The sequence below is a fragment of the Sphingomicrobium lutaoense genome (genome assembly GCF_014195685.1).
GTDB classification, from domain to species: domain Bacteria; phylum Pseudomonadota; class Alphaproteobacteria; order Sphingomonadales; family Sphingomonadaceae; genus Sphingomicrobium; species Sphingomicrobium lutaoense.
Genome location: NZ_JACICF010000001.1, coordinates 88436 through 201399, shown reverse-complemented (window position 1 = coordinate 201399; position 112964 = coordinate 88436). Strand labels below are relative to the sequence as shown.

Annotated in this window: 111 protein-coding genes and 2 tRNA genes (2 of these 113 running past the window's edge); 63 read left to right on the top strand and 50 right to left on the bottom strand. The window is 63.7% G+C overall.

Translation table 11 applies throughout. The annotated features are described in order from the left end of the window. The 4 genes from FHS50_RS00975 to FHS50_RS00960 all read left to right on the top strand — a co-directional run. A protein-coding gene (locus FHS50_RS00975; RefSeq protein WP_183932487.1) for an amidohydrolase family protein crosses the window boundary here: on the top strand, positions 1-3096 show its 3' portion. It extends 192 nt beyond the left edge of the window; only the last 3096 of its 3288 coding nucleotides appear in the window; its start codon lies off the left edge, out of view; the stop codon is at positions 3094-3096. Positions 3097-3220: 124 nt separating this feature from the next. Further along, complete coding sequence (locus FHS50_RS00970; protein WP_183932486.1) at positions 3221-4480, top strand: 3-methyl-2-oxobutanoate dehydrogenase (2-methylpropanoyl-transferring) subunit alpha; 1260 nt, start codon at positions 3221-3223, stop codon at positions 4478-4480. Between the two features lie 8 nt (positions 4481-4488). Beyond that, a complete protein-coding gene (locus FHS50_RS00965) occupies positions 4489-5493 on the top strand; it encodes an alpha-ketoacid dehydrogenase subunit beta (RefSeq protein WP_183933832.1) in 1005 nt (334 codons plus the stop codon). After that, positions 5493-6779 (top strand): dihydrolipoamide acetyltransferase family protein, encoded by a 1287-nt coding sequence (locus FHS50_RS00960; RefSeq protein ID WP_183932485.1) that lies wholly within the window; start codon positions 5493-5495, stop codon positions 6777-6779. Before FHS50_RS00965 ends, FHS50_RS00960 begins: the two co-directional genes overlap by 1 nt. A gap of 83 nt (positions 6780-6862) precedes the next feature. Here FHS50_RS00960 and FHS50_RS00955 read toward each other — a convergent pair whose 3' ends face one another. After that, the gene (locus FHS50_RS00955) at positions 6863-7390 is read right to left on the bottom strand and encodes an FMN-dependent NADH-azoreductase (RefSeq protein ID WP_183932484.1); all 528 of its coding nucleotides are present in this window, start codon (positions 7388-7390) and stop codon (positions 6863-6865) included. Between the two features lie 92 nt (positions 7391-7482). Here FHS50_RS00955 and FHS50_RS00950 point away from each other — a divergent pair, with 92 nt between their 5' ends. The 7 genes from FHS50_RS00950 to FHS50_RS00920 all read left to right on the top strand — a co-directional run bounded on the left by FHS50_RS00950 (position 7483) and on the right by FHS50_RS00920 (position 14981). Beyond that, positions 7483-7869 (top strand): winged helix-turn-helix transcriptional regulator, encoded by a 387-nt coding sequence (locus tag FHS50_RS00950; RefSeq protein WP_183932483.1) that lies wholly within the window; start codon positions 7483-7485, stop codon positions 7867-7869. A 58-nt stretch (positions 7870-7927) separates the two neighbouring features. Further along, positions 7928-10243 (top strand): transketolase, encoded by a 2316-nt coding sequence (locus FHS50_RS00945; protein ID WP_183932482.1) that lies wholly within the window; start codon positions 7928-7930, stop codon positions 10241-10243. Between the two features lie 36 nt (positions 10244-10279). Beyond that, positions 10280-10543, top strand: coding sequence for a hypothetical protein (locus FHS50_RS00940; protein WP_183932481.1), 264 nt, complete (start codon positions 10280-10282; stop codon positions 10541-10543). 17 nt (positions 10544-10560) lie between these two features. Further along, positions 10561-11013, top strand: a complete 453-nt coding sequence (locus FHS50_RS00935; protein ID WP_183932480.1) for a MaoC family dehydratase — start codon at positions 10561-10563, stop codon at positions 11011-11013. Then, entirely contained in the window at positions 11010-11852 is an 843-nt protein-coding gene (locus tag FHS50_RS00930; protein WP_183932479.1) for an HpcH/HpaI aldolase/citrate lyase family protein, read from the top strand. The genes FHS50_RS00935 and FHS50_RS00930 overlap by 4 nt, the downstream gene beginning before the upstream one ends. Positions 11853-11880: 28 nt before the next feature. After that, positions 11881-13323, top strand: a complete 1443-nt coding sequence (locus FHS50_RS00925; RefSeq protein ID WP_183932478.1) for a DASS family sodium-coupled anion symporter — start codon at positions 11881-11883, stop codon at positions 13321-13323. A 62-nt stretch (positions 13324-13385) separates the two neighbouring features. Then, complete coding sequence (locus tag FHS50_RS00920; RefSeq protein WP_183932477.1) at positions 13386-14981, top strand: MFS transporter; 1596 nt, start codon at positions 13386-13388, stop codon at positions 14979-14981. Between the two features lie 11 nt (positions 14982-14992). Here the strand turns inward: FHS50_RS00920 and FHS50_RS00915 are convergent, their stop codons facing one another. The 12 genes from FHS50_RS00915 to FHS50_RS00860 form a co-directional block, all read right to left on the bottom strand. Beyond that, positions 14993-16363, bottom strand: a complete 1371-nt coding sequence (locus tag FHS50_RS00915; RefSeq protein ID WP_183932476.1) for an alpha-amylase family glycosyl hydrolase — start codon at positions 16361-16363, stop codon at positions 14993-14995. Between the two features lies 1 nt (position 16364). Further along, complete coding sequence (gene eda / locus FHS50_RS00910) at positions 16365-16979, bottom strand: bifunctional 4-hydroxy-2-oxoglutarate aldolase/2-dehydro-3-deoxy-phosphogluconate aldolase (RefSeq protein ID WP_183932475.1); 615 nt, start codon at positions 16977-16979, stop codon at positions 16365-16367. Then, positions 16976-17941 carry a glucokinase gene (glk, locus tag FHS50_RS00905; RefSeq protein WP_183932474.1) on the bottom strand — a complete coding sequence of 322 codons (966 nt, stop codon included), beginning with the start codon at positions 17939-17941 and terminating at the stop codon, positions 16976-16978. The genes eda and glk overlap by 4 nt, the downstream gene beginning before the upstream one ends. Continuing rightward, positions 17938-19752 carry a phosphogluconate dehydratase gene (gene edd / locus FHS50_RS00900; protein ID WP_183932473.1) on the bottom strand — a complete coding sequence of 605 codons (1815 nt, stop codon included), beginning with the start codon at positions 19750-19752 and terminating at the stop codon, positions 17938-17940. The genes glk and edd overlap by 4 nt, the downstream gene beginning before the upstream one ends. Next, complete coding sequence (gene pgl, locus FHS50_RS00895; RefSeq protein WP_183932472.1) at positions 19753-20454, bottom strand: 6-phosphogluconolactonase; 702 nt, start codon at positions 20452-20454, stop codon at positions 19753-19755. Beyond that, on the bottom strand, positions 20447-21871 hold the full coding sequence (gene zwf, locus FHS50_RS00890; RefSeq protein WP_183932471.1) for a glucose-6-phosphate dehydrogenase: 1425 nt from the start codon (positions 21869-21871) through the stop codon (positions 20447-20449). The genes pgl and zwf overlap by 8 nt, the downstream gene beginning before the upstream one ends. Next, the gene (locus tag FHS50_RS00885) at positions 21871-23385 is read right to left on the bottom strand and encodes a tryptophan halogenase family protein (RefSeq protein WP_183932470.1); all 1515 of its coding nucleotides are present in this window, start codon (positions 23383-23385) and stop codon (positions 21871-21873) included. Before FHS50_RS00885 ends, zwf begins: the two co-directional genes overlap by 1 nt. Then, the gene (locus tag FHS50_RS00880) at positions 23382-25403 is read right to left on the bottom strand and encodes a glycoside hydrolase family 97 protein (protein WP_183932469.1); all 2022 of its coding nucleotides are present in this window, start codon (positions 25401-25403) and stop codon (positions 23382-23384) included. Before FHS50_RS00880 ends, FHS50_RS00885 begins: the two co-directional genes overlap by 4 nt. A gap of 5 nt (positions 25404-25408) precedes the next feature. Beyond that, positions 25409-27058, bottom strand: a complete 1650-nt coding sequence (locus FHS50_RS00875; RefSeq protein WP_183932468.1) for an alpha-amylase family glycosyl hydrolase — start codon at positions 27056-27058, stop codon at positions 25409-25411. Continuing rightward, on the bottom strand, positions 27055-28851 hold the full coding sequence (locus FHS50_RS00870; RefSeq protein WP_183932467.1) for an alpha-amylase family glycosyl hydrolase: 1797 nt from the start codon (positions 28849-28851) through the stop codon (positions 27055-27057). The genes FHS50_RS00875 and FHS50_RS00870 overlap by 4 nt, the downstream gene beginning before the upstream one ends. After that, the gene (locus FHS50_RS00865; RefSeq protein WP_183932466.1) at positions 28851-30362 is read right to left on the bottom strand and encodes a tryptophan halogenase family protein; all 1512 of its coding nucleotides are present in this window, start codon (positions 30360-30362) and stop codon (positions 28851-28853) included. Before FHS50_RS00865 ends, FHS50_RS00870 begins: the two co-directional genes overlap by 1 nt. A 76-nt stretch (positions 30363-30438) precedes the next feature. Further along, positions 30439-33297 (bottom strand): TonB-dependent receptor, encoded by a 2859-nt coding sequence (locus FHS50_RS00860; protein ID WP_246332903.1) that lies wholly within the window; start codon positions 33295-33297, stop codon positions 30439-30441. A gap of 187 nt (positions 33298-33484) precedes the next feature. Here FHS50_RS00860 and FHS50_RS00855 point away from each other — a divergent pair, with 187 nt between their 5' ends. Both FHS50_RS00855 and FHS50_RS00850 read left to right on the top strand, forming a co-directional pair. Continuing rightward, complete coding sequence (locus FHS50_RS00855; protein ID WP_183932465.1) at positions 33485-34498, top strand: LacI family DNA-binding transcriptional regulator; 1014 nt, start codon at positions 33485-33487, stop codon at positions 34496-34498. A 98-nt stretch (positions 34499-34596) separates the two neighbouring features. After that, on the top strand, positions 34597-36090 hold the full coding sequence (locus FHS50_RS00850) for an MFS transporter (RefSeq protein WP_183932464.1): 1494 nt from the start codon (positions 34597-34599) through the stop codon (positions 36088-36090). A 1-nt stretch (position 36091) separates the two neighbouring features. Here the strand turns inward: FHS50_RS00850 and FHS50_RS00845 are convergent, their stop codons facing one another. Next, positions 36092-36844, bottom strand: coding sequence for a TonB family protein (locus FHS50_RS00845; RefSeq protein ID WP_183932463.1), 753 nt, complete (start codon positions 36842-36844; stop codon positions 36092-36094). Positions 36845-36919: 75 nt separating this feature from the next. Then, positions 36920-37009 (bottom strand) — tRNA-Ser (locus FHS50_RS00840). Between the two features lie 147 nt (positions 37010-37156). On the opposite strand from FHS50_RS00840, the gene FHS50_RS00835 reads away from it, so the two are divergent. From FHS50_RS00835 to FHS50_RS00800, 8 genes are all read left to right on the top strand, one after another. Continuing rightward, positions 37157-37843, top strand: coding sequence for an SDR family NAD(P)-dependent oxidoreductase (locus tag FHS50_RS00835; protein WP_183932462.1), 687 nt, complete (start codon positions 37157-37159; stop codon positions 37841-37843). Between the two features lie 94 nt (positions 37844-37937). Then, positions 37938-38441 (top strand): EF-hand domain-containing protein, encoded by a 504-nt coding sequence (locus tag FHS50_RS00830; protein ID WP_183932461.1) that lies wholly within the window; start codon positions 37938-37940, stop codon positions 38439-38441. Positions 38442-38507: 66 nt separating this feature from the next. Further along, entirely contained in the window at positions 38508-39212 is a 705-nt protein-coding gene (locus FHS50_RS00825; protein WP_183932460.1) for a response regulator, read from the top strand. Beyond that, on the top strand, positions 39209-40501 hold the full coding sequence (locus FHS50_RS00820) for a sensor histidine kinase (RefSeq protein WP_183932459.1): 1293 nt from the start codon (positions 39209-39211) through the stop codon (positions 40499-40501). The genes FHS50_RS00825 and FHS50_RS00820 overlap by 4 nt, the downstream gene beginning before the upstream one ends. Positions 40502-40526: 25 nt before the next feature. Then, positions 40527-40862 (top strand): heat shock protein HspQ, encoded by a 336-nt coding sequence (hspQ, locus tag FHS50_RS00815; protein WP_183932458.1) that lies wholly within the window; start codon positions 40527-40529, stop codon positions 40860-40862. A 118-nt stretch (positions 40863-40980) separates the two neighbouring features. Further along, complete coding sequence (gene rplU / locus FHS50_RS00810; protein ID WP_183933830.1) at positions 40981-41472, top strand: 50S ribosomal protein L21; 492 nt, start codon at positions 40981-40983, stop codon at positions 41470-41472. A gap of 2 nt (positions 41473-41474) precedes the next feature. Next, positions 41475-41744 (top strand): 50S ribosomal protein L27, encoded by a 270-nt coding sequence (gene rpmA / locus FHS50_RS00805; RefSeq protein WP_183932457.1) that lies wholly within the window; start codon positions 41475-41477, stop codon positions 41742-41744. 164 nt (positions 41745-41908) lie between these two features. Then, entirely contained in the window at positions 41909-42445 is a 537-nt protein-coding gene (locus FHS50_RS00800) for a GNAT family N-acetyltransferase (protein WP_183932456.1), read from the top strand. A gap of 19 nt (positions 42446-42464) precedes the next feature. On the opposite strand, the gene FHS50_RS00795 is transcribed toward FHS50_RS00800, so the two are convergent. Next, a complete protein-coding gene (locus tag FHS50_RS00795; protein WP_246332901.1) occupies positions 42465-43364 on the bottom strand; it encodes a metal-dependent hydrolase in 900 nt (299 codons plus the stop codon). 56 nt (positions 43365-43420) lie between these two features. Here FHS50_RS00795 and FHS50_RS00790 point away from each other — a divergent pair, with 56 nt between their 5' ends. The 6 genes from FHS50_RS00790 to FHS50_RS00765 all read left to right on the top strand — a co-directional run bounded on the left by FHS50_RS00790 (position 43421) and on the right by FHS50_RS00765 (position 49460). Further along, entirely contained in the window at positions 43421-43978 is a 558-nt protein-coding gene (locus tag FHS50_RS00790) for a TetR/AcrR family transcriptional regulator (RefSeq protein ID WP_246332899.1), read from the top strand. Between the two features lie 10 nt (positions 43979-43988). Next, positions 43989-45032: a GTPase ObgE gene (obgE, locus tag FHS50_RS00785; protein WP_183932454.1), complete on the top strand. Its 1044-nt coding sequence runs from the start codon at positions 43989-43991 to the stop codon at positions 45030-45032. After that, the gene (locus FHS50_RS00780) at positions 45029-45934 is read left to right on the top strand and encodes an NAD-dependent epimerase/dehydratase family protein (protein ID WP_183932453.1); all 906 of its coding nucleotides are present in this window, start codon (positions 45029-45031) and stop codon (positions 45932-45934) included. Before obgE ends, FHS50_RS00780 begins: the two co-directional genes overlap by 4 nt. Positions 45935-46003: 69 nt before the next feature. Continuing rightward, positions 46004-46246, top strand: coding sequence for an acyl carrier protein (locus FHS50_RS00775; protein WP_183932452.1), 243 nt, complete (start codon positions 46004-46006; stop codon positions 46244-46246). Next, on the top strand, positions 46243-47445 hold the full coding sequence (gene spt, locus FHS50_RS00770) for a serine palmitoyltransferase (RefSeq protein ID WP_183932451.1): 1203 nt from the start codon (positions 46243-46245) through the stop codon (positions 47443-47445). Before FHS50_RS00775 ends, spt begins: the two co-directional genes overlap by 4 nt. 38 nt (positions 47446-47483) lie before the next feature. Beyond that, positions 47484-49460, top strand: a complete 1977-nt coding sequence (locus tag FHS50_RS00765) for an ATP-binding protein (RefSeq protein WP_183932450.1) — start codon at positions 47484-47486, stop codon at positions 49458-49460. Here FHS50_RS00765 and FHS50_RS00760 read toward each other — a convergent pair. Then, on the bottom strand, positions 49417-50310 hold the full coding sequence (locus tag FHS50_RS00760) for a hypothetical protein (protein ID WP_183932449.1): 894 nt from the start codon (positions 50308-50310) through the stop codon (positions 49417-49419). The two genes, FHS50_RS00765 and FHS50_RS00760, sit on opposite strands and share 44 nt — an antisense overlap. Position 50311: 1 nt before the next feature. Continuing rightward, a complete protein-coding gene (locus FHS50_RS00755) occupies positions 50312-51286 on the bottom strand; it encodes a diacylglycerol/lipid kinase family protein (protein WP_183932448.1) in 975 nt (324 codons plus the stop codon). Between the two features lie 192 nt (positions 51287-51478). Between FHS50_RS00755 and lptF the strand changes: the two genes are divergently transcribed. Both lptF and lptG read left to right on the top strand, forming a co-directional pair. Next, the gene (lptF, locus tag FHS50_RS00750; RefSeq protein ID WP_183932447.1) at positions 51479-52717 is read left to right on the top strand and encodes an LPS export ABC transporter permease LptF; all 1239 of its coding nucleotides are present in this window, start codon (positions 51479-51481) and stop codon (positions 52715-52717) included. After that, on the top strand, positions 52714-53817 hold the full coding sequence (lptG, locus tag FHS50_RS00745) for an LPS export ABC transporter permease LptG (RefSeq protein WP_183932446.1): 1104 nt from the start codon (positions 52714-52716) through the stop codon (positions 53815-53817). Before lptF ends, lptG begins: the two co-directional genes overlap by 4 nt. 3 nt (positions 53818-53820) lie before the next feature. Here lptG and FHS50_RS00740 read toward each other — a convergent pair whose 3' ends face one another. Next, positions 53821-54918 (bottom strand): fatty acid desaturase family protein, encoded by a 1098-nt coding sequence (locus tag FHS50_RS00740; RefSeq protein ID WP_407696046.1) that lies wholly within the window; start codon positions 54916-54918, stop codon positions 53821-53823. 127 nt (positions 54919-55045) lie between these two features. Between FHS50_RS00740 and FHS50_RS00735 the strand changes: the two genes are divergently transcribed. Continuing rightward, entirely contained in the window at positions 55046-56185 is a 1140-nt protein-coding gene (locus FHS50_RS00735) for an N-acetyltransferase (protein WP_183932445.1), read from the top strand. 70 nt (positions 56186-56255) lie between these two features. Beyond that, positions 56256-57110 (top strand): SDR family oxidoreductase, encoded by an 855-nt coding sequence (locus FHS50_RS00730; RefSeq protein WP_183932444.1) that lies wholly within the window; start codon positions 56256-56258, stop codon positions 57108-57110. On the opposite strand, the gene xth is transcribed toward FHS50_RS00730, so the two are convergent. The 3 genes from xth to FHS50_RS00715 form a co-directional block, all read right to left on the bottom strand. Beyond that, positions 57107-57892: an exodeoxyribonuclease III gene (gene xth, locus FHS50_RS00725; protein WP_183933827.1), complete on the bottom strand. Its 786-nt coding sequence runs from the start codon at positions 57890-57892 to the stop codon at positions 57107-57109. The genes FHS50_RS00730 and xth overlap by 4 nt on opposite strands. Further along, entirely contained in the window at positions 57892-58215 is a 324-nt protein-coding gene (locus FHS50_RS00720; RefSeq protein ID WP_183932443.1) for a HesB/IscA family protein, read from the bottom strand. Before FHS50_RS00720 ends, xth begins: the two co-directional genes overlap by 1 nt. Before the next feature lie 61 nt (positions 58216-58276). Further along, positions 58277-59158 carry a M23 family metallopeptidase gene (locus tag FHS50_RS00715; protein ID WP_246332897.1) on the bottom strand — a complete coding sequence of 294 codons (882 nt, stop codon included), beginning with the start codon at positions 59156-59158 and terminating at the stop codon, positions 58277-58279. Positions 59159-59567: 409 nt separating this feature from the next. On the opposite strand from FHS50_RS00715, the gene FHS50_RS00710 reads away from it, so the two are divergent. Together FHS50_RS00710 and serA are read left to right on the top strand one after the other, a co-directional pair. Then, complete coding sequence (locus FHS50_RS00710) at positions 59568-60686, top strand: phosphoserine transaminase (protein ID WP_183932441.1); 1119 nt, start codon at positions 59568-59570, stop codon at positions 60684-60686. Next, positions 60653-62257: a phosphoglycerate dehydrogenase gene (gene serA / locus FHS50_RS00705; RefSeq protein WP_183932440.1), complete on the top strand. Its 1605-nt coding sequence runs from the start codon at positions 60653-60655 to the stop codon at positions 62255-62257. Before FHS50_RS00710 ends, serA begins: the two co-directional genes overlap by 34 nt. Positions 62258-62263: 6 nt before the next feature. Here serA and FHS50_RS00700 read toward each other — a convergent pair whose 3' ends face one another. Next, on the bottom strand, positions 62264-63073 hold the full coding sequence (locus FHS50_RS00700) for an aldo/keto reductase (RefSeq protein ID WP_183932439.1): 810 nt from the start codon (positions 63071-63073) through the stop codon (positions 62264-62266). Positions 63074-63162: 89 nt separating this feature from the next. Here FHS50_RS00700 and FHS50_RS00695 point away from each other — a divergent pair, with 89 nt between their 5' ends. Both FHS50_RS00695 and FHS50_RS00690 read left to right on the top strand, forming a co-directional pair. Further along, a complete protein-coding gene (locus tag FHS50_RS00695) occupies positions 63163-64452 on the top strand; it encodes an adenylosuccinate synthase (protein WP_183932438.1) in 1290 nt (429 codons plus the stop codon). After that, positions 64449-65177 (top strand): class I SAM-dependent methyltransferase, encoded by a 729-nt coding sequence (locus FHS50_RS00690; protein ID WP_183932437.1) that lies wholly within the window; start codon positions 64449-64451, stop codon positions 65175-65177. The genes FHS50_RS00695 and FHS50_RS00690 overlap by 4 nt, the downstream gene beginning before the upstream one ends. Here the strand turns inward: FHS50_RS00690 and FHS50_RS00685 are convergent. From FHS50_RS00685 to FHS50_RS00665, 5 genes are read right to left on the bottom strand one after another with little or no spacing between them, the layout of a single operon-like run. Beyond that, positions 65174-65539, bottom strand: coding sequence for a YkvA family protein (locus FHS50_RS00685; protein ID WP_322597105.1), 366 nt, complete (start codon positions 65537-65539; stop codon positions 65174-65176). The genes FHS50_RS00690 and FHS50_RS00685 overlap by 4 nt on opposite strands. Further along, complete coding sequence (locus FHS50_RS00680) at positions 65536-66063, bottom strand: GNAT family N-acetyltransferase (protein ID WP_183932436.1); 528 nt, start codon at positions 66061-66063, stop codon at positions 65536-65538. Before FHS50_RS00680 ends, FHS50_RS00685 begins: the two co-directional genes overlap by 4 nt. After that, positions 66038-66841, bottom strand: coding sequence for an enoyl-ACP reductase FabI (gene fabI, locus FHS50_RS00675; protein ID WP_183932435.1), 804 nt, complete (start codon positions 66839-66841; stop codon positions 66038-66040). The genes FHS50_RS00680 and fabI overlap by 26 nt, the downstream gene beginning before the upstream one ends. 12 nt (positions 66842-66853) lie before the next feature. Continuing rightward, on the bottom strand, positions 66854-67861 hold the full coding sequence (locus tag FHS50_RS00670; protein WP_183932434.1) for a YihY/virulence factor BrkB family protein: 1008 nt from the start codon (positions 67859-67861) through the stop codon (positions 66854-66856). Continuing rightward, positions 67861-68808, bottom strand: a complete 948-nt coding sequence (locus tag FHS50_RS00665) for a DnaJ C-terminal domain-containing protein (RefSeq protein WP_183932433.1) — start codon at positions 68806-68808, stop codon at positions 67861-67863. The genes FHS50_RS00670 and FHS50_RS00665 overlap by 1 nt, the downstream gene beginning before the upstream one ends. 92 nt (positions 68809-68900) lie before the next feature. Here FHS50_RS00665 and pdxH point away from each other — a divergent pair, with 92 nt between their 5' ends. The 3 genes from pdxH to FHS50_RS00650 are packed head-to-tail and all read left to right on the top strand — an operon-like array spanning position 68901 to position 71190. Continuing rightward, on the top strand, positions 68901-69476 hold the full coding sequence (gene pdxH / locus FHS50_RS00660; RefSeq protein ID WP_183932432.1) for a pyridoxamine 5'-phosphate oxidase: 576 nt from the start codon (positions 68901-68903) through the stop codon (positions 69474-69476). After that, positions 69473-70405: a cation diffusion facilitator family transporter gene (locus FHS50_RS00655; protein ID WP_183932431.1), complete on the top strand. Its 933-nt coding sequence runs from the start codon at positions 69473-69475 to the stop codon at positions 70403-70405. The genes pdxH and FHS50_RS00655 overlap by 4 nt, the downstream gene beginning before the upstream one ends. Beyond that, positions 70402-71190: a PhzF family phenazine biosynthesis protein gene (locus tag FHS50_RS00650; protein ID WP_183932430.1), complete on the top strand. Its 789-nt coding sequence runs from the start codon at positions 70402-70404 to the stop codon at positions 71188-71190. The genes FHS50_RS00655 and FHS50_RS00650 overlap by 4 nt, the downstream gene beginning before the upstream one ends. 14 nt (positions 71191-71204) lie before the next feature. Here FHS50_RS00650 and mnmA read toward each other — a convergent pair whose 3' ends face one another. Further along, positions 71205-72311: a tRNA 2-thiouridine(34) synthase MnmA gene (gene mnmA, locus FHS50_RS00645; RefSeq protein ID WP_183932429.1), complete on the bottom strand. Its 1107-nt coding sequence runs from the start codon at positions 72309-72311 to the stop codon at positions 71205-71207. A gap of 80 nt (positions 72312-72391) precedes the next feature. Here mnmA and FHS50_RS00640 point away from each other — a divergent pair, with 80 nt between their 5' ends. The 3 genes from FHS50_RS00640 to FHS50_RS00630 all read left to right on the top strand — a co-directional run bounded on the left by FHS50_RS00640 (position 72392) and on the right by FHS50_RS00630 (position 73433). Beyond that, complete coding sequence (locus tag FHS50_RS00640; protein WP_183932428.1) at positions 72392-72601, top strand: hypothetical protein; 210 nt, start codon at positions 72392-72394, stop codon at positions 72599-72601. 93 nt (positions 72602-72694) lie between these two features. Continuing rightward, entirely contained in the window at positions 72695-72994 is a 300-nt protein-coding gene (sciP, locus tag FHS50_RS00635; RefSeq protein ID WP_183932427.1) for a CtrA inhibitor SciP, read from the top strand. Positions 72995-73178: 184 nt separating this feature from the next. After that, on the top strand, positions 73179-73433 hold the full coding sequence (locus FHS50_RS00630; protein WP_183932426.1) for a GlsB/YeaQ/YmgE family stress response membrane protein: 255 nt from the start codon (positions 73179-73181) through the stop codon (positions 73431-73433). 64 nt (positions 73434-73497) lie between these two features. Here FHS50_RS00630 and FHS50_RS00625 read toward each other — a convergent pair whose 3' ends face one another. Both FHS50_RS00625 and FHS50_RS00620 read right to left on the bottom strand, forming a co-directional pair. Further along, positions 73498-74229, bottom strand: a complete 732-nt coding sequence (locus tag FHS50_RS00625; RefSeq protein ID WP_221184811.1) for an SIMPL domain-containing protein — start codon at positions 74227-74229, stop codon at positions 73498-73500. 67 nt (positions 74230-74296) lie between these two features. Next, a complete protein-coding gene (locus FHS50_RS00620; RefSeq protein ID WP_183932424.1) occupies positions 74297-74557 on the bottom strand; it encodes a GlsB/YeaQ/YmgE family stress response membrane protein in 261 nt (86 codons plus the stop codon). A gap of 238 nt (positions 74558-74795) precedes the next feature. Between FHS50_RS00620 and FHS50_RS00615 the strand changes: the two genes are divergently transcribed. From FHS50_RS00615 to FHS50_RS00605, 3 genes are all read left to right on the top strand, one after another. Beyond that, a complete protein-coding gene (locus FHS50_RS00615; protein WP_407696045.1) occupies positions 74796-75989 on the top strand; it encodes an efflux RND transporter periplasmic adaptor subunit in 1194 nt (397 codons plus the stop codon). Between the two features lie 3 nt (positions 75990-75992). Beyond that, the gene (locus FHS50_RS00610) at positions 75993-79115 is read left to right on the top strand and encodes an efflux RND transporter permease subunit (RefSeq protein WP_183932422.1); all 3123 of its coding nucleotides are present in this window, start codon (positions 75993-75995) and stop codon (positions 79113-79115) included. A gap of 103 nt (positions 79116-79218) precedes the next feature. Then, positions 79219-80427, top strand: coding sequence for a DUF445 domain-containing protein (locus FHS50_RS00605; RefSeq protein WP_183933825.1), 1209 nt, complete (start codon positions 79219-79221; stop codon positions 80425-80427). A gap of 8 nt (positions 80428-80435) precedes the next feature. Here FHS50_RS00605 and murA read toward each other — a convergent pair whose 3' ends face one another. The 3 genes from murA to FHS50_RS00590 form a co-directional block, all read right to left on the bottom strand. Further along, positions 80436-81719, bottom strand: a complete 1284-nt coding sequence (gene murA, locus FHS50_RS00600; protein WP_183932421.1) for a UDP-N-acetylglucosamine 1-carboxyvinyltransferase — start codon at positions 81717-81719, stop codon at positions 80436-80438. 57 nt (positions 81720-81776) lie between these two features. Continuing rightward, the gene (clpS, locus tag FHS50_RS00595; RefSeq protein ID WP_183932420.1) at positions 81777-82130 is read right to left on the bottom strand and encodes an ATP-dependent Clp protease adapter ClpS; all 354 of its coding nucleotides are present in this window, start codon (positions 82128-82130) and stop codon (positions 81777-81779) included. Positions 82131-82275: 145 nt separating this feature from the next. Beyond that, positions 82276-82965: a phasin family protein gene (locus FHS50_RS00590; RefSeq protein ID WP_183932419.1), complete on the bottom strand. Its 690-nt coding sequence runs from the start codon at positions 82963-82965 to the stop codon at positions 82276-82278. Positions 82966-83102: 137 nt separating this feature from the next. Between FHS50_RS00590 and gmk the strand changes: the two genes are divergently transcribed. Further along, positions 83103-83744 carry a guanylate kinase gene (gene gmk, locus FHS50_RS00585; RefSeq protein ID WP_183932418.1) on the top strand — a complete coding sequence of 214 codons (642 nt, stop codon included), beginning with the start codon at positions 83103-83105 and terminating at the stop codon, positions 83742-83744. On the opposite strand, the gene FHS50_RS00580 is transcribed toward gmk, so the two are convergent. The 6 genes from FHS50_RS00580 to FHS50_RS00555 are packed head-to-tail and all read right to left on the bottom strand — an operon-like array spanning position 83741 to position 87535. After that, on the bottom strand, positions 83741-84430 hold the full coding sequence (locus FHS50_RS00580) for an ATP12 family chaperone protein (protein WP_183932417.1): 690 nt from the start codon (positions 84428-84430) through the stop codon (positions 83741-83743). The genes gmk and FHS50_RS00580 overlap by 4 nt on opposite strands. Continuing rightward, positions 84427-84657: a hypothetical protein gene (locus FHS50_RS00575; protein WP_183932416.1), complete on the bottom strand. Its 231-nt coding sequence runs from the start codon at positions 84655-84657 to the stop codon at positions 84427-84429. Before FHS50_RS00575 ends, FHS50_RS00580 begins: the two co-directional genes overlap by 4 nt. Beyond that, positions 84654-85316, bottom strand: a complete 663-nt coding sequence (locus FHS50_RS00570) for an HAD hydrolase-like protein (protein WP_183932415.1) — start codon at positions 85314-85316, stop codon at positions 84654-84656. The genes FHS50_RS00575 and FHS50_RS00570 overlap by 4 nt, the downstream gene beginning before the upstream one ends. After that, on the bottom strand, positions 85313-86503 hold the full coding sequence (locus FHS50_RS00565) for an RluA family pseudouridine synthase (RefSeq protein WP_183932414.1): 1191 nt from the start codon (positions 86501-86503) through the stop codon (positions 85313-85315). Before FHS50_RS00565 ends, FHS50_RS00570 begins: the two co-directional genes overlap by 4 nt. Before the next feature lie 11 nt (positions 86504-86514). After that, entirely contained in the window at positions 86515-86868 is a 354-nt protein-coding gene (locus FHS50_RS00560) for a ribose-phosphate pyrophosphokinase (protein WP_183932413.1), read from the bottom strand. Between the two features lie 7 nt (positions 86869-86875). Continuing rightward, positions 86876-87535, bottom strand: coding sequence for a DUF4893 domain-containing protein (locus FHS50_RS00555; RefSeq protein WP_183932412.1), 660 nt, complete (start codon positions 87533-87535; stop codon positions 86876-86878). Positions 87536-87616: 81 nt separating this feature from the next. Here FHS50_RS00555 and rarD point away from each other — a divergent pair, with 81 nt between their 5' ends. Then, positions 87617-88525 carry an EamA family transporter RarD gene (gene rarD, locus FHS50_RS00550; protein WP_183932411.1) on the top strand — a complete coding sequence of 303 codons (909 nt, stop codon included), beginning with the start codon at positions 87617-87619 and terminating at the stop codon, positions 88523-88525. Between the two features lie 15 nt (positions 88526-88540). Then, positions 88541-88762, top strand: a complete 222-nt coding sequence (locus FHS50_RS00545) for a hypothetical protein (protein ID WP_183933824.1) — start codon at positions 88541-88543, stop codon at positions 88760-88762. Between the two features lie 7 nt (positions 88763-88769). On the opposite strand, the gene FHS50_RS00540 is transcribed toward FHS50_RS00545, so the two are convergent. Next, positions 88770-90491 carry a PHA/PHB synthase family protein gene (locus FHS50_RS00540; RefSeq protein ID WP_246332895.1) on the bottom strand — a complete coding sequence of 574 codons (1722 nt, stop codon included), beginning with the start codon at positions 90489-90491 and terminating at the stop codon, positions 88770-88772. Between the two features lie 55 nt (positions 90492-90546). On the opposite strand from FHS50_RS00540, the gene FHS50_RS00535 reads away from it, so the two are divergent. The 3 genes from FHS50_RS00535 (at position 90547) to FHS50_RS00525 (ending at position 92407) form a co-directional block, all read left to right on the top strand. Further along, a complete protein-coding gene (locus tag FHS50_RS00535) occupies positions 90547-91167 on the top strand; it encodes a trimeric intracellular cation channel family protein (RefSeq protein ID WP_183932410.1) in 621 nt (206 codons plus the stop codon). A gap of 151 nt (positions 91168-91318) precedes the next feature. Next, a complete protein-coding gene (locus FHS50_RS00530) occupies positions 91319-91906 on the top strand; it encodes a L,D-transpeptidase family protein (RefSeq protein ID WP_183932409.1) in 588 nt (195 codons plus the stop codon). Positions 91907-91939: 33 nt separating this feature from the next. Beyond that, positions 91940-92407, top strand: a complete 468-nt coding sequence (locus tag FHS50_RS00525) for a DUF2721 domain-containing protein (protein WP_183932408.1) — start codon at positions 91940-91942, stop codon at positions 92405-92407. Here the strand turns inward: FHS50_RS00525 and FHS50_RS00520 are convergent. Beyond that, complete coding sequence (locus FHS50_RS00520; RefSeq protein WP_183932407.1) at positions 92404-92826, bottom strand: DUF805 domain-containing protein; 423 nt, start codon at positions 92824-92826, stop codon at positions 92404-92406. The genes FHS50_RS00525 and FHS50_RS00520 overlap by 4 nt on opposite strands. Positions 92827-92895: 69 nt before the next feature. Continuing rightward, the gene (locus tag FHS50_RS00515) at positions 92896-93150 is read right to left on the bottom strand and encodes a hypothetical protein (protein WP_183932406.1); all 255 of its coding nucleotides are present in this window, start codon (positions 93148-93150) and stop codon (positions 92896-92898) included. Positions 93151-93300: 150 nt separating this feature from the next. On the opposite strand from FHS50_RS00515, the gene glpX reads away from it, so the two are divergent. The 6 genes from glpX to FHS50_RS00485 all read left to right on the top strand — a co-directional run bounded on the left by glpX (position 93301) and on the right by FHS50_RS00485 (position 98697). After that, positions 93301-94278, top strand: a complete 978-nt coding sequence (gene glpX / locus FHS50_RS00510) for a class II fructose-bisphosphatase (RefSeq protein ID WP_183932405.1) — start codon at positions 93301-93303, stop codon at positions 94276-94278. A gap of 68 nt (positions 94279-94346) precedes the next feature. After that, complete coding sequence (locus FHS50_RS00505) at positions 94347-94892, top strand: PH domain-containing protein (protein WP_183932404.1); 546 nt, start codon at positions 94347-94349, stop codon at positions 94890-94892. Continuing rightward, positions 94889-96397: a PH domain-containing protein gene (locus tag FHS50_RS00500; RefSeq protein ID WP_183932403.1), complete on the top strand. Its 1509-nt coding sequence runs from the start codon at positions 94889-94891 to the stop codon at positions 96395-96397. Before FHS50_RS00505 ends, FHS50_RS00500 begins: the two co-directional genes overlap by 4 nt. Further along, positions 96388-98139 (top strand): single-stranded-DNA-specific exonuclease RecJ, encoded by a 1752-nt coding sequence (recJ, locus tag FHS50_RS00495; protein ID WP_407696057.1) that lies wholly within the window; start codon positions 96388-96390, stop codon positions 98137-98139. Before FHS50_RS00500 ends, recJ begins: the two co-directional genes overlap by 10 nt. 53 nt (positions 98140-98192) lie before the next feature. Then, positions 98193-98267: transfer RNA gene (locus tag FHS50_RS00490), tRNA-Glu, on the top strand. 67 nt (positions 98268-98334) lie between these two features. Continuing rightward, on the top strand, positions 98335-98697 hold the full coding sequence (locus FHS50_RS00485) for a cupin domain-containing protein (protein ID WP_183932401.1): 363 nt from the start codon (positions 98335-98337) through the stop codon (positions 98695-98697). 18 nt (positions 98698-98715) lie between these two features. Here FHS50_RS00485 and FHS50_RS00480 read toward each other — a convergent pair whose 3' ends face one another. The 5 genes from FHS50_RS00480 to putP are packed head-to-tail and all read right to left on the bottom strand — an operon-like array spanning position 98716 to position 103429. Further along, a complete protein-coding gene (locus FHS50_RS00480; RefSeq protein ID WP_183932400.1) occupies positions 98716-99543 on the bottom strand; it encodes a universal stress protein in 828 nt (275 codons plus the stop codon). Between the two features lie 58 nt (positions 99544-99601). Next, positions 99602-100441 (bottom strand): S-formylglutathione hydrolase, encoded by an 840-nt coding sequence (fghA, locus tag FHS50_RS00475; RefSeq protein WP_183933822.1) that lies wholly within the window; start codon positions 100439-100441, stop codon positions 99602-99604. A 5-nt stretch (positions 100442-100446) separates the two neighbouring features. After that, positions 100447-100821, bottom strand: coding sequence for a VOC family protein (locus FHS50_RS00470; protein ID WP_183933821.1), 375 nt, complete (start codon positions 100819-100821; stop codon positions 100447-100449). Positions 100822-100830: 9 nt separating this feature from the next. Continuing rightward, on the bottom strand, positions 100831-101934 hold the full coding sequence (locus FHS50_RS00465; RefSeq protein WP_183932399.1) for an S-(hydroxymethyl)glutathione dehydrogenase/class III alcohol dehydrogenase: 1104 nt from the start codon (positions 101932-101934) through the stop codon (positions 100831-100833). 4 nt (positions 101935-101938) lie between these two features. Then, the gene (putP, locus tag FHS50_RS00460; RefSeq protein WP_183932398.1) at positions 101939-103429 is read right to left on the bottom strand and encodes a sodium/proline symporter PutP; all 1491 of its coding nucleotides are present in this window, start codon (positions 103427-103429) and stop codon (positions 101939-101941) included. A 138-nt stretch (positions 103430-103567) separates the two neighbouring features. Between putP and FHS50_RS00455 the strand changes: the two genes are divergently transcribed. From FHS50_RS00455 to FHS50_RS00425, 7 genes are all read left to right on the top strand, one after another. Next, positions 103568-104926: an alkaline phosphatase PhoX gene (locus FHS50_RS00455; protein ID WP_183932397.1), complete on the top strand. Its 1359-nt coding sequence runs from the start codon at positions 103568-103570 to the stop codon at positions 104924-104926. A gap of 70 nt (positions 104927-104996) precedes the next feature. After that, positions 104997-105752: an SDR family NAD(P)-dependent oxidoreductase gene (locus FHS50_RS00450; RefSeq protein WP_265569275.1), complete on the top strand. Its 756-nt coding sequence runs from the start codon at positions 104997-104999 to the stop codon at positions 105750-105752. Continuing rightward, a complete protein-coding gene (locus FHS50_RS00445; protein ID WP_183932395.1) occupies positions 105749-106564 on the top strand; it encodes an enoyl-CoA hydratase family protein in 816 nt (271 codons plus the stop codon). Before FHS50_RS00450 ends, FHS50_RS00445 begins: the two co-directional genes overlap by 4 nt. Further along, positions 106557-107699, top strand: coding sequence for an acyl-CoA dehydrogenase family protein (locus FHS50_RS00440; protein ID WP_265568845.1), 1143 nt, complete (start codon positions 106557-106559; stop codon positions 107697-107699). The genes FHS50_RS00445 and FHS50_RS00440 overlap by 8 nt, the downstream gene beginning before the upstream one ends. Beyond that, a complete protein-coding gene (locus tag FHS50_RS00435) occupies positions 107696-108088 on the top strand; it encodes a RidA family protein (RefSeq protein ID WP_183932393.1) in 393 nt (130 codons plus the stop codon). The genes FHS50_RS00440 and FHS50_RS00435 overlap by 4 nt, the downstream gene beginning before the upstream one ends. Then, positions 108085-109665, top strand: a complete 1581-nt coding sequence (locus tag FHS50_RS00430) for an AMP-binding protein (RefSeq protein ID WP_183932392.1) — start codon at positions 108085-108087, stop codon at positions 109663-109665. Before FHS50_RS00435 ends, FHS50_RS00430 begins: the two co-directional genes overlap by 4 nt. Positions 109666-109702: 37 nt before the next feature. Continuing rightward, complete coding sequence (locus FHS50_RS00425) at positions 109703-110668, top strand: sensor histidine kinase (RefSeq protein WP_183932391.1); 966 nt, start codon at positions 109703-109705, stop codon at positions 110666-110668. A gap of 18 nt (positions 110669-110686) precedes the next feature. Here FHS50_RS00425 and FHS50_RS00420 read toward each other — a convergent pair whose 3' ends face one another. Then, a complete protein-coding gene (locus FHS50_RS00420; protein ID WP_183932390.1) occupies positions 110687-112696 on the bottom strand; it encodes an acetyl-CoA carboxylase biotin carboxylase subunit in 2010 nt (669 codons plus the stop codon). A gap of 74 nt (positions 112697-112770) precedes the next feature. Beyond that, positions 112771-112964, bottom strand: partial view of a hypothetical protein gene (locus FHS50_RS00415; RefSeq protein ID WP_183932389.1) — the 3' end only. It continues 265 nt past the right edge of the window; 194 of the gene's 459 nt are visible here — the last part of the coding sequence; its start codon lies off the right edge, out of view; it ends in the stop codon at positions 112771-112773.

Here is a 112964-nt window from a genome sequence, read left to right as displayed (position 1 = left end):
AAGGGCACCTGGATCAGCCTCGACGTTTCGCCCAACGGACGCGAGATCGTCTTCGACCTTCTTGGCGACATCTATCTCCTCGACATCGCGGGCGGCGAAGCCGTGCCGATCGCCACCGGGCACCAGTGGGACATGCAGCCGGTCTTTTCCCCCGACGGTTCCGAAATCGCCTTCACCTCCGACCGGGCGGGCGGTGACAATCTGTGGGTGATGAAGCGCGACGGCAGCCAGCCGCGCCAGGTCTCCGACGAGGAATTCCGCCTGCTCAACCAGCCCGAATGGTCGCCCGACGGCCAATTCCTCGTGGGGCGCAAGCATTTCACCTCGACCCGCTCGCTGGGGGCCGGCGAAATCTGGATGTACCATGCCTCGGGCAAGGGCGCGGGCGTGCAGATGACCGAAAAGCGCACGAAACAGAAGGACACGGGCGAACCCGCTTTCTCGCCCGACGGGCGCTATCTCTATTTCTCGGACGATTCGACGCCGGGAGAGACCTTCGAATATTCGAAGGACGTCAACGCGCAGATCTACACCATCAAGCGGCTCGATCGCGAAAGTGGCAAGATCGAGACCTTCATTGACGGCCCGGGCGGCGCGATCCGCCCGACCCCTTCGCCCGACGGCAAGAACCTGGCCTTCGTGCGGCGCGTGCGCGGTCAGTCGGTGCTGATGGTCATGGACATCGCCTCGGGGCGGATCACGCCGCTGACTGACCGGCTCGACCGCGACATGCAGGAAACCTGGGCGGTGCATGGCGTCTATCCGCACATGGAATGGATGCCCGACAGCAGCGCCATCGTCTTCTGGGCCGAAGGCGGCATCCACCGTGTCGATGCGAGGACGGGCGCGGTGTCGCCCATCCCCTTCCGCGTGAAGGGCGAGCGGTTCGTCGCCGATGCGGTGCGCCACCAGAAGAGCCTCGCGCCCGACAGCTTCACGACCAAAATGATCCGCTTCGCCCAGGTATCGCCCGACGGACGCTCGGTCGTCTATGAATCGCTCGGCCGCCTGTGGAGCAAGCCGTTGGCGGGAGGCGCCGCGCGCGCCATCACCCCCGACGATGGCAAGCGGCGGGTCTTCCCCACTTTGTCGCGCGATGGACGCACGCTTGCCTGGGTCGAATGGGACGACCGGGAGCTGGGTCGCATCATGGTCGGTCGCCCCGATGGCAGCCGCGCCCGCGCGATCACCAAGGAACCCGGCCATTATGTCGAACCGGCTTTTTCGCCCGACGGCAGCCGGATCGCCTATCGCAAGGCCGGCGGCGGCTATCTGACCAGCCCGCTCTACAGCCGCGACCAGGGCATCTATGTCCAGTCACTGGGCGGAGGCGAGCCGGTGCTGGTCGTCGAAGGCGGCAACAATCCGCAGTTCGGCAGCGATGGCCGCCGCCTCTTCTTCACCGCCGCGGGCGCCGAGAATAAGGCCGAGCTGCGTTCGATCGATCTCGATGGCAGCGATATGCACACGCATCTGCGTTCCGAATTCGCGGGCGATTTCGCGATTTCCCCCGACGAGCGCTGGCTTGCCTGGACCGAGCGTTTCCAGACCTATGTCATTCCCTTCGCGCGCTTCGGCCGGACGCTCGAGATCGATCCCAAGTCGAAGGCGCTCCCGCTGACGAAGGTGACCAAGGATGTCGGGGATTTCGTGCATTGGTCGGCTGACAGCCGCCGCCTCTACTGGACCTATGGCCCCGACCTCCAGATGCGCGATGTCAGCGATTTCGACCGGCTGAAGGACAGCGAGACGGTGACGCTTGCCAATCTCGGTATCGTGTCGACCTTCAAGAAGCCTTCGGGCAACCTTGCGCTGGTCGGTGCGCGGATCGTGACGATGAATGGCGATGAAGTCATCGAGAATGGCACCATCCTCATCGATGGCGACCGGATCGGGGCGGTGGGACCGACCGCCGCGATGACCTATCCCGCGGGAACCCCGACCATTGACCTTTCGGGCAAGACGGTCATTCCGGGTCTCATCGATGCGCATTGGCATGGCGGCATGGGGGTCAACCAGATCGTCCCGCAGCAGAATTGGATGCTCGCGGCGGGGATCGGCTATGGCGTGACCACGGTTCATGACCCGTCGAACAATACCCACCAGATCTTTGCCGCGAGCGAGATGCAGAAAGCGGGCAAGCTCATCGGGCCGCGCATCTTCTCGACCGGCACGATCCTTTACGGCGCGACCACGCCCTTCACCGCGATCATCGACAATCTCGACGATGCCCGTTCGCACCTGCGGCGCCTGAAAGCCGTCGGGGCCTGGTCGGTGAAAAGCTATAACCAACCCCGCCGCGACCAGCGCCAGATGGTGATCCAGGCCGCGCGCGAACTGGAGATGGAAGTGGTCCCCGAGGGCGGGAGCCTTTTCCAGCATAATATGACGATGATCGCCGACGGGCACACGACCATCGAACATTCGCTTCCCGTGGCGAAGGTCTATGACGATGTGCTGCAGATGTGGGGCGGCCAGAACGGGATCGGCACCGCTTATGTCCCGACGCTGGTGGTCGCCTATGGCGGGCCGTTCGGCGAGATGTACTGGTACAAGGAAACCAATGTCTGGGAGGAACCCATCCTTTCGAAATGGGTGCCGCAGCCGCTTCTCGATGCCGCCAGCCGCCGTCCGGTCAAATTCCCCGACGAGGAGAATAATCTCGCGCAGGTCGCGGCAACCGCCAAGCAGATCTACGAAACCGGCGTTCCGGTGACGATCGGCGCGCATGGCCAGCGCGAAGGCCTCGGCGCGCATTGGGACATGTGGAGCTACACTCTCGGCGGGATGAGCAATCATGATGCCTTGAAGACCGGAACGATCAATTCGGCGTTGGCACTGGGGCTCGACAATGAACTGGGATCGATCGAAGCGGGCAAGCTTGCCGATCTTGTCATTCTCGATGCCAATCCGCTCGAGAATATCCGCAACTCGACGAGCGTGGCGCAGGTCATGATCGGCGGCACGCTGTACGATGGCGACCTCCGGGTCGTCGCGGGCGGCGAAGGCGGGATCGAGCCCTTCTGGTTCCATGCGGGCGCGGGTTCCTCCTACACCATCGGAACCGAAGCCGAGACCGGGAACCACGGCCACTAGGAACAGACATGCCCGGCGCGAAGGCTTTCCCGCCGGGCATAGCTTGAGGCCGGACCCGTTCCGTATTAGGGGGCTGCCAACACAAAGCGACGCGCATGCGCGTGCGCTGCAAGAGAGGTTTTGAATGGCACGATCCGAAAGGCGCCCCAACCGGCCGGCGCTGGCCCTGCATGTTCCCGAGCCGCCCTATCGGCCGGGCGATACGCCGGACTATTCCAATCTCGAGATTCCCGAAGCGGGCAGCGCGCCGCGTCCCGACGTGGCCTGCGACGACAGCGAGACCCATCCGCTGGTCAATCATCTCGTCCGCGTTCTCGACGATGATCACAAGGCGGTCGGACCGTGGGACCCCAAGCTCGACCCCGAAGTGTTGCGCAAGATCTATCGCGACATGGTGACGGTGCGGATCTTCGATGACCGCATGTATCGCGCCCAGCGGCAGGGCAAGACGAGCTTCTACATGAAGTGCACCGGCGAGGAAGCGATCGCCACCGCCGCCGCCGCCGCGATGGACGCCGAGGACATCCATTTCCCCACCTATCGCCAGCAAGGGCTGCTCGTTGCGCGCGGCTATCCGCTGGTGAAGATGATGTGCCAGATCTATTCGAACAGCGGCGACCATATGAAGGGTCGCCAGTTGCCGATCATGTATTCGGACAAGGAAAAGGGCTTCTTCTCCATTTCCGGCAATCTCGGCACCCAGTTCCCGCAGGCCGTGGGCTGGGCAATGGCGAGCGCGATCAAGGGCGACAGCCGTATCGCGATGGGCTGGATCGGCGATGGCGCCACCGCCGAGGGCGATTTCCACGCGGCGATGACCTTCGCCTCGGTCTATCAGGCGCCGGTCATTCTCGCGACCGTCAACAACCAATGGGCGATCTCGAGCTTCTCGGGCATTGCCGGAGCCGAGCAGGCGACCTTCGCCAGCCGCGCGATCGGCTATGGCATGGCGGGGCTTCGCGTCGACGGCAACGATGCGCTGGCGGTCTATGCCGCGGTGCGCTGGGCGTCCGAGCGGGCGCGGTCGAACAATGGCCCGACCATGATCGAATTCTTCACCTACCGCGCCGAGGGCCATTCGACCTCCGACGATCCCACCGGCTATCGCCCCAAGGAGGAATCCGAGGCCTGGCCGCTGGGCGATCCGATCGAGCGTTTGAAGGCGCACATGATCGGCCTTGGCGAATGGGACGAGGAACGCGACAGCGCGCTTCACGAGGAATTGTCCGCCGAGGTCCGCAAGTCGCAGAAGGAAGCCGAGAAACTCGGCGTCCTGTCCGACCAGGGCGACGAGAATAAGGAAAGCATGTTCGAGGATGTCTATGCCGAGATGCCCTGGCACATCGCCGAGCAGCGCGATGCCGCGCTGAAGGAGGGCGAATAATGGCCGTCATGAACATGATCCAGGCATTGAACGATGCCCATAAGGTCGCAATGCGTGCCGATGAGGATATCGTCGTCTTCGGCGAGGACGCGGGTTATTTCGGCGGCGTCTTCCGCGTCACCGAGGGGCTGCAGAAGGAATTCGGCAAGGAGCGCGCCTTCGATACGCCGATCAGCGAGAACGGCATTGTCGCCACCGCGGTCGGGATGGCGGCCTATGGACTCAAGCCCGTGATCGAAATCCAGTTCGCCGACTATATCTATCCGGGTTACGACCAGATCGTCTCCGAAGTCGCCAAGATGCGCTATCGCACCGCGGGCGAATGGACGATGCCGATGGTGATCCGCTCGCCTTATGGCGGGGGCATCTATGGCGGCCAGACCCATAGCCAGAGCCCCGAGAGCCTGTTCACCCATATCGCGGGCCTGAAGACGGTGATCCCCTCTACCCCCTATGACGCCAAGGGCCTGCTGCTCGCGGCGATCGAGGACCCGGATCCCGTGCTCTTCTTCGAGCCCAAGCGCATCTACAACGGCCCCTTCAGCGGGCATCATGACCAGCCGGTCGTGCCCTGGTCCAAGCGTGCCGAAGCCGAAGTGCCCGAGGGCCATTACACCGTGCCGATCGGGAAGGCGAACGTGGTGCGCGAAGGCGAAGCGCTCACCGTGCTGGCCTATGGCACGATGGTCCATGTCGCCCGCGCCGCGATGGAAGAGGCCGATGTCGACGCCGAGATCATCGACCTTCGCACGCTCGTGCCGCTCGACATCGAGACGATCGAGAAATCGGTGCGCAAGACCGGCCGCTGCCTCATCGTCCATGAAGCGCCGCGCACCTCGGGCTTCGGTGCCGAACTGTCGGCGCTGGTGACCGAGCGCTGCTTCTATCATCTCGAGGCGCCGGTCGAGCGTGTGACGGGTTGGGACACCCCCTACCCGCACAGCTATGAATGGACCTATTTCCCGGGCCCGGCCCGCATCAAAACTGCACTCAAGAAAGTGATGGCTGACTGATGGCGATCTACAATTTCAAACTCCCCGACATTGGCGAAGGCATCGCCGAGGCCGAAATTGTCGAATGGCACGTCAAGGTCGGCGACATCATCGAGGAAGATGCGCATCTCGCCGACATGATGACCGACAAGGCGACGGTCGAGATGGAAAGCCCGGTCGCGGGCAAGGTCGTCAAGCTGGCGGGCGAAGTGGGTGACCAGATCGCGATCGGCTCGGTGCTCGTGGAGATCGAGACCGAGGGCGATGTGCCCGAGGAAGAAGTCGAAGCCCCCGCCGCGGCCGAGGAAAGCGAAGAGGAAATGCCGCTGGGCGATGGCGCCGAAGAGCCCACGCCCGAGCAGGAAAAGGCGCTGCCCGTCACCGACCGGGACGAGGACGCTCCTGTCGCCAAGGCCGAGAGCAAGGACGAAGGCGAAGATCACAAGCCTGCGACCAAGGTGCTGGCTTCGCCCACGGTGCGCAACCGCGCGCGCGATCTGGGGATCGACCTTTCGCAGGTGAAAACTACATCGGACCGGGTGCGCCATGCGGATCTCGACGCCTATCTTCTCTACAATGGCGGCAGCGTCAGCCATGGCGGCAGCGCGCCGCGCGCCGATGAGAAGGTCAAGGTCGTCGGCCTGCGCCGCAAGATCGCCGAGAATATGCAGGCGGCGAAGCGCCGCGTGCCCCATTTCACTTTGGTCGAGGATTTCGACGTCACCGCGCTCGAGGAAACGCGGGCGATGATGAACCGCGACCGGGGCAATCGTCCCAAGCTGACCGTGCTGCCGTTCCTCATCGCGGCAATGGCCAAGACGCTTCCCGATTTCCCGATGCTCAACGCCACCTATGACGACGAAGCCAACGAGATCACCCGCCATGGCAAGTTGCACATGGGGATGGCCGCGCAGACCGATAACGGGCTGATGGTGCCGGTAATCAAGGATGCGCATGCCAAGTCGGTATGGCAGCTGGCGAGCGACATCGGTCGCCTTGCCGAGGAAGCGCGGTCGGGCAAGATCGCGCGCGACGAATTGCAGGGCGCAACCATCACTTTGTCGAGTCTCGGACCGATGGGCGGGATTACGTCGACCCCGGTGATCATGCCGCCGCAGGTGGCGATCATCGCGGTCAACAAGATGCAGGAAATCCCGATCATCGAGGATGGCGAACTGGTCGCCGCCAAGAAGATGAACCTGTCCCTGTCGTGCGATCACCGCGTGGTCGATGGCTGGGATGCCGCGAGCTTCCTCCAGGCGCTCAAGGGCTATATCGAGAACCCGATCCGCCTGCTCTCGGCCTGACCCTGATTGATTCTCGACGGGAGGCGCCTGGCCGCCTCCCGTCTTTGCATCACGCGCGGGCTGAGCCGTGATCCTTCCCTTGGCTAGGCCGCGAGGCGGTCGATTTCCTCTTCAGCACGCTCGATGGCATCGTCGCCATCGGTCGCCACGCCGCGTGCCGCGACGAATTCGGGCTCGATCCCGAGGAAGTTGAAGAAGGCCTTCACATAGCTCTTGTTATGTTCGAACGCCGAGCCGTCCTCGTAATGACCGCCCGAGGCGATCGCGACGATCACGCGCTTGTCGCCGACCAGCCCTTCCGGGCCTTTCTCGCCATAGCGAAAGGTCACGCCCGCGAGCGCCAGCCGGTCGAACCATGCCTTGAGCTGGCTCGGCACGGTGAAATTATATGTCGGGGCACCGATCACGATCACGTCATGGTCGAGAAATTCGGAAAGCTCGTCATTCATCTCGGGGCGACCCTCGATGTGGGGGAGCGGGTTTTGCGCGAGGTCGCGGGTGGTCACGTTGGCGCTGGCGCCGCCGGAGATTTCTTCCACGATATCGCGGGTGAGCTTGCGCGTGACGCTGTCCGCGCCATTCACGCTGCTGTCGACTTTAAGGATCTTCATGGTCTTGCCTTTTGGTTACTGTTTGATACCAAGACGCGATATGTTACTGAAAGTTCCATCCGCAAGACGGCACATTTCTGGAGGCAAGGCACATGGATGTGACCAGCGACACGCTTGAACCGCTGCACCTGGCGGGCTGCGCCAACGTGGCGCCGGTGCTCAACCGGGTGGGTGACAAATGGTCGATGCTGATCGTCATGGTGCTCGCCACCGGAAGCCGCCGCTTCAACGAACTGAAGCGCGAGATCGACGGTATTTCGCAGCGCATGCTCACCCGCAGCCTTCGCGGCCTCGAACGCGACGGTCTGGTAAGCCGCACCGTCACGCCAACCATTCCGCCGCGCGTCGATTACGAGCTTACCGAACTGGGCCATTCGCTGCGCCTGCCGGTCAAGGCGCTGGGCGACTGGGCGATCGAGCATATCGACTGCATCCGCGAAGCACAGAAGCGCTACGACGCGCGCGAAAGCGAAGGCTGAGATCGCCGGGCCCAGTCTGCGGCTTGGCGCGGGAAGGTGAACCGACTAGGGCAACGCCATGAGCAAGCCCGATATCGCCGCCCTCAGCGCGCTCGACGACCGTCTCCGCTGGCTATCCAGCTGGACCATCCACAATGCCAACCATCTTCGCGAGAAAGCGGACGGCATCAAGGTCGGGGGACATCAGGCCAGCTGCGCCTCGATGACCGCGATCATGGCGGCGCTCTATTTCCACGCGCTTGGACCCAACGACCGGGTGGCGGTCAAGCCCCATGCCGGCCCGGTACTGCATGCCATCCATTATCTGATGGGCTCGCAAAGCCTCGAACAGCTCAAGAATTTTCGCGGGTTCGGGGGAATGCAAAGCTATCCCAGTCGAACCAAGGACCGCATCCCGGTCGATTTCTCGACGGGGTCGGTGGGCCTTGGCGTCGCGATTACCGCCTTTGCCAGTCTCATCCAGGATTATCTCACCGCGCATGACCGGATGACGCCGGAAGATCGCGGCCGTTTTGTCGCGCTGATGGGGGATGCCGAACTCGACGAAGGCAATATCTACGAAGCCATCATCGAGGGTTACAAGCATGACATCCGCAACCTGTGGTGGATCGTCGATTATAACCGCCAGTCGCTCGACGCGACCTCGGCCGACCGGATGTTCGAGCGGTTCGACGAGATTTTCGCGAGCTGCGGATGGCGGACGGTCGAGCTGCGTTACGGAAAGCGGCTTCGGGCCGCGCTCGACGGCAAGGGCGGCAAGGCCGTTCGCGAATGGCTCGATCGCCTCCCCAATGCCGATTTTTCCGCGCTGCATTACCAGGGCGGCGCCGCGTGGCGCCAGCGGATCGAGGCCGACCTCGGCGCCAAAGCCAAGCCCTTTCTGTCTGCCCATCCCGATGACGCCGCCCTTGGCGAATTGATGACCGACCTCGGCGGTCATTGCATGGAAACGCTGGTCGAGGCCTTTGCCGCGGCCGATGACGATGTGCCGACCTTTTTCATCGCCTGGACGGTCAAGGGCCAAGGCCTGCCTTTTGCGGGACACAAGGACAATCATGCGGGCCTGATGAATCCCAAGCAGATCCATGCGCTGCGCGATGCGATGGGGATTGCCGAAGGCGACGAATGGGAACCGCTAGCGGGCCTTGGCGGGAAGCGGCGCAAGGCGGTCGAGGCGGTGATCGAAGGGGCGCGCGTGCGCCGCGACAAGCGGGACCGCGCGTTCGGCAGCGTGACCGTCGATCCCATCCCTGCGCCCGAAGGCGAGGAGCAATCGACGCAGGCCGCTTTCGGTCGCATCCTGATGGACCTGTCGAAAAAGGGCGGCGATCTTGCCGACCGTATCGTCACCACTTCGCCCGACGTCACGGTTTCGACCAACCTCGGCGGCTGGGTGAACCAGCGCGGCCTGTTCAAGCGCCGCGAAGTCGAGGATGTCTTCGCCAAGGCGAAGATCCCCAGCGCGCAGAAATGGGGAGCAAGCGCGACCGGACAGCATGTCGAACTGGGGATCGCCGAAAGCAATCTCTTCCTCATGCTCGGCGCGATGGGGTTGTCGGGCGACCTGTTCGGGGAGCGACTCTTTCCCATCGGCACGCTCTATGATCCCTTCATCGCGCGCGGCCTCGATAGCCTCAACTATGCCTGTTACCAGGACGCGCGTTTCCTGCTCGTCGCCACGCCCTCGGGGATCACGCTTGGCCCCGAGGGCGGTGCGCACCAGTCGATCAACCCGCCGCTCATCGCGATGGGCCAGCCCGGGCTTCGCCATTACGAGCCTGCCTATGCCGACGAACTGGCGGTGATGATGGAGGAAGCCTTCCGCCTGATCGACGATCCCGATGGCGAATCGACCTACCTTCGCCTGTCGACCCGAACGCTTGCCCAGCCGCAGCGCGAGAATGACGACTGGAAGGAGGGTGCGCTGAAGGGGGCCTATTGGCTGCGCGAACCCGACGAAGGCAGCGAAGCCGCGATCATCGCCATGGGCGCGATCATGCCCGAGGCGCTCGACGCGCATGAAGAATTGTCCGAGGACATTCCGGGTCTTGGCCTCCTCAACGTGACTTCGCCCGACTTGCTGCACCGCGACTGGACCGCCGCGCAGGCGCGCCGCTGGCAGCAGGGCCGTTCCCCCAGCCATATCGAGAAATTGCTGTCGCGCCTGTCGCCCGATGCAGGGCTCGTCACGCTGTGCGATGCCGCTCCGGCTTCGCTGAGCTGGATCGGCGGCGTCCTTGGCCATCGCACCGCGCCGCTGGGCGTCGAGCGATTCGGGCAGACGGGTTCACTTTCCGATCTTTATGCCGCCTATCGCCTCGACGGAGAGGCAATTACCGAGGCGGCGGCCGAGGTCCTGCTCACTTCATCTTAACTTTATTCTGTCATCGCACGGGACATGGACCAGCCCGTGACTCCGCTTGATGACCGCCTCGCCCATGAACTGGACGAAGCTCGGCGCCTTCTCGACGAGATGGGCGACCAGTTGGCGACCGACGTGATCCTCGTCGCCAACCATGGCGTTGCGTTGCAGACCGTCGATATCGTGGGCCAGATCATGGGCCATATCGCCAATGTCGTTCGCGCCAGCGACCGCGAAGCCGCGCTGGACGATATCGGCATGCATGACCTCAAGACCAAGTTGAAGTCCGCGACTTGTGGGCAGGCCGCCTAGGGCTTAAGCCCGGCTCCATGGCTGGACGCACTTTCGAACAATGGCAGGTCGGCGACACCATCGCCCATGCCATCACCCGCACCGTCACCGAGACGGACAATCTCCTCATTTCCACGCTGACGCACAATCCGCAGCCGCTCCATCTCGATCATGAAGCGGCGCGCGATTCCGAGTTCGGCAAGCCCCTGGTGAACAGTTGCTTCACCTTCAGCTTGCTGGTCGGCGTGTCGGTGGGCGACACGACGCTGGGCACGCTCATTGCCAATCTCGGCTATGAGGAAGTCAAATTTCCCAAGCCCGTGTTCGTCGGCGATACCTTGTCATGCGAGACCGAGGTGGTCGCGCTGCGCGAAAGCAAGTCGCGCCCCAATGCAGGCATCGTGACCTGGGAACATCGGGCAAAGAACCAGCGGGGCGAGATCGTCTGCACGATGAAACGCTCGGCGCTCGTCCGGAAGGACAAGGCGTGAAGCCCGCGCGCAGCTGGCTGTTCGTTCCGGCGGACAGCGAAAAAAAGATCGCCAAGGCAATCAGCGGCGATGCCGACGCGCTCATCTTCGATCTCGAAGACAGTGTCGCGCCCGCCAACAAGGAAGCGGCGCGGAAGATCATCGGAAATCTCGACCCGCGCAAGGAAGGCGGGCCGCAATGGTGGGTGCGGATCAACCCCATCGGCACCGAGGAGCATAAGAAGGACCTGCAGCTCATCGCCCGTTTCGATGTTTCGGGCATCGTGCTTCCCAAGGCCGAGAGCGGCGCCGACGTCACTCACCTCGCCCATTCCACGGGCAATATTCCCATCCACGCCATCGTCACCGAAACTCCCGCGAGCCTGTTCGGGCTGCTATCCTATCGCGATGTCGCCTCGCCTCTCGCGGCGATGAGCTGGGGCGCCGAGGACCTGTCGGCCGCGCTCGGCGCTTCGTCCAAGCGGGGTGCCGACGGCGACCTCGCCTTCACCTACAAAATGGCGCGCTCGCTCTGCCTTGCCGGAGCGGTCGCGGCGGGCGCCCAGCCAGTCGACGGGGTTTTCACCGACATCGGGGACGAGGCCGGCCTGATCGCCGAAGCCCGCGCCGCGGCGGCGGAAGGGTTCACGGGCAAGCTGGCGATCCATCCCGCGCAAGTCGGCCCGATCAACGAGGCCTTCACCCCCACCGACGAACAGGTCACGGAAGCGCAGGCGATCGTCGATGCGTTCAAGGCCGAACCCGATGCCGGCGTGCTCAAGATCGGCGGCAAGATGGTCGATCTGCCGCACCTCAAACAGGCACAGGCGCTTCTCGAGCGGGCCCACGGCTTGACCTGATCGCCGCTTTGGTGCCTCAAGGGAGGCAATGGGGGATCAACTGACAATGAAGGCGCGCTGGGCGCGGCTGGCGCCCTGCCTCGTGCTTGGCATCGTCCTCTTGATGATCCCTGCGCCCGAGGGCGTGGAACCGCGCGGCTGGCATGTCCTCGCGGTGTTCGCGGCGACCATCCTCGCTCTGCTCTTGCGGCCCTTTGCCATGTCCACCAACGTTCTGGTCGGGATCATGGTGCTGGTCCTGACCCAGTCGCTGGGTGAAGGTTCGAAGGCGTCGCTCGAGACCGCTCTTCTCGGTTTCGCCAACACCACCGTCTGGCTGGTGGTCGCGGCTTTCCTGATTGCCGGGAGCGTCATCCGCAGCGGCCTCGGGCGGCGGATCGCGCTCGGTCTCGTGCATCGGCTGGGCAAGAGCGAAACGGGACTGGCCTACGGGATCGGCGCGGCCGAGCTGGTGCTGGCTCCCGTCATTCCCTCGAACACCGCGCGGGGCGGCGGTATCCTTGCACCGATCGTCGATGCGCTGTGCCGCTCGATCGGCGAAGGACGCGATCCCGCCGATAGCGCGCGGGTGAGCCGCTACCTCGTCTTCTGCGGCGCGCATTTCAACCTGATTACCGCGGCGATGTTCCTTACGGGCATGGCCGCCAATCCGCTGGTCGCCGAAGCCGCGGGCGATGTCGCGGGAATCCGCTTCGGCTGGGCCCAATGGGCGCTGGGTGCGGCCGTTCCGGGACTGATTTCGCTTCTCCTCCTGCCGCAACTGGTGCGCCGCGTGGTTCGCCCTCCGCAAATGGATGTCGGTGCCGCGCGGGCGCGGGCCGGGGAAGAACTGGCCGCGATGGGGCCGAAGGGCCGCAACGAGAAGATCCTGATCGCCGTGCTCATCGGCATGGTCGGACTGTGGGCAAGCACGCCGCTCCACGGGCTTCACACCACGGTCGTCGCGCTTAGCGGAATTGCCGTGCTGCTGCTGAGCGGAGCCGAGCGGTGGAAGGCGATGGCCTCGACCTGGGGCGCGTGGGACGCACTCATCTGGCTCGGAGGGCTGGTAATGATGGCCGACCAGTTGCGGACGACCGGGGTGATCGACTGGTTCGCGGGCGGCGCGGGCGATGCGGTGTCGGGATATGCGCCGCTCGCTGTCGCAATCGGCCTCGCGCTCGTCTATTTCTATTCGATGTACGGCTTCTCGATGCTCACCGGCCATATCACCGCGATGGTCGGCGCCTTCCTGGCGGTTGCCGTGGCTGCCGGAGCGCCGCCGCTCCTCATGGTCGCGATGCTGGCCTATTTCTCCAACCTGTGCGGCTGTCTCACCCATTATTCGACTGGGCCGGTCGTGATCTATTTCGGGCTCGGCTATCACAGCGTCGGCGACTGGTTCCGCATGGGCTTCATCGTCTCGCTCTTCCACATGGCGGTATGGCTGGGCATCGGGCTTGGCTGGTGGAAGCTTCTCGGCTGGTGGTAGTTGCATCGCCCGTTAGGCGCGCTATCCCTGTCCGCCACTTTGCGTAACGGGGGAAAATTCTGATGTCCGACAAGCCCTGGTCCATGGCCAAGGTCGTCACCGCCTCCTCGGCGGGAACGGCGTTCGAATGGTATGATTTCTTCATCTTCGGCGCGCTGGCCAGCGTCATCGGCCAGGTCTTCTTTTCCGGATTGTCGGAAACGGCGGGCGTCATTGCCGCACTGGGGCTTTTTGCCGCGGGCTTTGCCTTCCGCCCCCTGGGCGCGATCGTGTTCGGGGCGATGGGCGACCGGATCGGACGAAAAGCGACCTTCCTCATCACGGTGAGCCTGATGGGCGGCGCGACCTTCGCCATCGGCCTTTTGCCCACCTATGCCTCGGCAGGCCTGATCGCGCCCGTGCTGCTCATCATCCTGCGCATCTGCCAGGGCATGGCGATCGGCGGCGAATATGGCGGGGCGGCCATCTATGTCGCCGAACATGCCGAGGATCATCGGCGCGGTGCGGCGACCGGCTGGATCCAGGCCAGCGCTGCCTTCGGGCTGATCGCGGCGCTCCTCGTCATCTATTTCACGCGCACGAGCATCGGCGAGGAAGCCTTTCTCGCTTGGGGCTGGCGCGTGCCTTTCCTCGTTTCGATCCTGCTGCTCGCCATCTCGGTGTGGATGCGCTTCAAGCTGAGCGAAAGCCCCGCCTATCAGAAGCTCAAGGAAGAAGGGGCAGTCACCTCGACTCCGCTTCGCGAGGCCTTTGCCGAGAAGAAAAGCGCCAAGCAGGTCCTCATCGCCTTCTTCGGTTTCATGGCGGCGCAGGGAGCTCTCTGGTATTGCGCATTCTTCTACGTGCAGGTGTTTCTCGAGAAAAATCTCGGGATGCCGGGCGCGGAGGTCAACTGGCTGATTCTCATCGTCACCATCGTCTCGGCGCCGCTCTACGTCTTCTTCGGGTGGCTGTCCGACCGGTTGGGGCGCAAGCCCGTGATGGTCGGAGGCATGATCCTCGGCCTCCTCGCCTTTTTCCCGGGCTTCATGGGCATCGCCGATGCGGTGAACCCGCAGCTTGCTAGGGCGCAGGAACAGATGCCGGTCGTCATCATGACCGATCTCGACAGCTGTTCGAGCCAATTCAATCCGACTGGAACCGCCGAATTCACCACCGCCTGCGACATCGCCTCCAAGGCGGTCATCGACAGCGGCGTGGGCTATTCACGGGTGGCGAGCGAGGATGGCAGCACCGCGATCCGCATCGGCGACACCGCCATCACGGTGGCCGATGGCGACACGGTCGAAGCCGAGGCGCTCGACGAGGCGCTACGCCGTGCGGGCTATCCCCTGTCCGCCAATATGGACGAAGTCGATTGGACGACGCTCTATTTCTGGATGCTGGTCTTCACCGTGGCGGCGACCGCGCTCTACGGCCCGATGGCGGCAGCGCTGGTCGAGATGTTCCCGACGCGCATCCGCTACACAGCGATGAGCCTTCCCTATCATGTCGGTACCGGCTGGGTCGGGGGTTTCCTGCCCGTGACAGCCTTCACCATCGTGGCGGCGACGGGCGATATCTACGCCGGTCTCTGGTACCCAGTCTTCTTCATCGGGCTAAGCGTGATCTGCGCGCTGATATTCTGGAAGGAACGGCACGGCCAACCCCTTCACTAGGGGCTGGCCGCTCAATCAAGTGAGCGCCAGGCGACGATGCTGGACCATGGATCGAGCGTGAGGCTCGCTCCCTCTTCGAGCTCGTAGCGATCGCCATCGGCTTGGGCGCTGCTGACGCTCTTGTCGACCCAGGTGCCGGCATGGGGCATGTCGCCCAGCGTGATGCGGATCGTCTTGTCCGAATAATTCTGCGCGACGAACACGGCATTGCCATCTGCCGAGCGGACGAAGGTGAAAGCCTTTGCCTCTTCGCTGTTCGGCACACGAACCATCGGACCACCCCAGGGAGCGTTGTGGAGAGCGGGGTTGGCGTCGCGAAAAGCGATCCAGTCATTGAACAGCGCAGCGTTGGGATGATCGCGCCATTCGATCGGGTCCTTCTCGAAAAATTCGAGGCGCTTGGCGAGGCCCGCTTCCTGCCCGTTGTAGATGAGCGGAATGCCATGGGCGGTGAAGAGGAGCGTGAAGGCATTGGGCAAGGCCGGGCCAAGCCGTTCGGCCGCTGTACCCGCCCATGTATTCTCGTCATGGTTCGAGGTGAAGATCATGCGCTGCGCGCCCGACGGCCATTCGACCGCCTGCGTATCGTAAAGGCTCCATAGAGCGCCGGGGCCCGCTTCGCCCTTGCCGAGCTTGCGCAACACCTTTTCCCATTCCCAGAAATAGGTCGCGTCGAAACTGTCGTGAAGGTCGCGCCCCTCATATTCGGCGAGCAGCCAGACAGGCTTGATCGCTTCGAGTTCGGCGCGCACCTCGTCCCAGAAGGGCGGCGGAACGAAGCCCGCCACATCGGCGCGATAGCCGTCGATGCCCGCTTCCTCGACCCAGAAGCGCATCGCGTCCTTCATCGCGGCGCGCAGTTCCGGATTTTCATAATCGAGCACCACGATATCGGTCCAGTCGAAGGGATAGATGAGACCGCCCGTGCGGGTCCGCTGGTACCAGTCGGGATGCTCGCTGACCCAAGGATGGTCCCATGCCGTATGGTTGGCGACCCAGTCGAGAATGACTTTCATCCCCAATCCATGCGCCTCATCGACGAAGGCCTTGAAGTCCTCCATCGACCCGAGGTCGTCACGAACCGCCTTATAGTCGCGGATCGAATAGGGGCTGCCGAGGCTGCCCTTGCGTTTTTCCTCGCCGATCGGATGGATGGGCATCAGCCAGAGAATATCGACCCCCATTTCGGCCAATCGCGGCAATTGCGCACGGGCGGCGTCGATCGTGCCCTCCTCGCTGAACTGGCGGGTGTTGATCTGGTAGATCACCGCATCGCGCGACCATTCGACATGCTCGCGGCCCGGATAATAGCTGCGCGGTTCGCGCGCCGCCGCGGGCGAGGCTGCTGCGAGGCACAGCGCCAGTGCGATCCAGTTCTTCATCCTATTCGCCTTTTAAACCTGCGGCGGCGCGAGCGCGCTCGCCGATCTTCGCGAGGTCGCTATCGCCCTTGGGAAGGATCCAGCTGCCGCCCACGCACAACACCGCTTCCTCGGAAAGCCAGCTTGCCGCCGTTTCTTCGCGGATGCCGCCCGTGGGACAGAAGCGGATGTCGCCGAACGGGCCGGCCAGCGCCTTGAGCGCCGGGAGCCCGCCTGCGGCTTCCGCGGGAAAGAATTTGAAGCGGTCGAGCCCATGGTCGAGACCGCGCATGATGTCGCCCGCGCTCGCCACTCCCGGCAGGAAGGGCACGCCCTTGGCGATCGCGGCCTTGGCGAGCGGATCGGTAAGGCCCGGTGAGACGATGAACTGCGCGCCATGATCGAGCGCGGCATCGAGATGATGGGGGTTGAGAACCGTTCCCGCCCCGACGATCGCGCCCGGAACCTCGGCCATGCGTTTCATCTGGACGAGCGCATCCGGGGTGCGCAGCGTGACCTCGATTACCGGCAATCCGGCCTCGACGAGAGCCCTGGCCAGCGCCTCCGGATCGAGGCTGCCATCGAGGACGAGCACCGGAATGACCGGTGCGCTGCGCATGATCTGGTCGATCTTCATGAATGATCCTTCGCGAAAGCCACCGCCGCGCCGAGCAGGCCGGGCTGGGGATGCGTCACCAGTTTGACGGGGATCGCTTCCATCCGCCGCTCGAACCGGCCCTTGGCGATGAAGCGGTCGGAAAAGCCCGAGGAGGCAAAGAGGTGGCGAATGCGATAGCCGAGGCCGCCTGCCAGCACGACCGCATTGGCGCCATGCGCCAGCGCCAGATCGCCGGCGACCGCCCCCAGAGAAAGGAAGAAGCGGTCGAGCGCCGCCGCCGCGAGCGGATCCTCGCCCGACATGGCGAGCGCCCACAGTTCGCGGTCGTCCAGTTCGCGCACTGCCTTGCCTTCGATCGCGCCGATCGCCTCGTAAATATTGGCGAGGCCCGATCCGCAGGCGATCCGTTCAACCGAGACGCGGCGATAGCGCTTGCGCAGCCGTTCGAGCATCTTGTCCTCGAGACCGTCGAGCGGAGCGAAATCGATGTGCCCGCCTTCGGTGGCAATGACATGGGCATGGCCGCCGGTCTTGAGCAGTTGGGCCACGCCGAGCCCCGTTCCGGGGCCCACGATGCTGGTTACGCCTTCCGAAGGAAGCGGACCTTCGGGCCCGGCAATATGGTCGAAATGCTCATCCTTGAGCGCGCCGACCGCATGGGCAACCGCCGCAAAATCGTTGATCACCTTGAAACGGGTGACGCCCAGCTTTTCCTGCGCGAGCGCGGGGCGGATTACCCAGGGATTGTTGGTGAGCTTGAGAACCTCGCCGTCCACCGGTCCGGCAAAGGCGATGCTGATCGCCTGGGGAAGATCGCCGTCGATCCGTTCGCCGAATTCGCGCCAGGCGGTCTGAAAGCTGGCATGGTCGCGGGTTCCCAATGTGACGGGTTCGGACAGGCTGAGGCACTGACCATCGTTCACCTCGGCGAGGGCGAAGCGGGCGTGCGTCCCGCCGATGTCCGCGACCGCGATCCTCACAGGATGGCTTCCATGGCGGCGAGCATTCCGCTTCCGCCTCGCTCGGCCTCGTCGGCCGTCTCGCGGAACAGGGCGAACAATTCGCGCCCCGTTCCGACCGGTGGCGGCGGTGCTTGGGCGGGCGAGCGTGAGGACAGGTCGACATCGAGCGCTTCGAGCAGGCCCTCATTGCCGCACAGGCGTACCCGGTCGCCATCGCGAAGCAGCGACAAAGGACCACCCCCCTTGGCTTCGGGCGAGACATGGATCGCGGCGGGCACCTTGCCGCTCGCTCCGCTCATCCGGCCGTCGGTGACCAATGCAACGCGATGGCCCCGGTCCTGGAGGACGCCGAGCGGGGGCGTGAGCTTGTGCAATTCGGGCATTCCGTTGGCGCGCGGGCCCTGGAAGCGCACTACCACGACCACATCGCCATCAAGTTCGCCCGCTTCGAATGCCTCGACGACCTGGCGCTGGTCTTCGAAAATGCGGCACGGAGCCTCGATGGTCCAACGGTCGCTGTCGACCGCGCTGGTCTTGAAGCATCCCCGACCAAGATTGCCAGTGACCAGGCGCATTCCGCCATCGGGTTGGAAAGGGGCGCTCGCGGGACGGAGCAGACTTTCATCCCCGCTCTCGCGGACCGGCTGCCATTCGATGCCTTCGCCCGCTTCGACTGGAGTCGTTGCATAGGTCGAAAAGTCGTCATTTCCCGCGGCACAAATATTTTGGTGAAGCAAACCTTCTTCAAGCAAAGTGTGAGTGGTGAAGGCCATTCCGCCCGCATGGTGGAAGTCGTTCACGTCGCCCGATCCGTTGGGATAGACTCGCGCAATCAGGGGCACGGCATGGCTGAGTTCGGCCAGGTCATCCCAGTCGAATAGGATGCCGGCCGCGCGCGCGATGGCGGGCAAGTGGATCGCATGATTGGTCGAGCCTCCCGTGGCGAGAAGACCGACCGCGGCATTCACGATCGCCCGCTCGTCGACCACTTCGCCCAGCGGGCGGCGCTTGTCCTTGGCAAGCTCGACGAGGCGATGAACGGCTGCACGGGTAAGGTGCTGGCGCAGCTTCGTACCCGGATTGGCGAAGGCCGCACCCGGGATATGCAGGCCCATCAATTCCATCATCATCTGGTTGGAATTGGCGGTGCCGTAGAAGGTGCAGGTCCCCTGCCCGTGATAGCTGGCGCTTTCCGCCGCGAGCAGTTCCTCCTTGGTCGCCTTGCCTTCGGCATAAAGCTGGCGGACCCGCTGCTTCTCCTTGTTGGCAAGGCCCGAGGGCATGGGGCCTGCCGGGATCAGCAGCGCGGGAAGATGGCCGAAACGCAGCGCGCCGATCAGCAACCCCGGCACGATCTTGTCGCAGATGCCCAGCATGGCGATGCCTTCGAACATGCCGTGCGACAGTGCGATCGCAGTGCCCAGCGCGATCGTATCGCGCGAAAAGAGCGACAGGTCCATGCCGGGCTGGCCCTGCGTCACCCCGTCGCACATCGCCGGAACCCCGCCCGCGACCTGCGCGGTAGCCCCTGCTTCTCGTGCGAAGACCTTCATCTGCTCGGGGTAGCGGTAGTAAGGCGCGTGCGCCGAGAGCATGTCGTTGAAGGCAGTGACGATGCCGAGATTGGGGCCCGCAAAGGTGCGGATCGCCTTCTTGTCATCGCCCGCCGCGGCGAAGCCGTGGGCGAAATTGCCGCAGCTCAGCGCCTTGCGATCGATCCCGCGTTCGCCTTCCTCTTTCATCAACGAAAGATAGGCCTCGCGACCCGGCCGACTCTTCTCGATGATCCGGTCGGTGACGGCAGCGATGCGCGGATCGAGCCGTGCCATCTAGGGCGCCCAGTGGATGTCGATGGGGAATTCGGCTTCGGCCAGCACGCGTCCGATCGGCAGCTTCGACGACTGGCCGTCGGCAATCGCCTGTTCGAGCACGGCCTTCTTTTCCTCGCCGGTGATCGTGATGATGATCGTGCGCGCCGAAAGGATTGCGGCGCGGGTCAGCGACACGCGCGGAACCGGGGCTTCCTCGGGCATGGGATCGGGCATGATCCCCATCGCAAGGCGCGCCTTTGGAGCATCCATCGCATTCTCAAGGTCGGGGCCCGGGAAAAGCGACGCGGTATGACCATCAGTACCCATGCCCAGCCAGACAAGGTCGGGCGGCCATTTGAGATCCTTGAGCCGCGCATCGGCGGCATGGCCAGCCATCGTATAGTCCTCGGCCTCGATGGCGATCGGATAGACGCGCGCGCCCGTCGGCAGCATGGCCTTGGCAATGGCGCGGATGTTGGACATCTCGTCATCGACCGGCACGAGGCGATCGTCACCGGGAATAATCGTCACCCGCTTCCAGGGCAGCTTCTTTTCCGCCAGCTTCGCGTAGATGGGTGCCGGGGTCGAGCCGCCGGGAAAGGCAAGCAGGCATTCGCTCCGCGCATCCACGGCGCTTTCGACGATGAAGCCGATATCGCCTGCTACGGCATCCGCCATCTCGTCGGCATCGTCATACTCCCACCACTCGGCTTCAATCATTCCATTCCCTTCCGTCGCGCTTGGCGAATTCGCTTGATCTCTCGGGTCCCCAACTCCCGCTTTCATATGGATCGGGGGTCATTCCGGCATCCTGCCAGGCCTGGCGCAGGGCATCGATCCATTGCCACTGGGCCTCCACCTCGTCGCGGCGCACGAACAGCGTGGGGTCGCCTTCGATAAGGTCGAGCAACAGCCGCTCATAGGCGATGCGCCGCCGATAGTCAGCAAAAGCACCTTCCATCGTCACATCGAGAGGCACCTCGCGAAGCGACATGCCGCCGCGGTCCAGACCTGGGGTCTTGGCCATCAGTTTCAACCGGATATTCTCTTCGGGCTGGATCGAGATGATGAGTTCGTTGGGCTCGGTCCGCGCGCCCATCGTGCCGAAGATCGAATGGGGTACACATTTGAACTGGATCAGCACCTCGGTCTTGCGGCGCGCCATCCGCTTGCCGTGACGAAGGTAGAAAGGCACGCCCGCCCAGCGCCAATTGTCGACATGCGCCTTCAGGGCGACGAAAGTCTCGGTGTCGGACGGCTCCCCCAATTCGCCGGCATAAGCATCATATTGGCCCAGCACCAACTCGTCGCGCACCCCAACCTTCGTCATCGGACGCAGCGAACGGAGCACCTTCACCTTTTCCTCGCGCACCGCGACGGGGTCATAGTCGGCGGGCGGCTCCATCGCGACGAGCGCAAGCAGCTGGAGCATATGGTTCTGGAGCATGTCGCGCACCGCGCCCGCGCCGTCATAATAGGCCGCGCGTCCTTCGAGGCCGACGGTCTCGGCGACGGTGATCTGGACATGGTCGATATGCGCGGCATTCCACACCGGCTCGAGCAGCGAATTGGCGAAGCGGAGCGCGAGCAGGTTCTGGACGGTTTCCTTGCCCAGATAATGATCGATCCGGAAAATCCGGTCCTCGGTAAAGGCCTCGGCGACCGCGTCGTTGATCTCGCGGCTCGATGCGAGGTCGTCGCCCAACGGCTTTTCGAGCGCGAGATGGACCTTGGGGCCAGCCAGCCCGACCCGCTTCAGATTCTCGATGGTGGTCTTGAACAGCGACGGGGCGGTCGAGAGGAAGATGCTCACGCCCTTGTCGAGGTCGATCGCGTCGGCCAGCTGGTCATAACCTTCGGGCGTGGTGACATCGACCGGGATGTAGCGGACCCGCTTGGCAAAGCGGCGCGCGGTCACTTCGGAAAAAAAATCGGCGGGCAGATGTTCGCGAAGATTGCTGATCGCCAGTTCGCGAAACTCGGCATCGTCCATTTCGGTGCGCGCGGTGGCGATGACCTGGATATCGTCGGGTAGCAATCCGTCCGCCGCCAGCCCGTAAAGCGAGGGAAGCAGCATGCGCCGCGACAAATCGCCGGTCGCGCCGAACAGGAGCAGGGTCGAGGATCGCTGTGCCATCAGGCTCCTTCCGTCAACCGGGCCAGCGCGTCGGCATGTCCGGGAAAATTGGAGGCGCAGCCATCGAGAAATGCCGCGATGCGCCCCATGTCCGCGACATTGATTTCGGGACCTGCAGGCTTCAATTGCCCATCGGGCGGGAAATTACCATAGCCCGCCAGGAGGCAATGCCAGCTCACGGCATTGTAATAGCGCGCGATGCCCTGCTCCTCGATCTCGCGCAGGAGGTCGGCGCGGGTGAACCAGCAGGTGATGATCCGCTTGAGGCTCGGCGAGAGATTTTCCTGCGCGGCATTGTCGCGCCAATAATCGGTGTCGCGTCTCAACTGGGTGCGATAATGGGCGACGATATAGTCGCGAATACCCTCGTATCGCGCCGCGATGTCGGCGTTGAAGGACCGGCGGGTCTCATTGGTCAACCCGCCTTGGTCGACCGACGCGATAAATCCTTCCACCGTCGCCAGAACGATATGGAGCGCGGTGGCTTCGAGGGGTTCGAGAAAGCCTTGCGACAAGCCGATTGCCAGACAATTGGATTGCCAGCTGTCCTCGACCCGGCCGCAGCGCATCCTGAGATGGCGCGCCTCGACCTCGTCGCCCACGCCAAGCGCGGTGCGTAATTCCTTTTCGGCATCGTCGGGGTCGCAATAGCGCGAGGAATAGACATAGCCGTTGCCGGTGCGGTGCGTCAGCGGGATCGACCATCGCCAACCCGACTTCATCGCGATGGCGCGGGTCGCGCATTCGGGACCGTCATCGGCGACCGGCGTGGGCAGGACCACCGCGCGATCGTTGAAGAGATTGTCGCCAAAGGAGCGATAGCGCCCGCCCAGTGCCTCCTCGATGATCATCGCGCGAAAGCCCGATGCGTCGATGTAGAAGTCGCTTTCGAACCGTTCGCCATCCTCGCCGACGAGCGCGCTGACTTTCCCCTCGGCATCGACCTCGACGCCCTGGATCAACCGGTCGACCCATTCTACTCCGCGATCGACGGCGACGCCCTTGAGGAACTGTCCGACCAGATGGGCATCGAAATGATAGCCATAGGTGATTTCGAACGGGAAATTGGGCGGGTTGAGCGGAGCCAGCCGCCGCTCGGCAAGGAGGCCGGGAAACAGGAAGGCATCGGGATGCGCTTCGACCTGGAAGCCGTGTCGACGCTGCCGCGCGGCGCGAAAGAATTGCGGCGCGCTATGCCCGTCGAGCGCGGTCGGAAAAGGGTGGAAATAGCGTTCGAACCCGGCGCGCTCCGACCAGCCTTCGAAGCCAATGCCCACCTTGTAGGTGGCATTGCAGCGCGGCATCCATTCGGCTTCGTCGATCCCGATTCGGTCGAAAAAGGCCTTGAGCTGGGGCGTCGAACCTTCGCCCACCCCGATGATGCCGACCTGGCTGCTTTCGATCAGCCGGATCTTCGTGCCTTGGTTGCCCCAGGCATGGTGAAGAAGGCAGGCCGCCATCCAGCCTGCCGTGCCTCCGCCAAGAATGGTGATGGAAGCGGGCCGGGCGGTCACCGCGCGATGAACCGCACCGCAAAACCGCCCCCGGGGGCCATCGTCAGTTCGAGCATTTCCTCGGCCGTCACGTCACGCTCCTCGATCAGGATGTCGAACCGCCCCGCGCCTTCATAATGGGCATCAGGGCCGTCGCGGTAGATCTGCGCTCTATAGTTGCGGCCCTTGTCGAGGAAATCCAGCGCGACTTTCACGTCGCACCCCTTCTCGTCCACCGCTCCGCCGAGATACCAGTCGTCGCTGTTCCGATCCTTGCGGGCGGTGACGACGTGCTGGCCGACCTCGGCTTCGAGAATGCGGCTTTCCTCCCAATCGGTGGGCACGTCGCGGATGAAGCGAAAGGCCTCGGGATGCTCGGCATAATGTTCGGGCAGGTCGGCGACCATCTGGATGGGCGAGTAGATGATCACATATTCGGCCAGAGCGCGGGCCTGCGTCATCTGGAGGGGCTGTCCGCGTCCTTCGAGACTGAGAATGCCCGGCGTATAGTCCATCGGACCCGACAGCATGCGCGTGAACACCATGGTCGGGACATGATCGGGACCATTGGGGGGAACGCCCCAGGCGTTGAATTCCATGCCCCGCGCGCCCTCGCGCGATACCCAGTTGGGATAGGTGCGACGAAGGCCCGTCGCCTTGACGGGTTCATGCGGGTTGATCGCGATCTGCCGCTTGGCGGCCTCGGTAATCACCTTGAGGTGATGGCGCTGCATCACCTGGCTTTCGGTGCATTCGCGGGTCTCGCTGCCATCGGCATGGACATAGCGAAGATTGCAGGCATCGGTGACATAGCCGGTCTTGATCGTCTTCACGCCGCGCTCGGCCATGAGGTCGAGAGCCTCCCCGAGCTGCGCTTCATAATTGCCGACATCGCCCGACGTCTCGTGATGCCCAACGATCGCCACGCCCTTTTCGGCGGCATAGCGGGCCACCTCGGCAAAATCATAGTCGGGATAGGCGCGGGTAAAATCGAACATCGAACCGTTGAAGAACCAGTTGCCGTCCCAGCCAAGGTTCCAGCCCTCGACCAGCACGCCCGCAAAACCGTTATCGGCGGCGAAGTCGATATAGCGCTTCGCATTGGCCGTGGTGGCACCGTGCTTCGGCCCGGAACCCCAGCTTTCCTCGTCAAGATGGAGCGACCACCAGATGCCGACATATTTGTGCGGCGTGAACCAGCTGACATCGCCGAGCTTGTTGGGCTCGTTGAGATTGAGGTCGATATCGCTCATCGCCAGACCCGCGGCATTGTCGCTGATGCGGACCGTGCGCCACGGGGTGGCGAAAGGCGTGTCGCGCACGGCGCGCGAGGCGCTGCTACCCGTCGGAGCGAGCGTCGCCCGGAAATTAGTGCCGGTCGTCCGCTTCACCCACATGCCCGCGAAATCAACCAGCGCGGCTTCGTGGATCGCGAGGTGCGTGCCATTGTCGAGCCGGAAGGTGAGCGGGCTGTGCGCCATCGACACCGCCGATGCGGGCGTTTCCTCGTAAAGATATTCGTAGCGGTTCCACTCGCCCGCCGGGATCCACCAGGCGGTGCCGTCTTCGGCAAGATTGAACTCGGTCAGTTCATCGGCGATCCGCACGGTCTTGCCCATGCTTTCGTCGTCGAAAAGATAGCGAAAGCCCAGCCCGTCATCGAACAGGCGGAAGGTCACCCCGAACCGGCGCTTCTCGTCGCTATCCTCCTCGAAACGGACCGTCAGTTCGTGGTGGCGATCCATGACGAAGCGCCGCTCGCCCCATGGCTGCTCCCAGCGCGTATCGCGCGATGCGCGCTCGGCGCCGACGAGCTTGAGGCGCCGTTCGAGCTTGTCCTGGTCGGTCAGGAGAAAGCCGAGGCGGCTTTCACGAAGGACTGGCTGCCCATCGCGGTCGATGCGGTAGAAGGGACGCCCTTCGCCGTTGACGTCGACCGTCAGGACCATGCGGCCGTCGGGCGATTGCAGCCGCTCCTCGGCCATCGCGGGAAAAGCCATCAAAGCGGCGACAAGAACAAGCCACAGGCGTCTGATCATCAATTTCACTCCGGCAGGCGGGCCACCAGCGCGGCAAAGGGGCCCAGCCCGTCGTCGCGAATGGTCCCGCAGGAACTGAGAATTTCGGCGCCCTCGGGCAGCGTGAAAGCCACGTCGTCCTCGCCGATATTGAAGGCGCAAAGCAGGCTTTCATGCTCGCCGCGACGCTGGAACGTAAGAAGCGCGTCGCCGGCCTCGCACTCGGCCAGGTCACCTACCAACAGGGCCTCATGTTCCTTGCGAAGCGCGATCACCCGGCGCGTCCATTCAAGCAGCGAACCTTCGCGCCCCTCCTGCTCGCTGACCGCCATCGCAGGATGATCGGGACCGAGGGGCAGCCATGGTTCGGCCTTCGAGAAACCGGCATGGGGCGAACCCTTTTCCCAGGGCATGGGGGTTCGCACGCCATCACGCGAAAGAGTGGCGGGCCAGTTGGCGATCGCCTCGGGGTCGCGCAATTTCTCATAGGGAATGTCGACCTGGGTAAGGCCCAATTCCTCGCCCTGGTAGAGGATTGCGTTGCCGCGAAGGCACATGAACAGGAGCATCTTCAACCGATTGAAGGCATCGGCATTTTCGGGCGTGGTCCAACGCGACACCGCGCGCGGCGCGTCATGGTTTTCGAAGGCCCATGTCGGCCAGCCCTCGCCTTCCCCTCCCGGCCATCGCGCCAGCGCGTCGCACACCACCCTGGGGGTGAGTTGCTTGGCGTAGAGAAATTCGAAGCCATAACTGCTGTTCAGCCGGTCGCCGTCCTGCGTGCATTTCTTCTGGAAGGCCTCGGTGCCCGAGCCGCCGACTTCGGCGACCGAGAAGATGGCGCCATATTCGTCCATCAGCGTGCGTAGCCGCTTGACGAAGGTGAAGGTGCCGGGGCCAGCCTGATTGTAGACATTGTCCTGGAAATCATGGCTGCGCGCGCGGGGCTTGCCCGGATCGCTCGCCGGGGGATTGTCGCGCAGTTCGGCGTCATGGAACATGTGCAGCACCGCGTCGATGCGGAAACCGTCCGCTCCGCGATCGAGCCAGAAGCGAGCGACGTCGAGCAATTCGTCCTGCACCTTCGGATTGTGAAGGTTGAGGTCGGGCTGCTGCTTCAGGAAATTGTGGAAATAATATTGCCCCCGCCGCGCATCCCAGGTCCAGGCGGGCCCGCCGAAGATCGACTGCCAATTGTTGGGCGGCGTGCCGTCGGGGCGGGGATCGGCCCAGACATAATAGTCCGCCTTCTCATTGTCGCGGCTCGACCGGCTTTCGATGAACCAGCGATGCTGGTCCGAACTGTGCGAATAGACCTGGTCGATGATGACCTTGAGCCCCAGTTCATGCGCCTTGGCGACCAACGCGTCGAAATCCTCGAGCGTCCCGAAAATGGGATCGACATTGCGGAACTCGGCAACGTCATAACCGAAATCGAGCATCGGCGAGGTAAAGAAAGGCGAGATCCAGATCGCATCGGCGCCCAGCGCCGCGACATGGTCGAGCCGCTCGGTAATGCCTGGCAGGTCGCCGATCCCATCATCGTTGGAATCGGCAAAACTGCGCGGATAGATCTGGTAGATCACCGCGCCTTTCCACCAGGGATCGCGCGTGCGGGCTTCTTCGGCAGCGCTCTCTTCGCGGCCCTTCACCTTGATCAGTTTCGACAAGCTCATCGCGCGGCGCACACCGCATAGGCAAAGGGCGCGAGCGCATAGGAAAGGCTCCCGGGCGCGGAAACCTCTGGGCTGCACTGACCCGCCAGCGTCGTGAATTCCGTGGATGCGGTCGAGACGAGCACCTGTCCGCTGATCGGCTGGTCCGAAGTGTTGAACAGGAGCAGAGTTTCCTTGCCACTGTCGGGGTCGAAACGCGAAGCGGCGAACAGGCCGGGTTCTTCCTCATAGGCGCGGGTGACCTGCCGCCCGCGGCGAAGCGCCGCATTGTCGGCGCGCATCGCGGCCAGCATCGCGATTTCCTGGTAGAGCGGGTGGCTCTGGTCGAAATTGGCCTCGGCGGTGGTGGCATCGGTGCCGAGCAGCATATTGTCGTTATAAACATCGACCTTGCTCGGGAACATGTCCTCGCGGGCCAACTGGTCGCCGCCATCGCCGACGAACCCTTGCTCGCTGCCCGAATAGATGACCGGCGAGCCGCGCAGCGTCATGAGCATCGCATGGGCGAGCGTCACGCGGGCCAGCGCTTCCGAAGGATCTTCATCCGGCCGCTTGGCGCGGACGAAATGGGCGAAGCGTCCCATGTCATGATTGCCAAGGAAGGTCGGCAGGCTGAGCGCGGTTTCCTCGCCCCCTTCGTAGAGGACATCGCCCGCGAACAGATTGGCAAGCACATGGGTGCCCTTGCCTTCGACCACCGTTTCGCGGACCGCCATCTGGAAAGCGAAGTCGAGAACCGACGGCAGCCGGTCGCGGCGCGTATATTGGGCGATATATCCATTGTTCGAATCGTCGCGGAAAATCTCGCCGAACATGTGGAAGTGGGGAATGCCGGCCGCGTCCGCGCGGGCCTTCATCGCGGGAATGAACTGCTGCCAGAATTCGGGGTTCACATGGCGTGCGGTGTCTATGCGGAAGCCGTCGATCCCGAACCGCTCGATCCAGTCGCCATAGATTTCGATCATTCCGCCCACGACGAGGGGATGTTCGGTGAAGAGATCGTCGAGCCCGACGAAATCGCCATAAAGGCTGTCTTCGCCGAAAAAGCGCGTGTCGCCGCGATTGTGATAATAGATGGGGTCATTGAGCCAGGCCGGCTTCTTCACATACTTCTCGGCCTCGGGGACATGCACTTCATAGGCATAGTTGGGATCGGTCAGCCGAGCGAAATTCTCGAGCGTTTGCACCTCGTCACCGGCAAAGCCCTCGTTGATCGGCTCGCCGTTCACGCCGCCGCGCGTCGAATAAGGATAATCGGCCTTCGAACGATAGCTATAGTCGCCATCCTTATAGCGGATGACGTCGGCGGTATGGTTGGTGATGATGTCCATATAGACCTTCATCCCGCGCGCATGGGCGGCATCGACGAAGGCCTTGAATTCGTCATTGGTCCCGAAATGGGGATCGACGCTGGTGAAATCGGTCACCCAATAGCCATGATAGCCCGCGCTCTCGTCGCCCGCGGGGCCCTGGACGGGCTTGTTCTTGAAGATCGGCGCGAACCAGATGGCGGTGATGCCCATTGCCTCGAGATAGTCGAGCTTGCCGGTAAGGCCCGCCAGGTCGCCGCCATGGTAGAAGCCCTTGTGCGTGGGATCATAGCCATGGGCGAGCCGGTCTCCCTTGATCCCGCCGCGGTCGTTGGTGGGATCGCCATTGTCGAACCGGTCGGGCAGAACGAAATAGACGACCTCGTCCGAGGCGGGGCGCGCGCGATAGTCCTGCGCGTCCTGGGCCATGGCCGGAATGGCCGCCAGGCTGGCGGCGGCGGCGAACAGGGACCATTTCTTCATCACGCACTCTCCTTGGCGGGGGAAATCTTTTCGAGATATTCGGCATGGCCGGGCAGTTTGCCCGCCCGCGCTGCATAGGCATCGGCGATAATGTCGAGCAGCTTTTGCAGTTCGGCCTCGTCGATCGGTTCGACCGTGGGATGCCAACTCCTGGGCATCACGCCCTGGCCGAGGAAAAGCTGCTGCCAGCCTTCCTCGGTGAACAATTCCTCGCCCTCGCGGTGGATCGTGCCCGATTCCTCGAATAGGGCGCGCTTTTCGCTGAGAGTATCGGGCACCGCCATCGCGCGGCAGGCGTCCCAGAAGGACTCACCCTCGCGCCGGTTGAACTTGTAATGCCCGATCAGGAAATCGCGGATGCGCTCCCATTCGAAGCGAGTGAGCGAATTGAACTTGTCGCGCCGCAGGCGATAATCGCCCCGGTCGGGGAAGAAGCGCAGCAGCCGTTCGATGCCCGACTGGATCAAATGGATGCTGGTCGATTCCAGTGGCTCCATGAAACCTGCCGAAAGGCCCAGCGCGACGACATTATGCGACCAGGCCGCCTCGCGCCGCCCGGTAGTGAAGCGGATGAGCCGGGGTTCGGCCTGCGGCTGGCCTTCGAGATTGGCGAGGAGAATGTCACGCGCTTCCTCTTCGGCGATAAAGCGCGAACAGAAGACATGGCCGTTGCCCGTGCGATGCTGGAGGGGGATCCGCCATTGCCACCCCGCTCGGTGCGCGATCGACTGGGTATAGGGCCGGAAGGGACCGGCGCGTTCGCTCGGCACCGCCCACGCCCGGTCGCACGGCAGCCAATGGGACCAGTCCTCGTAGCCCACGCCCAGCGTATCGCCGATCAGCAGTGCGCGAAAACCGGTGCAATCGATAAAGAGATCGCCCTCGATGCGCTCGCCATTGTCGAGCAGGATCGCTTGGACATCGCCCGTCTCGCCATCGCGATCGACGGTCTCGATGCGCCCTTCGGTGCGCTGTGCGCCGCCCTGCTCGGCAAGGCCGCGCAGCATCCTGGCGTAAAGCGCGGCGTCGAAATGATAGGCATGGACGAGATGGGGGATGGCGCCGCCGCCTGCTTGGGGATGATAGCGCAGCGCGCGGGCCGCGACCTCGTTGAAACTATAGGCGCCGAAGGGACGCGCCATGCCGAGCGCTTCGCCGCGACGCCATGCATGACGGAACGGAGCGACCCCGATCGCTCGGCCCGCGGTGCCGAAGGCGTGCATATAGGCCTCATCGGGGCGGTCCCAGCCAAGGAATTCGATGCCCAGCTTGATCGACCCGTTGGTGGCCTGGAGGAACTGGGCCTCATCGAGTTCGAAAAGCCGGTTGAGATGGCGGATCTGCGGGATGGTGGCCTCGCCCACCCCGACGGTGCCGATCCCTTCGGATTCGACGAGACGGATCGAAACCGCCCGGCCCATCACCTTGATCAGGGTCGCGGCGGCCATCCAGCCTGCCGTCCCCCCGCCGGCGATGACGACCCGGATCGGTCCTTCTGTCTCCTCGGTCATAATAGCCATCCAAAGAAAAGGGCCGCCCCCGCCCCCTGCCCGTCAGGACAGGAAGCAGGCGCGGCCCGAATTCCAATCAGAACTTGTAGGTGAAGCCCGCAAGGAAGCGACGACCATAGATCTGATAGTCGATAACCGACAGCGGGTTCGACGTGTCTGCCACCGAGGCGAAACGCTCGTCGGTGAGGTTCTGGCCCTGGAGATAGAGCGAGAGACCTTCGAGCGTGGAACCCGGCTGGAATTCATAGCCGATCTGCGCATCGACGATGGTTTCCTCGAGTGCCTGGCGGCGCGTCGGCGAACCGCCAAAGCCGGTGAAGTCACCGAGGAAGGTCGTGCGATGGCGCACGCTGCCACGCGCGTTGAAGCCCCACCGTTCGAAGTAAGCGGTGCCGTTGGCGACCCATTTCGAATAGCCAGGAATCGCTTCGCTGACGCCGTCGGCGCGCTTCACTTCGGATTCCACGACACTCACGCCGCCCGTCACGCCGAAGCCTTCAAGAGCGGGCGAGAAGATTTCGAAGGGCAAGGTGCCTGCCGCTTCGATGCCGTAGAGTTCGCCCGAACCGGTGTTGTTCTTGGTGAACAGAACGCCCGTCAGACTGACCGGCTGGACCCCGGCGGGAAGCGGGAAGCCCGAATAGTCGAAGTCGGTGACCACATCATCGGAGATGTAGTTGGCGATGTCCTTGTAGAAGGCCTGCAAGGCGACATAGCCCGACGATCCGAAATATTTCTCGAAGGTCAGATCGACCGAATTGGCTTCATAGGGGCGAAGCTGCGGATTGCCACCGCCGCCTTCGAGATAGGGTCCGCCGAACTGTTCGACGAACTGGCCGGTCGTGCTCACGCCATAGCCGATCGCCACCCGGAGATCGTCAAGGCGGGGACGCATGATCTCCTTGCGGGCCGAGAAACGGATGACATAGTCACCCGGCAGGCGCGCCGCGAGATTGAGGCTCGGCAGAAGGTGAGCATAATCGTCTCCTGCCTCGACATCGACCTGGGTCCCGTTGAGGAAAGCGATGCCGCTCGAGGCCTGGTCGGTCCAGACCATCTGGACACCGAGGTTGCCCGTCAGGTCCACCGCGCCCAGTTCGCCATCGATATCGGCCTGGATATAGGCGCTGACGATGTCTTCGGTGACGGTAAAGGCCTTGGCCGGGATGTCGTTCGACAAGTTGGGCTCGAGCACGAGAACGCCGTCACGGATGAGCTCGCGCGGGTCGTAGCTCACCATCGGACCGAGGCCGAGATAGGCAAGGTTCGTCGGCGACTGCAGATATTGCTGGGGAATGTCGACTTCGCGGATGTAATTGCCCATGCCGTCGAGGCCCAGCGTGACGAAGAACTCGTCGGGCACCAGCGACTTGTCACGGTCGGTATAGGCTACGCCCGCTTTCAGTCCGCCGAAGAAGTCATGATCGAATTCCTTGGCGAGCTCGGCACGATACTGCTTGAGCTCGTCCTCGACGATGCGGTTGTTGTAATAGCCCGCTTGCGTACGGGTACCCCCGCCCCAGCCGAGCGGATCGGTCAGCCGTATGATGCTGGGGTCTGAATAGTCGAGCGTCGGCGAGAAGAAGAGGCCGGTTTCCGACAGGGTGAAGCCCATCGTGTCGGTGAGGTCGCCTGCCGCGAAATCATCGTCCGAGCTGAAGGGGCTGTCCCAGTTGAAGCCGGTACCCGAATAGCTTTCGATCGACAGCTCTTCACGGTCGGTGCGTGAATAGCCGAAATCGACGAATGCCGACCAGCCGTTGCCCGGATCCCAGTTGATGTTGAGACCGCCCGAATAAAGGTCGGCCTTGCGGCTGAAGATGTCGTTACGAACGACGCCCTGGACATTTTCGAGCGTGCCCGAGGTGTAGAAGCCATCGGTGATCCCGTAGGTCGAAGGATCGCCGGTAGTCCCGAACCAGCCCGCGATTGGCAGTTCGATGCCGCGCTTGATCTGGTCGTCGTCGAAGTTCGAATAGAAACCGTCGAGCGTGACCATGATGTCATCGCTGGCTTCGACCTGGATGGTGCTGTTGACGCCGAGACGCTTCAGGCCCGTCGAGGTCACGAAGCTCTTCGAACCGCCCGGGATGAGAGTATCGCCGCCGCGCGGATCGTCCGGGAAGAAGAAAGCGCTGGAGATCGGCTGATAGCCCCAGGCGTTGAATTCCTGGTTGTGATAGGGCTCGTCGACATAAGCGACCGCAAGGCTCACGCCCACGCGGTCGTCAGCGAACTGATCGATGAAGGTCGCATTGGCGCGCCAACCCAGTTCTTCCGAACCCGAATTGAGCTTGCCGATGTCGGCATAGCTGCCGCGCGCGCCGATGGCGAAGACCTGCTTGCCGAAGTCGAGCGGGCGGACGGTGCGGATGTCGACGGTGCCGACAAGGCCCTGGCCGATGAGGTCCGCCGAGGGCGCCTTGTAGATCACCACCTGGTTGACGATTTCGGAAGGATATTGGTCGAACTCGACGCCGCGATTGTCGCCGGTCGAGGTCTGCTCGCGGCCATTGAGAAGCGTGGTGGAGAAATCGGGGCCGAAGCCGCGGATCGCGATGACGTTCGAACGGCCGTTGAGACGCTGCGAAGTCACGCCCGGCAGGCGGGCGATCGATTCACCGATCGAGGCGTCGGGCAGCTTGCCGATGTCTTCCGCCGAGATCGATTCGATGACGAGATCCTGGTCCTTCTTGGTGCCGACCGCGCTTTCGAGGCTGGCGCGGAAGCCGGAAATGATGATCGCCCGATCGGCTTCATTCTGGCCCGGGTCGTTGGCATCGACATTGGGATTGGCTTCTTCGCCACTATCGTCCTGCACGTCCTGCGTGTCCTGGGCGAATGCGGGCGCGGCTCCGGCAGCAGCCAGCACGAGGCCCATTGCGACAGCGCTCGACGTGGCCGTCATGCGCGTCATCAAACCGGTTCTTTTCATGATGTCCCCTCCTAAAGGCATTTCGCGCCCGAATTTTCCCCCGGGCTGCGAATTGCGCATCACCTTGCGCCAAGCGAGGGGCAAAGTCAGCATTCCGGCCCCGCTATACATACGTATTCAAAGGCCTTAGACAGTTTTAGCGATGCCACCGTGGCATCATTGCAATGACTGGAATGCAACGCTTTTCATGACGCAACGGCGGCCCACCAGCTTCGACATCGCAGCGCTCGCGGGGGTTTCACAGCCCACGGTGTCGCGCGCGTTGTCGGGTAACGCCGCGGTCTCCGAAGAAACCCGTGCCAAGGTGCTCGCGGCGGCAAAGGAGCTCAATTACACGGTGGATCGCAATGCCTCGGGGCTGCGCAAGGGCCAGTCACGCACCATCGCGCTTCTCTTTTTCGAGGATCCCACTCCCGACGACACGCTGATCAACCCTTTCTACCTCTCGATGGTCGGCGCGATTACCCGCGCCTGCGCGACGGCGGGCTACGACCTCCTCATCAGCTTCCAGCAGCTCTCGGCCGACTGGCATGTCGATTATGAAGACAGCCGCAAGGCCGACGGGATCATCCTGTTGGGCTATGGCAATTATCTCAAAGCCAAGCCGAGGCTCGAACAACTGGTCAGCCAGGGCACCCATTTCGTCCGCTGGGGCGCGGCGCGCAAAGGGCAGATCGGCACCACCGTCGGATCCGACAATGTCGAGGGTGGATATCTGGCGGGAAGGCATCTCGTCGAGCGGGGTCGGCGAAAGATCGCCTTCATCGGCACCGCCGATGCGACATCCCCCGAAATGCTCGAACGATTCCAGGGCCTCACGCGCGCCCTGGAGGAAGATGGCCTGCGGCCGGTGATGCGGATCGATGCCAGCCCCACCGAGGAAGCGGGCGATGCGGCCGCGCGGACCCTGCTGGAATCGGGCACCGATTTCGATGCGATCTTCGCTTCCTCCGACCTTGCCGCGATCGGGGCGATGCGGCGGCTGAAGAAGGAAGGCCGGACGATCCCCGACGATGTGGCGATCGTGGGCTTCGACGATATTGCCGCGGCGCGCTTCGCCGACCCCTCGTTGACCTCGATTTCGCAGGACACCCGTCGAGCCGCCGAAACGCTGGTCGATACCCTGCTCGCCACCATCGAGGATCGCCCCTCGGGAAGCGTGCTCCTCCCGGTCGAGCTGATCGCCCGCCGCTCCAGCTGATCAATGGCGCACGCCGCTGGCTGCATACCTATGCAGATTGTCAAGGCGGCGAAGCTCTGCCAGCGTCGGTCATCCAGGAGAGACCGGGGGATTTATTCATGGAAAAACCGCGCCAGAATTGGGCCGGGCTGTTCAATATCAGCTTCGGATTCTTCGGGATCCAGATCGGTTTCGCGCTGCAGAACGCCAATATGAGCCGGATTTTCCAGACCTTGGGATCCTCGCTCGACGATCTTCCCGCCCTGTGGGTCGCGGCGCCGCTGACCGGCCTCCTCGTCCAGCCCGTCATCGGCTTCATGTCCGACCGTACCTGGCTCGGCAAATTGGGTCGCAGGCGACCCTATTTCCTCGCGGGCGCGGTGCTGGCGGCGCTGTCGCTCTTCCTGATGCCCCTGTCCGATTTCCTGTTGATGGCGGCGATCCTGCTCTGGGTGCTCGATGCCAGCCTCAATATCTCGATGGAGCCGTTCCGCGCTTTCGTCGGCGACATGTTGCGCAAGGACCAGCATACCGCGGGTTATGCCGTGCAGACCGCCTTCATCGGGGTGGGCGCGGTGGTGGGCTCGGCCTTCCCCTGGCTGCTCGATTACTGGGGCGTGTCGAACGTCGCGGCCGATGGCGGCATCCCCGACACGGTCCGCTACAGCTTCTGGTTCGGCGCCGCCGCACTCTTCCTTGCGGTAATGTGGACGATTGTCTCGACCCGCGAATATGACCCCGAACAGATGCGGGCCTTTGCCGGCGACAGCGAAGATGCGGTGCCGACCGGCCAGACGATCCGGGCACTGGCCACGCGCAATTACAATGGCGCGATGATGTGGGTGCTGGCGGGCGCGATCGTCGCGGCGTCGGTCGACTATCTCGACCTGCAAAAGGAAGTCTATCTTCTCGGTGCGCTGCTTGCCGCTTATGGCCTTGCCTCGATGCTGGCGATCCGGCTCGCAAAAGGCGGGTCATCCTCCAATATGCTCAGCCAGATCGTCGGGGATTTCTCGGGCATGCCCGACATCATGAAGAAGCTCGCGCTCGCGCAATTCTTCTCCTGGTCGGCGCTGTTCATCATGTGGATCAACACCACGCCGGTGGTCGCGATCAATTTCTACGGATCGGGCGACCCGTCGAGCGCCGCCTATCAGGAAGCGGGCAATTGGGTCGGCATCCTCTTTGCCGTCTATAATGGCGTCGCCGCGATCGCCGCCTTGCTGCTGCTGCCTTTCGTGGCGCGGCGGATCGGCAAGGTGAAGACCCACATCCTCGGGCTGCTGTGCGGTGCCGCGGGCTATGCCAGCTTCTTTGTCATCACCGATCCGCAGATGCTGGTGCTGGCCGAAATCGGGATCGGCATTGCCTGGGCCTCGATCCTCGCCATGCCCTATGCGATCCTCGCCTCGAACCTGCCGCAGCGAAAGCTCGGCATCTACATGGGACTGTTCAACGTCTTTATCGTGGTGCCGCAATTGCTCGTCGCGACGGTGATGGGGACGATCATGGCATTCTTCTTCCCGGAACAGCCGATCTACACCATGGCCTTTGCTGCGCTGGTGATGGTCATTGCCGCGCTGGCGATGCTGCGGGTGCGCGAAGAGTCCTGAGCTACCGTTCCTCGAACCAGACCCGGCGCGCGCGACCGACGATCGAAATCGGCTCGCCGCGCCCGTTGGTCGCGGGCCGGTAGCGATAACGTTCTTCCATCAGGCGGCAGGTGTCGCGGTCGAGGATGGCATTGCCGCTCGACTTGACCGCGCGGCAATAGCGCACGCGGCCGTCCACCCCGATGGTGAATTCGAGGATCATCTCGCCGCGCACCAGCGGTTGGTCGCGAAGCTCCTTGGGATAATCCTTGCGCGTGATGTTGCCCGCGATCAGCACCGGCGGGTTGATCCCGCCTCCGCCCTTTCCGGTTCCCGCTTCGCCCGCTCCGGTTCCGGGTCCCACGCCCCCGGCCCCGGCGCCGGGGCCGACATTGGTCGAGGCGCCTTGCGTCGCGTCATTGCCCGCGCCGGCATCCTCCGCCGCCGGGCGTGGGTTGACCGGCGGCAGCTTCACCTTGGGTTTGGGCGCCTCGACGGGCTTGGCCTCGCTCTCGATATTCTCCGCCGACGCCATGCCTTCGTCGCGCGGCAGCGACACCGAGGCATCCTCGCTTTCCTCGACTACCGCCATGGGCGGTTCGACAATGGCGACATCGAAAGTCTCGAGCGGTTCATCGTCGAAGGGCGCGGCCACCACTTCGCCGCGAATCAGAAGCGCCGCCGCAAGCGCTGCGGCGTGAAGGAGAATGACAAGCGCCAGCGTCCCGATGCGGGTGCGCCCCTCGATGGTGTCGCGATAAGCCATGCCTGCCATGAACGCCGCAGCCCCGACTTTGGGTTCCGCGACCCGACAGGGCGGCAAGGACAGGCCGTCAGCAGAAGAGGCGAATGGCGGAGAGGGTGGGATTCGAACCCACGGTACCCGTAAAGGCACGCCGCATTTCGAGTGCGGTACATTCGACCACTCTGCCACCTCTCCGCGTGATTCGACGGTGGTTTGCACCCCTTTTCGGGCGTGCTTGGTCGTTAGGATTGGCGCCTCTAGCAAGGAGCGGCGCCCTTGCAAAGAGGCTTTTCCATCCTCTCCTTTTGGCCCCCAAGCCATGGCCCGCGCGTTGCTTCCCACATGCGCACATTTTCCAAGGCGATTGTCATCGGTTCGACAGGCGGGATCGGCCATGCCCTGGCCGAAAGAATCTCCTCGCTCGGCGGCGAGGCCCTGAGGCTCTCGCGCGGGTCAAACCCTGCCATCGACTATGACCGCCCCGAAACCATCGCTGCGGCGGCCGAGGAAGTGAAATCGTCCGCGCCTTACGACCTGGTCATCGTGGCGACGGGTATCCTCCATAGCGAGGAGTATAGCCCCGAAAAAAACTGGAAGGCGCTCGAAGCCCCTGCCCTCGATCGCTATTTCCGGATCAATGCGACCGGCCCCGCGCTCGTGGCGCGTCATTTCCTGCCACTCCTCTCCAGGGGCGGCATCTTCGCGGCGCTATCGGCTAGAGTGGGCTCGATCGGGGATAACCGCCTCGGGGGTTGGTATGGCTATCGGGCCTCGAAGGCCGCGCTCAACCAGATCGTCCGCACGCTCGCGATCGAGGAAGCGCGCAAGAGCGAGGGAAAGCTCGTCGTCGCGCTCCATCCCGGCACGGTGGATACGCCCTTATCCTCCCCCTTCCAGCGCAATGTCGCCGAGAAAAAGCTGTTCGACCCGGACAAGAGCGCGGCCCGGCTGATCGACGTGCTATCGCGTATGACGCCCGAACAAAGCGGTGCGCAGCTGGACTGGGCGGGCAAGGTCGTCATCCCCTGATACAATTTGCGACAATTGCGCAGCACGCCGACAATCGGTTGCGACATGCGCCCTCCATAAGGACCCGACCCAGCCAATGATGGAAAGACAAGCAATGAAAAAGCTCCTGATGATCTCCGCCGCCGCCGCTGTTGCGATTCCCGCCGCTGCCCTGGCCGACCATCACCGTGGTGCGCGTGCCGACGCCGATGGCGACGGCGTGGTGACCATGGCCGAAATCGATGCCCGGACCTCCGAGCGCTTCGCCAGGCTCGATGGTGACGGCAATGGCGCGATCACCCGTTCCGAAATCGTCGAGGCCCATGCCGCAAGGCTGCAGCGCCGCGCCGAGATGATGAAGGAACGTGAAAGCGAAGGAATGAAGGAAGGCCACAAGATGGGCCACAAGCGCATGGGCGGTCGTCGCATGGGGCACGGCCGGATGTTCGAACGGCTCGACACCAATAACGACGGTCAGCTGACGCTCGCCGAATTCCGGGCCCGGGCCATGGAACGCTTTGCCAGGCATGATGCCAATGGCGACGGCACGATCGACGCCGAGGAACGCGCGGCGGCCCGCGAAGCGCGCAAGGCAAGGCGCGGCAACCGCGGCGAATAGGTCCCCCAAGACCCAGGCGGCTTGGGGGCTGGTAACTCCGGCCCCCTTGCCGCATCACCGATCGAGATGACCGAACGACCCCATCTGCTCATCGTCGAGGATGAGCCGGCGATCCGCACGCCGCTGCAGCGCTATCTCGAGCGCGAGGGCTTTCGTGTCACCGCGGTTGGCGATGCAGCGGGCGCTCGCGAAACCCTTCCGAAGGGCGCCTTCGCCATGGTCATCCTCGATATCATGCTGCCGGGCGAGGACGGATTGAGCCTTGCTCGCCACATCCGTTCCCAGGGCAGCCTGCCCATCCTGTTCCTCAGCGCGAAGGCCGAGGATATCGACCGGATCGTCGGCCTCGAAATGGGTGCCGACGATTATCTCACCAAGCCTTTCAACCCGCGCGAACTACTCGCCCGGGTAAAAGCGATCCTTCGCCGCAGCGACCATGAGGGTCATTCGGCTCCCAACGCATCGCTCTGTCGCTTCGACCGCTTTACCCTCGATTCCGCGCGCCAGACCTTGTCCGATGATGAAGGCCCGATCGATCTGACCAGCGGCGAATATCGCTTGCTTCGCGTGCTCGTCGAGCGGCCGGGCCGGGTGCTCAGCCGTGACCAGCTCCTCGACCTCACCAAGGGCCGTGAAGCGGGACCGTTCGACCGCTCGGTGGACAATGCGGTGATGCGGTTGCGCCGCAAGCTCGGCGAGGACGGGGCCGATTTGATCCGCACGGTCCATGGCGCGGGCTATTGCCTTGCCGCGGATGTCGAGCGCGGATGAAGCGTCTTTCCCTTGCCGCGCAGGTCGCGCTCATTGTCGCGGCGGCGATCCTCATCGCGCAGGCCGTCAACTTCGCGATCGCACTCGACAATCGAAGGGGCCAGCTCGTCAATGATGCGGCGATCCCGGCAGCGCAGCGCCTCGTGGTCATAGCCGACAGCCCGGCGATGATCGACCGGCTGGAGGAACGGCGCAGGCCCGGGCGGCGGCGTGTGCGAGTGGGCAGTGAAAACCCCGTTCCGGATGATGCCATGCGCTTGCCGCTTGCCGAACGGATCGTCGCCGACACCTTCGCCAACAATGGCGTCAACGTCCGGCAGGTCGTGGCAGGTAGTGTCGACGGGCGGCGCGGCCATCGCACGATGATCCTCGTCGCGGTCCAGCTTGAGGATGGGCGGTGGCTCAGTGCCCGTGGCCCGGGCCCGCGTCCCATGGGCCCGCTGATCGTCCTGCTCGCGGCTCAGTCCCTCCTGATCGGACTGATCGTCCTCATTCCCACGCTCCTCCTCCTGCGCAAAGTCGGCGGCTCGCTGCAGCGCCTCGCGCGGCGCGCCGAGGCCTTCGACGGACTGCATGCGAGAGAGCCGATGGACGAAAGCGGGCCGAGCGATGTCCGCCGCCTCATCGCCGCGACCAACGCCATGCAGGAACGGATCTCGGCGATGATGCGCGAGAAGGACGTGATGCTCGGCGCGATCGGGCATGACCTTCGCACCCCGCTTACCGCGCTGCGGCTCGAGGCCGAAACGGTCGAGGATGGAGAGCGCCGCCTCGCTCTCGTGGCGCAGATCGAGGAATTGCATGCCCGTTTCGAACAGATCCTCGAATTCGCGCGGCTCGGAAGCGTCGCGGGCCCACTCGAACCGGTAGAGGTGGCGCCGCTCCTCGCCGCGCTGGCGGAGAAGCATGATGGACAGGTCAAGCTGGGTGCTATCGAGGCGCTGGTAGTGCGGGCCCAGTCGGGTCCGCTGCGCCGCGCCATCGAGAATCTCATCGACAATGCCCTGCGCCATGGCGGGGATGCGGAACTTTGGGCACGCGGCGAAGGCGGCAATGCAATCATCGCGGTGCGCGACCATGGCCCGGGCATTCCTCCCGACCGGCGCGAACTGGCCTTGCAGCCCTTCGGACGGCTCGACCCCTCGCGCAGCCGCCAGAGCGGCGGCCATGGTCTCGGCCTCGCCATCGTCGCGGCGATCGCGCGGGCGCAGGGCGGACGGCTAGAACTGGCCGATCCTGCCGACGGGGCCGGTCTAGAGGCACGGATCGTCCTTGACCGCTTGTCCTGAAAGCCGGAGCGATTACATTGAGGGCATGAACAACAAGATTCCGCATGCCCGTTTCGGCCTTGGCGATGTCGTGAAGCATCGCGTGCTCGATTTTCGCGGCGTCATCTTCGATGTCGACCCCGAATTCGACAATAGCGAGGAATGGTACCAGTCGATCCCCGAAGAGATCCGGCCGATCAAGGAACAGCCTTTCTATCACCTGCTCGCCGAGAATGCCGAATCGAGCTACATCGCCTATGTCAGCCAGCAGAATCTGGTTGCCGACGACGAAGGCGAGCCGGTCGATCACCCTGCGATCGGGACCATGTTCGGCCCGTTCGAGCAGGGGCGCTACCGCTTGCGGCCCGAACTTCGCCATTAACGCCCATTTTGTAGCCGACGAAGGTTGACAGCGCGGCCCCTGTTCCATAGGTGGCCCCATCCCCGCGGACGGTGACGTTACGCGGTCTGAAATTCGTTGAAGATTGAGAGAAGAGCCAATGTTCGCAGTCGTGCGCACGGGCGGCAAGCAATATCGCGTCGCCCCGGGAGACAAAATCGTCGTCGAGAAACTGGCCGGTGAGGCCGGTGACAGTGTCAAGCTGGACGACGTCCTGCTCGCTGGCGACGGCTCGAAGCTGCAGTCGACCGATGGGTTGACGGTGGACGCCAAGATCGTGGCCCAGGCCAAGGGCGAAAAGGTCACCGTCTTCAAGAAGAAGCGTCGTCACAACTATCGTCGCAAGCGCGGCCACCGCCAGCAGCACACCATCCTCGAGATCGTTTCGATCGGTGGCAAGGGCGCGGCCAAGAAGGCCGCTGTGAAGCCCGCCGCGAAGAAGGCTGACGACAAGCCGGCCGCCAAGAAGGCGCCTGCCAAGAAGGCCGAAGCGAAGAAATCGACAAAGGATGCTGCACCTGCTAAGAAGGCGGCAACCAAGAAGACAACGGCTGCCAAGAAACCGGCCGCCAAGAAGACCGAGAAGAAGTAACGATGGCACATAAAAAAGCTGGCGGCTCGTCCAAGAACGGTCGCGATTCCAATCCTAAGTATCTCGGCGTCAAGAAGTTTGGCGGGCAGCAGGTCGTTGCCGGCAACATCATCGTGCGCCAGCGCGGCACCAAGTGGTATCCGGGCGACAATGTCGGCCTGGGCCGCGACCATACCATCTTTGCGCTTGTCGATGGCCGTGTCGCGTTCAGGGACGGCAAGCTTGGCCGTAAATATGTGCATGTGGAAGCCATGCCGGAAGCGGCCGAATAATCGGGATTCGTCGATAAGGGGCGGTCCCACCGGGGACGGTCCGACAATCTGACAAGATCAGGAAAGGGAGAAGGGGCCGCCCCCTTCTCCCTTTTTTGTCTTCGCCTTCTCCCTGAACTGTCACGAAAGCGCGCTAGCGGCGGCTTTCAGTGAGGAGAATGGTGATGTTCGCACGTACACCGCGCCTGTTGCTTCGCCCCGGATGGGCCGACGATGCGCCTGCCCTGGCACGCGTTCTCGCCGACAAGCAGATCGTCATGCAGCTTGCCAACGCCCCCTGGCCTTATGGGCTGGAGGAAGCCGAGGCCTTTCTTTCCTCTCCGCGCGACCCGGTGCTCCCGACATTCCTCATCGTCCGCCGGACCGAGGGCGCGCCCGAACTGGTCGGGGCGTGCGGGCTCGCCCGGCGTCCATCGGGCGCGGTCGAGCTGGGCTATTGGATTGCCCGTGCTCACTGGGGGAAAGGCTTTGCCAGCGAAGCCGCCCGTGCAGTCATCGAGATTGCCCGGACGCTGGGGCTACGCCAACTCGAAGCCTCGCACGCGATCGACAATCCGGCGTCGGGCCGCGTGCTCGAAAAGCTGGGCTTCAGCGCCACCGGCATCACCGCGCCTCGGCTGAGCTGCGCGCGCGGCGAAGTCGAGTGCAAGATGTACCGGCTCCAGTTGGCGGCGATGCAACCCGCAAAGGTCGCAGCCTGACGAGAGGGAGATGCGCCGCTCAGCCTGCGCGGCGCACTTTCTTCCGGCTGTCGAAGCGGGTCCCCACCGAGGCGTCATAGTCACGGATGAGATGACGGTCGTCCTCGTTCCACGGGTGGAAGCCCGGGAAGAAATATTTGGCCCAGGGGACGAACCATTGCCGCACCATGCCCGGTGACAGGAAGGCATATTTCAGCATGGCCCATTTGGCCTTGCGCCCGGTAAGGCCGTCCTGCCGCAGGAGATCCAGCATTCCTTCCCAGCGGTGGACCAGGAAATTGCGCGTGACATCGATCATCACGAGGCTTTTCACTTTCCACCGCTGCCAGCGCGACCAGTCGCGCGTGGCATGAAGCCATGTGTCGTAGGCGACGCCCTTATGCTCGATCTCCTCGGACGCGTGCCAGCGCCATAGTTCGGCGGTGGCTTCGTCGGCGCCCTCGAGATGGCGCGGATCTGCAAGCAGCTGATGGGCGAGAATCGCGGTGAAATGTTCGAGTGCCATGGTCGCGGCCAGGGAAACGATCTTGGGTTTTTCGGAAACCAGGTCGATGCGCTCCTGCACCACCGCCTCGAGATGGTCGATCCGGTAGCCCGTGTCGGCGGCGCGATTGTTGAAGGCGACATGCTCGCGGCTGTGCATCGCCTCCTGCGTCACGAAATTGCGAATGTCCTCGGCAAGGCGCGGCGGCGTGCCTTCGCGAAAGGCGCGCACGCTATCGACGAAGAAGGCCTCGCCCTTGGGAAAGGTGATCGACAGCGCGTTGTAGAAGGCCGTCGCATAAGGGTTGCCGCCGTGCCACCAGCGCGGGGTTGCTTCGCCACGACCGAAGCGGCGATCCCGTGGGGAAATCGTCAGATCAGAGGGCGTTATACTTGCAGTGGCCATCGCGGGGCTCCAAAGAAAGGTGTCGAGCATTCTCTAACTGGTTGTTACTGACACTAATGTCAATATCGTTGCAAAAGCGTAAACGCATGAGCCCGGAGGAGAGCCGCAAGGCTGCGGTCGATGCCGCGCGCCTGCTGCTCCGCGAGGAAGGGATCGCCGCGGTCACGCTGAAGGCGGTGGGTGCGCGGATCGGTCGCACCCATGCCAATTTGCTGCATCATTTCGGTTCGGTGGACGGCCTCCATGCCGCATTGGCCGATGCCATCGCGCATGATGTCGCGGACTCGATCACCGGATCGGTCGGGCGCTATCGCGCGGGCAAGACCAAGCTTCGCCACGTTGTCGAAGAGATGTTCGATGCTTTCCGCGACCAGGGCTTTGGCGAACTGATTGCCTGGGTGGTGGTCTCGCGGCGGCGCGAAAGCCTTGCCGCGGTGGAATCGGCGGTCGCCGACGTGGTGCGCGCGATCACTGCCGAAGGCGACGATCGACCGCTCGACAAGGCCACGCTGGGCCTGGTTCTTCTCGCCATCGGCGACAGCCTGGTGGGTGAGGAGATCGCGCGCGCCACCGGCCTTCCCCATTCGGCCGCGCATGATATCGCGGTCACGCAAATCCTAGGCGTTCTGGGGGAACTGCGCTAAGGGCGCGCCCATGCATTTTCTCGACCAAGCCAAGATTTTCATCCGTTCGGGCGCCGGTGGCCCGGGCGCCGTCAGCTTTCGCCGCGAAAAATATATCGAGTTCGGCGGTCCCGACGGAGGTGACGGCGGCAAGGGCGGCGACATCATCTTCGAGGCAGTACCCGGCCTCAATACGCTCATCGACTTCCGCTACACCCAGCATCTGCGCGCACCGCGCGGCAAGGGCGGAGCGGGCCGCAACCAGACCGGGGCAGGCGGCAAGGATCTCGTGATCAAGGTGCCGGTCGGCACCCAGATACTCGCCGATGACGAGGAACGCTCGCTGCTCGCCGATCTCACCAGGGAAGGCCAGCGCGTCACCATGCTGCGCGGCGGCATGGGGGGTCGCGGCAACGCCAGCTACAAGACCTCGACCAACCGCGCACCGCGCCAGCACCAGCCGGGCGAGGAAGGCGAGGAAATGTGGGTCTGGCTGCGGCTCAAGCTGCTCGCCGACGTCGGCCTCGTCGGGCTTCCCAACGCGGGCAAATCCACCTTTCTCAACGCCGTGACCAACGCCAAGGCCAAGGTTGGCGCCTATCCCTTCACCACCATCCATCCCAAGCTGGGCGTGGTGCTGCACAAGGGCGCGGAATTCGTCATGGCCGACGTGCCGGGCCTCATCAGCGGCGCTGCCGAGGGGGCAGGCATCGGCGACCGCTTCCTCGGGCATATCGAACGGACACGACTTCTCATCCACCTTGTCGATGCCGACGGCGGCGATCCCGCCAAGGCCTATCGCACCGTGCGCGAGGAACTCGACGCCTATGGCGCGGGGCTGGGCGACAAGGAAGAAATCGTCGCACTGTCGCGGGTCGATACCGTCGACGAAGGCGTGCTCGCCATCGCCCGCGAGGAATTGGCCAATGAGGGCGTGACCCGTCTTTTCGAAATCAGCGCGCTCGCCGGACAGGGGATCGAACCCCTGCTTGACGCCGTGATCGCCCGCCTTCCCGAAAAGGAGCGCGAGGAGGAAGATGAAGCGGAGGCCGACAGCGATTGGTCCCCGCTTTGAAGATAGCGGTCACCGGCGCTACCGGCTTTGTCGGCGGGAGGCTTCTTCGCCTCGCCGGTGAAGAGCAGGTTGAGCTCCGGGCGCTGACCCGCCGGCCCCAGGCACCCCTGCCCCATGTCGAGTGGATCGAAGGCGCGCTCGAAGACCGGGACGCGCTGGCCAGGCTGTGCGAAGGCAGTGATGCGGTCATCCATATCGCGGGCACGATCAGCGCGCCCGATCGCGAGAGCTTCATGCGCGGCAATGCCGAAGGCACGGCCGCCTTGCTCGCGGCGGCCGAACAGGGCGGCTCCGACCGCTTCGTCCATGTCTCCTCGCTCGCCGCACGCGAACCCGGCCTGTCGCTCTATGGGGAAAGCAAGGCGGTGTCCGAGCAGCTGGTCGAGGCCTCTTCCCTTCCCTCGGTGATCGTTCGCCCGCCCGCCGTCTATGGGCCCGGCGACCGCGAGACGCTCGAACTTTTCCGGATGGCACGGCGCGGGCTCGTCCTGATGCCGCCCGAAGGTCGCGCCTCCTATATCCATGCCGACGACCTGTCGCGCCTGCTCCTTTCCCTCGCCGCGTCGGGAACGCCGCGTGGCGAAATCTACGAACCCGACGACAATCGGGACAATGGATGGGGCCATCGCGAATTCGCGCAGGCACTCGGCAAGGCGGTAGGCCGGACGCCGCTCATTCTTAACATGCCCTCGGCGGCGCTTCGCGGCGCGGCGATGGTCGACCGGATGGTGCGCCGCGGCGCGGCCAAGCTCACGCCCGACCGCGCGGCCTATTTCTGCCACCCCGACTGGACCGTCCGCGCCGAGAAAAGGCCCCCGGCAACACTCTGGTCTCCTTCGATCGACACTCCCACCGGACTGGCAAGCACCGCGCGCTGGTATCTCGACAAGGGCTGGCTTTAGGCCGGTTGCCGCCCTTTTTGCGCCCGATTTGATTGCGAAAGCGCACCCCTCACATTAAGGCGAATTTCCATGACTGACCGCGCAGACGTGAAGGGCCGCATCTTCGGCCTCATCGACCAGTTCAACAAGAAGGGCATCGAGGTGTCCGAAGAGACCCGCTTCGCCCAGGATCTCGAATGGGACAGCCTCACGGTTCTCGATTTCGTGGCCGAGGTCGAAGACGAATTCGACATCCTCATCACGATGAACCAGCAGGCCGAGATCGAGAATGTCGGCCAATTGGTCGATGCCGTGGCCGGGATGGTGAAGTGACCGATCTTTTCACCAAGTTCGATGACCTCATCAAGACGCGGGAGGATCTGCTTTCCACCGGCGTGACCGACCCGTTCAACCTCGTGATGGAAAAGGTGCTGTCGCCCACCGTCGCCATCTGCAACGGCCGCGAGACCATCCTCCTCGGCACCTACAATTACATGGGGATGACCTTCGATCCCGACGTCATCCAGGCCGGCAAGGACGCGCTCGACAATTTCGGTTCGGGCACGACGGGTAGCCGCGTTCTCAACGGCACCTATGCAGGCCACAAGGCGTGCGAAGAGGCGCTGCGCGACTTTTACGACATGGACGGGGCAATGGTCTTCTCGACCGGCTATCTCGCCAATCTGGGCGTGATTTCGACGCTGGCGGGCAAGGATGACTATATCATCCTCGACATCGACAGCCATGCCTCGATCTACGACGGCTGCGCGATGGGCAATGCCAATGTCATTCCCTTCCGCCACAATGACATCGAAGCGCTGGAAAAACGGCTGAAGCGCCTTCCCGAAGATGCTGGAAAGCTCGTCATCCTCGAGGGCGTCTATTCGATGCTCGGCGATGTCGCTCCCTTGGACAAGATGGTGCCGCTGGCGAAGAAATATGGCGCGATGGTGCTCGTGGACGAAGCCCATTCGATGGGCTTCATCGGCGAAAATGGCCGGGGCGTGTGCGAAGCGCAGGGCGTGATCGACGATGTTGACTTCATCATCGGCACTTTCTCCAAGTCGGTCGGCACAGTCGGCGGCTTCTGCGTCTCCAACCATCCCAAGTTCGAGATTCTCCGCCTCGTTTCGCGCCCCTATGTCTTCACCGCATCGCTTCCGCCGAGCGTCGTCGCAACCGCGGCCACCTCGATCGGCAAGCTCAAGCATGCCAAGGCCAAGCGCGACCATCTGTGGGAAAATAGCAAGCGTTTGCACGGCGGTCTGAAAAAACTCGGCTTCCAGCTGGGCACCGAGGACCCCCAGTCGGCGATCATCGCGGTGATCATGCCCGATCTCGAAAAGGGCGCGGCGATGTGGGAAGCGCTCCTGAACGAGGGTCTCTACGTCAATCTGGCCCGTCCGCCCGCGACCCCGGCGAACATGACGCTGCTGCGCTGTTCGCTCTGCGCGCTTCATAGCGACGAACAGGTTGGCGAGATCCTCGGCATGTTCGAACGCGCAGGCCGCGCAACCGGTTGTATCGATTGAGCCTTTATCCCGTCCGTCCGCGCGGTTAGGATGGCGTCATGACGGGCGGGGAAGAAACGCGTTTTGACTGGCGACGCGGTGTCGCGGCGGGTGTCGCGCTGTTCGCAACTCTCCTGCTTCTCGGCATGGTGTGGCTGGTCGCGCTTTCCAACGAGGCGCGCGAGGAAGCCCAGCAGCGTGAACGCCAATCCTATGACGTGATGCTGCTGGCGCGGACGGTGGACAGTTCGATCGCGAGCGCCGAAGCCGCGCTGGGCCGCTATGTCCTCGACGAAGAACAGGCGACCGGAAGCATCTATTATGCCGACTGGCGGCTGGCGCGGATTCAGATCGACCAGCTCGAACGGCTGGTCGCCAACGACCCCCCGCAGCGCGAGCGGGTCACCGAACTCAAGCATCTGTTCAACGAGCGAGGGCAGGAACTCGCCGCGGCCGCGCGTGCCGCTTCGGCGCAGCGAGGCTCGGGCGGGATCGCGCTCTTCTACCAGGCGGGCCAGTCCGAAACGGTCCGCCAGCTTGCCGCCAAGCTGCGCGAGATCAGTTCGGCCGAACGGCAGAGCCTTTCGGCCTCGATGCAGCAAACGCAGCTTTTCTCGGCCGAAGCGGGTCGCCTCACCGATTATCTTTCCTGGCTGGGCGTCCTGGTCGCCTTGATCGCAATCGCCATGGGCGTCATCGCGATGCGCACGCTTCGCCAATATGTCGACAGCAAGAAGCAGGCCGAAGACCAGTTCGAACGCGCCACCGGCCTCGAGGCCGCGGTCGCGCAGCGCACCGAGGAATTGGAAAAGGCCAATGCTGCGCTTCGCGCCGAAGCCGAGGAACGCGCCGCCGCCGAAGCGCAATTGCGACAGGTCCAGAAGATGGAAGCGGTCGGCCAGCTTACCGGCGGTATCGCGCACGACTTCAACAATATGCTTGCCGTGGTGGTAGGGGGGCTAGACCTTGCCCGGCGCCGGATCGACGGGCCCCGGCGCGAACTTCTGGGCCATCTGTCGAACGCCATGGACGGCGCCACCCGCGCGGCCGCTCTGACTCGGCGGCTGCTGTCCTTCGCCCGTTCGGAGCCCCTGCTGCCCGAGCGGGTGGAGAGTGCCAATCTGGTCGAATCGATGCGCGATCTTCTCGATCGCACGCTGGGCGAGCGCATCCGCATCCGTACCAATCTTGCCGACGATGCCTGGCCGGTCTTTGTGGACGCGCTCCAGCTGGAAAATGCGATTCTCAACCTCGCGGTCAACGCGCGCGACGCGATGGACGGCAAGGGGGACCTCACCATCCGGACCGCCAATATGAAGCTCGCCGCCAACGAGGTGGGTGACATCCGCGCGGGCGAATATCTGGTGATTTCGGTAAGCGACACCGGCTGCGGTATGCCCAAGGAGATTTGCGAGCGTGCCTTCGAGCCCTTTTTCACCACCAAGGAAGTGGGCAAGGGAACGGGCCTCGGCCTCAGCCAGATTTTCGGCTTTGCGCACCAGTCGGGCGGTGAGGTCGGCATCGAGAGCGAGTTGGGCAAGGGGACCACGGTTTCCATCTACCTTCCGCGCACCGAGGTCGAACATGACAATGTCCATGTCCATCCCTCGGCGCAGATGGCCAGCGAGGAGGAACCGGTCTTCACATCGGCCCGCATTCTGCTGGTCGAGGATGATGCGCGGGTACGCAGCGCTACCGTCGGAGCGCTCGAAGACCTAGGCTATGAACCCAAGAGCTGCAGTAGCGCGGCCGAAGCGCTCGCCCTGTTCGAGCCCGGGTCCTTCGACCTGGTCATCACCGACGTCATCATGCCCGAGATGACCGGCCCCGAGCTGGTTCGCGAACTCAAGGCCCGGCAGAACGACCTGCCGATCCTGTTCGTCACCGGCTATGTCGGAGAAGGCGAAAGCGAGGATCTCGTCGGCTATGAGCTGCTACGCAAGCCCTTCACCGTCAACGGGCTCGCGCGCGCGGTCGCGACCGCGATTCAGACTAGCGTATCGCACCCGAACGGAGGAGCCGCGGCAGTAAACTGACCGCTGCCCATAGAGGGTGTCTTTTCTGGAATTCGGTCAATTCGATGTCGGTGCCGGCATGGCGATTGATCTTCCAGGCGATATATTCGGCACCCCCGTTGAAGGTCGCGCTGGCCTTGGCAAGGCGGATCACCGACAGGGCCTTGCCCTTGCGCTGCAGCCTCTTCCACTTGCGCGCCATCGCCCTGGATGAAACGCCTCGGGAAAGGCCTCGGGTCTCGACTTCTCGGCGCGCTGCATCGCCGACCTGCCGATAGCGCTCGGGATCGCTGTCGATGATCGACCCTCCCCGCCCTTTCCGCTCGGCGCGCAATTCGGCGGCATAGGTCTGGCGAAATCCCTCGCTCCATACCGCATTGCTGTCTTCCGGCGCCGCGTCCATCAGGGGAAGCGTCATCGCGAACAAGGTAACCGGGGCCTCCGCCACGGCTGCCTCGACCATCTGCCGCGCCTTGTCGTCGCGCTGCCACACCAGCCGCACCGGCTGGGCGAAGCGCGCCCAGACCGATACGCTGCCGGCGTCGAGCGAGGTTTCGCGCGCAAGGTCGGCGGCATCGAGCACCGCATATTTGGCGACGAGGCCCTCATGCTGGAAATGAAAGACATTCGGCGGAATGAGCGCATTGGCCTTCGCCAGCCAGGCCTTGTCATAGGCGCGGCGATAGTCGTCGACGATGAGATAGAAATCGAGCATCAGCCCCTCGAGCTGCCGTTCGCGAAGGCAGCTCCCGTAGAAAATGACGGCGAGGCTCGCATCGCCATGGGCTTCGGCGACGGCCTTAGCCATGGCCGCTACGCGCGGATCGACCGGTTCGGCCAGTTCCGCCGCAATCAGCGATCGAAGGGACATGTCAGGCCGCGATTTTGACGAAGGACAGAGGCTGCGCCTTGCGCAGCAGGATCGGGCGTCCTTCGCTGGCGCTGAACATCTCGCCATCGAGGATCACCGGGCTCATGCCTCCTTCGATCGACACTTCGTCGCTCTCGGTGACATGCACGCCGTCGAGCGGCTTCTTGCCCAGCTTGCCACGCAAACTGGCCGCGATCGCGCGAAGCAAAGTGAAGCGCTTTTCCTCGACCGCGATGACCTTGAGCCCGCCCTTGCCATTGCCTTCAAGGTCCCGCGAGAGGAGAAGCTTGTCGAGCGTGGTGACCAGAAGCAGCGAGAAGCGACCCGTAAGGCGCCGTTCGCGGTCGATGCCGATGCCCATTTCCGAAGGCGCGGGCGGCAGGTAGGAGCCGCGCATCCCGAAGATGTTCTGGAACAGGACCGCGATCGCGGTAAGCACATGGCAGATGCCGTTGGGCAGTCCGGTCGGATAGAGCTTGTGGCGGCAATAAAGCATGATGTCCGCAAGACCCGCTCCGCCCAGGAACATGCCGATCACGGGAAGCTGGTCATCGCCGCCATGGCGAAGCGCGATCAGCTCCTTCGCGACGAGATGCGGCGACAGGTCGCGCGCCGCGATTTCGGTCAACTTCTCGAGCGCGGCGATGGGATCACCCTCGGCCCCGAGGTCAAGTGCGATGAGATTGGTCTTGCCGCTCGGCAGCACCGCGAGCGGCGGCGCACCGTCGGCGAAATGTCCGCCATTATGCACTTCGGTGAGCGCGGCCTGCACCGTGCCATCGCCGCCGTTGATGACGAGAATGGTCGGCTTGATCCTCGCGATCATCTTGAGCGCGTTGCCGATCTGCGCGACTTCGTCCACTTCATAATGGAAGATGTCGGGGTGCTCGGCGCAATATTCGCGGATGCGCGGCAATTGCGCGATATTGCCGGTCGAACGGGGATTGGAGAGCAAGGCGATCCGGACATGTTCCATCAGGCACGCTCTCCACGATCATCCAGGGGGTTGATGAGAAGAAGGGGCATGATTTCGCTGACCAATCCTTTATAGGCTCCATAGGAACGGTCCGGTTCATCCACCCTTGCGGGAAGCGAACGGGACCAATGATTGAATTGCGCCGCAATGCGGCCAAATCATGGTCTCGCAGCGACCACAAAAAGGAGCCGCATGAACCTCAGCCTCATCGACCGCTATCTGGCGAAGAATATCTTCGTTCCGCTGGTCGGCACGCTGATCGTCGCGGCTATGCTGCTGGTCCTCGACAAGATGCTGCGCCTCTTCGATTTCGTGGTCGCGCTGGGCGGCCCGGTCAGCGTGGTCTGGCGGATGCTCGCCAACATGCTGCCCGAATATTTCGCGCTGGGGATTCCCATCGGCCTGCTGCTCGGCATCCTGCTCGCTTTCCGCAAACTCGCTCTTTCGTCGGAGCTCGATGCCCTGCGCGGGATCGGCGTGGGCTATGGCCGCCTATTGCGTGTGCCTTACATGTATGCGGGTGCGCTCCTGCTGCTCAACCTCGTCATTGTCTCCTATGTCGAACCCTATGCCCGCTATAATTACGAAGGGCTGCGTTTCGATCTCCGCTCGGGCTCGCTCGGTGCGTCGATCGAAGTGGGCGAATTCAACAAGCTCGGCAATCGCATGACCCTGCGGATCGACGAAAGCGAGAATGACGGGACGATGCTCAAGGGCATCTTCGTCCACGTCGACGACCGCGACGACGGGCTCATCACCGCTAGCGCGCGCCAAGGTCAATTCCTCGCCACCGACGATCCCGATGTGATCATCTTCCGCCTGCGCGACGGGCGGCTGGTGCAGGACAATCCCGACTTCCCCAGCCCGCGCACGCTGGCCTTCGACAGCTACGACCTGCCGATCAACCTGCCCGCGGTCGATGTCTTCCGCGGACGGGGCAACCAGATCCGCGAACTGACCCTGCCCGAATTGGCCAAGCTCGCCTATTTCACCACGGGCGCCGATCCCGGACAGAATCTCGCTGCGCGCGCCAACCTCCACTTCCGCCTCGTCGAAGTGATCATGATGCTGATGCTGCCCCTGCTGGCGATCGCGCTCGCGGTCCCGCCCAAACGCTCGTCTTCCTCGCTCGGCATCTTCGTGGCGATCGTGATGGTGGTGACCTATCACAAGATCAACCAATATGCCGAAAGCGCGGGGGCACAGGGTCGCCTGCAGCCCGAACTGGCGCTCTACATCCCCTTCGTCGTCTTCGTGGTCCTCATCGGTTGGATGTATCATGTGATCGCGCACCGCCCCGGCGGGCAACCGATCGGCGCGCTCGAAGCGGGCTTTGCCAAGATCGCCAAGGCGGTTCGCAAGCTCGTTCCCGATCCCCGCGCCAAGGCGCTCGCCGCCCGCCGTGCGGCGCGAATGGAGGCGAGCGAATGATCAACATGGATTTCATGCCCTCGCGCCAGCTTGCGCTCTACATGGTGAAACTGTTCGTCACACGCTCGCTCGCGGTGCTGATCGCGCTGGTGATGGTCCTGATGATGCTCGACCTCCTCGGCGAAAGCGGCAAGATCCTCGCGGTAGAGGGCAATGGCGAAGCCGAACTATGGCGCTATGTCTCGCTCCGGCTGCCGCTGCTCGCCTCGCGCTTCCTGCCTTTCTCGGTGCTGCTCGGCACGCTGATCGCCTTCACCAGCCTCAACCAGCATAGCGAGGTCATCTCGATGAAGGCCGCAGGCCTGTCGGCGCACCAGATTCTTGCCCCCCTGATCGTCGCCAGCGTCGCTCTCGCGGGCGTGCTCTTCGTCTTCAACGAAACGGTGGTCGTGAAATCGGCGCGCGTCGTGAACGCATGGAGCGACAATGACTATCACCCCGTCCCGCCCGACAGCGGAGTGATGAGCAATGTCTGGCTGCGCAGCGGCGACGACTATGTCCATGCCCGCCTCGCCTCGGGTCGCGGCCAGAATTTCCGTCTCGAGGGCCTGTCGGTCTACGAGCGCCCCGAGGGCTTGCTGCGGACCATCACTAAGATCGAGCATGCGCGACCCTCGGCCGACGGGACCAGCTGGGAGTTCGAAGGCCTCACCAGCTATGATTCGGAAATGAATCTCGTGCGCGAAGCGCAAAGCGGGCGCGGGCTTGCCGGTGTGAAACCCAGTCAGTTCAAACTCGCAGACGTCGATCCCGACAGCCTCAACATCTTCGATCTTGCCGAGGATATCGAGGCGCTCGAACAGGCCGGTCGCCCCGCCGAAGCCGCGCGCGCAGGATGGTGGCACAAGATCACCGGCCCGCTCTCGACGCTCCTGATGCCGCTGCTCGCCGCCGTCGCTGCCTTCGGCCTCGCGCGTTCCGGACAAGTGCTCTTGCGCGCTACTATCGGCATGGCGCTCGGTTTCGCTTATTTCGTCGCCGACAATTTCAGCCTCGCGATGGGCACGGCAGGCGTCTATCCGCCCTGGCTCGCGGCCTGGGGGCCGTTCCTGCTCTTCTTCCTGATCGGCGAGACGGTCCTGATCCGCTCCGAGGAGTAGCGCCTAGCGGCGACGCATCGTCGAAGCCGCCAGCCGCGCCACCAGCGGCGTGAGGCCGCGATGGTTGGTGGCGTGATAGACCGATTGCCCGTCCAGTTCGCGGCGCAGGCGGCGATGCGCCTCGCCCAGCGAATGGTAAGGCAGTCCGGGCAGCAAGTGGTGCAGCGCATGATAGCGAAGCCCCACCGGCGCCCACAGCGCCGGAAGCGTCGCGGGCGGCGGCACGTTGACGCTGTCGAGATATTGCGCGGTCACGCTCATCGGTTCGCCGTCATTCTCCCACAGGTGCGCCACCAGGGTGCGGACCTGGTTGATGAACATCAGACCCGACAGCACGGCAAGGAAAGTCGCCATCGCCGCAAGGGGAATCGCACCCGCCAGCGTCGCGGCAATCAGGCCGATCGACCAGAGGCTCGCCGCGCCTTCCTGCCAGCGCCATTGGCGCGCGGCCTCGCCCTCGGCGGGCTTGCGGCGGAAAGCAGGGTTGATCTGCAGCCCCGAATAACGCGCAACCACCACGCGGCGAAGCGAGGGGAAGAGAAGCGACAAGGGCGTCAGAACCGCAAAGCGGAACAGCAGCGCCAGCGGCGCGAGCGCCGCTACGATAAGAAATAGCGGCAGCGTCCACGGCTTCATCAATGCTAGCGGCAGATATTCGGGATCGTCGACCGTGCCATATTTGGTCTTGGCATGATGCTGGTTGTGAACGCCTTCATACATGAAGGACGGCGCCAGAAGCGGCACCCCGATGAGCATGTTCCACACCAGGCGGAAGCCCGGCAGGTCGCCTTTCTTGATATGCGCGATCTCGTGGATGAAGCTGCCCGCCCGATAAAGCGCCAGCATCGCCACCAGTCCGGCCGCCAGCTTGACCGCCAGCTCGCCGGAAAGAATGGCCAGCGCCAACGCCCCATAACCGAGCAGCGCCGAAAGGATGAGGTCCGCCCAGAAGATGCGGGCATCGGGCTCCTTGAGATCGCGGGTCAGCTGGGCAGCCGCGCGCAGCATCTCCTTGTCATCACCGCGCACGACGGCGCGCCGGACGGAGGTTTCCGCGCTTTCCTGGCCCTTGCCGAGAATATCTGCGTTGAACATATTCATCTTTCCGCGTGCCATCTGGCGACAGATGATGGCGTCATCATGGCGAAATCTTCGCCTTTCGTCACCATTAGGACCTTATTCCTTTACGTGGGATGACAGGGGCAGGCCAAGCGGCTAGCCCGATGACATGACCGAAACGCTCACCATCCGGCCCGTACGGACCCGCGCGGACAGGCGCGCCTTCGTCGACTTGCCATGGGACATCTATCGCGACGATCCCTATTGGGTTCCGCCGCTCAAGTCGGAAGTCCACGCACTGATCGACCCGGGCAAGAACCCCTGGTTCGAGCATGGCAGGCTGCAACTCTTCCTTGCCGAGCGCGACGGCAAGACGGTCGGGCGGATCAGCGCACAGATCGACGATCTGGTCCTCGAACGAATGCCCGAGACGGGGCTATGGGGCCTTTTCGAAGCCAAAGATGCCGAAGCTGCCGCCGCGCTCATCGCCGCCGCCGAACGCTGGCTGCGCGAGGAAGGGATGACGCAGGCAATCGGGCCCATCTCCATCTCCATCTGGGACGAGCCCGGGCTGCTGATCGAGGGCTTCGAGGAAAAGCCGCTGGTAATGATGGGCCATCACCGCCCCGAATATCAGGGCTGGGTCGAGCAGGCCGGCTATCGCAAGGCGCGCGACCTGCACACTTTCGCGCTCGACATCCGCATCAACATGATCCCGGTGATCGACCGGCTCATCAGGGCGGGGGAGCGCAACGAGAAGCTCGTCATTCGCGACGTCGACAAATCCCGCTTCGACGAGGAAGCCGCGATCATCCTCGATATTCTCAACGATGCCTGGTCGGATAATTGGGGTTTTGTCCCGCTGACCGAATCCGAAATCGCCTATGCCGGCAAGAAATTGAAGCCGATCATCGTCGAGGACCTGGTCAAGATCGCCGAATATGACGGCAAGCCCGCGGCCTTCATGATCACCATTCCCGATACCAACGAACTGATCGAGGATCTTGACGGACGGCTCTTCCCCTTCGGCTGGGCCAAGCTCCTCTGGCGGTTGCGCAGGCCGCGTACGCGCCGCGCACGGGTGCCGCTGATGGGGGTTCGCAAGGAATATCAGAAAGGCCGGCTGGCAAGCCAGTTCGCCTTCATGCTGATCGAACATTCGCGCCGGGTCTGCGTCGACAAATATGGCATCTTCCATGGCGAATTCGGCTGGGTGCTCGAGGATAACCAGGGCATGATGTCGATCGCCAACCTGCCAGGGGCGAACATCAACCATAATTATCGCATCTACCGGAAATCGCTGAACTAAGGCGCTTCGCCGAAGGCGCTGCAACATGGTCCTTCGCCCCGCGTTCGTGGGGCGAAAGGAGTTTTGCGTCATGTCCGACACCGCCGAACCGATGATCCACGAAGATCGCCTGCCAGGCGAGGAAGCCAAATTGTCCCCGCAGCCCAAATGGAAACCCCGCTACCCGGGGGCGGGCCGCCTCAAGGACAAGGTGGCCATCGTCACGGGCGGCGACAGCGGCATCGGCCGAGCGACCGCGGTGCTGTTCGCTCGCGAAGGCGCGAAGGTCGCGATCGTCTATCTTTGCGAACATGAGGATGCCGAGAAGACCGTCGAGGCGTGCAAGGCCGAAGGCGCCGAGGCCTTCGCCATCGCCACCGACCTTGGCACCAAGTCCAATTGCGAGGATGTGGCGAAGAAGGTCGCCGACCGGTTCGGGGGCATCGACGTGCTCGTCAACAATGCCGGGGAGCAGCATCCCGACAAGGACATCCGCGACATCAGCGAGGAGCAGCTCAAGCGAACCTTCCAGACGAACATCTATTCGATGTTCTTCCTCAGCCAGGCGGTTCGTCCCCATCTCAAGAAGGGCTCGGCGATCGTCAATTGCACCTCGGTGACCATGTACAAGGGCTCGTCCGACCTTCTCGACTATAGCTCGACAAAGGGCGCGATCACTGCCTTCACACGCTCGCTTTCGCAAAATCTCGCCAAGGACGGCATTCGCGTGAATGCCGTGGCCCCGGGACCGATCTGGACCCCGCTCAATCCCTTCGGCGGCAAGCCGCCCGAGGAAATTCCCGATTTCGGAAAGGATACTCCGATGGGGCGGCCCGGGCAGCCCAATGAAGTGGCGCCCAGCTTTCTGTTCCTGGCATGCGAGGATTCCAGCTATATGACCGGACAGGTCCTCCATCCCAATGGAGGCTATGTCATCGGCGGCTAGGCGTCGTGCAGTTGTAGCCAGACGGGCGCGTGGTCGGAGGCCTTTTCCTCCCCGCGCGCCCATTTGTGGACGCCCGCCCCGGCAAGCCGGTCCGCTGCCTGCGGCGAGAGGAGGAAATGGTCGATGCGGAATCCCGCATCGCGCGGCCAGGCCGCGGCCTGGTAATCCCAGAAGGTATAAAGCCTGTCATCGTCCGGATGGACCTGCCGCAAGGCATCGGTCCAGCCCTGGTGGACAATGCGCCGTAGCGCCGCCCGGCTTTCGGGCTGCATCAATGCGTCATGGGCCATGGCCTTGACCGAAAAGGTGTCGCGGTCTTCAGGAATGACATTGTAATCACCCGCCAGCACCACGGGTCGTTCCTCGGCCAGGAGCGCGGCCGCATGCTGTTCGAGCCGCGCCATCCATTCGAGCTTGTAACCGAATTTCTCGCTGCCCACCGGATTGCCGTTGGGCAGATAGATGCTCGCGACAATCAGGCCGTGCGCCTCGGCCTCGATATAGCGCGCCTGCTCGGGCGCCGGATCGTCAGGCAGGCCGGCGCGCCGCAGCTTGAGATCGCCGTCGCCGCGCGACAGGAAGGCGACCCCGTTGAAACCCTTCTGCCCATGCCAGAGCGCCTTGTATCCGGCTGCCTCCACCTGGTCGGTGGGCAAGGCATCGGGCTCGCCCTTCAATTCCTGGAGGCAGACGATGTCCGGCTTCTCGCGTTCGAGAAATTCAAGCAGGCGGGGGAGACGCGCGCGCAGCCCGTTGATGTTGAAGCTGACGATATTGACCATCAGATCGAGAAGCTCGATCCGCAGCCGCACCCGCTTGCGGCATTGGGATTTGTGACCTGGAAACTGGCGCCGCCGAGATTTTCGACGAAATCAACCGCCGAGCCGCGAACGAGGTCCATGCTCACCGGATCGACCACCAGCTTGACGCCTTCGGCCTCCGCCACGGTATCGCCTTCTTCGGGAGCGCCCAGTTCGAACTTGTAGGTGAAACCCGCGCAACCACCGCCATCGACCGACAGGCGCAGCACCGCGTCGGCGCCCTGCTTCTCGGCGATCTTGGCGACGCGTCGCGCCGCGTTGGGAGTAAGGATGATGTCAGTCACGCCATCGAGATAGGGACTGCATTCCCGGTGGGCAAGCGCCCCGCTCGGGGTTGTGGGGGACTTAGCGCCCGCCGCCGCCCAGACCGATGTCTTCCATGGCCTGGTCGTTCTGCTGCTGCATCGCGACGAGATAGTCGGTCGACTTCATGAAGGGAATGGGATTGACCGGCTTGCCGTCGATCCGGACTTCATAGTGGAGATGGCTGCCCGTCGAGCGGCCGGTCGACCCCATCGCGCCGATCTGCTGGCCGCGATCGATGCGATCGCCTTTCTTGGTGAGGATTTTCGACATGTGGGCGTAACGCGTCACGATGCCGTTGCCATGGTCGATCTCGACGAGGTTGCCGTAGCCGCCGCGGTTATAGCCCGCGCGGATCACCACGCCGTCGGCCGTGGCATAGATGGGCGTACCCACCGGACCGGCAAGATCGATGCCGCCATGCATGGCGCGGCGACCCTTGAACGGGTCGGTGCGGGTGCCGAAGGAGGAGGTCAGGCTGGCGGCCTTGACCGGCTTGTCCGAAGGCACGGCAATCGCACCATTGTGCAGATTGTCGAGCTTCTTCCAGTTGGAGAAGAGTTCGCGGAAGGTGGCATCGCCTTCACCGGCGGCTTCGAACGGACCGCCCACGGCGACATCGACGCCCAGCGCTTCGAGCTCGGCCAGCTTGGCCTGGTAACGTTCTTCGAGAAGCTGCGCCCCCAGCGCGGCAAGCGCCTTCTGGCGCTCGGCGATGCGGGCCAGTTCGGCGCGCTCGTGCTGCTGATAAGAAATCACCGCCGATTCGGCGGTGGCAATACGGGCAGCGGCATAGCTCGACCAGGCGGTCAGAAAGAGCAGCACGGCAATGACAGCCATCTGCACGGCGACCGGAATGCGCACGATCTTGAGCGCGGTTCCATCGCGAACCACCAGCTCGCGATCACGCAGAATTTTCCTCATGGCCGAAATCAACATCATGCCTCTACCCGCTCTTATTAGTTCGACCGCTTCGCCTATTCGGGCTGCGGCCCAACTAAATATTCCCAATTTCGAGGATCCCCATCCTCCCGAAACGCGACCTAGTCAGTGCCCCTTGAAGTCGCGAGGGGTAAGCTGTGCCCGAAAGGTTAAGGAATTCAACTGATCGTTCCACCATTAGGGACGAACTGCGGCGACGAAGCGATGAAATGCAGGATTTTCTTGATTCAGGTTAAGCGTTTAACGTTTAGTAAATGAATAATCGCGGAAAGGCGCGAATTTTTCACGGGCCCGAGGCATCGATTCAGTCTGTCATGCGTCCCCTAGCTGACGTAGAAGATCCTTGGGCCACGCCGCCCCAACGCGGCGCGCCTCTCGATGAGGGGACATTATGACGAAACCACCTGCCGTGCGTCCTGCACGACCCTATTTTTCATCCGGCCCTTGCGCCAAGCCGCCGGGCTGGGAAGCTTCCAGACTGGACACCGCAAGCCTCGGCCGGTCCCACCGCTCGAAGATCGGCAAGGCGCGCCTCCAGCGCTGCATCGACCTGATGCGCGAAACGCTCGAACTTCCCGACACCCATCGCCTCGGCATCGTTCCGGGCTCGGACACCGGCGCCTTCGAAATGGCGATGTGGACGATGCTCGGCGCCCGCCCCGTCACCGCGCTCGCATGGGAAAGCTTCGGCAAGGGCTGGGTCAATGACGCGATCGAGCAACTGGGCCTCGACACCCATGTGATGGAAGCCCCCTATGGCGAGCTTCCCAATTTGAAAAAGGTCGGCTGGCACCACGATGTTCTTTTCACCTGGAATGGCACCACCAGCGGGGTTCGCGTGCCGAACGGCGACTGGATCCCGGGCCACCGCCAGGGCCTGAGCTTCGTCGACGCGACGAGCGCGGTGTTCGCGCACAAGCTTCCCTGGGACAAGATCGATGTCGCCACCTTTTCCTGGCAGAAAGTGCTGGGTGGAGAAGCCGCGCATGGCGTCCTGATCCTCGGTCCGCGTGCCGTCGAGCGCCTCGAAAGCCACACCCCCGACCGCCCCCTTCCCAAGCTCTTCCGCCTCACCAAGAAGGGCAAGCTCATGGAGGAGATTTTCGAAGGCTCGACCATCAACACTCCCTCGATGCTCTGCGTCGAGGATGCCATCCATTCGCTCGAATGGGCGCAGTCGATCGGCGGCCTCGATGGCATGATCGAGCGCTGCACCGCCAATGCCGAGGCGGTTGACCGTCTCGTCGAGGAGCGCGACTGGCTGCATCACCTGTGCCCCGACCCCGCGATCCGCTCGCGCACGGGGGTCTGCCTGACGCTCGAAGGCGCAGACCAGGAGCGGATCAAGCGCATGACCGCGCTGCTCGAGGAAGAAGAGGTCGCCTATGACATCGGCGGCTATCGCGACGCACCGCCGGGCCTCCGCATCTGGTGCGGAGCGACCGTCGAAACCGCCGATATCGAGGCCCTCGGGCCATGGCTCGACTATGCCTGGGAGAAAAGCGCGTGAAGATCCTCATTTCCGACAAGATGGATCCGCGCGCCGCCGAGATCTTCCGCGAACGCGGGCTCGAGGTCGATGAACTGCCGGGCATGAGCCCCGACGAACTGGCCCGGGTGATCGGCGAATATGACGGGCTGGCAGTGCGCTCCGCGACCAGGGTCACCCCCGCCCTCCTCGAACATGCCGACAATCTCAAGGTCATCGGACGCGCCGGGATCGGGGTGGACAATATCGACATCGCCGCCGCCTCGCAGCACGGCATCGTGGTGATGAACACGCCCTTCGGCAATTCGATTACCACCGCCGAGCATGCCATTGCGATGATGTTCGCGCTGGCCCGTCAGCTTCCCGCCGCCGACGCCTCGACGCAGGCCGGCAAATGGGAAAAGTCGAAATTCATGGGGGTAGAGCTAACCGGCAAGACGCTCGGACTCATCGGAGCGGGCAACATCGGCTCGATCGTCGCTAGCCGCGCTCTGGGCCTGAAGATGAAGGTGATCGCCTACGACCCCTTCCTCACTCCCGAACGCGCGCTCGAACTTGGCGTCGAGAAAGTCGATCTCGACAGCCTGCTCGCGCGTGCCGACTTCATCACCCTGCACACTCCGCTCACCGACCAGACCCGTGGCATTCTCGATGCAGATGCGCTCGCCAAGGCCAAGACGGGCGTGCGGATCATCAATTGCGCGCGCGGCGGCCTGATCGACGAAGCGGCCCTGAAAGAGGCGCTCGACAGCGGAAAGGTCGCGGGCGCGGCGCTTGACGTGTTCGAGAATGAACCCGCGCATGAAAGCCCGTTGTTCGGGACGCCGGGTTTCATTTCGACACCGCATCTCGGGGCTTCGACCACCGAGGCGCAGGTCAATGTCGCGATCCAGGTCGCCGAACAGATGAGCGATTTCCTTCTGTCGGGCGCGGTTACCAATGCGATCAACATGCCTTCGCTCACCGCCGAGGAAGCGCCGCGCGTGAAGCCCTATATGGGGCTTGCCGAAAGTCTCGGTAAACTGGTCGGCCAGACCCTGGGCGAACAGATCGAATCGATCGCGGTCGAGGTCGAAGGCGATGCCGCCGAACTCAATATCAAACCGATTACCGGCGCGGTGCTCGCGGGCCTCATGGGCAGCTATTCGGACAGCGTGAACATGGTCAACGCTCCCTTGCTCGCCAAGGATCGCGGGCTCGACGTGTCCGAGGTGCGCCACAGCCATGAAGGCGACTATCACACGCTCGTGCGCGTCACCGCACGCACTCCCGATGGCCCGCGCAGTGTCGCGGGTACCCTGTTCGGGCATAACAATCCGCGCCTCGTCCATATCTTCGGCGTGGGGATCGAGGCCGAGCTGACCGGCCCGATGCTCTATATCGTCAACACCGACGCACCGGGCTTCATCGGGGCGCTGGGCACGACTCTCGGCAAGGCCGACATCAATATCGCGACCTTCAACCTCGGACGGCGCAAGGTGGGCGGCGCGGCGGTGGCGCTGATCGCGATCGACAGCCCCGCGAGCCGCGAAACGATCCGCCGGCTGTGCGAGCTCGAAGGCGTACGCGAAGTCGTCGCCCTGCGATTCTAGACCGCTTCAGCAGAAATTGGCGGGATGCGGCCCGACGCGGCCGTCCTCGCTGTCGAGCGCGTCGAGCCGCGCCATCTGCCCCGCGTCGAGCGTGAAGGACAGGCAGGAGAAATTTTCCTCCATATGCGCTTGGCTCGACGCCTTCGGGATGGGCGCGAGGCCCTTCTGGACGTGCCAGCGCAGAAGCACCGCGGCGGGCGACTGGTCGGCCTCCCGCGCGATGGCCTGGACCGTCTCCTCCTCCAGTCCGCCGCCCTGTCCGAGCGGTGACCAGCTTTGCGTCACGATGCAATATCGCTCGTGTAGCGCGCGCAACTCGCGCTGCTGGAAACGGGGATGGCACTCGACCTGGTTGACTGCGGGGACCACGCCGGTTTCGCGCACCAGTTCCTCGATCTGCTCGGGCATGAAGTTGGATACCCCGATCGACCTGGCCAGCCCTTCGTCGCGCAGCGCGATGAGCGCCTGCCACGTCTCGAGATATCGGCGCTTGTCGGGACAGGGCCAATGAATGAGCAACAGGTCGACATGGCTCCGGCCCAATCGCTCGAGGCTGGCCTCCAGGGCACGCGGCGCTTCGCGGCGGCCTTGGTCGTCATTCCATACCTTGGTGGTCAGCCAGACGCCTTCGGTCATCCCTTCGCCGACGCCTTGCTCGTTGCGATAGATCGAAGCCGTGTCGACCAGCCGATAGCCCACTTCGATTGCCGTGCGGACCGCATTCGCAGCCTCGCGATTGTCGATCTTGTAGGTGCCGAAACCCAGTTGCGGCATCGTGCGGCCATCGTTGAGCTCGATCATTGGCTGGTCGGTCATTCTTCTCTCCTGTTGGCCATGGAAGTGCTGGACGAAGGCCATGGTTCCGCCTAGGCGCGGGACGGACCACATCCGGGAGCTTGGCAACCATGGGAAATGTCACCGTTATCGGCGCGCAATGGGGCGACGAGGGCAAGGGCAAGATCGTCGACTGGCTAGCGAACCGGGCCGATCTGGTCGTCCGTTTCCAGGGCGGCCACAATGCCGGCCATACACTCGTCGTCGGTGACAAGGTCTACAAGCTCTCGCTGCTGCCCTCGGGCATCGTCACCGGTACGCCCAGCGTCATCGGCAACGGCGTGGTGCTCGATCCCTGGGCGCTCAAGGCCGAAGTCGAGAAATTGCGCGGGCAGGGCGTGGACATCACACCCGAGCTTCTGTGGATCGCCGAGACCGCGCCGCTCATCCTTCCCATTCACCGCGATCTCGACGCGCTGCGCGAAGATGCCTCGGGCAAGGGAAAGATCGGCACCACTCGCCGCGGCATCGGCCCCGCCTATGAGGACAAGGTCGGACGCCGTGCGATCCGCGTCTGCGACCTCGCGCATCTGGGCGAGCTCGAGGGTCAGATCGACCGTCTGTGCGCGCATCATGATCATCTGCGCGCGGGCTTCGGCAAGCCCAAGGTGGACCGCCAGCGCCTTCTCGACGATTTGCGCGAAATTGCCGATTTCGTATTGCCCTTCGCTCGGCCCGTGTGGCGCGACCTCGACACCGCGCGCCGGCGCGGCCGGCGCATCCTTTTCGAAGGCGCGCAGGGCGTCCTCCTCGACGTCGACCATGGCACCTATCCCTTCGTCACTTCGTCCAACACCGTCGCCGGGACCACCGGCGCAGGAAGCGGAATGGGGCCGGGCGCGGCAGGCTTCGTGCTGGGGATCGTCAAGGCCTATACGACGCGCGTCGGCGCCGGCCCCTTCCCCACCGAACAGGACAATGAGGTCGGCCAGCGGCTCGGGACGCGCGGCCATGAATTCGGCACCGTGACCGGACGCCAGCGCCGCTGCGGCTGGTTCGATGCCGTGCTGGTGCGCCAATCGGTCGCGGTCTCGGGCGTCACCGGCATCGCGCTCACCAAGATCGACGTTCTCGACGGGATGGAAACGGTCAAGATCTGCGTCGGCTATCGTATCGGCGACATGGAATATGATTATCTCCCGCCCAATCTGCGCGACCAGGAGCGGGTCGAACCGATTTACGAGGAAATGGCGGGTTGGGAAGGCACCACCGCCGGAGCGCGCAGCTGGGCCGAGCTTCCGGCGCGCGCGATCAAATATGTGCGCCGTATCGAGGAATTGATCCGCTGCCCGGTGGCGCTCGTTTCCACGAGCCCCCAGCGCGACGACACGATCCTGGTCTCCGACCCCTTCACCTCATGACTTCTCGCGAGCCGACCGGATTCCTCCCCAAGGATGTCGATGCGCGCGTCGGCTGGAAGGACCGGGCGATGGTTGCCCTGTTCGCGCCTTTCACCGCGCCCTTTCTCCTGAAATCGCTACGCGGCGGCTCGAAATCGGAAAAGCGTCGCCTGCTCGAACGGCTCGATCTGCCCCACGATGCCCTGCCCCACCTCGGTTCGTGGAAAGCCGATACGGGTCTCCTGCACATGATCGTCGACACCATCTTCGAAAAGAAGCCAGGGAGAGTGATCGAGTTCGGCTGCGGGGCCTCTTCGCTGGTCATGTCGCGGGCGCTTCAGATAGCCGGCGGCGGCACACTCACCAGCTTCGACCAGCATGTGACTTTCGTCGAAAAGACCGGCCAATGGCTGCGCCAGCACGGGCTGGAAGCCGATATCCGCCATGCTCCGCTGCGTCCCGCGCCGGGCGGCTGGCCCGGGCTATTTTACGATACCGGGCCGATCGAGAATATCGACCTGATGGTGATCGACGGACCGCATTGGACCCTGCACCCGATGACGCGCGGAGCAGCCGAAACGCATTTCGCTCAGCTCAACCCGGGCGCGACGATCCTTCTCGACGATGCCAACCGGCCTGGCGAACGGATGATCGCCCGCCGCTGGCGCGCTCGACATCCCGAAATCGACTTCACCCTTTGGAAGGGCGGCGAAAAGGGAACGCTGATCGGGACGCGCAAGCCCTAGGCAAGCAGGCGCCACGCCGCGAAGGCCGCGCCTGCCCAGATCGTCACGATGATCGCAAGGCCGACCATGCTGGCAGGCGCCCTCGCCTGCTGCTCTGCCTTGGCGCGCAGGTCGGCGACCAGTTCATCGGGGATGAGAAGCAGCGCCAGCCAGATCCCCGCCGGAACCAGCAACAGGTCGTCGAGCAATCCGAAGATCGGAATGAAGTCGGGGATGAGGTCGATGGGGCTGAGCGCATAGGCAGCCGTCAGGCCCGCGATCAACTTGGCGAACAAGGGCGTGCGCGGATCGCGCGCGGCCAGCCAGGCGATGAGGACGCCGTGCCGCATCGCCTTCGCCCAGCGGGCAAGGCGCGTCTTCACTGCTCGAACATGGCGAAAGCGGGCGCATGGACCGCCGTGCCGGAGTGCGCGTCGGCCAGCCGTTCGTCGATCGCCAGCGCCTGCCAATAAGGGCCGCCGTAAGGACTTTCGAAGGCCTGGGCTGCGCGGCATGAAAATCCGAACCGCGCATAATAGTCGGGCTCGCCAAGCAGGAAGAGGATCTCGACCTCGAGCTGGCGCGCCGCCATGATCGCTGCCTTCATCAGCCGCTCGCCCACGCCCCGACGCTGCCGATCGGGCAGCACCGCCAGCGGGCCGACCGCCATCGCCGTCACCGGCCTGCCGTCGGCGCTCGCCTGCATGCGGCTGAGAAGGACATGACCGACCACCGCTCCGTCCTGCTCGGCCACAAGCGACACCGCCGCATCTCCGGCGTCTTCAAGCTTCTCGACCAGCCGCGCCTCGTCAGGCGCCTCGAAGGCGGCTCGCAGGACATGGTCGATCGCTTCGCGATCCTCCGCCCGCGCCAGCCGGACCTCAGTCGAGGGCGATATCGGGGGCATCCTCGGCCTTCATGCCGACGACATGGTAGCCCGCATCGACATGATGCACTTCGCCCGTCACCCCGGCGGAAAGATCGGAGCAGAAATAAAGCCCCGCCCCGCCCACATCATCGATGGTGACATTGCGCCGCAGCGGCGAATTGAGCTCGTTCCACTTGAGGATGTAGCGGAAGTCGCCAATCCCCGAAGCCGCCAGCGTCTTGATCGGCCCCGCGCTGATGGCATTCACGCGAATCCCCTCGGGCCCGAGATCCGCCGCCAGATATCGCGTGCTCGTCTCCAGCGCCGCCTTGGCGACTCCCATGACATTGTAATGCGGAATGACCTTCTCGGCGCCATAGTAGGTCAGCGTGACGAGCGACCCGCCCGGCCCCATCATCTCGCGCGCCCGCCGCGCCACCGCGACGAAGCTGTAGGCCGAGACATTCATCGTCATCAGGAAGTTCTCGAGGCTGGTATCGACATATTTGCCGCGCAGCTCGTTCTTGTCCGAAAAGCCGATCGCATGCACCACGAAGTCGATCGTCTCCCACCGCTCCTTCAAGGTCTCGAACGCCCGGTCGAGATTGTCCATGTCCGACACGTCGCACTCGATGAGGAAGTCGCTTCCCAATTCCTCGGCGAGCGGGCGCACCCGCTTCTCCAGCGCATCGCCCATGTAGGAAAAGGCGAGTTCCGCCCCCTCGGCCGCCAGCTTCTTCGAAATCCCCCAGGCCAGCGACTTGTTGTTCGCCAACCCCATGATGAGCCCGCGTTTGCCCTTCATGATCCCCGTCATGCCAATCCCTTCTTACTCTTGGTCCTCTTCGTCCTCGCCCGGGTCCTCGACCTCGAGTTCGTCCGAATAGGGCCCCTCATATTTTTCGCCCTTTAGCGCGCTATCCCCCGCATCGGCCAGTGCCGCGTTGAGTTCGGCGCCGATCACCACGCCAAAGCCGATGATGTAGAAGAAGATGAGCGTGATCATCACGCCCGCAAGACTGCCATAGGTGCGCCCATATCCCCCGAACGCTCCGATCGCGTTGGGAAGCAGCTCGACCGTCAGTAGCCACCAGATGGTGATCAGCAGCACGCCGGGCCATTTGCGGCACCCGCGCTTGCGATAGCGCAGCGGCGTCAGCGCGAAGATGATCGCGTAGATCGTCCCGAACAGGGTGAGCGCGGGAATGATCCGCGCCAGCCCGAGCGCCGCCCCGATATTCTGCGAGATCGGCAGATAGACATTCACCAGGTGCTGGAGGCTCGACAGCGTCACCGCACTGGCAAAGGCGATCATCAACAGGAAGACCGACCCCACGATCAACCCGATCGAGGCGAGCCGATATTCCCAGAATGGTGCCGAATATTGCATGCCATAGGCGCGGCGAAGGATTTCGCGAATGGTCTCGATGAAGCTTGCGGCGGTCCACATCCCGATCAGCGCACCGAACCATAGAAGCGGGCCGGTGCGCCCCGACGACACCTCCAGCAAGGGCTCGGCCAGCACTTCGGCGACATTGGGCGGCAATTGGGAAAGGATGGTGAAGATCGCCGCTTCGCTGTCGCCGCCGCGGCCGATGAGGGTCGCTACCGCGGTCGCGAGGATGATGAAGGGAAAGAGCGCGAGAAGCGAGATGTAGGCGAGGTTCCCGGCATGGATGAAGCCGTCGTTATAGACGCCGATCGCAACGCGCTTGGCGACTTCGGCGGGACGGTCGCTGTCGCGCAGCTTGGCAATCGCTTCCCGGCCGAAGCGCGCGTGCAGGGCCGCGAGCCGCTTGCGCCTCGCCTCGGGGGATTGTGGCGAACGCCCGCTCATCAGACCCCGAGCTTGGCCCGCACATCCCCCGGCGCGTCCCAATTCTCGACGAATTTCTGGAGCGCCGGATCATCCTTGGGGACCTGCACCTCGAGGCGGACGAGCTGGTCGCCGCGCACCCCGTTCTTGGCGGTAAAGCCCTTTTCCTTGAGGCGCAGCGTGGTGCCCGAGGAGGATCCCTTGGGGATGGTCATGCGCACCGGGCCATCGACCGTCGGCACGCGCACCTTGGCACCTTCGACCGCTTCCTTGATCGTCACCGGCAGGTCGAGCCGGATATGATGCCCGTCCCGTTCGAAGAAGGGATGCTTGCGGACATGGATGGTGACGATCGCATCGCCCTTGCCTCCCGGGCCTTCCTGTCCCTGCCCGGCGAGACGGATCTTGGTCCCGTCCTCGACCCCGGCAGGCAGCTTCATGTCGATCGTCTTGCCGGCACCCAGCTTCACGCGCTGGGGTTCGCGGCGCGCTGCATCCTCGAAGGGAACGGTCAGGCGGAAGGCAAGGTCGGCACCCTTGGGCGGACGGCTGCGGAAGCCCCCGCGCCGCGCCGAAGCACCCCCGGCCGGACCGCCTCCGCCGAACAATCCTTCGAAGAGGTCGGATAGATCGGGGTCCATCCCGCCCGGATCGAACCCGCCGCCGGGCGGGCGCTGGCCGGCCCCGCCGGGGCGCGAACCGAAGGGGCTGCCGCCTCCCCCAAAGCCTGCGCCGAAGGGCGAGCGCGGATTGCCTTCCTCGTCGATCTCGCCGCGGTCGTATCGGGCGCGCTTGTCCTTGTCGGACAGGATGTCATAGGCCTGCGTGACCTTGCCGAAACGGTCCGCGGCCTTGGGATTGTCCTTGTTCCGGTCGGGATGAAGCTGCTTGGCCAGACTGCGATAGGCCTTCTTGATCTCGGCTTCGCTTGCCCCGCGTTTCAAACCCAATTGCTGATATAGGTCCATAAGACTCCTCTAACCCCACCCAATGCGTAAAGGCCAGAGGGGTTTCATGGCGACGCTTGCCTCGGCCCGCGCTGCCCGATAGGCCACACTCCATGGATCCACTGGCCTTATTCGACGAATGGTACGCCAAGGCGAAGGCGGGCGAGCCCAGCGACCCCGATGCCATGGCACTCGCCACCAGCGATGGAAATGGCCGCCCCTCGGTTCGGATGGTGCTCCTGAAAGCGCATGGCCCCGAAGGCTTCGTCTTCTACACCAATCTCTTGAGCCGCAAGGGCCTCGAACTCAGCGTCAATCCGCAGGCTGCGCTCTGCTTCCATTGGAAATCGCTCTATCGACAGGTCCGCATCGAGGGCCCGGTCCGGCCGGTTTCCGACGAGGAGGCCGATGCCTATTTCGCCAGCCGGGGCCGCGCCAAGCAACTCGCGGCCTCGGCATCGAAACAGAGCCGCCCGATGGCCGACCGCGCGGTCTTCGACGAAAGGATCGCGGCGCTCGACGAGGAATATGCGGGCCGCGACCTTCCCCGCCCACCGCATTGGAGCGGCTATGCGGTCAAGCCTCTGTCGATCGAATTCTGGGAAGGAACGCAGGACCGGATGCATCATCGCCAGCTCTTCACCCGCACGGACGAGGGCAGCTGGACACGGACCCTGCTTTACCCATGAACGAAGCGCTCCGCGACCCGCAGGAACATCTCGACATCCGTGCCCGCCTCACCGCCCGCGCAGCGATCGCGAGCATCACGGTCGCCATTTTCCTGATCGGTCTCAAGGCCTGGGCGAGCATCGAAACCGGCTCGATCGCGATGCTCGGCAGCCTCGCCGACACCGCACTCGACCTCATCGCCAGCCTGATCACCTTTTTCGGCGTGCGCTACGCCGCCATGCCCGCCGACGAGGAACATCGCTTCGGCCATGGCAAGGCCGAAGCGCTTGCCGCCCTTTTCCAAGTCGTCCTCATCTCGGTCAGCGCGATCGGGATCGCCTGGCGCGCCATCGACCGGCTCGGTAGCGGCACGCGGACCGAGGGGCTCGAGCTGGGCGTGGGCGTGTCGGTGCTGGCGATCGCGGCGACGCTGGGCCTGCTCCTTTACCAGCGCAGCGTGATCCGGCGCACCGGATCGGTCGCGATCATGACCGACCATGTCCATTACCAGTCCGACCTGTTCCTCAACCTGTCGGTCATCGCCGCGCTCGTCCTTGACCAGTGGCTGGGGTTTGGCCTCGCCGATCCCATCTTCGGCATCGCGATCGCGCTGTGGCTGCTCTACGGCGGCTGGCGCGGCGCCAGCCATGCTATCGACCAGCTGATGGACCGGGAATGGGATGACGAAAAACGCGACCGCTTCCTCGAAATGGTGAAGGCGCATCCCGAGATGCAGGGTATCCACGAATTGAGGACCCGCACCTCGGGCGGCGTCGATTTCGCGCAATTCCACATCTGGCTCGATCCCAAGATGACGGTCGAGCAGGCCCATCGCGTGATGGACGAGATCGAGGCCGAGATCAGTGCCCAGTTTCCGGGCACCGAAGTGCTCATCCACCCCGATCCCAAGGGGCTGGAGGAGCCCGGACAGGATACGACCCCCGAATGAACATTCCCTTCACCCAGGTCGATGCCTTCACCGTCGACGACCGGCCGCTGACCGGCAATCCTGCCGCGGTCATGCTCCTCGACGACTGGCTCGAGGATGAGGTGCTGCAGGCCATCGCGGTCGAGAATAACCTGTCCGAAACCGCTTTCCTCCGCCCCTCCGACGGTCCCAGCGACTATGACCTGCGCTGGTTCACCCCGGGCTGCGAAGTCGACCTGTGCGGCCATGCAACCATCGCCTCGGGCCATGTGGTGATCGGCGATTCGGAGCGCGTCACCTTCGCCACCCGCTCGGGCCAATTGTCGGTCGAGCGGCGCGGGGATCGACTGCTTCTCGACCTGCCCGCCGCCCGCGCGACAAATCCCCACCGAATGCCCGACATCGTGACCGCACTCGGGGTCGAGCCCGCCGAAACGCTGCTGGCGACCAGCGCCGAGGACGCGCTCTTGATCGTCCTCGATGACGAAGCGCAGGTGCGCGCCTGCCGCCCCGATTTCGGACGGCTGCGCGAAGTGCCCCAACTGATTATCGTCACCGCGCCGGGGACAGGCTGCGATGTCGCCAGCCGGGTGTTCGCCCCGGGATTCGGGATCGACGAGGACCCCGTCACCGGCGCGGCCCATGCCGCGATGGCCCCCTATTGGGCGAAGAGGTTGGGATCCGACCGGTTCAGCGCCTTCCAGGCAAGCGCGCGGGGCGGGCAGCTCGATTGCCAGCTTTCGGGTGACCGGCTCGCTCTATCGGGCCGGTGCCGCACCGTGATCGAGGGCCGCTTCCTGCTCTAGCTCCCGCCCCGCCGTCAGGCGGGTTCGAGTTCGGCGGGCTGGGTCGCGGCGATCGTGCCGCCGCCCAACAGCCTTTCACCATCATAGAAGACCGCCGACTGGCCGGGCGCCACGCCATATTCGAGGCGGTCGAAGCGCAACTGCGTTCCGTCCCATGTGGCGGGAACCGGCGGAGCGAGGCTGCGCACCTTGGCGCTCAGCTGACGCTGGTCCTCGGCAAGCCAGTTGACTTCCTCGACCGTTGCCGCGCTGACTGCGAGCGCGCGGCGCGGGCCGACCACCACGCGGCGCGTGTCGGGTTCGATCCTGACGACGTAGAGCGGTTCGGCCTGTCCGCCGATTTCAAGCCCGCGGCGCTGCCCGATGGTGAAATGGACGACACCTTCGTGCCGGCCAAGCACTTCACCCGACAGGCTCACGATCTCGCCGGGCGCGGCGGTCGCGGGGCGCAGCTTCTTGACCAGCGAGGCATAGTCGCCGTCGGGGACGAAGCAGATGTCCTGGCTGTCGGGCTTGCCCGCGACTTCGAGGCCCTCGGCCTCGGCAAGGCGACGCACTTCGTCCTTGGGCAGGTCGCCCAGCGGGAAACGCAGGAATTCCAGCTGATCGGCAGTGGTGCCGTAGAGGAAATAGCTCTGGTCGCGGCGCGGGTCACGGCCCTTCCACATCTGGACCTTGCCATCCTGCCCTCGCACGCGGCGCACATAATGGCCGGTCGCCAGGCAGGTCGCCCCCAATTCGCGGGCAAAGCCGATGAGATCGACGAATTTCACGCCCTGGTTGCACTTGCTGCACGGGACGGGCGTGCGCCCCATCGCATATTCGTCGGCGAAGCGGTCGATCACCCCTTCGCGGAAACGGCTCTCGTAATCGAGGACATAATGGGCGATCCCCAGGCGGTCGCATACCATCTTGGCATCATAGATGTCCTGCCCCGCGCAGCACGAGCCGCTGCGCTGGATCGCTTCGCCATGGTCGTAAAGCTGCAGCGTAACGCCGATGACCTCGGCGCCGGTGCGCGCGGCAAGCGCCGCGACGACGCTCGAATCCACGCCGCCGGACATGGCAACGACAATACGCGCCGTCTCGGGCGCACCGGGAAGATCGAAGTTCGGGGACATGATGGGACGCGTCTTTACCGGAAATTCACCCTGTTCGCATAGAGTCAATTCCACGAGAGAACAGGGAAGGGGGATTCGCCTTGGCGCATCACCAGAAGGATTTCGAACCGGCAGCCGAAACCCATTTCGACATGGCCGAAGTCATCAGGGCGCTGGCAAGCGGAGAACGGGGGCCCGTGCAGGGCAGCCGCTGTGCCGCTCTGGCGCGCTTTCTTTCCGGAGAGGATCGCGGAGAGGCGCTGGGCGGCGCCTTTGCCGGGACAGGGTTAACGAAAGACAAGGATATTTAACTGCGACATTAACCCTCCCCCGTTGGAATTTGTTCAACGGGTGAAGGCTAAATGGGCTCATCGAACGCAGTGAAGATTTGATTGAGGATTGTGATGCTTGAGAACCAGGACATTCGCCCCGCACAAGTCGTCGGCCCCCTCGGGGAGCCGCTGACGCTGGAATCGCTTCCGCCGGCCACCACGACTCGCTGGGTCGTGCGCCGCAAGGCCGAGGTGGTGGCAGCGGTTGCCGGCGGCCTGATGACCGTCGACGAAGCGTGCGAACGCTATTCGCTCAGCCTCGAGGAGTTCACCTCCTGGCAGCGTGCGGTCGACCGTTCGGGCATGCCGGGCCTTCGCGTCACCCGCCTCAAGCATTACCGCGACCAATATGAGCGGCAGCAGCGCTACTAAGGCCCCTGCCCTCTCCAGCCAGATGACACCGGCCCCGCTTTCCTACTCCGGGAAAGCGGGGCCGGCTTCGTTTCGGGATCGCAACCTACTGGACTTTAGCCCAGCTATCCGGAACAATATCCGGGCATCACGCGCTTGATGCCCATACGTCGCACTGGGGGCGACGACTAAACAGGAGAACATCATGGGTTTCATCATTTATCTTGTTGTCGGCGGTCTGATCGGCTGGCTCGCCAGCATCATCATGAAGACCGATGCGCAGCAGGGCATCCTGCTCAATATCGTCGTTGGCATCGTCGGCGCCTTCCTCGCCGGCCTCGTCGTTTCCGGCGGTTCGATCGGTGATGGCATCACCATCCGCAGCATCCTCGTGTCGCTTGTCGGCGCCGTGGTGCTCCTGGGTATCGTCAACATGATCCGCCGCGGACGCGTTCGCTAAGGATCGGGCACAATCCAAAAAAAGAAGGCCGCATCCCAGCCCGGATGCGGCCTTTCTTTTTGCCTTATTGAAGCTCGAACAGCATTTGCAGCGTCATGTTGACCTGCTGTTCGCCGGGCAGGATCTGCGTCGATGCGGCCTGGTCCATGCTTTCCGCCCGCATCGCCATCGGCATGGGCGGCATGTTTCCGCCGCCGCCCTCGCTGACCATCACCAGCCGAGCACCGTTCTTGCCCAATGCGCGGGCGTATAGCTGGGCGCGCTCCTGACCTTTCTTCAGCGCATCGAGCCGCGCTTCATCGAGCGCGCCCGCACGGTCGTCGATTTCAAGGCTGGGCCCGTTGATCTGGTTGGCCCCCGCCGACACCAGCGCATCGAGGATCTTGCCGGTCGAAGCAATGTCGTGGAAGCGCACCGTGACCATGTTGCTGGCGCGATAGCCCGTCAGCCTCGGCGCCTCGCGCTCGCTATAATCATAATCGGCGGACAGGGAGACCGAGGAGGTGTGCATGTCGCGCTCCGCAACGCCTGCCGCCTTGAGCGCGTCGATCACCTTGGCCATGCGATTGCGGTTCGCCGAGATCGCCCCGTTCGCGGTCGCCGCACGGGTCTGCACGCCCGCGCTCACAATTGCGATATCGGGTACGCGAACGGCCTCGCCCGTAACGCTGAGTTCGAGCCGCGTGGTACCCGGCGCGGTCTGCACCACCGGACTGCCCTGCGCGGTGGCAGGCATTGTCCATAGCAGGGGAGCGAGCGCGCCTATGCCGGCGAGCACAAGGTTCAACTTACGCATGCGCATTTTCCTCTTCTTGCCTTCAACTTTCACGAACTTGCTCGGCACTAGCTGAGCGCGGGCTGAATCAGCGATTGCGGATGAACAGGCGATAGGCAAGCAGGATGACGAAGGAGCCGACGACCGCCGCTAGGAAGCCCGCCGCTTCGCCGGTTTCATACCAACCGATGAGATGGCCGACATAGCCGGCGAGGAAGGCACCCGCGATGCCCAGCAGGATGGTGATGACGCAGCCCCCCGGATCCTTGCCCGGCATCAACAGCTTGGCCAGTCCGCCCGCCAGCAGCCCGACGATGATCCACCCGAAAAAACCGTAACTTTCGACCATGGCTTCCCCCTTCATTCATGGCGCACCCAAGCGCACGACCAGACATAGTGAACGCGCCTTGGCGCTGACAAGTTGCGAGGCGGCCTTGCCCGCTGGCAGGGTCCCACAAGGCCGTTGGTCGAATAGCGATGGCGCTACCTTCGTGCGGGGCCTTTTTGTTGCTTGTGGTGACTTATTGATTTAATACAGTTCCCGACCTGTCCCTTGGGGGGACCGAAAAGCGGGGCATCAGGGAAAGATGAGCATGAACCGGTTCAGCAGTTTCACCAAACGTCGCGCGATCGACGACCCCGCCTCGCCGACGCGCTCCAAGCGGCGGATGGCGATCATCGTCGGCGTGATCCTCGTCATCGTGGCGCTGGTGGCTGCGGCGATGTTCATGGGCGACGGCGGAGAAAATGCCCCGGCCGCTGCTGCAGAAGGCGATGCCCAGCAAGCGCAGACCGTGACGGTGATCGTGCCCGGACGCAGCGAAGTGGCCCGCACGCTGACCGCTTCGGGTACGCTCGCGGCGCGGCGCGACCAGCCGGTCGGTATCGCCGGACAGGGCGGCCGCGTAACGCAGGTTCTCGTCGATGCCGGCGATTGGGTCCGCCAGGGACAGCTTCTCGCCTCCATCGACCGTTCGGTCCAAGCCCAGCAGGCGGCGCAGCTGCGCGCATCGCTTGCCGCGGCGCAGGCCGATGCCGATCTTGCCAGGAACGAACTCGATCGCGCCGCGCAGCTCGTCGAGCGCGGCTTCGTCTCCAAGGCCGATATCGACCGCAAGCAGGCTGCTTATGACGCCGCGGTGGCGCGTGTCGGCGTGGCCCGTGCCCAACTGGCCGCGACCAATGCACAAATCGGGCAGCTTGATGTGCGCGCGCCGACTTCGGGCCTCATCCTCGATCGCAATGTCGAGGTCGGGCAGGTCGTATCCGCCGGGACGCCGCAGCTGTTCCGCATGGCGCGGGGCGGGGAAATGGAACTGCGCGCCCGCCTGTCGCAGCAGGATTTGACGGGGCTTTCGGTCGGGCTTCCGGCGACGGTCATTCCCACCGGAACCGACCGGCGCATCCAGGGACGCATCTGGCAGATTTCGCCGATCATCGATCCGCAATCGCGCCAGGGCGAAGTACGCATCGCCATTCCCTACGACCGGGCAATCCGGCCCGGTGGCTTTGCCGAAGCGCTTATCGAAAGCGGCGTGACCAATGCGCCACTGCTTCCCCAGTCGGCAGTGCTTGCCGATGCGCGGGGCAATTATGTCTATATCGTCAATGGCGACAATGAGGTCGAGCGGCGCGACGTGCGCGTCGGAACGGTGGATGATCGCGGCGTTACCATCGCTTCGGGCATCGACGGCAGCGAAGCCATCGTGGCCCGTGCCGGCAGCTTCCTGACCCCCGGGCAGAAGGTTTCGCCCCGCCGGCAGGCCGCGCGCGAGGAATAGTCGATGAACTTCCGCAACATCTCCGCCTGGAGCATCCGGAACCCGGTCCCGCCGATCGTCCTATTCGCGGCGCTCACGATCGCCGGGCTGATTTCCTTCTTCACGATGGAAGTCACCGATAATCCCGATATCGATTTCCCCGCGGCCAATGTGTCGATCATCCAGCCGGGTGCCGCGCCCGAGGAGATGGAAAACCAGATCACCCAGCGGGTCGAGGCGGCCCTGCGCAGCGTCGATGGCGTGGACGAGATCAATTCCAGCGTGAACGAAGGCACTTCCAACACCTTCGTCCAGTTCGAGATCGGCACGCCGACCGACCGCGCGGTCAACGATGTGCGCGACGCGGTCGCGCAGATCCGCGGCGACCTTCCGGCCGGTATCCTCGAGCCCCGCGTCAACCGGATCGACATCACCGGCGACAGCCTCAGCTTCATTGCGATCAACACCACCGACATGACGCTCGAGGAATTGTCCTGGTATGTCGATGATACCGTCAGCCGCCGCCTCCTGGGCCTCGAAGGGCTGGCCGAAGTCAGCCGCTTCGGCGGTGTCGATCGCGAAATCCGCGTCATCCTCGATCCGCAGGCCCTCCAGGCGCAGGGCATCACCGCCGCACAGGTCAATGCCCAGCTCCGCCAGACCAACCTCAATGCCGCGGGTGGCCTGACCGAGATTGCGGGATCGCGCCAGTCGGTTCGCGTGCTGGGCAATGCCGAAACCGCTGCCGAACTGGGCAACACGCAGATCGCCGTGGGCGGCGGGCGCGTGGTGCGCCTGCGCGATATCGCGACGGTTCGCGATGCGGCTTCCGAACAGACCAGCCTTGCCCGCATGAACGGCCAGGAAGTGGTGGTCTTCAGCTTCAACCGCGCCAAGGGTGCGAGCGACATCACCGTCTATGACCAGGCCTGGGAAGAGCTGCGCAAGATCGAGGAAGAGGACCCGCGTGTCTCCTTCACCGAAATCAACAACAGCGTCGAATATACCAAGGGCCAGTATAACAGTTCGATGCAGGCGCTGATCGAAGGCGCATTGCTGGCGGTGCTGGTGGTGTTCCTGTTCCTGCGCGATTTCCGCGCCACGATCATCGCGGCGGTCGCCATTCCGCTCTCGGCGATCCCCGCCTTCTGGTTCATGGATCTCATGTCCATCAACCTTAATTTCCTGTCGCTACTCGCGCTTGCGCTGGTCGCGGGGGTGCTCGTCGATGACGCGATCGTGGAGATCGAGAATATCGTCCGGCACATGCGCATGGGCAAAACCGCCTACCAGGCCTCGATCGACGCCGCCGACGAGATTGGCCTCGCGGTGGTCGCCACCACCATGTCGATCGTCGCGGTCTTCCTGCCGGTCGCGCTGATGCCCGGCATCTCGGGCCAGTTCTTCAAGAATTTCGGCTACACTGTGGTGCTTGCCGTGGTGGTCTCGCTGCTCGTCGCGCGCATGATCACACCGTTGATGGCGGCCTATTTCCTCCGCGCGAAGGGCGAGAGCGAGCATGCCTCGGGTCCGTGGATGCAGCGTTATCTCGGCGTCCTCAACTGGACGCTCAAGCATCGCTGGGCAGCGGTGCTCGGCGGGATCGCGACGCTCGTTCTGACGGTGGTACTGTTCGCCGCGCTGCCGAGCCAGTTCCAGCCCGACCTCGATCTCGACACGCGGACGGTTCGCATCTCGATGCCCCCGGGCGCGACCTTGGAGCAGACGCAGGAAGTGGTCCACGAGACCGCGATGCTCGTGAAGGAGCATCCGGACGTCGAGACGGTATTCGAACGCACCTTCACCAATTCGGGCTATGTCAACGTCACCTTGCGCGACGATCGCGAGAAGAGCTCGACCGAGGTCGAGCGCGAACTGGCGCCGGTGCTGGCGGGGATCGCCGATGCGCGGGTCAATTTCCAGAGCCAGGGCGGCGGCGGACCGGGCGGTTCGGGCCAGGCGCTCACCTTCTATCTGGGATCCTCGGACCCGCAATTGCTTGAAGAAACCGCCTACAAGATCGCCGCCGACATGTCGAAACGGCCCGAGTTCATCGCTCCCCGCGTGCTCGGCGATGATATCCGTCCCGAAATCACGGTCACGCCGCGTTTCGATCTTGCCGCCGATCTTGGCGTCACCACGGCAGCGCTGTCACAGACCATCCGTATCGCGACCTTGGGCGACATCGACCAGAACAGCGCGAAATTCTCGCTCTCGGACCGGCAGATCCCCATCCGCGTCAGCCTGTCCGAACAAGAGCGCCGCGATCTCGACACCCTGACCAACTTGCCGGTGCCGACGGCCAATGGCGGCGCGGTGCCGTTGCGGGCAGTCGCCGAAATCGGCTTCGGCGCGGGGCCGACGACCATCCAGCGCACCGATCAGATGCGGCGCATCTCGATCGGTGCCGACCTGCAGCCGGGGATGGTTTCGTCGGATGCTTGGAAGATCATCGACGAACTGCCTTCGGTGCAGGACATGCCCCAGGGGGTCCAGCGCCTCAACCTGGGCGCGGAAAAATGGCAGCAGGAGCTGATCCAGAATTTCATCATCGCCGTGCTTTCGGGCGTGATGCTGGTGTTCGCGGTGCTCGTGCTTCTCTACCGGCGCTTCCTTGCCCCCTTCGTCAACATGGGATCGCTTCTCCTCGCCCCGCTCGGCGCGGCGATCGCGCTGCATCTGGCCGGAATGGCGGTCTCGCTGCCGGTGTTCATCGGTCTTCTCATGCTGCTCGGCATTGTCGCGAAGAATTCGATCCTGCTGGTCGATTTCGCGCTCGAGATGATGAATGGCGGGATGGAAAAGGACGAAGCGATCTGGGAAGCGGGTCACAAGCGCGCCCAGCCGATCGTGATGACGACCGTCGCCATGGTCGCGGGCATGATCCCCATCGCATTGTCGCTACACGGCGACGGATCGTGGCGCGCGCCGATGGGCTATACCGTGATCGGCGGGCTCATCTTCTCGACCGCGCTCACGCTTCTCCTCGTGCCGGCCTTCTTCTCGCTGGCGATCGATATCGAGAAATGGCTGGCGCGCAAGCTCGGTGGGTTCGTCAATTCGAGCAAGCATCCGCTGCTGCCCGAAGGCGCCGACCCCACGCCGGTCGAAGGCGACGAAGGGCCGCCGCCGCTTCCTGCCGAGTGACAGATGCAATCGGAATGGTAAGGTGGGGGCGATGAACGCTCCCACTTCCCAACCCGCACCCGCCATCGTCAAGTTCCAGGTCGTGCAGTCCGGTGCGCGGGGAATGAAGCTCATCGCCACGGGGCTTCTCGTCGTGATGGCGATCACCTTTTTCACTGCCCGCGCCTATGAGCCCGTCTATCCCGCGCTTGGCTGGATCAAGGCTTTTGCCGAGGCCGCGATGGTGGGGGGCCTTGCCGACTGGTTCGCGGTGACCGCGCTGTTCCGCCATCCGCTCGGCCTGCCAATCCCGCATACCGCCATCATTCCGACCAACAAGGACCGGATCGGCGATACGCTCGCCAACTTCATTCGCGACAATTTCCTCGTACCGCAGGTGGTTGCCCGGCGCATGCACCGGCTCGACCTTGCCGGAGCGGCGGGACGGTTCCTCAAGGCGCCACGCGGGCAGGAAAGCCGCATCCGCGCGGGCGCCAGCCGCCTGATCGCCGACCTCGCCGAAAGCCTCGGAGACGAACGCCTTGGGGGCATCGTCAAGTCGGCCACGGCGAGGCGGCTGAAGGAAATGCAGGTTGCCCCGCTCATCGGGCGGGCCCTGGCGCAGGCGATCAACGAGGATCGCCATCTGCCGCTGCTCGAAGCCGCGATCCGCTGGCTGGCTCGCACTCTCGACGCCAATGAAAGCATGATCCGCGAAATGGTCCGCGAACGGGTGAGCTGGGTGCTGCGGCTTGCCTCGCTCGACGAAAAGCTTGCCGATGCCATTCTCGACGGGCTGCGCAAGCTGGCGGTCGATATGGAAAGCGACATGGGGCACCCCGTTCGGGCGCGCATCGAGCAGGAACTGGCCAAGCTGGCAAACGATCTCCAGACCGATGCCGCGACCCGCGCCAAGGTCGAGCGCTGGAAAGAGCAGCTGATCGAGAATGAATCGGTGGGGCTGTGGCTCGACGGCCTATGGCAGCAGGCCCGCGCCGCGATCATCAAGGGCGCGCGCAATCCTGACGCGGTGATGGCGGGCGAACTGGGCAAGGTGATCGCCGATGCGGGCCATACGCTCGAATCGGATGTGCGCTTGAAGGCCGCGATCAACCAGTTCGCGCGTAGGGCCGTGGTCGGCATGGCGGCCAGCTATGGCGGGTCGATGGTCAAGCTTGTCTCGGACACGATCCGCAACTGGGATGCGCGCACCATCACCGACCGTCTCGAGGCCGCGGTGGGCCGCGACCTTCAATATATCCGCATCAACGGAACGCTGGTGGGCGGCATGGTCGGCATGGCGATCCATGCTCTCGACGTCATCGGCCTTTAAGCCGAGGATCAGCCTTTCGAGCGGCGCTCGATCGTCGCGCCGACGCCCGCCAGCTTTTCCTCGAGCCGCTCATAGCCGCGATCAAGGTGATAGACGCGCAGGACCTCGGTTTCGCCTTCGGCACGAAGACCGGCGAGGACGAGGCTCATCGAGGCACGAAGGTCGGTGGCCATCACTTCGGCGCCTGTCAGGCGCTCGACGCCGCGCACGATCGCGCTACGCCCGCGCGTCTCGATGTCGGCGCCCATGCGCCGCAGTTCGGGGACGTGCATATAGCGGTTCTCGAAGATCGTTTCCTCGAGATAGCTGTCGCCGTCGGCCATGCACATCATCGCCATGAACTGCGCCTGCATGTCGGTCGCGAAACCCGGATAGGGCGCGGTCGAAATGGCGATGGGCCTGAGCTTGCCTGTCGCACTGACCTTGATGCCGTCGGCGGTGAATTCGGTGACGAGGCCCGCTGCCGCCAGCGCATTGGTGGTCGCCAGCATCTCGGAGGGGCGCGCGCCGACCAGCTCGATCGAGCCGCCCGTAATCCCCGCGGCGCAGGCATAGCTGCCCGCTTCGATCCGGTCGGGCATCACGTCATATTCGGTGCCGTGAAGCGCCTCGACGCCGTCGATGATGAGATGGCTCGACCCGATGCCCTCGATCTTCGCGCCCATGGCCACGAGGAGGTTGCACAGATCGACGATCTCGGGTTCGCGCGCGGCGTTGAAAAGCTGGCTTCGACCCGTGGTCAGCGTTGCCGCCATCACGGCATTTTCGGTCGCCCCCACCGATACGACGGGGAAGCTATAATCGCCGCCGGGCAAACGGCCCTTGGGCGCGCTTGCCTTTACATAACCTGCTGCCAGCTCGATCTCCGCACCGAGCGCCTCGATGGCCTTCAGGTGAAGGTCGATCGGCCGGTCGCCGATGGCACAGCCGCCAGGCAACGAGACCGTTGCTTCGCCCATGCGTGCAAGCATGGGGCCGAGGACGAGGATCGAAGCGCGCATCTTGCGCACCAGTTCGTAGGGCGCGACGGTAGAGTCGATATGGCTCGCATCGAGCGTCATCTTGCGGCTGGTCTGGCCCGAGCGGCGCCCGGCAAAGGCGGTCGCCACGCCCAATTCGTTCATCAGGTGGGAAAAGCTGTCGACGTCCGCGAGACGCGGCAGATTGCCGAGCGTGAGCTTTTCCTCGGTGAGAAGCGCGCAGGGGATGAGCGTGAGTACGGCATTCTTCGCGCCCGAGATGGGGATTTTCCCTTCGAGCCGCTTGCCGCCTTGAATCCAGATCGAGTCCATGGAAGCGGCTTTAACGCCCTGCCCCGCCAGCGCAAGGCCGCGAGAGCACGCCTGGCGTCAGGCCTTTTCGAGCGTGCACTGCAGCGGGTGCTGATTTTCCCGGGCGAAATCGACGACCTGGCTGACCTTGGTCTCGGCGACTTCGTAGGTGAAGACGCCGCACACGGCGACGCCCTTCTGGTGCACCTGCAGCATGGTGCGGGTGGCATCCTCGGTGCCCATGCCGAAATAGCGCTGGAGAACGAGAACGACGAATTCCATCGGCGTATAATCGTCGTTGAGCATCAGCACCTTGTAATTGCTGGGCTTCTTGGTCTTGGGGCGCGTCTTGGTGGCGATGCCCGTCTGGAAATCGGCATCGTCATCGCGCTCGCCCGAACCGGCCGTGGTCAAGATGCTCTCGAGAATCATTGCGTCTCCAAATATGGCATGGCGGTAACGGGCTTCAAGACTGGATGCTCCGCCTGGTCGCGAAAAAGAAACGGCCACCTGTCCCGATGTGGGAGAGGTGGCCGCTCTTCGGCGCCGCTTGTCCGGCGCGCGAGGGTCGGATGGCTTAGGCCATCATGCCCTTGACCTTTTCGGCGTTGACGCTGGCCTGGCTGGTCACCGGCTGAGCAGCATCGCCCGAAAGCTTGATCAGCTTTTCGGTGAGCTTGGAGCTTTCCGAAACGAGCTGGTCGAAGCTCGAACGCATCCAGTCGCTCTGGAGCTGGAAGAATTCGGTCGGGCTCTTCACTTCGGTGAGGGCCTTCACCGCTTCGGCATTCTTTTCCAAGCCTTCGCGGCCGTCTTCGATCAGTTCGCTGCCAATCGTCTTGGCACCCTGAGCGGCGATACGGCCGGCTTCGACGATCGCTTCGATGTTGGCCTTGGCCAGCTCGGCGAATTCCTCGGTCGCAGCTTGGGTCTTGCGAACCAGTTCTTCGTTCTTGCGGCTGGTCTCGGCGACCAGCGCTTCGAATTTTTCAGCGGTCGGCATTTCGAAATTGGCCATCCACTGCTTGCTGTCAAAATTGAACATATCCGTTCCTTTCTTCGCGCTGGCTGCCGCGGTCTTCGCCGCCTTGGTGCCAGCAATCTTTTTCTTCTTCGTGACCTTCTTGACCTTCTTGGCCGCCCCGGTCGTCGCTTCGGAGACAGGCGCTTCTTCGTTGATCGCCTTGGCGGGTGCCGCTGTCGCCACCGTCTGCGTCTCGATCACCTTGCCAGTGTCCGCTTCACCATTGGTTTTCTCAGCACTCATCACTGTCTCCCTCGTTTGTGCAGCGCAACATAGCAAATGCAGCATGGGGTTTCAAGGGTTTTGTTGCACTGCACAAAAGGCTTGGACGAGGCATGATGCGGGTTGACGCCATCGCCCCTGCTTTGCATGGCCTTTTCATGGCAGACCAACCCACGCGCCGCGGCCTCCTGATCGTGCTTTCCTCGCCTTCGGGAGCGGGAAAGACCACTATTTCGCGAAAATTGATGGAAGCCGACCCGACGATCCGCATGTCGGTATCGGCCACCACGCGGCCGGCGCGGCCGGGAGAAGTCGATGGCAAGGATTATCATTTCGTCAGCGAGGAAGCCTTCCAGCACCTTGTCGACGAAGGCGAACTGGCCGAATGGGCCTATGTCTTCGACCATCGCTATGGCAGCCCCAAGGAGCCGATCAAGGACGCCTTGAAGGCCGGGCGCGACATCTTGTTCGACATCGACTGGCAGGGCACGCAGCAGCTCGAGACCGCCTTCGGCAATGACCTGGTGTCGATCTTCATCCTGCCGCCCTCGATGGGCGAACTCGAGCGGCGACTACGCGACCGGGCGACCGACAGCGAGGAAGTCATCCAGGGCCGGATGCGCCGTGCCTCGGGCGAGATCGTGCACTGGAACGAATATGACTATGTGCTGATCAACGACAATGTCGACACCTGCCTCGAGGAAGTGAAGGCGATCATCGAGGCCGAGCGCCTGCGCAAGCATCGCCGCCCCTATGTCGCCGAGCTGGCGCGCCAGCTGGTCGAGCGCCCCAACGACTAGAGCAGCGAGAGAAAGCGCGCGCCATTGAGGAAATCACGGCGCCTCGCTTCGCTGGCTTTGCGCGCCTCCTCATCTTCGCCCCAATGCTCGATCTGCCAGTCTTCCTCAATCTGGCTAGCTTTCCACCCCTCTTCGGGGCTCAATTCGCCATGCCGGACCGCGAGCGCGACGAGCAGGGACTGGCCCGCGGTGACCAGCGGCGACAGACCCGCGAGGTGGAACGCGTCTTCGCTTCCCACCGCCGAGGCGAGCCGATCGAGGGTCGTCTCGGGCTGGGCGACGTGCATCACGCCGCTCGTGACCGTGAAATGGATATCGTAGCGCGCCTGCGCCCAGTCGATCAGCCGGTCCCATGACGCGGCCTGTCTCTCCACCAGCGCGTCGGGCTGGTCGGCGCGGTAACAGCACATCTCGCTTTCGGCGAAGCGCGACAGCCCCGCGGCAAAGGCCTGTCTGTCGGGCATCACCCGGTCGATGGCGGCATTGGCAAGCCCGGTCATCGGCATGGCGGCGGGGTCGACCTTTTCGCCCGCCGATTGCCATTCCTCGACGATCGCATCGGCAAGCGTGCCGGTCGGCACGACCAGTTCGCGCTTGGCCGGGGTCATCACCTTGCGCCCATCGAGCAGGATGACATGCCCGTCGTCCTGCGGCTCACGGCTGGCTTCCTTCCAAAATCTTTTCACTGGGCGCGGTCCTCGGCATCATAGAGCCGCTTCATGATCTTGGGCGATAGCGTGGCGTCGATCAGCCCGCTGACAAGAAGGACCGCCCCGAGAATGGGCCAGGGCTCGTCGGTAATCACGCCGCCTCGCATCAGAAGCAGGCCAAGAAGGGCAATCAACAGTCCCCCGATGCGCATCCACTGAACGATCGCGGCGCGATGGCGCCATTTCTGTTCCTCGGGCGTCATGCCCCCTCTCCTATCCATTTCCTCGCGGCATGCATCACTCCGTCCGGACGCAAAGTGATATAATGCGCGCCTCCGCCGACCAGTTCGTCATGGTCATGATAGCCCCAGGTCGCACCGATCGCGCCCACGCCCGCGGCGCGTGCCGTGCCCATGTCGTGCGAGGTGTCGCCGATCAGCACGGTCATCGCCGGTTCGGCACCGCAATCGGCCATATTCGCGAGCGCCATCGAGGGATGCGGCTTGGAAGGATGGCGATCGGCGGTGTGCAGCGAGGAAAACCGCTTCTCCCAGCCATGACAGGCCAGCACATGGGCCAGCCCGCGATCGCTCTTGCCGGTCGCCACGCCGAGCAGCCAGCCATCCTCCTCGAAGGCATCGAGCAGTTCGGGGATCCCGTCGTAAAGCGGCTCCTCGACTTCGCCGCGCGAGCGGAAGCTGACGAAGGCATCCTTGTAGCTGGCGGCGAGCCGTTGGTGATCGCCCTCGGGAACGAGCCACTGCATTGCCTCGACGAGGCTGAGGCCGATCACCTTCTGCGAAATCTCGCGCGGCGGGCAATCATGCCCATGCGCCGACAGCGTTTCCTTCAGGGCACGGTAGATCGTGTCCCCGCTGTCCACGAGCGTCCCGTCGCAATCGAAAATCGCCAGCTTGATCATCGCTTCCCGGGACGCCTCGGCTTACCGCCCTTTCCGCGCGGCGGGGCTTTCCTGCCGCGTCCCTTTGTCGGACCGGGCTTGGCACGGCCGCGAGCGGGCTCGCCTCGATTGCGCCGTTCGCCCTTCCTCGCCTTGCGAAAAGCCTTGGCATGGGCGGCCTTGCGCTTGGCCTTGGCTTCGGGCGATTGGGCGGGATCGGGACTGGTGAGCGGCAGGCTGTCGCCGTCCATCTCCTCGAAGCCCAGCGTCGCGAGACTTTCGGCAAAGTGGGGCGGGAGTTCGGCTTTCCGGTCGATCGTCTTGCCGCCCGGCGCACCGATCTTGAGGCGGCGGGCGTGAAGATGCAGCTTGCGGCTGATCCCGCCCGTGAGGAAACTTTCCGCACCGCCATATTTGGCATCGCCCACGATCGGATGGCCGACCGCGGCCATGTGGGCGCGCAGTTGGTGCGTGCGACCGGTGAGCGGTTGCAGTTCGACCCAGGCGGCGCGGGTGCCGGCGCGGTCGATGACGCGGATACGTGTCTTGGCCGGCGCACCTTCCTCCATGTCGACATGCATCTTTTCGCCGCCGGTGCCCGGCTGCTTGGCGAGGGGCAGGTCGATGAGGCCTTCCTTCACCTCGGGCACGCCGATCACGAGCGCCCAATAGACCTTGCGTACCGTGCGGCCCGAGAAGGCCTTGGAGAAATGCCCCGCCGCGCGCGCCGAACGCGCGACCAGCAGGACGCCCGAGGTGTCCTTGTCGAGGCGATGCACCAGCTTGGGCTTGCCCTGATCGTCTTCGTCGAGCCCGTGGAGAAGCCGGTCGAGATGCTGGCTGGTCTTGGTGCCACCCTGCGTCGCGAGGCCCGGCGGCTTGTTGATCAGATAGGCGTCGGGGAACTTGGCGATCACCATTTCCTTCACGAAGGCGATCTCGTCCTCGCTGAGATCGACCTTCACTTTGGGCTTGGGCCCGCGGGCAGCGGCGCTTTCGGGCGGAGGTACGCGGATAACTTGGCCTTCCTGCAACCGGTCGCCGGGGTTGGCCCGGCCGCCATCCACACGCAATTGTCCCGTGCGCGCCCAGCGCGACACCATGTTGAAACTCGTGTCGGGCAGATGGCGCTTGAACCAGCGGTCCAGGCGAATGCCGTCATCATCCTCGTCGACCACAAACTGCCGAACGCCGTCATTCTTGCTCATGGCGGCAGCCTTTAGCGATGTTCCCGCCAATAGTCGAAGGCTCGTTGCTGGAGCTTCTCGACAAGTTTTTGCGCGCGCGGACCTTCCCAAGGGCCGTCATAATCGCCTTTCTCCTCGCCGACCCACCAGCCCTGTCCCGGCAGCCCGTCCGACTGGCGAACCACGAGGACGGCAAGGTCGGGCTCACCGCGCCCCCGCGCATCGGCATCGATTGCGCCCAAGGTCTTGCACAAGGCCCGCATCTTTGGCCTCGAAAAAGCGAAGCCGAGGTGACCGAGCAGTTCGGAATAGCTGATCGAATGGCCAGCGGCCGCGGCCGCGACGAGATGGGCGCGCACCTCGGCCATGTCCCAAAGATCGCTCATGGACAGCTTATTCGGGCTGGTCGGCCACCGGTGTCAATTCGAAGAGGTCGAGGATGCCGCCGTTGCGCGGATAGGGAATGGCGAGACGCCAGCGGAACGGGCCGATCCGCTCCCACACGCCCGCCATGTCACGCTCGGGATCCTCGCCATAGGCCAGGGGCTCGCTTTCGTTGCCGAGGACAAGGCTGCCGAGGAAGATATAATGGTCGCCGGCGTCCCACAGCCGACCGGCAGGACGCTGACTGCCCGTCTGTTTAACGATGGTGAAACGGTCATTTTCGATTTCGACGTAACAGAAGAAGGGCTTGTAGGCGATGAAGGCCGGATCACCCTTGGCCGCACCGCCCAGCTTCACGAGGCGGCAACTGTAGCTGCCGGGCGTGGGGTCGGGGTGACGTAGCCCGGCATCTGGCACGAGCAGGCGCCCTTCCCTTTCCATTGCCGTCACGAAACCCGCCTTGCGTGCCGTGGCCAGGGCCTCTTTCCAGGCCTCGTCGAGCAGAGCGATCCGGTCGATATCGGCCTGGCTGGCATAGCCTTGCCATTCGAGCGCCGAGCGCTCCTCGACGATCACCTGCGCCGAAGGCTTGTCCGCCTCGGCGCCCGACAAGGTCGCACAGCCCGCGAGCGCAAGGCCCGGAAGGATCAGCAGAGAGGCTTTCCTCATGCCCCGAATAACGCCGGACCGCCGAGCCTTGTTCAACCCCGCGATTGACAATCCCGTCGCGGGACAGCAGCGCCTTGCCGCATGAGCAGTCACCACACCCGCCACGGCTATATCTACGCGCTTGCCGCCTTCGGACTGTGGGGCGTGATCCCGCTTTTCTTCAAGGCACTGATCCCCATCGATTCGATGGATATCGTCGCGCACCGCGTTCTTTATGCCGTGCCGACGCTGGCCCTCCTCATCTTCGCCAAGAAACGCTGGGGCGACGTCAAGGCGGCATTGGGCAACCGCAAGGTAATGCTGACTCTGTTCGCCAGCGCGGTGCTCATCGCGATCAACTGGGTGGTCTATGTCGTGGGGGTGAATGGCGGCCGGGTACTGGCCACCAGCCTTGGCTATTATCTCAATCCGCTGTTCAACATCCTCATCGGCCACTTCTTGCTGAAGGAGCATCTGTCCCGATCGCAATGGGCAGCATTGGCGATCGCGGGACTGGGCGTGGGGGCGCTGGCGCTCGGGGCGCTGGGCGATCTGTGGATCACGCTCAGCCTTGCCTTCTCCTTCGCTTTCTACGGCTATCTGAGAAAGCAGGTGAATGTCGGTGCGGCGCCCGGCCTGTTCATCGAGACCCTGCTTCTGGCGCCGCTTTTTCTGATCTGGCTCGGCGCACTGCGCGACATGGGCGATCCCTTGATGGGGCCGACCCCGCTCCATACCGCGCTCCTCCTGGTTTCGGGGCTGGTGACGGCGCTTCCGCTGCTTCTGTTCACCGAAGGAGCGCGGCGGCTGCCCTATTCGACCATCGGCATCCTGCAATTCATCGCACCCACGCTGCAATTCCTGATGGGCTTCCTACTTTTCGGCGAAATCCTCACGCCGGTCCGCGCCTTCGCCTTTGCCGCGATCTGGATTGCGATGGCGCTTTACATCAAGGCGCTGGTCGGTGCCGAGCGGGCGAAGCGTGTTAGTCTTGCAAAACAGTCGAGCTAGCCGCATAGTGTGGCCATGTTGAACATTCTTTCCATTCTCATCGGGATCGTCGGCCTGCTGCTGGCGATCATCGGGCTGGTCCCGCTTCTCGGCTGGACCAACTGGATCTGGCTGATCGTGCCGATCATCGGTGCGGGCCTCGGCTTTCTGTCCAAGTCCACGACCGGGCGCAATTTCAACCTGTTCGTGATCGCGATCATGGTGATCCGCCTCGCATTGGGCGGCGGCGTCATCTGACCTTGCGCTAGCGCGTCTTCACATAGCGGCCTGGCGCATCCTCGATCGGCTTTAGCTTGCCCTTGCCCGGCTGCCTCGCGCCATCGGGCTTGACCGTCTTGTCATCCAGGTCGCGGATCCAGCTGATCCAGTCGGGCCACCAGCTTCCATCATGGCGGGTGGCGGCAGACTTGAAGCCTTCGAGGCTATCGACATCCTTTTCGCACACCGAATAGTGATATTTGCCCGCGCTCGGCGGATTGACCACACCCGCGATATGGCCCGACCCCGCCAGCACGAAGCGTTTGGGCCCCGAAAGATGCTCCATGATCTTCCACACGCTTTGCGGCGGTGCGATATGGTCCATTTCGCCTGCCTGCACATAAGCGGGCGTCCGGATATTGGTGAGATCGACCGGCTGGCCCAGAACGCTGATCGCCCCCGGCTCCACCATCAGATTCTGGCGATAGAGCCGTTCCAGATAATCGCGATGCCATTTGCCCGGCAGGTTGGTGACATCACCATTCCAGTGGAGAAGGTCGAAGGGTCGCGGCTCCTGCCCCAGCAGGTAATTGTTGACCACATAGTTCCAGACAAGATCGCGCCCGCGAAGCAGGTTGAAGGTCGCCGCGAGCACGCGTCCGTCGAGCACGCCCGTTTCCGCCGTAAGCTGTTCGAGCGTATGCATGGTCTCGTCGCTGACGAAAGCGGTCAGTTCGCCGGCATCGCTGAAGTCGACCTGTGCGGTGAAGAATGTCGCGCTGGCGACGCGCTCATCCTCCTTGCGGGCAGCGAGGGCGGCCAGCGTCATCGCCAGCACGGTGCCCGCGACACAATAGCCGATGGTGTGGACCTTCTCGACACCGAGGAGGTCCCGAACGACCTCGATCGCTTCGATCTGCGCGCCTACATAATCGTCCATCTCGATGTCTGCGATCGTCTCGTCGGCCGATCTCCAGCTGACCATGAAAAGGGTCAGGCCCTGGTCGATCGCCCATCGGACGAAGCTTTTTTCGGGGGTGAGGTCGAGGATGTAGAAGCGGTTGATCCAAGGCGGAAAGATGACCAGCGGCGTTTCGAGGACCTTGTCGGTCGTGGGCGCATATTGGATCAATTGGTATAGCGGGGTTTCGAAGATCACCTTGCCGGGCGTGGTCGCGAGGTCCTTGCCCAATTCGAATGCGCCTTCGGGGCTTTGCGTCATCTGCCCGCGCGCGAGATCGCCGAAGAAGTTCTTCATCCCCGCCGCAACGCTTTCGCCGCCGGTCTCGGCCGCTTTCCTGAGCACCTGCGGATTGGTGAGGGCAAAATTGGCCGGGCTCATCGCATCGACGAATTCGCGCGTAGCGAAACGCAATTTCTCGCGCGCATCCTCGTCGAGCCCCTCGATCGTCTCGACCGTTTCCATCATTTTCGACGACCAGCCGAGATAGGCCTGCTTCATTCCCTCGAAGACCGGATTTTCGGACCATTCCTCGGCGGAAAAGCGACGGTCCGCCGCCTGGCCGGCCTGTTCCATCTGCCGCATCATCCGGCTCCAGGCATCCATGCCCTTCGTCCAGGCCTGCACTCCTGCTTCCATCCATTGAGAAGGGTCGGGACCCATGGGCCGGTCTCCGGTCGGCGGCGTGACGCCGAGGCCCGGCTTCGTCGCTCCTTCGCCAAGGCTCTCGGCCCAGGCTTTCATCCACATTTCCTGGGTGCGGCCCACGACCGCTGCCCAATCCTGCCAATCGCGATCATCCGTCATGCCGAGGGTCATAGCGCCCATTGCGCCCTTTGGCGATGATCGGCATGACAGCCGCATGACCCCCGATATCATCCCGCCCGGCCCGCTGGTTGCCCTCGATTATGTGGGCATCGCCGTGTTTGCCGTTTCGGGCGCATTGGTGGCCGCCGAAAAGCGCCAGACGCTGGTCACCTTCATCTTTTTCGCGGTCGTCACGGGGGTCGGCGGCGGGACATTGCGCGACTTGCTGATCGGCGCGCCGGTTTTCTGGGTCAATCACAACATGACGCTGCTCGTATGCCTTTCCGCAGCGTTGCTGGTGTGGCTGTTCACCAAGGCGCGCGCGGCCGAAAAGGCCTTGCTCTGGTTCGATGCGGTCGGACTTGCCGCCTATGCGGTCTATGGCGCGAACAAGGCGCTTCGCTATGGCGTGGCGCCGGTCCCGGCCTTTGCGATGGGCGTGCTGACAGCCTGCGTCGGGGGGATCATCCGCGACGTCCTTGCCGGAGAACCGTCGATCCTCATGCGTCCCGAGCTTTATGTCACCGCCGCCGCGCTAGCCGCGGGGCTGTTCGTGGGGATGGCGATTTTCGGAATGCCCGTGCTGCTTGCCGCGCTGATTGCCGGACTGGCGGGCTTTGCCCTGCGCGGAGCCGCGATCGCCAAGGGCCTGAGCCTGCCGAGCTACCAGGGATAGTTTCGGCCCCGTTCACCCTCTCTTTACCAATCCCACTTCGCCGATGTTAACGGCGATTGGTTAGCAGTGGCGGTCATCCCGTTGACCTGCGAGGCGCGGGATCGCCGCTGCTGGGGTAAGGCGAACGGGCAATCTCGAACGGACCGAAGACATGAAGAAGCTGCGTCACATCCTGCCAATCGGCCTCGTCGCACTGGGGCTGGCAGCCTGTTCGACCACGCCCGCGCCGCCGCCCGTGGTCGAAGCGGTCGAGGAACCGCGCGGCTTCGTCATGCCCGAGGGCTATCGCTGGAGCCACGGCCATGCGCCCCGCTCTCATGAAGCGATGGTCGAGACTTTCGGCGTCACCGAAGTTGGCCCCAACGAATGGCATTGGGTCGATAGCGTTCCCGAAGAGGGCGAGGTCAAGGTCATCGTCGATCTCAAGGAGCAGATGACCTACGCATGGAAGGGCGATGTGCTGGTGGGTGCGGCCTCGGTCTCGACCGGCAAGGCGGGCAAGGAAACGCAGCTGGGTTTCTGGCCGATCCTGACCAAGCACAAGCGCTATCGCAGCCGCAAATATGACAATGCGCCGATGCCCTATTTCCAGCGGATGGACCGGTTCGGCATCGGGCTGCACGGTGGTCATAATCCGGGCAAGCCTGCCAGCCATGGCTGCATCCGCCTGCCCGAACCCTATGCGGCCAAGCTTTTCGCTCTCACCAGCATCGGCGATGAAGTGATCGTCGAGGGCTAGGCGAGCGCGCCGGGCTCTGGCATTTGCCGGTTCATGCTACTTGCTCCGCCCAGCGCCGATGCCATCGCTTCGGTTATCGAGCTTGCCGTGGCGCCGGTGTTCCTGCTGGTGGCCATCGGGGGCTTTCTCAATGTCTGCGCGGGCCGCCTTGCCCGGATCGTCGATCGCGCGCGGGCGATGGAGCCTGTCATTCTCGCAGCACGCGGGGCCGAGCATGATCAGCTGGTCGAGGAAGCGCGGCTGCTCGACCGGCGGATCCGCGTCGTCAATTCGGCGATCACCATGGCGGTTCTCGCCGCGGTCTTCATCTGTCTGTTGGTGGTGCTGCTGTTCGTGACCGGGCTCTTCCAGGTCGATCTCGCTTCGGTCATCGCATTGCTGTTCATCGCCGCGATCATCGCGGTCGGGTCGAGCTTCACGATTTTCCTCGTTGAAACGCGATTGGCGACCCGCATGGTGCGGGTGCCTTCACGCCTGCTGTTCCACGAAGCCGAGGACTAGGCGGCGGGCAGGTCCCGCGAGAACTTGCCGGTGGGAACGAGCGCGATGATGATGGCCATCGCGGTGATGACGAGACCGAAGGCATAGGCGATCGTCATGAAGGCCGCGACGACGCCGGCCAGGAATAGGACGATGCCGAGCCAGCCGGGAAGCCCCATGTCGCGCACGCGTTTTCCGACGATGTTGATGAGCGCGATCCAGAAAGCGAGGCTGAAGATCATCAGGATACCGGCGACGAGCGGGCTGGCTTCGTTGATCGAACGGCGCATCGAGCCGCCTTCCTCGATCGGGATGATCATGCCGTTCATCAGGAGAAGGCCGAAGATGACGATGGCCGCGACGAGCACGACATAGAGGATCGCAAAGCGCTTGCGCCCCAGCTTGCCGTTCATCCATTCGCCAAAATAGTCATTCAGCATATCGCGCCCCGTGTTTCCTTTTGTCCGGCTGCGGCGTGACTGGCCCCAGCGCCCCGAGAAAGCAACCCTTTAACGAGCGGTGCCCCGCAGGTTGCGCTTGGCAAGATAGGTCATCAGCAGAAGGACCGCAAAGGTGACCAGCGGGGCCGAAAAATCGCCTAGCTGCTCCTTGAACCAATTCCTCCAGGGCCAGCCGAGCGGCTCCAATATGCCGGAGACCACCGACCGGTCGGCAAAACCGAACAGTCGCAGGCTTGCGACGGTCCAGACCCCGACGCAGACGACATAGATGGTCGCAAAGACGATGGTGACGAATTTGAGCATCGGCCTTTCCCCCCTTCAGGCCGGTTGCCGCGACCATTCGATCACGAATGCAACCTCGCGCAAGAATCGCATAAAAAGGGGCGCTCGACAAGTTGACGCCTCCCCCCTATCCCGCCTGTCCATCGACAAGCACAGGGAGCCCGTCCGTCCATGCCCAATCCCAGCCACGTTCTCGACCGCGTTCTCGTTCTGGAAATGGTGCGCGTCACCGAAGCCGCCGCTATCGGCGCATCGAAGCTCATCGGGCGCGGCGACGAGAAAGCCGCCGATGCCGCTGCCGTCGAGGCGATGCGCAGCGCGCTCAACGAATTGTGGATGAACGGCACCGTCGTGATCGGCGAAGGCGAACGCGACGAGGCGCCGATGCTGTTCATCGGTGAAAAGGTCGGCTGCGGGGATGACAAGGCGCCCGAGATCGACATCGCGCTCGACCCGCTTGAAGGCACCACCATCACCGCCAAGGCGGGCGCCAACGCGCTTGCGGTGCTGGCGATTGCCGAGAAGGGCTGTCTCCTCAACGCGCCCGACACCTATATGGAAAAGATCGCCGTGGGGCCGGGCTATCCCGAAGGCGTGGTCAGCCTGAAGAATAGCGTCACCGACAATATCAAGGCGCTGGCCGCTGCCAAGGAAGTCGATCCTTCGGAGATCATCGCCTGCGTGCTCGACCGTCCGCGCCATGCCGACATCATCGCGGAGCTGCGTGCGCTCGGCTGCGGCATCAAGCTCATTCCCGATGGCGACGTGGCGGGCGTGATCGCCACCACCGATCCCGATACCAGCGTCGACATCTATCTGGGCACTGGCGGCGCGCCCGAGGGCGTTCTTGCCGCTGCGGCGCTTCGCTGCGTCGGGGGCCAGATGGAAGGGCGGCTCGTTTTCCGCAACGATGACGAAAAGGCCCGCGCCGCGCGGCTCGGGATCGAGGATCTGGACCGGATCTACGGCCTTCGCGACATGGCAAAGGGCGACTGCATCTTCGCGGCTACGGGCGTGACCGACGGGTCGCTGCTCGACGGGGTGAAGCGGCTTCGCGGCGGCGCGGTGACGACCGAATCGATCGTCATGCGCGCTTCCTCGGGCACCGTCCGCTATGTGCGCGGCGAGCATCGCAAGGGCGTCGCCTGATCCTCGTTATCAAGGTGCGTTGATCGAATAGAGCTTTGGTTTGGCGCTCATCTCGGTAAGATGAGCGCATGACCACAGACCTGGCGGCACCGCCGCCCGAAACCGATCGGCCCGCGGTTCTTCGCGACCCTCTTCAACCGCATCTGCCCGAGGGCATGCACCCGGTCGAACGCAGCTATGCTTGGGTGCTGCGCCTGCGCCAGATGGCGACCTGGATCCCGCTGTTCATCGGGGCGCTGGTGCTCGACAATTTTGCCTTCGAAGGGCAGCCATTCCGTGGCCTCGCCACTGCCGTGGTGGGCATCGTCGGGCTTGCCGCGATCATCTTCGTCCCGCAGCGCATCTACCGCCGCCTCGGCTATCTCCTGGGTGAAAAGATGCTGCGGATCGTTCGCGGCTGGCTTTTCCATGTCGATACGATCGTTCCCTTCGTGCGGGTCCAGCATATCGACGTGGCGCGCGGCCCGCTCGACAAGCTGCTCGGGACGGCCAGCCTCATCGTCCATACCGCGGGGACGCATAACAGCATCGTGACGCTGCCCGGCCTCAGCCCCGAGCGGGCCGGAGAAATGCGCGACACGATCCGCGCCACCATCAAGACCGATTGGCAATGAGCGAAGCTGCCGAGGCGATCATGGAAGAAGAGATGCCCGCGCCCGAACGCTTGCATCCGCTCACCATGCTCACCGGGCTTGGCGGTATTCTCAAATCGCTATGGGGCGCTATCGCGGCGTCGGCCTTTCTTCTCTATTCCGGCAACCAGACGATCGCGATCGCGGTAATCGGATTTGCCCTCCTGTCGGGCTTCATCCAGCCGCTGCTTCGCTATCTCAGCTTTTCCTTCCTGGTGGAGGAAGACGAGATCGTGATGAACAGCGGCATTCTCAACCGCAATCACCGTTCGGTTCCCTTCGACCGGGTGCAGGACGTCAACATCGAGCAGAATCCCATCGCGCGGGTCTTCGGCCTGGCGCGCGTGAAGCTCGAGACCGGGGCTTCCGCCGGCAAGGGCGAAGAGGACGGGATCATCGATTCGATCGCGCTCGACCGGGCCAACGAACTGCGCGACCGCATTCGCCGCCATCGCGCGGCAGCGTTGCCCGCCTTACCGGACAGGGGCGAGGCAATGGAAAGCGAGCAGGCACGGCCCGCAGTGTTCGCGATGGACGCACGGCGGGTTTTCCTCGCGGGCATGTTCAATTTCTCGCTGGCGGTGGTGGGCGCGCTCTTCGGCCTCATGCAGACGCTGGGCGATGTGGCCAATTTCAATTTCTTCTCGCGAACCTTCTGGCAGGAAAGTTTCGCTCCGGACAATCCGCTGGTGATATTCATCCTCGCCAACCAGATCATGGCGGTCATCGCGGGCCTCGTGAGCCTGGTCTTGGTCGGATTGGCAACCGGGATCATCGGCACGGCGCTACGCGAATGGAATTTCCGGCTCGACCGGACCGAGAGCGGCTTCCGCAGGCGGCGCGGGCTGCTGACCCTTACCGATACCGTCCTGCCCCTGAAACGGGTGCAAGCCGCCATCTATCTCGATGGCCCGGTCAAACGTCACTACGGATGGACCAGCCTCAAGCTGCAAAGCCTTGCGCAGGACAGCGGTAATAGCGGCGACCATGTCGTTGCTCCCCTCGCCCGTCCCGACGAGACGAAAGAGATTCTCGCCGCGATGGATTGGCGCCCGCTTCCCGAAGATGCCGAGGATTGGCACCGGCCAAGCCCGGCGCTGGCAATGGAGGGCCTGCTGTCGCTCCTGCCTTTGTTCATCGGCGGGATCGTGCTGCTCTTTTTCCATTGGAGCGGGCTGTTGGTGATCGGCGCGGCAACGCTGCTTTCGATCGGCGCGCTGCTCGATTGGCGCTGGCGGCGGCATCGCGTCGATCGCGACCGCGTGCTGATCCGCTCGGGCTGGTGGCAGAAGCGCCTCGTCATCCTCCCGCTCGCGAAAATCCAGAGTGCCGACCTTCGGCGAAATTTCATCGATCGCTGGTTCGGTATCGCGTCGGTTCGCCTCGGCGTAGCTGGCGGCAAGGGCTTCTCCGCGCATGGCGTATCGGGCCTCGCCACCGCCGACGCCTTCCGCTTGCGCCAGCGCCTTCTGGAAGGATCGGTCTGATGTTCAGCGTGGAAAAAAGTCTCAAGGGCCAGCCGTGGCATTGGCGCCATCCGGGAGCGGGCAGTCTCGAGCGCGATCTGGTCGACCAGTTGCTGATCGCGCGCGGCGTGGACGAACAGGACCTGCCGCGCCAGCGCGAACCGCGGATTCGCGATTTCCTTCCCGATCCGTCGGTGTTCAAGGACATGGACCAGGCCGCGGAACGCATCGCCGATGCCTTGGAAAAAGGCGAGAAGATCGCGCTGTTCGGCGATTATGACGTGGACGGCGCGACATCGGCGGCCCTGCTGGCGCTGCTCTTGCGCCGACTGGGCAACGAACCGATGCTCTACATTCCCGATCGGCTGATGGAGGGATATGGGCCATCGGGCGCCGCGCTGGTGAAGCTGCGCGAGCAGGGCGCCGACCTTGCGATTACGGTCGACTGCGGCGCGCAAGCGTTCGATGCGCTCGAGGAAGCGGCACAGGCCGGTCTCGACGTGATCGTGTGCGATCATCATCAATGTTCCACGCGCCTCCCCGTCGCGCACAGCGTGATCAACCCCAATCGTCTCGACGAAAGCGAGGAAGGCGCGGCCCATGGCCATCTGGCAGCGGTCGGCATGGCTTTCCTGCTCGGCGTGGCGCTCCTCAGGGTCCTGCGCGCGCGCGGTTTTTTCGCTTCGGGTCGCGAAGAGCCGCCGATCATCGACTTGCTCGACCTGGTGGCGCTCGGCACGGTTGCCGACGTTGCCAAGCTGCGCACGCTCAACCGTGCGTTCGTGACCCAGGGCCTCAAGATCATGGCACAGGGCCGCAACATGGGGCTCGTCGCCCTGGGACGGGCAGCGCGGCTCAACCGGGCTCCCCAGTCGCGCGATCTCGGTTTCGCCCTGGGCCCGCGGATCAATGCCGGTGGCCGTGTCGGCAAGGCCGATCTGGGCGTTCGACTTCTCACCACCACCGACCCCGCCGAAGCCGATGCCATCGCCGCGCAGCTCGATTCGCTCAACGAGGAACGCCGCGCCATCGAACAGGCGGTGACCGAGGCCGCGATGGCCCAGGCCGAATCGCAAGGTTCCGCCAGCATCATCCTCGTATCGGGGCCCGGATGGCATCCGGGCGTGGTGGGGATCGTCGCCAGCCGTCTGAAAGAGCGGTTCCATCGGCCCGCCCTCGTCATTGCCGAAGAGGAAGACGGCAAAGGCAAGGGATCGGGCCGGTCGATTTCTGGCGTCGACCTGGGCGCTGCAGTCCTCGCTGCCAAGGATGAAGGGCTCCTCATTGCGGGCGGAGGGCATGCCATGGCCGCCGGTGTCACGGTGCCGCCCGGCGGAATCGGGGCCTTGCGCGACTATCTCGACCAGCGGCTTGCCGAGGTAGTCGAACAGGCGCTGGGCGAGCGCGCCTTGCTTCTCGACGCCCTGTTGTCGCCGGGGGGCGTTGCGGGCGAGCTATGCGACAAAATCGAGGCCGCCGGACCGTTCGGCGCGGGTTGGCCGGCACCGCGCATCGCGGTCGGGCCGGTGCGCCTTCACCAGACGGGCATCGTCGGCAACGGCCATGTGCGCACCATCGCGATCGGCGAGGACGGCCGCAGTTTCAAGGCAATCGCCTTTCGCGCGGCCGATCTTCCGCTCGGCCAGGGGATGCTTGCCGCCGGTCCCGATCAGCGCTTCTATCTTGCCGGAACCATCAAGCGCGACGAGTGGACCGGGGGCAATGCAGCGGAAATGCACATCGAAGATGCAGCAATTGCCTGATATGGGTTGACGGGTGCCGGATCATCGCCTAGTCGGCGCCGCACCACGACAGTGGCCCCTTCGTCTAGCGGTTAGGACGCGGCCCTTTCACGGCTGAAACACGGGTTCGATTCCCGTAGGGGTCACCATTTTTCAAAAGCCGCCTTCGGGCGGCTTTTTCTTTGCCTGCTTGCGGTGAAGCGATAGGAGACCCTCATGCTGATCGCCCTGCTTCTCCAAGCCGCTTCGCCTGAACTTCCCAACCCGCTCCAGGCTGGTTGGGGAGGCCAACCCGTCTGCGAAAATCTGCATGAAGATGAGATGCAGCGGGTGCTGCGCTGCAGCTTTGCGCCGGGCGTGGGGCATGATCGCCACTTTCACGCGCCCCATTTCGGCTATGCGCTGTCAGGAGGCCGAATGCGCCTCACTGACGCCAAGGGAACGCGCGACGTGGACCTCGTCACCGGAAGCCACTTTGCCAGCAACGGGACCCCGTGGCACGAAGTGCTCAACATTGGGGACACGACAGTGACCTACCTGATCGTCGAACCCAAGGTGCAGGTTTCGCCCGCACCCTAACGGCCCGGACCGCGGCCATCAGTGCGCGATGGCCAGTGCGATCGGGCAGGCCTTGAGCAGGCTGCGCGTCACGCCTCCGAAGAAGAATTCTCCGATGCGGCTGTGGCTGTAGGCTCCGCTCACCAAAAGACCCGCGCCATGCTTTTCGGCATGATCCATCAGGGCTTCGGTGACCTTGCCATTCTTCTCCGCGATCCGGTGATACTCGGCATGAACGCCGCGCCGTGACAGATATTCGAGGACGCGGGTGACCGGATAGAGACCCGCCGGGACCTCCTCGCCCCGTTCGGTGACGCGCACCACATGGACATCGCTGGCCAGCGAGAGGAGATCGCCTGCGTTACGCACCGCATTGGCCGCTTCGAAGCTGCCGTCCCAGGCCACGATGGCGGGTCCGCACGGATCGAAGCGCTGGTCCTCGTCACCGCGCAGGAACAGGGGCGAGCGGGACTGGTGAAGAAGATCGCCGAGCATCTGGATGGGCGTGGCCCGCCCTTCCTGGCGGTGCGAAATCCGGCCCGTGACGATGAGGTCCGCCAGCGCCGCCCGGCTTGCCAGGCAATTGACCGTCTGGCCGGTGACGCGGGTATAGTCCCAGCTGACATCCTCGTTGGACAGTTCGGCCTTCACCCGATCCTCCAGCGCCTGCTCGGCATCGAGGAGCGCCTTCTTGCCCTTTCCATCGACATCGATGCCGCCGAAGCTTTCGAAGGTCGCGATCGCTTCCTCGGGCATGATGTGCAGCACGTCGAGATGTGCGCCCGCCGCACGGGCGATCGCCAGGGCATTCTCGATGCGGATATCGACCCGCTGGTCGTCCTGCACGTGAAGAAGGATCGTTTTCATCGTTGTTCCTCCGCTTGCGGCGATCGGGGAAGATCCCCGCACATTCGCTGCTGCTTGGTCATTTCACCAGTCGGTCGGCATGCCAATGGACATGATCGGCCATGAAGGTCGAAATGAAATAATAGCTGTGATCATAGCCTTGCTGGCGACGAAGCCGCAGCGAAATGTCCTTTTCGCGGCACGCCTGTTCGAGCCGTCCCGGCGTCAATTGTTCTTCGAGGAAGGGATCATCGGTCCCGATGTCGACGAGCAGCTCGTCCAATCTCGCTCCGTCTTCGATGAGTGCAACGGCATCATGCTTTCGCCAGACGCTCTTGTCCGGACCGAGATAGAGCGCGAATGCCTTCTTGCCCCACGGGACTTGCGAGGGATTGACGATGGGAGCGAAGGCCGAGACCGAACGGTAGCGCCCGGGATGGCGCAGCCCCATGACCAGCGCGCCATGGCCGCCCATCGAATGTCCGCAGATCGATTGCCGCTCCGGATCGACGGGAAAATGCTCCGAGACGAGTTCGGGCAGCTCGTCTGCCACATAGGAGGCCATGCGATAATGATCCGAAAAGGGACGTTCGCTGGCATCGACATAAAAGCCTGCGCCGAGGCCGAAATCCCATTCGCCCGCGCTGTCGTCGGGAACGCCCTCTCCGCGCGGACTGGTGTCGGGAGCGACGAAGATGATCCCGCGCTCGGCGCAGGCGGCGCGAAATTCGCCTTTCTCGGTGACGTTGGCATGGGTGCAGGTCAGACCTGACAGATACCAGAGGACAGGCAGCGTCGTGCCCGGCTCATGATCGGGAACGAAGACCGAAAATAGCATGTCGGTGCCGGTTTCGCGCGAAGCATGGCGATAGACGCCTTGCGTCCCGCCATGGCTTTTCCAGCTATCGACGGTTTCCAGCTCAGTCACATCCGGTGCAGGGCGCAAAGCTTGTTGCCGTCGGGATCGCGAAGATAGGCGAGATAGAGTTTCATCCCCGCAGTTTCGCGAACGCCCGGCGGATCCTCGATCGCGGTGCCGCCCGCTTCCTGTCCGGCCTTCCACCATGCATCGGCCTGTTCGGGCGTCATCGCGAACCCGATGGTCATGCCGTTGCCGCAACCCGCGGGCTCGCCATCGATCGGCCTGGTGACGAGGAACGCCGCGCCATTGTGGCGATAGACCAGCCGCCCCTTGGGATCGACGATCCCCTCGGGCCCGCCGAATGCGGCAAAGGTCGCGTCGTAGAATTTCTTGGAACGTTCGAGATCGTTCGATCCCACCATCATGTGACTGAACATCATTGCCTCCTAGAACAGCACTACGCTGCGGATCGACTTGCCTTCATGCATCAGGTCGAAACCCCTGTTGATGTCTTCAAGGTCGAGGACATGGGTGATCATCGGGTCGATCTCGATTTTCCCGTCCATGTACCAGTCCACGATCCTGGGCACATCGGTCCGGCCCTTGGCGCCGCCGAATGCGGTGCCCCGCCAATTGCGGCCGGTGACGAGCTGGAAGGGCCGGGTGGCGATTTCCTTGCCCGCTTCGGCGACACCGATGATGATGCTGGTTCCCCAGCCCTTGTGGCAGCATTCAAGGGCCTGGCGCATCACCTCGGTATTGCCGGTGCAATCGAAGCTATAGTCGGCACCGCCGTCGAGCATGTTGACGATCTTCTCGACCACTCCGCCATCGCGCGCGTCGATGAAGTCGGTCATCCCGAATTTCTCGCCCCACTCCGCCTTGTCGGGATTGATGTCGACCCCGACGATCCGGTCGGCGCCTGCCATCCGGGCACCCTGGATGACGTTCAATCCGATCCCGCCGAGGCCGAACACCACGACATTGTCGCCGGGCCGGACCTGCGCGGTGTTGACGACCGCGCCGACGCCCGTCGTCACGCCGCAGCCTATGTAGCAACTGGTCTTGAACGGCGCGTCCTCGCGGATCTTCGCGACTGCGATCTCGGGCAGCACGGTGAAATTGGAGAAGGTCGAGCAGCCCATGTAATGGTGGATGGTCTCGCCCTTGTAGGAAAAGCGGCTGGTCCCGTCGGGCATCAGTCCCTTGCCCTGCGTCTCGCGGATCGCGCTGCACAGATTGGTCTTGCCCGACAGGCACATCTTACATTGGCGGCATTCGGGCGTGTAGAGCGGAATGACATGATCGTCGGGCTTGACCGAGGTCACGCCCGCGCCGACTTCTCGCACGATGCCCGCTCCTTCATGGCCGAGGATCGAAGGGAAGATGCCTTCCGAATCCAGTCCATCGAGCGTGTAGGCATCGGTGTGGCAGATGCCCGTCGCCATGATTTCGACCAGGACCTCGCCATCCTTGGGGCCTTCGACATCGACTTCGACGATCTCGAGCGGTTTCTTCGCTTCGAAGGCAACGGCAGCGCGCGATTTCATCCGATCAGGCTCCTTCGCCGACGACGCTGGTGTCGGCATTGTTCGAGGTGACGAGGCTGACCAGCCAGATAGCGAGGAAGGCCGCGATGAAGCCCGGCACGATCTCGTAGAGACCGCCATCCATTCCGGGCAGCGCGCTGTTCCAGCCAAGCGCGATCCAGGCAATCACCACGCCCGCGCCCGTCAGGAGCCCCGCGACCGCGCCCGCGCCGGTCATGCGTTTCCATGTCAGCGAAAGGATGATCAGCGGACCGAAGGCCGCGCCAAAGCCCGCCCAGGCGTTGGAGACCAGGCCCAGCACCTGGCTGTCGGGATCGCTCGCGATGAAGATCGCAGCAAAGGCGACCAGCGCCACGCAGATCCGGCCGACATTGACCGTCTCCCGCTCGCTCGCATCCTTGCGCAGGAACAATTTGTAGAAATCCTCTGTCAGCGACGAAGACGCGACCAGAAGCTGCGAGGAAATGGTCGACATGATCGCCGCCAGCAGCGCGGCAAGTAGGAAGCCCGTCACCAAGGGATGGAAGAGAAGGTTGGCGAGGACGATGAAGATCGTCTCAGGATCGTCGACCGTAAGGCCGTTACGCTCGGCATAGGCGCGGCCCGCGATCCCGATGCCGATCGAGCCGATGAGCGCCACGCCCATCCACGTCATCCCGATGTTGCGCGCCGCGGTCACGGCCTTGACGCTTTTGACCGCCATGAAGCGGACGATGATGTGCGGCTGGCCGAAATAGCCAAGCCCCCAGGTCACGGCGCTGATGAAGCCCAGCAACGTCAGTCCTTCGGTAAGGCTGAGAAAGCCTTCGACCGGCACCTCGAGGATCGATCCGCCCGCGCTTCCGCCCGAACCGAACATCACCACCAGCGGCATCACGACGAGCGCGGTGACCATGATGATCCCCTGGACGAAGTCGGTGAGGCTCACGGCAAGAAAGCCGCCGACCATCGTATAGGCCAGCACCACCAAGGCGGTGATCCAGATGCCCGCCATATAGTCGCTCATTCCCAGCCCGGGCAGCATACCGGCAAAGCTGGTCTCGAACAGCTTGCCGCCCCCAACCAGCCCCGCGGCGGTATAGACGGCGAAGAAGACCACGACGATGAGCGCGCTGACCACGCGCAGGGCGACCGCCTTGTCCGGAAAGCGGTTGGACAGGAATTCGGGAATGGTCAGCGCGTTGCCCAGCTTTTCGGTCTGGTTGCGCAGCCGCGGCGCCACGACGATCCAGTTGACGAGCGCGCCGACAAAAAGGCCAATGCCGATCCAGGCCTCGACCAGGCCCGCGGCGTAGAGCGCGCCGGGCAAGCCGAGAAGCAGCCATCCCGACATATCGGAAGCGCCTGCCGAGAGTGCGGCGACCGCGGGATGCAAATTGCGGCCGGCCAGCAGATATCCTTCGCTGGTATCGGTGGACCGCCGCCAGGCCCAAAGGCCGATTGCGATCATGACGATGAAGTAAAGGGCGAGGCTGAAAAGTGTCGCTGTCTGCATGGACGCATGGGGTAGGAGGTCGCCGCCGCGCAGTAAAGACCCGGCATTTTCCCGCCAATTAATGCAAGGCTTGCAAAGGGCGCCTGCTTCCCCATGCTGGGCACGGGCTGACTTGGGCGTGAGATGGGAAATTCGAGAATGAAAATGTCACGCCGCGCCGTCATCGGGACGTCCGCAGCCGCAATCGCGGCGGCCTATGGGGGGCTCCGGCTGTTCTACCAGCCCAACATTCCGACCACGAACAAGGGCCTCACCCTCAAGCCCGATCCGCGCGGCATCATCGACCTGCCCGAAGGCTTCACCTACCATCTCATCTCGAAAACGGGCGAGACGATGGCCGACGGGCTCAAGCTGCCCGGGCGCCCCGACGGGATGGCCTGCTTCGCCATGCCCGGCGATCCGAAGCGGGTCATTCTCACCCGCAATCACGAGATCCCCTACGACTATCCGATCAGCGCCTTCGGCAAGGGTGAGGCGCTGCTCGACCGTTTCCCGCGCGACAAACTCTATAACCTGCGACCCGATGGAAGGCCCTATCATGGTGGCGTCACCATCGCGCATTATGAACTCGGCCAACCGCGCGTAGAACGGCAGTTTCTCGCGCTCGGCGGCACCAAGATCAATTGCGCGGGCGGCGCGACGCCGTGGGGCAGCTGGCTGAGCTGCGAGGAAACCACCGATATCGGACGAAAACCCCACGGCTTCGTGTTCGAGGTCCCCGCCTTGGCTAAAGGGCCGGTCGATCCGGTTCCCTTGAAGGCGATGGGGCGCTTTACCCACGAGGCCTGTGCGGTCGATCCCGACAGCGGCATCGTCTATATGACCGAGGACCAGCAGGCGGGACTTTTCTACCGATTTCTCCCCGACGTGCCCAGCCAGTTGGCGCGCGGCGGCAAGCTTCAGGCACTCGCGATCGAGGGCATGCCGGGCGTCGATACCGGTAATGTCACCGCCGGTCTGATCGAGGAAGGGCGCGACTATCGCGTGCGCTGGATCGATCTCGACAATGTCGAGGCCCCGGATGACGATCTGGCCGAGCGGGGCCATGCGGCGGGCGCGGCACTGTTCCGTCGCGGCGAAGGCATGGCCTATGGCCATCGACCGGGCGCACGCGGCGACATCTTCTTCAACTGCACCTCGGGCGGGGCAGCCGAAGTGGGCCAGGTGTTCCGCTACCGTCCCGCCGAGGAAGGCGGAGGAAGCCTGCAACTCTTCTTTGAATCGCCGGGCGCGGGAACACTCGAATATTGCGACAATCTCGCGGTCGCGCCCTGGGGAGATCTTATTCTTTGCGAAGACGGCGTCGGTGACCAATATCTGCGTGGTCTCACGCCGCAGGGCCTCGTCTACGACCTCGCGCGCAATGCTCATGGCGAGCGCAGCGAATTTTGCGGCGCCTGCTTCTCGCCCGATGGCCAGGTCCTTTTCGTCAACATCCAGGAACCGGGCTTCACGCTCGCCATCCACGGTCCATGGGATCGGATCCGCCGCGCATGATGCGCGCTTGCGCCCGACCAGCGCTTGCGCCAAGTTCGCTCGCGAACAGGCAGGGGGAATTGGTTTGGCCGTGCTCGAAAATCGTCATGCGCTGATAACCGGCGGAGGTAGCGGCATCGGTGCCAGCACTGCCGCGCATCTCGCTGCTGCCGGAGCAAAATGCTCTCTTCTCGGAAGGCGCAGCGGGCCGATCGAGCAAGTCGCTGGAGAGACTAGCGGCAAGGCCATTCCATGCGACGTGACCGACCGGAAGGCCATCGAAGCCGCCTATGAAAGCGCGCGTCACGCACATGGCCCGATTGAACTGCTCATCGTCAATGCGGGGATTGCCGACAGCGCGCCTTTCGCCAAGCTTGCTGCAGATGACTGGGACCGGATCATCGCCGTCAACCTGACCGCTGCTTTCCATTGCGCCCAGGCCGCGCTTCCCGACCTCTTGGAAGGGAAGGATACGCGGATCATCTTCGTCGCTTCGGTCGCGGGTCTTCGCGGCACGCCCTATGCCGCCCATTATGCAGCATCCAAGCACGGCCTTCTCGGCCTGATGCGCTCGATGGCGAAGGAGTTCGCCAAGAGCCCGCTAACGGTCAACGCGATCTGCCCGGGCTATGTCGACACGCCGATGACCGACCAGTCGGCATCGCGGGTCGCCGCCAAGACCGGGCGCAGCGAAGCCGAAAGCCGGGAGGCCATCGCCGCGTTCAACGCCAATGGCCGGCTCGTCCACCCCGACGGCGTCGCGACGCAGATCTTCACTCTCTGCCTGCCGCAGAGCCGTGACGTGAACGGCGCAGCGCTGGTCATCGACGGAGGAAGCGACGCATGACCTTCCACCCACCCCATTTCGATCCCGAGCATTTTCGATGGGCCTATGACGGTGATAATGGCGTCGCGACCATCACCCTGTCGCGGCCCAAGAAGAAGAACCCGCTGACCTTCGACAGTTATGCCGAACTTCGCGATACTTTTCGCGCGCTGGTGACCAACCGCGATGTTCGCTCGATCATCCTGTCGGGCGATGAAGGCAATTTCTGTTCGGGCGGCGATGTGCATGAGATCATCGGCCCGCTGACGCGGATGTCGATGCCCGAACTGCTGGCCTTCACGCGCATGACCGGCGACCTCGTTCGCGCGATGCGGGCCTGTCCGCAGCCAATCATCGCCTCGATCGAAGGCGTCTGCGCGGGTGCGGGCGCGATCCTTGCAATGGCCAGCGACCTTCGCGTCGCGCATCCGGAGGCACGCACCGCTTTTCTTTTCAGCCGCGTCGGCCTTTCGGGCGCAGATATGGGTGCCTGCGCCATCCTTCCCCGCCTAATCGGCCATGGCCGCGCCGCGGACCTTCTCTACACCGGTCGCGCCATGTCGGCTTCGGAAGGGCATGACTGGGGCTTCTATCAGCGGGTCGACGAGGATCCGCTTGCCGTCGCGACCGACCTTGCCTGCCAGATTGCCACTGGCCCGGCCTTCGCGCATTCGATGACCAAGCGGCAGCTCGACATGGAATGGGCAGTCGCTATCGACACTGCCCTCGAAATGGAAGCGCAGGCGCAGGCGATCTGCATGGCGACCAATGATTTCACGCGCGCATTCGAAGCCTTCTCGGCGAAGCAGAAGCCGGAGTTCAAGGGTGACTGACTGGCTCGACTGGCCCTTTTTCGAAGACGAGCAGCGCCGCCTTGCCCGGGAGCTTGGCGAATGGTCCGGCCAGAATCTGGTTCACTCGCATGGAAAGGACGTGGACGCCGAATGCCGCACCATCGTGGTGATGCTTGGCCGCAACGATTTCCTCGAACATTGCGTGGCACGCGGTGGCCAGCGCCCGAGCGTCCGCAACCTCGCCGTGGCGCGCGCGACGCTAGCCTACCAAAGCGGGCTGGCCGATTTCACCTTTGCCATGCAGGGGCTCGGATCGGGCGCGATCAGTCTGTTCGGCACGGCGCAGCAGCGCGAAGCATGGCTTCCTCGCGTAGGCCGTGGCCAGGCCATCGCCGCCTTCGCCCTTACCGAGCCCGACACCGGATCGGATGCCGCGCGCATCGCCACCAGCGCGGTGCGCGAAGGTGACGAATGGGTATTGAACGGCGAGAAGAGTTTCATCTCGAACGGGACGATCGCCGATGTGCTGACGATCTTCGCGCGCACGGGCAGCGCAGAAGAAGGCGCGCGGGGCCTGTCGGCTTTCGTCCTTCCGATGGCCACGCCGGGGATCGAGATTGCCGAACGGATCGAGACGATCGCCCCACATCCCCTCGCCCGGCTCAAGCTCGACAATGTCCGCCTTCCGGCGTCCGCACTTCTCGGCGAGGAAGGACGGGGATTTGCCATCGCGATGCAGACCCTGAACCTCTTTCGCGTGACGGTCGGCGCGGCAGCGCTGGGCTTTGCCCGCCGCGCGCTCGATGAAGCGATCGCCTTCACCAAGGGCCGCCCCCTGGGCGATGCGATGCTGGCCGACCATCCGGTAACGCAGGCACGGCTCGCGGAAATGGCGCTTTCGGTCGACGGCAGCGCGCTGCTGATCGCAAGAGCAGCCTATGAACAGGACAAGGCGCCCGAGGCCGACCATCGCCGCGCTGCCGCCATGGCCAAGTTGCACGCGACCGAGGAAGCGCAAAAGGTCATTGATGCCGCCGTGCAGCTTCATGGGGGCCTGGGCGTGACCAAGGGCAGCAAGGTCGAGGAACTCTATCGCGAAATCCGCGCCCTCCGTATCTATGAAGGAGCCAGTGAAGTGCAGCGCCAGATCATCGGGAAAGATCTCGTCAAATGAAGCGACTGCAACCGCCGGGCTGGCCGAGGCCCAAGGGCTATTCGAATGGCATCAGTGCCTCGGGACGGCTGGTCTTCACCGCGGGCGTCATCGGCTGGAACGAGCAGGAACAGTTCGAGGCGCACGGCCTTACCGGCCAGTTCGAACAGACGCTCAAGAATATCCTGGCGATCCTCGCCGAGGATGGAGCGGGCCCCGAGCACATCGTGCGCATGACCGCCTATGTCACCGATCGCGACGCCTATCTTGCCGAAGCCGCGCAAATCGGATGGGTCTGGAAGGAAGTGATCGGAAAGCATTATCCGGCGATGGCGCTGGTCGAAGTCAGCCGGTTGGTCGAGGAGCAAGCCTTGGTGGAAATCGAAGCGACTGCGGTGGTACCCGAATGACGCGCGATACCTTTGTCACCGACCATCTGCCGCCCGCGGACCAGCTGCCCGAATTCCGCTTCACCCTGCCCGAGCTCCAATATGCCGAACGGCTCAATTCCGCCGCCGAACTGCTCCGTGACAAGGACCGCGACGCCGTGGCCGTGGTCAACGGCATGGGGCGCTGGACCTATGGCGAGATTGACGACTTTTCGGGACGGATCGCCCGCTTTCTCGTCGAAAAGGAGGGCCTTGTGCCCGGCGAACGGGTTCTCCTTCGCGGACCCAATTGCTACACGCTTTTCGCCTGCTGGCTCGGGGTACTGAAGGCGGGCGGCGTGGTCGTAGCTACCATGCCGATGCTTCGCCCCGGCGAAATCGCGACGGTAATCGACAAGGCCCGAATCAGCCATGCGCTGGTCGATAGCCGCTTCATCGGCGATTTCCGCGAGGGCGCCGAGCAGACCCGCCAAATGCGCTCGGTCACCGTCTATGACGGCGACCATGGCAAGGGGCCGCTGAACGCGAAGACCGAACCTCTTGAACCGCTGGACGCGCTCGACACTGCGAGCGACGATCCGGCGCTGATCGCCTTTACTTCGGGCACCACCGGAATTCCCAAGGGCTGCGTCCATTTCCACCGCGACGTGCTGGCCCCCTGCGATAGTTTCGCCCGACATGTCGTGGGCGGCGGCAAAGGAGATGTCTTCCTGACTTCCGCTCCCCTCGCCTTCACTTTCGGACTGGGCGCGACCCTTCTCTTTCCCTTCCGCGCCGGCGCGACCGCCGCGACCATCGAACGGCCCGACAAGCTCATGGACGCGGTGATCGATCATGGCGTGACTCACCTGGCCACCGCGCCCACCGCTTATAAGGCGCTGTTGTCACACCCCCGTCTCGACGAGGCATTGAAGAGCCTGCGGGTCTGCATCTCGGCAGGCGAGCATCTACCCGAAGCGACCTGGCATGCCTGGCACGAGCGAACGGGGATCAAGTTGATCGACGGCATCGGCTCGACCGAACTGATGCACATCTTCATTTCGGCATCGGGCGAGGACATCCGCCCCGGCAGCACGGGCAAGGCGGTGCCCGGCTATGAGGCGACGATTCTCGATCCCGACAATCGCCCGCTCGATGAAGGCGAAGGCCGACTGGCGATCAAGGGGCCGACCGGTTGCCGCTATCTCGATGATCCGCGCCAGTCCGATTATGTTGTCGATGGCTGGAACGTCACGGGCGATACCTATGCCAAGGATGCCGACGGCTATTTCTGGTATCGCGCCCGTTCGGACGACATGATCATCTCGGCGGGCTACAATATCGGCGCGCCCGAGGTCGAGAATGCCCTGCTCGCCCATGACGCGGTCGCCGAGTGCGCGGTCATCGGCGTGCCGTGCGAGGAAAGAGGCCAGAAAATCAAGGCGTTCATCGTATTGGCCAAAGGATGGGCCGCCGGACAGGCCTTGATTGAAGAATTGCAAACTTTCACTAAGGGAAAGATTGCACCTTACAAATATCCGCGTGAAATCGAATTTCGCGATGCCCTTCCAAAGACTGCGACGGGCAAATTGCGCCGAGTGGCCCTGAGAGAAGAATAATTCTTCACTTTCAGTCGAGTCGAGTTACGGATGTGTAATGGCATCCGCTACTGGAAATCGTGCGCTCGATGCAGTGCTCGCCACCGCCCTTGACGCGGTTATCGTGATGGATGAGGACGGGATCGTTACAGGCTGGAACGACATAGCCTGTCGGATATTCGGCTGGTCCGCCGATGACGTGATCGGAATGCGCATGAGCGATTTCATCATTCCCGAACGTCACCGGGATGCGCATGAAAAGGGACTTGCCCATTATCTCGCCACCGGCGAGGGCCCCGTTCTCGATCAGCATATTGAAATCGATGCGATGCACCGCGCGGGCCATGAAGTGCCGATCGAATTGTCGATTACCCACACCAAGGAGTTCGGCACACCGATTTTCCTGGGCTTCCTTCGCGACATCACCGAACGGCGCCTTGCGGACGAGCGGCAGAAATTGCTGATCGGCGAGCTCAATCACAGGATAAAGAATCTCCTGTCGGTCATCTCCGCCGTGGCCAGCCAGACAGCACGGTCGAGCCAGACGATCGAACAGTTCAGCCACGCCTTCCTCGGACGCATCGAATCCCTTGGCCGGGCGCATAGTCTATTCACCGACAGCAACTGGCAGCATGCCTCCCTCGAAGAGACGGTAAGCACGGTTCTGACGAGCGTGATCGGCGAGGATAAGCGGGTCGCGATCAAGGGAAATGACGTCCTGCTCGACACCATGTCGACCTCGGCGCTGGCGATGGTGCTGCACGAATTGGCCACCAATGCGCTTAAATATGGCGCGCTGTCGGGCAGCGATGGGCGGGTCGATCTGGGCTGGCTGGCCGACGGCGCCAAGGTCGTGCTGCGCTGGCGCGAGCATTGCTCAATGCCCGTGACACCGCCCGAGAAAAAGGGCTTCGGGACGCAGATGATCGACGCCAGCGTGCGTCAGCTCGGCGGAACGGCCGAGGCCGACTGGCATCCCGACGGATTGGAATTCCGAGTTCAATTCCCCGTCAACGGCGACTGACGAGCCGACAATCGCCTCTTATTCGAATTCCATGATGACCTGATCGACCATCAGGCTCTCGCCTTCGCTTGCCGGGATGGTCTTGACCGTCCCGCTCTTCTCGGCGCGGAGAATATTCTCCATCTTCATCGCCTCGACCACCGCCAAAGGCTGTCCCACTTCGACCGTATCGCCTTCCGAGACCTTCAGCTGGGTCAGAAGGCCCGGCATCGGGGCCATCAGGAAGCGCGATAGATCGGGGGCGACCTTCTCGATCATATGGTGCGACAGTTGCGCGACATGGCGCGGCAACATGCGGGCCGAATGCGATGCGCCACGCGTCGTCAGCCTGTAACCCCTCGCGGTGCGATCGACCTGCACGATCCGGCGGCGGTTCTCGACATCGGCGACCAGCAAGCGCTGCCCCGGCGCATAGTCGGCAATCACTTCCATCGGATCGCCATCACCCACCGAGATCATCGTGGCCCCTTCCTCGGGGACGATCGAAACCGGATATTCCTTCTTTTCGAGGATCACCGTCTGATAGGGGCTGGGGAAAACCGGGTCGCCGAGTTGCCCGTCGATCAGCGCCATGCGGGTTTCCTCGGTCATCGCGATGAGAGCGGTCAGCGCGACGAGATCGCGCATCAATTCCTCGCTAGCGGGCGCACCTTCGAACCCTTCGGGATATTCCTCGGCGATGAAGCCGGTGGTCAGCTTGCCCGAACGGAAACGCTCATGCTGCATCAGGGCCGAAAGGAAATCGACATTGTCGGCAAGACCCTCGATCTGGAAGGCATCGAGCGCCTCGACCGCCAGGTCGATCGCTTGTTCGCGGCTCTCGCCATGGGTGATGAGCTTGGCGATCATCGGATCGTAGAACATCGACACCTCGCCGCCCTCGGCAACGCCATCGTCGACGCGCACGACACCATCCTCGCCGCGCTGCTCCTCAGGCGGATTGTAGGTTGTGAGCCGACCCGTCGAAGGCAGAAATCCGCGATAGGGATCCTCGGCATAGACGCGCGCCTCGATCGCCCAGCCGTCGAGCTTCACATCCTCCTGCCCGAACGGCAGTTTCTCGCCATAGGCGACGCGGATCATCTGCTCGACCAGGTCCACTCCGGTGATTTCCTCGGTAACCGGATGCTCGACCTGGAGGCGGGTGTTCATTTCAAGGAAGTAGAAGCCGTCACCGGTCTTGTCCTTGCCCGACACGATCAGTTCGACCGTGCCCGCCGAATGATAATCGACCGCACGGGCCAGCGCGACCGCCTGCTCGCCCATCTTCTTGCGCATTTCGGGGCTGACGAAAGGCGAGGGCGCTTCCTCGATCACCTTCTGGTGGCGTCGCTGGATCGAGCATTCGCGCTCGCCCAGATAGACGATGTTGCCATGCTTGTCGCCGAGCACCTGAATCTCGATGTGGCGCGGTTCCTCGATGAATTTTTCGATGAAGACGCGGTCATCGCCAAAGGAAGACAGGCCTTCGCGCTTGGTCGCTTCGAAGCCTTCGCGAACATCCTTTTCCGAATAAGCGAGCCGCATGCCCTTGCCCCCGCCGCCCGCGGACGCCTTCATCATCACCGGATAGCCGATTTCGCCCGCGATCTTCACCGCTTCGTCGGTGTCGGCGATTTCGCCCAGATAGCCGGGCACGACATTGACGCCTGCTTCCTTCGCCAGCTTCTTGGATTCGATCTTGTCGCCCATCGCCGCGATTGCGGGCGCGGGCGGACCGATGAAGGTGATCCCCGCCTTGTCGAGCGCTTCGACGAAGGAGGCGCGCTCGGAAAGGAAGCCGTACCCGGGATGCACCGCTTCGGCGCCGGTTTCCTTGCAGGCCGCGATGATCTTCTCGGCGAAGAGATAGCTTTCGGCCGCGGGCGCGGGGCCGATGTGCACGGCCTCGTCCGCCATCTTCACATGCGGCGCCTTGGCGTCGGCATCGGAATAGACGGCAACGGTCGCGATCCCCATCCGCTTCGCCGTGCGCATGACACGGCAGGCAATCTCACCGCGATTGGCGATCAGGATCTTCTTGAACATCGGGCCTCCGGAATTTCGGCGAATTTCAGCGTTGGCCCGCTATGCCGACACCGGCGGCAAGCTTCAAGTCGTGCTTAATCGGGAGAGGCAGGCATATAGCCCAGCGCCCGCTCGCGATGCGCGACCAGCCCGTCCCATTCCTCGAGGATGGCAGCAGCCTTGTCCATGCCACCCGCGATCTCGGCCATCTTGCCCATCCAGGCGATCTGTTCGGGACTGCGCCGCCAGGTAAGGTCGCTCACCCCTTCCTTCAGCGGGAAGACGTAGA

Bases quoted from the DNA above. Each gene is read 5' to 3' on its own strand.
- FHS50_RS00970 (WP_183932486.1), top strand. From the start codon at position 3,221: ATGGCACGATCCGAAAGGCGCCCCAACCGGCCGGCGCTGGCCCTGCAT.
- FHS50_RS00965 (WP_183933832.1), top strand. From the start codon at position 4,489: ATGAACATGATCCAGGCATTGAACGATGCCCATAAGGTCGCAATGCGT.
- FHS50_RS00960 (WP_183932485.1), top strand. From the start codon at position 5,493: ATGGCGATCTACAATTTCAAACTCCCCGACATTGGCGAAGGCATCGCC.
- FHS50_RS00955 (WP_183932484.1), bottom strand. From the start codon at position 7,390: ATGAAGATCCTTAAAGTCGACAGCAGCGTGAATGGCGCGGACAGCGTC.
- FHS50_RS00950 (WP_183932483.1), top strand. From the start codon at position 7,483: ATGGATGTGACCAGCGACACGCTTGAACCGCTGCACCTGGCGGGCTGC.
- FHS50_RS00945 (WP_183932482.1), top strand. From the start codon at position 7,928: ATGAGCAAGCCCGATATCGCCGCCCTCAGCGCGCTCGACGACCGTCTC.
- FHS50_RS00935 (WP_183932480.1), top strand. From the start codon at position 10,561: ATGGCTGGACGCACTTTCGAACAATGGCAGGTCGGCGACACCATCGCC.
- FHS50_RS00925 (WP_183932478.1), top strand. From the start codon at position 11,881: ATGGGGGATCAACTGACAATGAAGGCGCGCTGGGCGCGGCTGGCGCCC.
- FHS50_RS00920 (WP_183932477.1), top strand. From the start codon at position 13,386: ATGTCCGACAAGCCCTGGTCCATGGCCAAGGTCGTCACCGCCTCCTCG.
- FHS50_RS00915 (WP_183932476.1), bottom strand. From the start codon at position 16,363: ATGAAGAACTGGATCGCACTGGCGCTGTGCCTCGCAGCAGCCTCGCCC.
- eda (WP_183932475.1), bottom strand. From the start codon at position 16,979: ATGAAGATCGACCAGATCATGCGCAGCGCACCGGTCATTCCGGTGCTC.
- edd (WP_183932473.1), bottom strand. From the start codon at position 19,752: ATGGCACGGCTCGATCCGCGCATCGCTGCCGTCACCGACCGGATCATC.
- pgl (WP_183932472.1), bottom strand. From the start codon at position 20,454: ATGATTGAAGCCGAGTGGTGGGAGTATGACGATGCCGACGAGATGGCG.
- zwf (WP_183932471.1), bottom strand. From the start codon at position 21,871: ATGGCACAGCGATCCTCGACCCTGCTCCTGTTCGGCGCGACCGGCGAT.
- FHS50_RS00880 (WP_183932469.1), bottom strand. From the start codon at position 25,403: ATGATCAGACGCCTGTGGCTTGTTCTTGTCGCCGCTTTGATGGCTTTT.
- FHS50_RS00875 (WP_183932468.1), bottom strand. From the start codon at position 27,058: ATGAGCTTGTCGAAACTGATCAAGGTGAAGGGCCGCGAAGAGAGCGCT.
- FHS50_RS00870 (WP_183932467.1), bottom strand. From the start codon at position 28,851: ATGAAGAAATGGTCCCTGTTCGCCGCCGCCGCCAGCCTGGCGGCCATT.
- FHS50_RS00865 (WP_183932466.1), bottom strand. From the start codon at position 30,362: ATGACCGAGGAGACAGAAGGACCGATCCGGGTCGTCATCGCCGGCGGG.
- FHS50_RS00860 (WP_246332903.1), bottom strand. From the start codon at position 33,297: ATGAAAAGAACCGGTTTGATGACGCGCATGACGGCCACGTCGAGCGCT.
- FHS50_RS00855 (WP_183932465.1), top strand. From the start codon at position 33,485: ATGACGCAACGGCGGCCCACCAGCTTCGACATCGCAGCGCTCGCGGGG.
- FHS50_RS00850 (WP_183932464.1), top strand. From the start codon at position 34,597: ATGGAAAAACCGCGCCAGAATTGGGCCGGGCTGTTCAATATCAGCTTC.
- FHS50_RS00845 (WP_183932463.1), bottom strand. From the start codon at position 36,844: ATGGCAGGCATGGCTTATCGCGACACCATCGAGGGGCGCACCCGCATC.
- FHS50_RS00835 (WP_183932462.1), top strand. From the start codon at position 37,157: ATGCGCACATTTTCCAAGGCGATTGTCATCGGTTCGACAGGCGGGATC.
- FHS50_RS00830 (WP_183932461.1), top strand. From the start codon at position 37,938: ATGAAAAAGCTCCTGATGATCTCCGCCGCCGCCGCTGTTGCGATTCCC.
- FHS50_RS00825 (WP_183932460.1), top strand. From the start codon at position 38,508: ATGACCGAACGACCCCATCTGCTCATCGTCGAGGATGAGCCGGCGATC.
- FHS50_RS00820 (WP_183932459.1), top strand. From the start codon at position 39,209: ATGAAGCGTCTTTCCCTTGCCGCGCAGGTCGCGCTCATTGTCGCGGCG.
- hspQ (WP_183932458.1), top strand. From the start codon at position 40,527: ATGAACAACAAGATTCCGCATGCCCGTTTCGGCCTTGGCGATGTCGTG.
- rplU (WP_183933830.1), top strand. From the start codon at position 40,981: ATGTTCGCAGTCGTGCGCACGGGCGGCAAGCAATATCGCGTCGCCCCG.
- rpmA (WP_183932457.1), top strand. From the start codon at position 41,475: ATGGCACATAAAAAAGCTGGCGGCTCGTCCAAGAACGGTCGCGATTCC.
- FHS50_RS00800 (WP_183932456.1), top strand. From the start codon at position 41,909: ATGTTCGCACGTACACCGCGCCTGTTGCTTCGCCCCGGATGGGCCGAC.
- FHS50_RS00795 (WP_246332901.1), bottom strand. From the start codon at position 43,364: ATGCTCGACACCTTTCTTTGGAGCCCCGCGATGGCCACTGCAAGTATA.
- FHS50_RS00790 (WP_246332899.1), top strand. From the start codon at position 43,421: ATGAGCCCGGAGGAGAGCCGCAAGGCTGCGGTCGATGCCGCGCGCCTG.
- obgE (WP_183932454.1), top strand. From the start codon at position 43,989: ATGCATTTTCTCGACCAAGCCAAGATTTTCATCCGTTCGGGCGCCGGT.
- FHS50_RS00775 (WP_183932452.1), top strand. From the start codon at position 46,004: ATGACTGACCGCGCAGACGTGAAGGGCCGCATCTTCGGCCTCATCGAC.
- FHS50_RS00765 (WP_183932450.1), top strand. From the start codon at position 47,484: ATGACGGGCGGGGAAGAAACGCGTTTTGACTGGCGACGCGGTGTCGCG.
- FHS50_RS00760 (WP_183932449.1), bottom strand. From the start codon at position 50,310: ATGTCCCTTCGATCGCTGATTGCGGCGGAACTGGCCGAACCGGTCGAT.
- FHS50_RS00755 (WP_183932448.1), bottom strand. From the start codon at position 51,286: ATGGAACATGTCCGGATCGCCTTGCTCTCCAATCCCCGTTCGACCGGC.
- lptF (WP_183932447.1), top strand. From the start codon at position 51,479: ATGAACCTCAGCCTCATCGACCGCTATCTGGCGAAGAATATCTTCGTT.
- lptG (WP_183932446.1), top strand. From the start codon at position 52,714: ATGATCAACATGGATTTCATGCCCTCGCGCCAGCTTGCGCTCTACATG.
- FHS50_RS00740 (WP_407696046.1), bottom strand. From the start codon at position 54,918: ATGAATATGTTCAACGCAGATATTCTCGGCAAGGGCCAGGAAAGCGCG.
- FHS50_RS00735 (WP_183932445.1), top strand. From the start codon at position 55,046: ATGACCGAAACGCTCACCATCCGGCCCGTACGGACCCGCGCGGACAGG.
- FHS50_RS00730 (WP_183932444.1), top strand. From the start codon at position 56,256: ATGTCCGACACCGCCGAACCGATGATCCACGAAGATCGCCTGCCAGGC.
- xth (WP_183933827.1), bottom strand. From the start codon at position 57,892: ATGGTCAATATCGTCAGCTTCAACATCAACGGGCTGCGCGCGCGTCTC.
- FHS50_RS00715 (WP_246332897.1), bottom strand. From the start codon at position 59,158: ATGAGGAAAATTCTGCGTGATCGCGAGCTGGTGGTTCGCGATGGAACC.
- FHS50_RS00710 (WP_183932441.1), top strand. From the start codon at position 59,568: ATGACGAAACCACCTGCCGTGCGTCCTGCACGACCCTATTTTTCATCC.
- serA (WP_183932440.1), top strand. From the start codon at position 60,653: ATGGCTCGACTATGCCTGGGAGAAAAGCGCGTGAAGATCCTCATTTCC.
- FHS50_RS00700 (WP_183932439.1), bottom strand. From the start codon at position 63,073: ATGACCGACCAGCCAATGATCGAGCTCAACGATGGCCGCACGATGCCG.
- FHS50_RS00695 (WP_183932438.1), top strand. From the start codon at position 63,163: ATGGGAAATGTCACCGTTATCGGCGCGCAATGGGGCGACGAGGGCAAG.
- FHS50_RS00690 (WP_183932437.1), top strand. From the start codon at position 64,449: ATGACTTCTCGCGAGCCGACCGGATTCCTCCCCAAGGATGTCGATGCG.
- FHS50_RS00680 (WP_183932436.1), bottom strand. From the start codon at position 66,063: ATGCCCCCGATATCGCCCTCGACTGAGGTCCGGCTGGCGCGGGCGGAG.
- fabI (WP_183932435.1), bottom strand. From the start codon at position 66,841: ATGACGGGGATCATGAAGGGCAAACGCGGGCTCATCATGGGGTTGGCG.
- FHS50_RS00670 (WP_183932434.1), bottom strand. From the start codon at position 67,861: ATGAGCGGGCGTTCGCCACAATCCCCCGAGGCGAGGCGCAAGCGGCTC.
- FHS50_RS00665 (WP_183932433.1), bottom strand. From the start codon at position 68,808: ATGGACCTATATCAGCAATTGGGTTTGAAACGCGGGGCAAGCGAAGCC.
- pdxH (WP_183932432.1), top strand. From the start codon at position 68,901: ATGGATCCACTGGCCTTATTCGACGAATGGTACGCCAAGGCGAAGGCG.
- FHS50_RS00655 (WP_183932431.1), top strand. From the start codon at position 69,473: ATGAACGAAGCGCTCCGCGACCCGCAGGAACATCTCGACATCCGTGCC.
- FHS50_RS00650 (WP_183932430.1), top strand. From the start codon at position 70,402: ATGAACATTCCCTTCACCCAGGTCGATGCCTTCACCGTCGACGACCGG.
- mnmA (WP_183932429.1), bottom strand. From the start codon at position 72,311: ATGTCCCCGAACTTCGATCTTCCCGGTGCGCCCGAGACGGCGCGTATT.
- sciP (WP_183932427.1), top strand. From the start codon at position 72,695: ATGCTTGAGAACCAGGACATTCGCCCCGCACAAGTCGTCGGCCCCCTC.
- FHS50_RS00630 (WP_183932426.1), top strand. From the start codon at position 73,179: ATGGGTTTCATCATTTATCTTGTTGTCGGCGGTCTGATCGGCTGGCTC.
- FHS50_RS00625 (WP_221184811.1), bottom strand. From the start codon at position 74,229: ATGCGTAAGTTGAACCTTGTGCTCGCCGGCATAGGCGCGCTCGCTCCC.
- FHS50_RS00620 (WP_183932424.1), bottom strand. From the start codon at position 74,557: ATGGTCGAAAGTTACGGTTTTTTCGGGTGGATCATCGTCGGGCTGCTG.
- FHS50_RS00615 (WP_407696045.1), top strand. From the start codon at position 74,796: ATGAGCATGAACCGGTTCAGCAGTTTCACCAAACGTCGCGCGATCGAC.
- FHS50_RS00610 (WP_183932422.1), top strand. From the start codon at position 75,993: ATGAACTTCCGCAACATCTCCGCCTGGAGCATCCGGAACCCGGTCCCG.
- FHS50_RS00605 (WP_183933825.1), top strand. From the start codon at position 79,219: ATGAAGCTCATCGCCACGGGGCTTCTCGTCGTGATGGCGATCACCTTT.
- murA (WP_183932421.1), bottom strand. From the start codon at position 81,719: ATGGACTCGATCTGGATTCAAGGCGGCAAGCGGCTCGAAGGGAAAATC.
- clpS (WP_183932420.1), bottom strand. From the start codon at position 82,130: ATGATTCTCGAGAGCATCTTGACCACGGCCGGTTCGGGCGAGCGCGAT.
- FHS50_RS00590 (WP_183932419.1), bottom strand. From the start codon at position 82,965: ATGAGTGCTGAGAAAACCAATGGTGAAGCGGACACTGGCAAGGTGATC.
- gmk (WP_183932418.1), top strand. From the start codon at position 83,103: ATGGCAGACCAACCCACGCGCCGCGGCCTCCTGATCGTGCTTTCCTCG.
- FHS50_RS00575 (WP_183932416.1), bottom strand. From the start codon at position 84,657: ATGACGCCCGAGGAACAGAAATGGCGCCATCGCGCCGCGATCGTTCAG.
- FHS50_RS00570 (WP_183932415.1), bottom strand. From the start codon at position 85,316: ATGATCAAGCTGGCGATTTTCGATTGCGACGGGACGCTCGTGGACAGC.
- FHS50_RS00565 (WP_183932414.1), bottom strand. From the start codon at position 86,503: ATGAGCAAGAATGACGGCGTTCGGCAGTTTGTGGTCGACGAGGATGAT.
- FHS50_RS00560 (WP_183932413.1), bottom strand. From the start codon at position 86,868: ATGAGCGATCTTTGGGACATGGCCGAGGTGCGCGCCCATCTCGTCGCG.
- FHS50_RS00555 (WP_183932412.1), bottom strand. From the start codon at position 87,535: ATGAGGAAAGCCTCTCTGCTGATCCTTCCGGGCCTTGCGCTCGCGGGC.
- rarD (WP_183932411.1), top strand. From the start codon at position 87,617: ATGAGCAGTCACCACACCCGCCACGGCTATATCTACGCGCTTGCCGCC.
- FHS50_RS00545 (WP_183933824.1), top strand. From the start codon at position 88,541: ATGTTGAACATTCTTTCCATTCTCATCGGGATCGTCGGCCTGCTGCTG.
- FHS50_RS00540 (WP_246332895.1), bottom strand. From the start codon at position 90,491: ATGACGGATGATCGCGATTGGCAGGATTGGGCAGCGGTCGTGGGCCGC.
- FHS50_RS00535 (WP_183932410.1), top strand. From the start codon at position 90,547: ATGACCCCCGATATCATCCCGCCCGGCCCGCTGGTTGCCCTCGATTAT.
- FHS50_RS00530 (WP_183932409.1), top strand. From the start codon at position 91,319: ATGAAGAAGCTGCGTCACATCCTGCCAATCGGCCTCGTCGCACTGGGG.
- FHS50_RS00525 (WP_183932408.1), top strand. From the start codon at position 91,940: ATGCTACTTGCTCCGCCCAGCGCCGATGCCATCGCTTCGGTTATCGAG.
- FHS50_RS00520 (WP_183932407.1), bottom strand. From the start codon at position 92,826: ATGCTGAATGACTATTTTGGCGAATGGATGAACGGCAAGCTGGGGCGC.
- FHS50_RS00515 (WP_183932406.1), bottom strand. From the start codon at position 93,150: ATGCTCAAATTCGTCACCATCGTCTTTGCGACCATCTATGTCGTCTGC.
- glpX (WP_183932405.1), top strand. From the start codon at position 93,301: ATGCCCAATCCCAGCCACGTTCTCGACCGCGTTCTCGTTCTGGAAATG.
- FHS50_RS00505 (WP_183932404.1), top strand. From the start codon at position 94,347: ATGACCACAGACCTGGCGGCACCGCCGCCCGAAACCGATCGGCCCGCG.
- FHS50_RS00500 (WP_183932403.1), top strand. From the start codon at position 94,889: ATGAGCGAAGCTGCCGAGGCGATCATGGAAGAAGAGATGCCCGCGCCC.
- FHS50_RS00485 (WP_183932401.1), top strand. From the start codon at position 98,335: ATGCTGATCGCCCTGCTTCTCCAAGCCGCTTCGCCTGAACTTCCCAAC.
- FHS50_RS00480 (WP_183932400.1), bottom strand. From the start codon at position 99,543: ATGAAAACGATCCTTCTTCACGTGCAGGACGACCAGCGGGTCGATATC.
- FHS50_RS00470 (WP_183933821.1), bottom strand. From the start codon at position 100,821: ATGTTCAGTCACATGATGGTGGGATCGAACGATCTCGAACGTTCCAAG.
- FHS50_RS00465 (WP_183932399.1), bottom strand. From the start codon at position 101,934: ATGAAATCGCGCGCTGCCGTTGCCTTCGAAGCGAAGAAACCGCTCGAG.
- putP (WP_183932398.1), bottom strand. From the start codon at position 103,429: ATGCAGACAGCGACACTTTTCAGCCTCGCCCTTTACTTCATCGTCATG.
- FHS50_RS00455 (WP_183932397.1), top strand. From the start codon at position 103,568: ATGAAAATGTCACGCCGCGCCGTCATCGGGACGTCCGCAGCCGCAATC.
- FHS50_RS00445 (WP_183932395.1), top strand. From the start codon at position 105,749: ATGACCTTCCACCCACCCCATTTCGATCCCGAGCATTTTCGATGGGCC.
- FHS50_RS00435 (WP_183932393.1), top strand. From the start codon at position 107,696: ATGAAGCGACTGCAACCGCCGGGCTGGCCGAGGCCCAAGGGCTATTCG.
- FHS50_RS00430 (WP_183932392.1), top strand. From the start codon at position 108,085: ATGACGCGCGATACCTTTGTCACCGACCATCTGCCGCCCGCGGACCAG.
- FHS50_RS00425 (WP_183932391.1), top strand. From the start codon at position 109,703: ATGGCATCCGCTACTGGAAATCGTGCGCTCGATGCAGTGCTCGCCACC.
- FHS50_RS00420 (WP_183932390.1), bottom strand. From the start codon at position 112,696: ATGTTCAAGAAGATCCTGATCGCCAATCGCGGTGAGATTGCCTGCCGT.